General features: G+C 66.8%; 104 protein-coding genes, 5 tRNA genes and 2 pseudogenes (2 of these 111 cut by a window edge). 44 read left to right on the top strand and 67 right to left on the bottom strand.

What is annotated here, in order from left to right; all coding sequences use genetic code 11:
* The 30 genes and pseudogenes from rpsQ to B9Y82_RS02150 all read right to left on the bottom strand — a co-directional run.
* On the bottom strand, positions 1–254 hold the 5' portion of the coding sequence (rpsQ, locus tag B9Y82_RS02300; RefSeq protein WP_004154489.1) for a 30S ribosomal protein S17. The gene continues 16 nt to the left of window position 1, outside the view; the window shows 254 of its 270 coding nt (coding positions 1–254); the start codon lies at positions 252–254; its stop codon lies beyond the left edge, outside the window.
* 11 nt (positions 255–265) lie between these two features.
* Positions 266–451, bottom strand: coding sequence for a 50S ribosomal protein L29 (gene rpmC / locus B9Y82_RS02295; protein WP_004154487.1), 186 nt, complete (start codon positions 449–451; stop codon positions 266–268).
* Entirely contained in the window at positions 451–864 is a 414-nt protein-coding gene (rplP, locus tag B9Y82_RS02290; protein ID WP_004154486.1) for a 50S ribosomal protein L16, read from the bottom strand. Before rplP ends, rpmC begins: the two co-directional genes overlap by 1 nt.
* A gap of 5 nt (positions 865–869) precedes the next feature.
* Positions 870–1,604: a 30S ribosomal protein S3 gene (gene rpsC / locus B9Y82_RS02285; protein ID WP_004145350.1), complete on the bottom strand. Its 735-nt coding sequence runs from the start codon at positions 1,602–1,604 to the stop codon at positions 870–872.
* An 18-nt stretch (positions 1,605–1,622) separates the two neighbouring features.
* Complete coding sequence (gene rplV, locus B9Y82_RS02280) at positions 1,623–1,958, bottom strand: 50S ribosomal protein L22 (RefSeq protein WP_004145348.1); 336 nt, start codon at positions 1,956–1,958, stop codon at positions 1,623–1,625.
* Between the two features lie 12 nt (positions 1,959–1,970).
* The gene (gene rpsS, locus B9Y82_RS02275; RefSeq protein WP_005415413.1) at positions 1,971–2,240 is read right to left on the bottom strand and encodes a 30S ribosomal protein S19; all 270 of its coding nucleotides are present in this window, start codon (positions 2,238–2,240) and stop codon (positions 1,971–1,973) included.
* 6 nt (positions 2,241–2,246) lie between these two features.
* The gene (gene rplB / locus B9Y82_RS02270) at positions 2,247–3,074 is read right to left on the bottom strand and encodes a 50S ribosomal protein L2 (RefSeq protein ID WP_004145339.1); all 828 of its coding nucleotides are present in this window, start codon (positions 3,072–3,074) and stop codon (positions 2,247–2,249) included.
* A 10-nt stretch (positions 3,075–3,084) separates the two neighbouring features.
* Positions 3,085–3,384 carry a 50S ribosomal protein L23 gene (gene rplW, locus B9Y82_RS02265; RefSeq protein WP_004145338.1) on the bottom strand — a complete coding sequence of 100 codons (300 nt, stop codon included), beginning with the start codon at positions 3,382–3,384 and terminating at the stop codon, positions 3,085–3,087.
* Positions 3,381–3,986 carry a 50S ribosomal protein L4 gene (gene rplD, locus B9Y82_RS02260; RefSeq protein WP_004145337.1) on the bottom strand — a complete coding sequence of 202 codons (606 nt, stop codon included), beginning with the start codon at positions 3,984–3,986 and terminating at the stop codon, positions 3,381–3,383. Before rplD ends, rplW begins: the two co-directional genes overlap by 4 nt.
* Positions 3,987–3,998: 12 nt before the next feature.
* Positions 3,999–4,649: a 50S ribosomal protein L3 gene (rplC, locus tag B9Y82_RS02255; RefSeq protein WP_004145336.1), complete on the bottom strand. Its 651-nt coding sequence runs from the start codon at positions 4,647–4,649 to the stop codon at positions 3,999–4,001.
* A gap of 11 nt (positions 4,650–4,660) precedes the next feature.
* Positions 4,661–4,972 carry a 30S ribosomal protein S10 gene (gene rpsJ / locus B9Y82_RS02250; protein WP_005408208.1) on the bottom strand — a complete coding sequence of 104 codons (312 nt, stop codon included), beginning with the start codon at positions 4,970–4,972 and terminating at the stop codon, positions 4,661–4,663.
* 332 nt (positions 4,973–5,304) lie between these two features.
* A complete protein-coding gene (gene tuf, locus B9Y82_RS02245; protein ID WP_100471391.1) occupies positions 5,305–6,495 on the bottom strand; it encodes an elongation factor Tu in 1,191 nt (396 codons plus the stop codon).
* 52 nt (positions 6,496–6,547) lie between these two features.
* Positions 6,548–8,689, bottom strand: a complete 2,142-nt coding sequence (gene fusA / locus B9Y82_RS02240; RefSeq protein WP_100471390.1) for an elongation factor G — start codon at positions 8,687–8,689, stop codon at positions 6,548–6,550.
* A 141-nt stretch (positions 8,690–8,830) separates the two neighbouring features.
* Positions 8,831–9,304, bottom strand: coding sequence for a 30S ribosomal protein S7 (gene rpsG, locus B9Y82_RS02235; RefSeq protein ID WP_004145321.1), 474 nt, complete (start codon positions 9,302–9,304; stop codon positions 8,831–8,833).
* Between the two features lie 12 nt (positions 9,305–9,316).
* Positions 9,317–9,691, bottom strand: coding sequence for a 30S ribosomal protein S12 (gene rpsL, locus B9Y82_RS02230; RefSeq protein WP_004145320.1), 375 nt, complete (start codon positions 9,689–9,691; stop codon positions 9,317–9,319).
* 283 nt (positions 9,692–9,974) lie between these two features.
* On the bottom strand, positions 9,975–14,198 hold the full coding sequence (gene rpoC, locus B9Y82_RS02225) for a DNA-directed RNA polymerase subunit beta' (RefSeq protein ID WP_100471389.1): 4,224 nt from the start codon (positions 14,196–14,198) through the stop codon (positions 9,975–9,977).
* Positions 14,199–14,287: 89 nt separating this feature from the next.
* Entirely contained in the window at positions 14,288–18,442 is a 4,155-nt protein-coding gene (gene rpoB / locus B9Y82_RS02220; protein ID WP_049432754.1) for a DNA-directed RNA polymerase subunit beta, read from the bottom strand.
* Between the two features lie 329 nt (positions 18,443–18,771).
* Positions 18,772–19,140, bottom strand: a complete 369-nt coding sequence (gene rplL, locus B9Y82_RS02215; protein ID WP_014646047.1) for a 50S ribosomal protein L7/L12 — start codon at positions 19,138–19,140, stop codon at positions 18,772–18,774.
* Between the two features lie 63 nt (positions 19,141–19,203).
* Positions 19,204–19,740: a 50S ribosomal protein L10 gene (rplJ, locus tag B9Y82_RS02210; protein WP_010480377.1), complete on the bottom strand. Its 537-nt coding sequence runs from the start codon at positions 19,738–19,740 to the stop codon at positions 19,204–19,206.
* Positions 19,741–20,126: 386 nt separating this feature from the next.
* On the bottom strand, positions 20,127–20,825 hold the full coding sequence (gene rplA, locus B9Y82_RS02200) for a 50S ribosomal protein L1 (RefSeq protein WP_004154350.1): 699 nt from the start codon (positions 20,823–20,825) through the stop codon (positions 20,127–20,129).
* Between the two features lie 4 nt (positions 20,826–20,829).
* The gene (rplK, locus tag B9Y82_RS02195; protein ID WP_004145248.1) at positions 20,830–21,258 is read right to left on the bottom strand and encodes a 50S ribosomal protein L11; all 429 of its coding nucleotides are present in this window, start codon (positions 21,256–21,258) and stop codon (positions 20,830–20,832) included.
* A 258-nt stretch (positions 21,259–21,516) separates the two neighbouring features.
* A complete protein-coding gene (nusG, locus tag B9Y82_RS02190; RefSeq protein ID WP_004154362.1) occupies positions 21,517–22,077 on the bottom strand; it encodes a transcription termination/antitermination protein NusG in 561 nt (186 codons plus the stop codon).
* 10 nt (positions 22,078–22,087) lie between these two features.
* Positions 22,088–22,501 (bottom strand): preprotein translocase subunit SecE, encoded by a 414-nt coding sequence (gene secE, locus B9Y82_RS02185; RefSeq protein ID WP_004154361.1) that lies wholly within the window; start codon positions 22,499–22,501, stop codon positions 22,088–22,090.
* 49 nt (positions 22,502–22,550) lie between these two features.
* Positions 22,551–22,626, bottom strand: a tRNA-Trp gene (locus tag B9Y82_RS02180).
* A 102-nt stretch (positions 22,627–22,728) separates the two neighbouring features.
* Positions 22,729–23,919, bottom strand: a complete 1,191-nt coding sequence (gene tuf, locus B9Y82_RS02175; protein ID WP_100471388.1) for an elongation factor Tu — start codon at positions 23,917–23,919, stop codon at positions 22,729–22,731.
* Positions 23,920–23,960: 41 nt separating this feature from the next.
* Positions 23,961–24,036 (bottom strand) — tRNA-Thr (locus B9Y82_RS02170).
* A gap of 49 nt (positions 24,037–24,085) precedes the next feature.
* Positions 24,086–24,159, bottom strand: a tRNA-Gly gene (locus B9Y82_RS02165).
* Between the two features lie 24 nt (positions 24,160–24,183).
* Positions 24,184–24,269 (bottom strand) — tRNA-Tyr (locus B9Y82_RS02160).
* A gap of 137 nt (positions 24,270–24,406) precedes the next feature.
* Complete coding sequence (locus tag B9Y82_RS02155; protein ID WP_100471387.1) at positions 24,407–25,423, bottom strand: isoaspartyl peptidase/L-asparaginase family protein; 1,017 nt, start codon at positions 25,421–25,423, stop codon at positions 24,407–24,409.
* A 46-nt stretch (positions 25,424–25,469) separates the two neighbouring features.
* Positions 25,470–26,424 (bottom strand): annotated as a pseudogene (locus tag B9Y82_RS02150) (cyanophycinase).
* Positions 26,425–26,595: 171 nt separating this feature from the next.
* On the opposite strand from B9Y82_RS02150, the gene B9Y82_RS02145 reads away from it, so the two are divergent.
* The 6 genes from B9Y82_RS02145 (at position 26,596) to B9Y82_RS02120 (ending at position 40,990) form a co-directional block, all read left to right on the top strand.
* Positions 26,596–29,334 (top strand): TonB-dependent receptor plug domain-containing protein, encoded by a 2,739-nt coding sequence (locus B9Y82_RS02145; RefSeq protein ID WP_100471386.1) that lies wholly within the window; start codon positions 26,596–26,598, stop codon positions 29,332–29,334.
* 162 nt (positions 29,335–29,496) lie between these two features.
* Positions 29,497–32,268, top strand: a complete 2,772-nt coding sequence (locus B9Y82_RS02140) for a response regulator (RefSeq protein ID WP_100471385.1) — start codon at positions 29,497–29,499, stop codon at positions 32,266–32,268.
* Positions 32,265–33,485: an EAL domain-containing response regulator gene (locus B9Y82_RS02135; protein WP_100471384.1), complete on the top strand. Its 1,221-nt coding sequence runs from the start codon at positions 32,265–32,267 to the stop codon at positions 33,483–33,485. The genes B9Y82_RS02140 and B9Y82_RS02135 overlap by 4 nt, the downstream gene beginning before the upstream one ends.
* A 127-nt stretch (positions 33,486–33,612) precedes the next feature.
* Positions 33,613–36,840, top strand: a complete 3,228-nt coding sequence (locus B9Y82_RS02130; protein WP_100471383.1) for a hybrid sensor histidine kinase/response regulator — start codon at positions 33,613–33,615, stop codon at positions 36,838–36,840.
* Positions 36,837–37,478 carry a response regulator gene (locus B9Y82_RS02125; RefSeq protein ID WP_100471382.1) on the top strand — a complete coding sequence of 214 codons (642 nt, stop codon included), beginning with the start codon at positions 36,837–36,839 and terminating at the stop codon, positions 37,476–37,478. The genes B9Y82_RS02130 and B9Y82_RS02125 overlap by 4 nt, the downstream gene beginning before the upstream one ends.
* A 263-nt stretch (positions 37,479–37,741) precedes the next feature.
* A complete protein-coding gene (locus B9Y82_RS02120) occupies positions 37,742–40,990 on the top strand; it encodes an autotransporter outer membrane beta-barrel domain-containing protein (protein WP_100471381.1) in 3,249 nt (1,082 codons plus the stop codon).
* Positions 40,991–41,462: 472 nt separating this feature from the next.
* Here B9Y82_RS02120 and ychF read toward each other — a convergent pair whose 3' ends face one another.
* From ychF to B9Y82_RS02080, 8 genes are all read right to left on the bottom strand, one after another.
* Positions 41,463–42,554 (bottom strand): redox-regulated ATPase YchF, encoded by a 1,092-nt coding sequence (gene ychF / locus B9Y82_RS02115; protein WP_100471380.1) that lies wholly within the window; start codon positions 42,552–42,554, stop codon positions 41,463–41,465.
* A 105-nt stretch (positions 42,555–42,659) separates the two neighbouring features.
* Positions 42,660–43,238, bottom strand: a complete 579-nt coding sequence (gene pth / locus B9Y82_RS02110; RefSeq protein WP_004144977.1) for an aminoacyl-tRNA hydrolase — start codon at positions 43,236–43,238, stop codon at positions 42,660–42,662.
* Between the two features lie 48 nt (positions 43,239–43,286).
* Positions 43,287–43,904, bottom strand: a complete 618-nt coding sequence (locus tag B9Y82_RS02105) for a 50S ribosomal protein L25/general stress protein Ctc (protein WP_100471379.1) — start codon at positions 43,902–43,904, stop codon at positions 43,287–43,289.
* Positions 43,905–44,014: 110 nt separating this feature from the next.
* On the bottom strand, positions 44,015–44,974 hold the full coding sequence (locus B9Y82_RS02100) for a ribose-phosphate diphosphokinase (protein WP_005415400.1): 960 nt from the start codon (positions 44,972–44,974) through the stop codon (positions 44,015–44,017).
* Positions 44,975–45,115: 141 nt separating this feature from the next.
* Positions 45,116–45,192 (bottom strand) — tRNA-Gln (locus B9Y82_RS02095).
* 11 nt (positions 45,193–45,203) lie between these two features.
* Positions 45,204–46,073 carry a 4-(cytidine 5'-diphospho)-2-C-methyl-D-erythritol kinase gene (gene ispE / locus B9Y82_RS02090; protein ID WP_100471378.1) on the bottom strand — a complete coding sequence of 290 codons (870 nt, stop codon included), beginning with the start codon at positions 46,071–46,073 and terminating at the stop codon, positions 45,204–45,206.
* Positions 46,070–46,729: a lipoprotein insertase outer membrane protein LolB gene (lolB, locus tag B9Y82_RS02085; RefSeq protein WP_100471377.1), complete on the bottom strand. Its 660-nt coding sequence runs from the start codon at positions 46,727–46,729 to the stop codon at positions 46,070–46,072. The genes ispE and lolB overlap by 4 nt, the downstream gene beginning before the upstream one ends.
* Positions 46,726–48,411 carry a tetratricopeptide repeat protein gene (locus tag B9Y82_RS02080; RefSeq protein WP_202908112.1) on the bottom strand — a complete coding sequence of 562 codons (1,686 nt, stop codon included), beginning with the start codon at positions 48,409–48,411 and terminating at the stop codon, positions 46,726–46,728. The genes lolB and B9Y82_RS02080 overlap by 4 nt, the downstream gene beginning before the upstream one ends.
* A 63-nt stretch (positions 48,412–48,474) precedes the next feature.
* On the opposite strand from B9Y82_RS02080, the gene hemA reads away from it, so the two are divergent.
* The 4 genes from hemA to ppk2 are packed head-to-tail and all read left to right on the top strand — an operon-like array spanning position 48,475 to position 53,359.
* A complete protein-coding gene (hemA, locus tag B9Y82_RS02075) occupies positions 48,475–49,758 on the top strand; it encodes a glutamyl-tRNA reductase (protein ID WP_100471375.1) in 1,284 nt (427 codons plus the stop codon).
* Positions 49,736–50,818: a peptide chain release factor 1 gene (gene prfA / locus B9Y82_RS02070; RefSeq protein ID WP_014036080.1), complete on the top strand. Its 1,083-nt coding sequence runs from the start codon at positions 49,736–49,738 to the stop codon at positions 50,816–50,818. Before hemA ends, prfA begins: the two co-directional genes overlap by 23 nt.
* A 5-nt stretch (positions 50,819–50,823) precedes the next feature.
* Positions 50,824–52,530: a tetratricopeptide repeat protein gene (locus tag B9Y82_RS02065; RefSeq protein WP_100471374.1), complete on the top strand. Its 1,707-nt coding sequence runs from the start codon at positions 50,824–50,826 to the stop codon at positions 52,528–52,530.
* A gap of 46 nt (positions 52,531–52,576) precedes the next feature.
* Positions 52,577–53,359 carry a polyphosphate kinase 2 gene (gene ppk2 / locus B9Y82_RS02060; protein WP_100471373.1) on the top strand — a complete coding sequence of 261 codons (783 nt, stop codon included), beginning with the start codon at positions 52,577–52,579 and terminating at the stop codon, positions 53,357–53,359.
* A gap of 624 nt (positions 53,360–53,983) precedes the next feature.
* Here ppk2 and B9Y82_RS02045 read toward each other — a convergent pair.
* Both B9Y82_RS02045 and B9Y82_RS02040 read right to left on the bottom strand, forming a co-directional pair.
* Complete coding sequence (locus B9Y82_RS02045; protein WP_100471371.1) at positions 53,984–54,559, bottom strand: TlpA family protein disulfide reductase; 576 nt, start codon at positions 54,557–54,559, stop codon at positions 53,984–53,986.
* Positions 54,556–55,830, bottom strand: coding sequence for a YihY family inner membrane protein (locus B9Y82_RS02040; protein WP_100471370.1), 1,275 nt, complete (start codon positions 55,828–55,830; stop codon positions 54,556–54,558). Before B9Y82_RS02040 ends, B9Y82_RS02045 begins: the two co-directional genes overlap by 4 nt.
* Positions 55,831–55,907: 77 nt before the next feature.
* On the opposite strand from B9Y82_RS02040, the gene wrbA reads away from it, so the two are divergent.
* The 3 genes from wrbA (at position 55,908) to B9Y82_RS02025 (ending at position 57,398) form a co-directional block, all read left to right on the top strand.
* Positions 55,908–56,501: an NAD(P)H:quinone oxidoreductase gene (gene wrbA, locus B9Y82_RS02035; RefSeq protein WP_012510135.1), complete on the top strand. Its 594-nt coding sequence runs from the start codon at positions 55,908–55,910 to the stop codon at positions 56,499–56,501.
* A complete protein-coding gene (locus B9Y82_RS02030) occupies positions 56,498–56,833 on the top strand; it encodes a DUF2069 domain-containing protein (protein ID WP_100471369.1) in 336 nt (111 codons plus the stop codon). Before wrbA ends, B9Y82_RS02030 begins: the two co-directional genes overlap by 4 nt.
* 79 nt (positions 56,834–56,912) lie before the next feature.
* Entirely contained in the window at positions 56,913–57,398 is a 486-nt protein-coding gene (locus B9Y82_RS02025) for an asparaginase domain-containing protein (RefSeq protein ID WP_010481766.1), read from the top strand.
* 89 nt (positions 57,399–57,487) lie between these two features.
* Here B9Y82_RS02025 and B9Y82_RS02020 read toward each other — a convergent pair whose 3' ends face one another.
* The 3 genes from B9Y82_RS02020 to sufT form a co-directional block, all read right to left on the bottom strand.
* Positions 57,488–59,227 carry a S8 family peptidase gene (locus B9Y82_RS02020; protein ID WP_100471368.1) on the bottom strand — a complete coding sequence of 580 codons (1,740 nt, stop codon included), beginning with the start codon at positions 59,225–59,227 and terminating at the stop codon, positions 57,488–57,490.
* 468 nt (positions 59,228–59,695) lie between these two features.
* A complete protein-coding gene (locus B9Y82_RS02015; RefSeq protein WP_100471367.1) occupies positions 59,696–60,790 on the bottom strand; it encodes a branched-chain amino acid aminotransferase in 1,095 nt (364 codons plus the stop codon).
* A 59-nt stretch (positions 60,791–60,849) separates the two neighbouring features.
* Complete coding sequence (gene sufT / locus B9Y82_RS02010; protein WP_005415385.1) at positions 60,850–61,401, bottom strand: putative Fe-S cluster assembly protein SufT; 552 nt, start codon at positions 61,399–61,401, stop codon at positions 60,850–60,852.
* Positions 61,402–61,523: 122 nt separating this feature from the next.
* Here sufT and B9Y82_RS02005 point away from each other — a divergent pair, with 122 nt between their 5' ends.
* Entirely contained in the window at positions 61,524–61,943 is a 420-nt protein-coding gene (locus B9Y82_RS02005) for a hypothetical protein (protein WP_100471366.1), read from the top strand.
* 83 nt (positions 61,944–62,026) lie between these two features.
* Here the strand turns inward: B9Y82_RS02005 and B9Y82_RS02000 are convergent, their stop codons facing one another.
* Entirely contained in the window at positions 62,027–63,487 is a 1,461-nt protein-coding gene (locus tag B9Y82_RS02000; protein WP_100471365.1) for an NAD(P)(+) transhydrogenase (Re/Si-specific) subunit beta, read from the bottom strand.
* Positions 63,484–63,804 carry an NAD(P) transhydrogenase subunit alpha gene (locus tag B9Y82_RS01995; RefSeq protein WP_005408173.1) on the bottom strand — a complete coding sequence of 107 codons (321 nt, stop codon included), beginning with the start codon at positions 63,802–63,804 and terminating at the stop codon, positions 63,484–63,486. The genes B9Y82_RS02000 and B9Y82_RS01995 overlap by 4 nt, the downstream gene beginning before the upstream one ends.
* Positions 63,805–63,901: 97 nt before the next feature.
* Between B9Y82_RS01995 and B9Y82_RS01990 the strand changes: the two are divergent.
* From B9Y82_RS01990 to B9Y82_RS01985, 3 genes and pseudogenes are all read left to right on the top strand, one after another.
* Positions 63,902–64,459 (top strand): annotated as a pseudogene (locus tag B9Y82_RS01990) (RNA polymerase sigma factor); the annotation flags it as partial.
* Positions 64,436–64,720 carry a hypothetical protein gene (locus B9Y82_RS21040; RefSeq protein WP_428993179.1) on the top strand — a complete coding sequence of 95 codons (285 nt, stop codon included), beginning with the start codon at positions 64,436–64,438 and terminating at the stop codon, positions 64,718–64,720. The pseudogene B9Y82_RS01990 and the gene B9Y82_RS21040, both read left to right, overlap by 24 nt.
* 3 nt (positions 64,721–64,723) lie before the next feature.
* Complete coding sequence (locus tag B9Y82_RS01985; protein WP_100471363.1) at positions 64,724–65,185, top strand: DUF3106 domain-containing protein; 462 nt, start codon at positions 64,724–64,726, stop codon at positions 65,183–65,185.
* Positions 65,186–65,246: 61 nt separating this feature from the next.
* On the opposite strand, the gene B9Y82_RS01980 is transcribed toward B9Y82_RS01985, so the two are convergent.
* Positions 65,247–66,326, bottom strand: coding sequence for an NAD(P) transhydrogenase subunit alpha (locus tag B9Y82_RS01980; protein WP_100471362.1), 1,080 nt, complete (start codon positions 66,324–66,326; stop codon positions 65,247–65,249).
* Between the two features lie 52 nt (positions 66,327–66,378).
* A complete protein-coding gene (locus B9Y82_RS01975) occupies positions 66,379–68,700 on the bottom strand; it encodes a DUF1631 domain-containing protein (RefSeq protein ID WP_100471361.1) in 2,322 nt (773 codons plus the stop codon).
* Positions 68,701–69,031: 331 nt separating this feature from the next.
* On the opposite strand from B9Y82_RS01975, the gene B9Y82_RS01970 reads away from it, so the two are divergent.
* From B9Y82_RS01970 to B9Y82_RS01955, 4 genes are read left to right on the top strand one after another with little or no spacing between them, the layout of a single operon-like run.
* A complete protein-coding gene (locus B9Y82_RS01970; protein ID WP_100475158.1) occupies positions 69,032–69,613 on the top strand; it encodes a nitroreductase family protein in 582 nt (193 codons plus the stop codon).
* The gene (locus B9Y82_RS01965; protein WP_100471360.1) at positions 69,610–70,560 is read left to right on the top strand and encodes a 5'-3' exonuclease; all 951 of its coding nucleotides are present in this window, start codon (positions 69,610–69,612) and stop codon (positions 70,558–70,560) included. Before B9Y82_RS01970 ends, B9Y82_RS01965 begins: the two co-directional genes overlap by 4 nt.
* On the top strand, positions 70,557–71,111 hold the full coding sequence (locus B9Y82_RS01960; RefSeq protein ID WP_100471359.1) for an NUDIX hydrolase: 555 nt from the start codon (positions 70,557–70,559) through the stop codon (positions 71,109–71,111). The genes B9Y82_RS01965 and B9Y82_RS01960 overlap by 4 nt, the downstream gene beginning before the upstream one ends.
* Positions 71,104–71,901, top strand: coding sequence for an N-formylglutamate amidohydrolase (locus tag B9Y82_RS01955; protein ID WP_100475157.1), 798 nt, complete (start codon positions 71,104–71,106; stop codon positions 71,899–71,901). The genes B9Y82_RS01960 and B9Y82_RS01955 overlap by 8 nt, the downstream gene beginning before the upstream one ends.
* A gap of 31 nt (positions 71,902–71,932) precedes the next feature.
* Here the strand turns inward: B9Y82_RS01955 and B9Y82_RS01950 are convergent, their stop codons facing one another.
* Positions 71,933–72,604, bottom strand: coding sequence for a DUF7716 domain-containing protein (locus B9Y82_RS01950; RefSeq protein ID WP_100471358.1), 672 nt, complete (start codon positions 72,602–72,604; stop codon positions 71,933–71,935).
* Positions 72,601–74,013 (bottom strand): MFS transporter, encoded by a 1,413-nt coding sequence (locus tag B9Y82_RS01945; RefSeq protein WP_100471357.1) that lies wholly within the window; start codon positions 74,011–74,013, stop codon positions 72,601–72,603. The genes B9Y82_RS01950 and B9Y82_RS01945 overlap by 4 nt, the downstream gene beginning before the upstream one ends.
* 105 nt (positions 74,014–74,118) lie before the next feature.
* Here B9Y82_RS01945 and B9Y82_RS01940 point away from each other — a divergent pair, with 105 nt between their 5' ends.
* The gene (locus tag B9Y82_RS01940) at positions 74,119–75,003 is read left to right on the top strand and encodes a LysR family transcriptional regulator (protein WP_100471356.1); all 885 of its coding nucleotides are present in this window, start codon (positions 74,119–74,121) and stop codon (positions 75,001–75,003) included.
* A 63-nt stretch (positions 75,004–75,066) separates the two neighbouring features.
* Here B9Y82_RS01940 and pip read toward each other — a convergent pair whose 3' ends face one another.
* Positions 75,067–76,008, bottom strand: coding sequence for a prolyl aminopeptidase (gene pip, locus B9Y82_RS01935; protein ID WP_100471355.1), 942 nt, complete (start codon positions 76,006–76,008; stop codon positions 75,067–75,069).
* Positions 76,009–76,056: 48 nt separating this feature from the next.
* Complete coding sequence (gene prmC / locus B9Y82_RS01930) at positions 76,057–76,914, bottom strand: peptide chain release factor N(5)-glutamine methyltransferase (protein ID WP_100471354.1); 858 nt, start codon at positions 76,912–76,914, stop codon at positions 76,057–76,059.
* A 321-nt stretch (positions 76,915–77,235) separates the two neighbouring features.
* Here prmC and ahpC point away from each other — a divergent pair, with 321 nt between their 5' ends.
* The 5 genes from ahpC to B9Y82_RS01905 all read left to right on the top strand — a co-directional run bounded on the left by ahpC (position 77,236) and on the right by B9Y82_RS01905 (position 82,200).
* Positions 77,236–77,799, top strand: coding sequence for an alkyl hydroperoxide reductase subunit C (gene ahpC / locus B9Y82_RS01925; RefSeq protein WP_014036055.1), 564 nt, complete (start codon positions 77,236–77,238; stop codon positions 77,797–77,799).
* A gap of 225 nt (positions 77,800–78,024) precedes the next feature.
* On the top strand, positions 78,025–79,617 hold the full coding sequence (ahpF, locus tag B9Y82_RS01920; RefSeq protein ID WP_100471353.1) for an alkyl hydroperoxide reductase subunit F: 1,593 nt from the start codon (positions 78,025–78,027) through the stop codon (positions 79,615–79,617).
* An 85-nt stretch (positions 79,618–79,702) separates the two neighbouring features.
* Positions 79,703–80,665, top strand: coding sequence for a LysR substrate-binding domain-containing protein (locus B9Y82_RS01915; protein WP_100471352.1), 963 nt, complete (start codon positions 79,703–79,705; stop codon positions 80,663–80,665).
* A gap of 123 nt (positions 80,666–80,788) precedes the next feature.
* A complete protein-coding gene (rnk, locus tag B9Y82_RS01910) occupies positions 80,789–81,193 on the top strand; it encodes a nucleoside diphosphate kinase regulator (protein ID WP_065722817.1) in 405 nt (134 codons plus the stop codon).
* A 50-nt stretch (positions 81,194–81,243) separates the two neighbouring features.
* Positions 81,244–82,200 (top strand): transaldolase, encoded by a 957-nt coding sequence (locus B9Y82_RS01905; RefSeq protein WP_100471351.1) that lies wholly within the window; start codon positions 81,244–81,246, stop codon positions 82,198–82,200.
* Between the two features lie 676 nt (positions 82,201–82,876).
* On the opposite strand, the gene msrA is transcribed toward B9Y82_RS01905, so the two are convergent.
* Positions 82,877–83,542: a peptide-methionine (S)-S-oxide reductase MsrA gene (gene msrA, locus B9Y82_RS01900; RefSeq protein WP_202908141.1), complete on the bottom strand. Its 666-nt coding sequence runs from the start codon at positions 83,540–83,542 to the stop codon at positions 82,877–82,879.
* Between the two features lie 30 nt (positions 83,543–83,572).
* Positions 83,573–83,836 (bottom strand): DUF2007 domain-containing protein, encoded by a 264-nt coding sequence (locus B9Y82_RS01895; RefSeq protein WP_100471349.1) that lies wholly within the window; start codon positions 83,834–83,836, stop codon positions 83,573–83,575.
* 197 nt (positions 83,837–84,033) lie between these two features.
* On the opposite strand from B9Y82_RS01895, the gene B9Y82_RS01890 reads away from it, so the two are divergent.
* The 6 genes from B9Y82_RS01890 to B9Y82_RS01865 all read left to right on the top strand — a co-directional run bounded on the left by B9Y82_RS01890 (position 84,034) and on the right by B9Y82_RS01865 (position 89,404).
* The gene (locus B9Y82_RS01890) at positions 84,034–85,782 is read left to right on the top strand and encodes a glutamine--tRNA ligase/YqeY domain fusion protein (RefSeq protein ID WP_100471348.1); all 1,749 of its coding nucleotides are present in this window, start codon (positions 84,034–84,036) and stop codon (positions 85,780–85,782) included.
* Between the two features lie 43 nt (positions 85,783–85,825).
* Entirely contained in the window at positions 85,826–86,479 is a 654-nt protein-coding gene (locus tag B9Y82_RS01885) for a hypothetical protein (RefSeq protein ID WP_100471347.1), read from the top strand.
* Between the two features lie 48 nt (positions 86,480–86,527).
* Positions 86,528–87,250, top strand: a complete 723-nt coding sequence (locus B9Y82_RS01880; RefSeq protein ID WP_100471346.1) for a DUF6348 family protein — start codon at positions 86,528–86,530, stop codon at positions 87,248–87,250.
* 97 nt (positions 87,251–87,347) lie between these two features.
* Entirely contained in the window at positions 87,348–87,908 is a 561-nt protein-coding gene (locus B9Y82_RS01875; RefSeq protein WP_100471345.1) for a nucleoside deaminase, read from the top strand.
* Entirely contained in the window at positions 87,892–88,959 is a 1,068-nt protein-coding gene (gene rlmM / locus B9Y82_RS01870; RefSeq protein ID WP_100471344.1) for a 23S rRNA (cytidine(2498)-2'-O)-methyltransferase RlmM, read from the top strand. The genes B9Y82_RS01875 and rlmM overlap by 17 nt, the downstream gene beginning before the upstream one ends.
* A 49-nt stretch (positions 88,960–89,008) precedes the next feature.
* The gene (locus B9Y82_RS01865) at positions 89,009–89,404 is read left to right on the top strand and encodes a hypothetical protein (protein WP_100471343.1); all 396 of its coding nucleotides are present in this window, start codon (positions 89,009–89,011) and stop codon (positions 89,402–89,404) included.
* Between the two features lie 68 nt (positions 89,405–89,472).
* Here the strand turns inward: B9Y82_RS01865 and B9Y82_RS01860 are convergent, their stop codons facing one another.
* Positions 89,473–90,654 carry a UbiH/UbiF family hydroxylase gene (locus tag B9Y82_RS01860; protein WP_100471342.1) on the bottom strand — a complete coding sequence of 394 codons (1,182 nt, stop codon included), beginning with the start codon at positions 90,652–90,654 and terminating at the stop codon, positions 89,473–89,475.
* Complete coding sequence (ubiH, locus tag B9Y82_RS01855; RefSeq protein ID WP_100471341.1) at positions 90,651–91,859, bottom strand: 2-octaprenyl-6-methoxyphenyl hydroxylase; 1,209 nt, start codon at positions 91,857–91,859, stop codon at positions 90,651–90,653. The genes B9Y82_RS01860 and ubiH overlap by 4 nt, the downstream gene beginning before the upstream one ends.
* Before the next feature lie 109 nt (positions 91,860–91,968).
* Between ubiH and B9Y82_RS01850 the strand changes: the two genes are divergently transcribed.
* From B9Y82_RS01850 to B9Y82_RS01805, 10 genes are all read left to right on the top strand, one after another.
* Positions 91,969–92,553 (top strand): hypothetical protein, encoded by a 585-nt coding sequence (locus B9Y82_RS01850; RefSeq protein WP_087921583.1) that lies wholly within the window; start codon positions 91,969–91,971, stop codon positions 92,551–92,553.
* Positions 92,554–92,561: 8 nt separating this feature from the next.
* Positions 92,562–93,116 carry a cob(I)yrinic acid a,c-diamide adenosyltransferase gene (locus tag B9Y82_RS01845; protein WP_014036041.1) on the top strand — a complete coding sequence of 185 codons (555 nt, stop codon included), beginning with the start codon at positions 92,562–92,564 and terminating at the stop codon, positions 93,114–93,116.
* 9 nt (positions 93,117–93,125) lie between these two features.
* Positions 93,126–94,064: a histone deacetylase family protein gene (locus B9Y82_RS01840; RefSeq protein ID WP_100471340.1), complete on the top strand. Its 939-nt coding sequence runs from the start codon at positions 93,126–93,128 to the stop codon at positions 94,062–94,064.
* An 89-nt stretch (positions 94,065–94,153) separates the two neighbouring features.
* Entirely contained in the window at positions 94,154–96,655 is a 2,502-nt protein-coding gene (gene lptD / locus B9Y82_RS01835) for an LPS-assembly protein LptD (protein WP_202908111.1), read from the top strand.
* Positions 96,652–97,998 carry a peptidylprolyl isomerase gene (locus tag B9Y82_RS01830; protein WP_100471338.1) on the top strand — a complete coding sequence of 449 codons (1,347 nt, stop codon included), beginning with the start codon at positions 96,652–96,654 and terminating at the stop codon, positions 97,996–97,998. The genes lptD and B9Y82_RS01830 overlap by 4 nt, the downstream gene beginning before the upstream one ends.
* Positions 97,999–98,001: 3 nt before the next feature.
* On the top strand, positions 98,002–98,982 hold the full coding sequence (gene pdxA, locus B9Y82_RS01825) for a 4-hydroxythreonine-4-phosphate dehydrogenase PdxA (protein WP_100471337.1): 981 nt from the start codon (positions 98,002–98,004) through the stop codon (positions 98,980–98,982).
* The gene (rsmA, locus tag B9Y82_RS01820; RefSeq protein WP_100471336.1) at positions 98,979–99,782 is read left to right on the top strand and encodes a 16S rRNA (adenine(1518)-N(6)/adenine(1519)-N(6))-dimethyltransferase RsmA; all 804 of its coding nucleotides are present in this window, start codon (positions 98,979–98,981) and stop codon (positions 99,780–99,782) included. The genes pdxA and rsmA overlap by 4 nt, the downstream gene beginning before the upstream one ends.
* A 13-nt stretch (positions 99,783–99,795) precedes the next feature.
* Positions 99,796–100,179, top strand: a complete 384-nt coding sequence (gene apaG / locus B9Y82_RS01815; protein ID WP_100471335.1) for a Co2+/Mg2+ efflux protein ApaG — start codon at positions 99,796–99,798, stop codon at positions 100,177–100,179.
* Between the two features lie 15 nt (positions 100,180–100,194).
* Entirely contained in the window at positions 100,195–101,223 is a 1,029-nt protein-coding gene (locus B9Y82_RS01810; RefSeq protein ID WP_100471334.1) for a symmetrical bis(5'-nucleosyl)-tetraphosphatase, read from the top strand.
* Positions 101,220–101,867, top strand: coding sequence for a DUF1287 domain-containing protein (locus tag B9Y82_RS01805; RefSeq protein ID WP_100471333.1), 648 nt, complete (start codon positions 101,220–101,222; stop codon positions 101,865–101,867). Before B9Y82_RS01810 ends, B9Y82_RS01805 begins: the two co-directional genes overlap by 4 nt.
* Before the next feature lie 89 nt (positions 101,868–101,956).
* On the opposite strand, the gene B9Y82_RS01800 is transcribed toward B9Y82_RS01805, so the two are convergent.
* The 10 genes from B9Y82_RS01800 to B9Y82_RS01755 form a co-directional block, all read right to left on the bottom strand.
* Positions 101,957–102,448 carry a dihydrofolate reductase gene (locus B9Y82_RS01800; RefSeq protein WP_100471332.1) on the bottom strand — a complete coding sequence of 164 codons (492 nt, stop codon included), beginning with the start codon at positions 102,446–102,448 and terminating at the stop codon, positions 101,957–101,959.
* A 13-nt stretch (positions 102,449–102,461) separates the two neighbouring features.
* Entirely contained in the window at positions 102,462–103,025 is a 564-nt protein-coding gene (locus B9Y82_RS01795) for a hypothetical protein (protein WP_238381529.1), read from the bottom strand.
* Entirely contained in the window at positions 103,022–103,816 is a 795-nt protein-coding gene (locus B9Y82_RS01790; RefSeq protein ID WP_100471331.1) for a thymidylate synthase, read from the bottom strand. The genes B9Y82_RS01795 and B9Y82_RS01790 overlap by 4 nt, the downstream gene beginning before the upstream one ends.
* Complete coding sequence (gene lgt / locus B9Y82_RS01785) at positions 103,813–104,700, bottom strand: prolipoprotein diacylglyceryl transferase (protein ID WP_100471330.1); 888 nt, start codon at positions 104,698–104,700, stop codon at positions 103,813–103,815. The genes B9Y82_RS01790 and lgt overlap by 4 nt, the downstream gene beginning before the upstream one ends.
* 51 nt (positions 104,701–104,751) lie before the next feature.
* The gene (locus B9Y82_RS01780) at positions 104,752–105,246 is read right to left on the bottom strand and encodes a TPM domain-containing protein (RefSeq protein WP_100471329.1); all 495 of its coding nucleotides are present in this window, start codon (positions 105,244–105,246) and stop codon (positions 104,752–104,754) included.
* Positions 105,246–106,130, bottom strand: coding sequence for a TPM domain-containing protein (locus B9Y82_RS01775; RefSeq protein WP_100471328.1), 885 nt, complete (start codon positions 106,128–106,130; stop codon positions 105,246–105,248). The genes B9Y82_RS01780 and B9Y82_RS01775 overlap by 1 nt, the downstream gene beginning before the upstream one ends.
* A 3-nt stretch (positions 106,131–106,133) precedes the next feature.
* Positions 106,134–106,754, bottom strand: a complete 621-nt coding sequence (locus tag B9Y82_RS01770) for a LemA family protein (RefSeq protein WP_100471327.1) — start codon at positions 106,752–106,754, stop codon at positions 106,134–106,136.
* Positions 106,755–107,371: 617 nt separating this feature from the next.
* Positions 107,372–108,532 (bottom strand): MFS transporter, encoded by a 1,161-nt coding sequence (locus B9Y82_RS01765; RefSeq protein ID WP_100471326.1) that lies wholly within the window; start codon positions 108,530–108,532, stop codon positions 107,372–107,374.
* A 224-nt stretch (positions 108,533–108,756) separates the two neighbouring features.
* Positions 108,757–109,506 carry a TerC family protein gene (locus B9Y82_RS01760; RefSeq protein ID WP_049422852.1) on the bottom strand — a complete coding sequence of 250 codons (750 nt, stop codon included), beginning with the start codon at positions 109,504–109,506 and terminating at the stop codon, positions 108,757–108,759.
* Between the two features lie 32 nt (positions 109,507–109,538).
* Positions 109,539–109,934: a diacylglycerol kinase gene (locus B9Y82_RS01755; RefSeq protein ID WP_049435654.1), complete on the bottom strand. Its 396-nt coding sequence runs from the start codon at positions 109,932–109,934 to the stop codon at positions 109,539–109,541.
* Positions 109,935–110,147: 213 nt separating this feature from the next.
* Here B9Y82_RS01755 and B9Y82_RS01750 point away from each other — a divergent pair, with 213 nt between their 5' ends.
* The gene (locus B9Y82_RS01750) at positions 110,148–110,849 is read left to right on the top strand and encodes an SGNH/GDSL hydrolase family protein (protein WP_100471325.1); all 702 of its coding nucleotides are present in this window, start codon (positions 110,148–110,150) and stop codon (positions 110,847–110,849) included.
* Positions 110,850–110,960: 111 nt separating this feature from the next.
* On the opposite strand, the gene B9Y82_RS01745 is transcribed toward B9Y82_RS01750, so the two are convergent.
* Both B9Y82_RS01745 and B9Y82_RS01740 read right to left on the bottom strand, forming a co-directional pair.
* Positions 110,961–112,232 carry a sensor histidine kinase gene (locus tag B9Y82_RS01745; protein ID WP_100471324.1) on the bottom strand — a complete coding sequence of 424 codons (1,272 nt, stop codon included), beginning with the start codon at positions 112,230–112,232 and terminating at the stop codon, positions 110,961–110,963.
* A 155-nt stretch (positions 112,233–112,387) separates the two neighbouring features.
* Positions 112,388–112,559, bottom strand: partial view of a response regulator transcription factor gene (locus tag B9Y82_RS01740; RefSeq protein ID WP_002811889.1) — the 3' end only. It continues 542 nt past the right edge of the window; 172 of the gene's 714 nt are visible here — the last part of the coding sequence; its start codon lies off the right edge, out of view — the gene reads right to left on this strand; it ends in the stop codon at positions 112,388–112,390.

Genomic DNA, 112,559 nt, shown 5'->3' with positions numbered 1-112,559 from the left:
GTGATGACTTCCACCACGCGCCAGTTCTTGGTCTTGGACATCGGAGCAATCTCGGTCACGCGGACGACATCGCCTTCCTTGCAGGCGTTGTCGGCATCGTGGGCGTGCAGCTTGGTCGAGCGCTTGATGTACTTGCCGTACAGCGCGTGCTTGACCTGACGCTCAACCAGGACGGTAACCGTCTTGTCCATCTTGTTGCTGACGACACGGCCTTCGACCGTGCGCAGCGTCTTCTTTTCAGTATTGTCGCTCATAGCGGCCATCCTTACTTCGTGCTGCCGAGCAGGGTCTTGACGCGAGCAATCTCGCGACGGACCCGGCGAATGTCGTGGGTCTTCGGCAGCTGGCCGGTGACCTGCTGCATACGGACAGAGAACTGTTCCTTACGCAGGTCGATCAGGTGGGCCTTGAGTTCGTCAGCCGACTTTTCACGGAGAGTTTTGATATCCATCAGCGCACCGTACGGGTCACGAAAGTGGTGGTGACCGAGAGCTTGGCGGCGGCCAGGCGGAACGCCTCGCGAGCCACTTCCTCGGAAACACCCTCGATTTCATAGATCATGCGGCCGGGCTGGATCTGGGCCACCCAGTATTCCACGTTACCCTTACCAGAACCCATTCGGACTTCGATGGGCTTCTTGGTGATGGGCTTGTCGGGGAACACGCGGATCCACATCTTGCCGCCGCGCTTGACGTAGCGGCTGATCGAGCGGCGGGCCGCTTCGATCTGACGCGCGGTCAGCTGACCGTGTGCGGTTGCCTTCAGGCCGTATTCGCCGAAGCTGACAGCGTTGGCGCTCCAGCTCAGGCCATCGTTACGGCCCTTGTGTACCTTGCGGTACTTGGTTCGCTTGGGTTGCAACATTGTCGTTACCTCGCTTCACGGGCCGGGCGCTGACGGTCACCACGGTCGCCGCGATCATGACGATCGTTGCGCGACGGGGTGTCGTCCTGCTTTTCCTGGCCAACCTGGGAGAAATCGAAGACCTCGCCCTTGTAGATCCAGACCTTGATGCCGATGATGCCGTAGGTCGTCTTGGCTTCAGCAAAGCCATAGTCGATGTCGGCACGCAGGGTGTGCAGCGGCACGCGGCCTTCGCGGTACCACTCCGAACGGGCGATTTCTGCACCGTTGAGGCGGCCACCGACGTTGACCTTGATGCCCAGGGCACCCAGGCGCATCGCGTTGCCGACCGAGCGCTTCATTGCACGGCGGAACATGATGCGACGCTCCAGCTGCTGGGCGATCGACTCGGCAACGAGCTGCGCGTCCAGTTCCGGCTTGCGCACTTCGGTGACGTTGATGTGCGCCGGGACGCCCATCATCTCGCTCACTTCCTTGCGCAGCTTCTCGATGTCCTCACCGCGCTTGCCGATCACCACGCCCGGACGGGCGGTGTGGATCGTCACGCGAGCGGTCTTGGCCGGACGCTCGATCAGGATCTTGCTGATGCCGGCCTGGGCCAGCTTCTTGCGCAGCATTTCGCGCACTTTCAGGTCGGCTGCCAGGTAACCAGCGAACTCGGCCTTGTTGGCGTACCACTTGGAGTTCCAGTCCTTGGAAATGCCGAGGCGGATACCAATCGGATGAACTTTATGACCCATGGTCTTTTCCTTATCCGCTTACTTGGCGGCGCCCACAACCACAGTGATGTGGCTGGTGCGCTTGAGGATGCGGGTACCGCGGCCTTTCGCCCGCGCCATGAAACGCTTCAGGGTCGGACCTTCATCAACCATGATGGTCTGAACCTTCAGCTCGTCGACGTCGGCGCCCTGGTTGTTCTCGGCATTGGCAATAGCCGACTCCACCACCTTCTTGATCAGGTGGGCAGCCTTCTTGTCCGAGAACTTCAGCAGGTTGACCGCACGTTCGGCCGGCAGACCGCGCACCTGGTCAGCGACCAGACGAGCCTTCTGCGGGGAGATGCGCGCAGTGCGCAGGATGGCCTTCGCTTCCATTGTCATCTCTCCTTACTTGCCCGACTTCTTGTCACCACCGTGACCCTTGAAGGTCCGGGTGATGGCAAATTCGCCGAGCTTGTGGCCGACCATGTTCTCGTTGACGAGAACCGGGATGTGGTTCTTGCCGTTATGCACGGCAATGGTGATGCCTACCATGTCAGGCAGGATCATCGAACGGCGCGACCAGGTCTTGATCGGCTTCTTGCTGCCCGCAGCGGCCTCCACCTTCTTGACGAGGTGGTGATCGACGAACGGGCCCTTCTTGAGTGAACGTGCCATGGTCGATTAGCCCCTACGATCGCGGACGATGAACTGCTGAGTGCGCTTGTTATGGCGCGTCTTGTAACCCTTGGTCGGGACACCCCACGGGGTGACCGGATGCGGGTTACCCTGGCCGGCCTTGGCCTCACCACCACCGTGCGGGTGGTCAACCGGGTTCATGGCAGCACCACGAACGGTCGGGCGGACGCCGCGCCAGCGCTTGGCACCGGCCTTGCCCAGCTTTTCCAGGCTGTGCTCGTCGTTGCCGACTTCGCCGATGGTGGCGCAGCACTCGACCGGAACCTTGCGCATTTCACCCGAGCGCAGGCGCAGGGTGGCGTAGATGCCTTCGCGAGCCACCAGCTGCACGGCCGCACCGGCGGCGCGAGCGATCTGAGCGCCCTTGCCCGGCTTCAGTTCGATGCAGTGAATGGTGGTGCCGACCGGGATGTTGCGCAGCGGCAGGGTGTTGCCGGCCTTGATCGGGGCATCCGAACCAGCGATCACCTGATCACCAGCCTTCAGGCCCTTCGGGGCGATGATGTAGCGACGCTCACCGTCGACGTAGCACAGCAGAGCGATGTGCGCGGTGCGGTTCGGATCGTATTCGATACGTTCCACGCGCGCCGGGATGCCCAGCTTGTTGCGCTTGAAGTCGATGATGCGGTAGTGCTGCTTGGCACCACCACCGACGTGACGCACGGTGATGCGGCCATGGTGGTTACGACCACCCGAGCGGCTCTGCGACTCGACCAGGGCAGCGTGCGGAGCACCCTTGTGCAGGTCGGGAGTGACCACGCGCACGGCCGAACGGCGGCCGGGGGAAGTGGGCTTGAATTTCATCAATGGCATGGGATGTACCTCAGGCCTTGGCCGTTACATCGATCGACTGGCCATCGGCCAGGCGAACGTACGCCTTGCGCCAATCGCCGCGGCGGCCAGCACGGTTACGGAAGGACTTGTTCTTGCCCTTGACGTTGACCACGTTGACGGCTTCGACCTTGACGTCGAACAGCTGCTCAACCGCGGCCTTTACATCGGCCTTGGTGGCTTCGTTCGAAACTTCGAAGACATACTGGTTGGAGAGTTCCTGCAGGCGCGCGGTCTTTTCGGAGACACGCGGGGCACGCAGCACGCTGAAGATTTTTTCGTTGCTGTTCATGCCAGCCACTCCTCGACCTTCTTGACCGCGTCAGCGGTGATGACGACCGTGTCGGCACCCACCAGCGAGACCGGATCCAGACCCTGGACGTCACGCACCTGCACGTACGGCAGATTGCGGGCGGACAGGTACAGGTGCTCGGACGCTTCTTCGGTGACGATCAGCGGGCGCTTGCCCACTTCCAGGCCGGCCAGCTTGGCGATCAGACCCTTCGTGTTGGTCACTTCGACGTCGAAGGACTCCACGATGGTCAGACGGCCCTGACGGTTCAGCTCGGACAGGATCGCGCACATGGCGGCACGGTACTGCTTACGATTGACCTTCTGCTCGAAGCTGCGCGGCTTGGCCGCGAAGGTGACACCGCCGCCGACGAAGATCGGAGCCGTCAGTGCGCCATGACGCGCGCCGCCGCCCTTCTGCTTCTTCGACTTCTTGGTGGTACCAGCCACTTCGGAGCGAGTCTTCTGTGCCTTGGTGCCGGCGCGACCGGCGTTGCGGTAGGCAACGACGACCTGGTGGACCAGATCTTCGCTGAAATCGCGACCGAACACGGCGTCGGAGACCGAGACCTTGTTGTTGCTACCCGTGATAACGAGTTCCATCGTCATCTCTCCTTATGCCTTGCTCGCCGGACGGACGATCACATCGCCACCCGCCGCGCCCGGAACGGCGCCGCGAACGGCGATCAGACCGCGCTCGACGTCGACCTTGACCACTTCCAGGTTCTGGGTGCTCTGCTGCACCGCGCCCATGTGGCCCGACATCTTCTTGCCCGGGAAAACGCGACCCGGGGTCTGGCGCTGACCCAGCGAACCCGGCGCGCGATGCGACAGCGAGTTACCGTGGGTTGCATCGCCCATACGGAAGTTGTGGCGCTTGATGGTGCCCTGGAAGCCCTTACCCTTGGTGACACCCTGGACGTCGACGATCTGGCCGACTTCGAAGATGTCCGCCTTGACTTCGCCGCCAACGGCAAAATCGCCGAGCTGCGCGTCTTCAACGCGGAATTCCCACAGGCCACGACCCGCTTCCACCTTCGCCTTGGCAAAGTGGCCGGCTTCCGGCTTGTTGACCAGGGCAGCGCGACGCGCGCCGACGGTCACCTGCACGGCGCTGTAGCCGTCGGTTTCGACGGTCTTGATCTGCGCGATGCGGTTCGGGGTTGCTTCGATCAGGGTCACCGGGATGGAGCGGCCATCTTCGGTGAACACGCGGCTCATGCCGGCCTTGCGGCCCACGAAGCCCAACGAATACTTCTTCGTCATGGTCGTAGTCCTCAGGTCAGCTTGATCTGAACGTCGACGCCGGCAGCCAGTTCGAGCTTCATCAGCGCGTCCACGGTCTTGTCATTCGGGTCAACGATATCGAGCACGCGCTTGTGCGTGCGGGTCTCGTACTGGTCACGCGCGTCCTTGTCGACGTGCGGGGAAACGAGAACGGTGTAACGCTCGATCTTGGTCGGCAGCGGGATCGGGCCACGCACTTGCGCGCCGGTCCGCTTTGCCGTTTCAACGATCTCGCTGGCCGAACGGTCGATCAGACGATGATCGAACGCTTTCAGCCGGATCCGGATCTTTTGGTCCGCCATGGCGGTAGGTTCCTTCGTTAAAAGAGCGACAGACAAAGCCTCTGGGTTGCTTTGCCCCATGAAATTCCTGAATACGGACGGCCCACAGTCCTGCAGGCCGCCAAGGTCACTCCATAGACCTCAAAAACGTAGGCAGACCAGTTTCCCGGCCTGCCCAGACGTAGAAGCATAATGGCACGCAAGGCAGCTGTCAACAGTCGCCTGTTGACGCCGCCTGAATGGCATTGACCCTTCCTGGTCCGGGGAACACAAGGCACATCCTGTGCCTGCTTTCCCATTTGATACGCCCCGATGCCCTACCCAGGCAACATCGGGGCGCAGATACTACCAGATTACTCGATGATCTTCGAGACCACGCCGGCGCCGACGGTACGGCCGCCTTCGCGGATGGCGAAGCGCAGGCCTTCGTCCATTGCCACCGGATTGATCAGGGTGACGACCATCTTGACGTTGTCACCCGGCATCACCATTTCGACGCCTTCCGGCAGAGCAGCTGCGCCGGTGATGTCGGTGGTACGGAAGTAGAACTGCGGACGGTAGCCGTTGAAGAACGGGGTGTGGCGGCCGCCTTCATCCTTCGACAGGACGTAGACCTCACCTTCGAACTTGGTGTGCGGCTTGATCGTGCCCGGCTTGGCCAGAACCTGGCCGCGCTCGACGTCGTCACGCTTGGTGCCGCGCAGCAGCAGGCCAGCGTTGTCGCCTGCCTGACCCTGGTCCAGCAGCTTGCGGAACATTTCAACGCCGGTCACGGTGGTCTTCTGCACCGGACGGATGCCGACGATTTCGATTTCGTCACCGACCTTGATGATGCCGCGCTCGATACGACCGGTCACCACGGTGCCGCGGCCCGAGATCGAGAACACGTCTTCCACCGGCATCAGGAACGGCTTGTCGATCGCGCGCTCCGGCTCCGGAATCCAGCTGTCCAGGGCGTCGACCAGCTTCAGGATGGCCGGCACGCCGATGTCGCTCTGGTCGCCTTCCAGCGCCAGACGGGCCGAACCAGCGATGATCGGGGTGTCGTCGCCCGGGAAGTCGTACTTGCTCAGCAGTTCACGCACTTCCATCTCGACCAGCTCGAGCAGCTCGGCGTCGTCGACCATGTCGGCCTTGTTCAGGAACACGACGATGTACGGCACGCCGACCTGACGCGACAGCAGGATGTGCTCGCGGGTCTGCGGCATCGGGCCGTCAGCGGCCGAGCACACCAGGATCGCGCCGTCCATCTGGGCGGCACCGGTGATCATGTTCTTGACGTAGTCAGCATGGCCCGGGCAATCGACGTGGGCGTAGTGACGGACCGGGGATTCGTATTCGACGTGCGCGGTCGAGATCGTGATACCACGCGCCTTTTCTTCCGGCGCGGCGTCGATCGAGGAGTAGTCCTTGAACTCGCCACCGAAGCGCTCGGCACCGATCTTGGTCAGTGCGGCGGTCAGCGTGGTCTTGCCGTGATCGACGTGACCGATGGTGCCGACGTTGACGTGCGGCTTGGTGCGCTCGAACTTACCCTTTGCCATTGTTCTATACCTTGATTGTTCGTAAGTGGTTTCAAGAGAGGCTGAGCGAGGCTCAGCCCTTCTTCATGACGGCTTCGGCGATGTTGGTCGGAGCCGGCTCGTAGTGATCGAATTCCATGGTGAAGGTGGCGCGGCCCTGGGTCTGCGAACGCAGCGCAGTGGCGTAGCCGAACATTTCACCCAGCGGGATCATCGCGTTGATGATCGAAGCGGAGCCGTCACCGGTGGTGTCGGAACCCTGCAGCACGCCGCGACGACGGCTGACGTCGCCCATCACGTCACCCTGGTAATCCTCCGGGGTCACGATCTCGACCTTCATGATCGGCTCCAGCAGCACCGGCTTGGCCTTGGCGAAGCCCTGCTTGAAGGCCATCGACGAAGCCAGCTTGAACGCCATTTCCGAGGAGTCGACGTCGTGGTACGAACCGAACACCAGCTTCACCTTGACGTCCACGACCGGGAAGCCAGCCAGCGGACCGCTGGTGATGGTTTCGCGCAGGCCCTTTTCAACCGACGGAATGAATTCCTTCGGGATCACGCCGCCGGTGATGTCGTTGATGAACAGGAAGTCGTCCTTGATGGCCGGAGCCAGCTTCGGATCGGCACGGTCTTCAGCGGTGATCGGCGACAGCTCGATCACGACGTGACCGTACTGACCCTTACCACCGGACTGCTTGGCGTGCTTGTAGTCCGACTTGACGTCAGCCATCGTGATGGTTTCGCGGTAGGCCACCTGCGGCGCGCCGACGTTGGCTTCAACGTTGAACTCGCGCTTCAGGCGGTCGACGATGATGTCCAGGTGCAGCTCGCCCATGCCCGAGATGATGGTCTGGCCGGATTCTTCGTCGGTCTTCACACGGAACGACGGATCTTCCTGTGCCAGGCGACCCAGGGCCAGGCCCATCTTCTCCTGGTCCGACTTGGTCTTCGGCTCGACGGCCATCGAGATCACCGGCTCCGGGAAGGTCATGCGCTCCAGGATGATCGGGGCATCCACGGCGCACAGGGTGTCACCGGTGGTGGTGTCCTTCAGGCCCACGGCAGCGGCGATGTCACCGGCCAGAACTTCCTTGATTTCCTCGCGGTTGTTCGAGTGCATCTGCAGGATGCGGCCGATGCGCTCCTTCTTGCCCTTCACCGAGTTCAGCACGGTGTCGCCACCGTTCAGGGTGCCCGAGTAGACACGGAAGAAGGTCAGCGCACCGACGAACGGGTCGGTGATGATCTTGAAGGCCAGCGACGAGAACGGAGCCTTGTCGTCCGACTTGCGGGTCATTTCGACGGTGTCGTCGTCAACGTCCACACCCTTCACGTCCGGCACGTCGACCGGCGACGGCAGCAGCTGGATCACGCCGTCCAGCATGGCCTGCACGCCCTTGTTCTTGAAGGCCGAGCCGCAGTACATCGGCACGATCTCGGTGGCCAGGGTGCGGGTACGCAGCGCATTGATGATTTCAGCCTCGGCCAGCTCTTCGCCGCCCAGGTACTTTTCCATCAGCTCTTCGCTGGCTTCGGCAGCGGTCTCGACCATGAACTGGCGAGCTTCTTCAGCCGGCCCCTGCAGTTCGGCCGGGATTTCACCGTATTCGAACTTCATGCCCTGCGAAGCCTCATCCCAGTGGATGGCCTTCATCTTCAGCAGGTCGACAACGCCCTTGAAGTTGTCTTCAGCGCCGATCGGCAGCTGCATCGGCACGGCAACGGCGCCCAGCTTGGCCTTCAGCTGGCCGACGACCTTCTGGAAGTTGGCACCGGTGCGGTCCATCTTGTTGACGAACGCGATGCGCGGCACGTGGTACTTGTTGGCCTGGCGCCACACGGTTTCCGACTGCGGCTGCACGCCACCGACGGCGCACAGGACGAAGACGGCACCGTCGAGCACGCGCAGCGAGCGCTCCACTTCGATGGTGAAGTCGACGTGCCCGGGGGTGTCGATGATGTTGAAGCGGTGCTCCGGCAGGGACTTGTCCATGCCCTTCCAGAACGCGGTGGTGGCAGCGGACTGGATCGTGATGCCACGCTCCTGCTCCTGCTCCATCCAGTCCATGGTGGCGGCGCCGTCGTGCACTTCACCGATCTTGTGGCTCTTGCCGGTGTAGAACAGGATGCGCTCGGACGTGGTGGTCTTGCCGGCATCGATGTGAGCCATGATGCCGAAGTTGCGGTAACGCTCGATGGGAGTGGAACGGGCCACGGGAGCCTCTCAGATTTCTTGGATTTCGGATGGCCGAACGCCGCCTTTCGGCGGCCTTCGGATTGGCGCAGTCCTTCTGGGACCGCGAGGCAGCACGCACCGAAGTGGTGCTGCCCTGCCTGTTTTACAAGGCCGTCAAACTCACCAGCGGTAGTGGGCGAATGCCTTGTTGGCTTCGGCCATGCGGTGGGTTTCTTCGCGCTTCTTGATGGCGCCGCCACGATTTTCCGAGGCGTCGATCAGTTCAGCAGCCAGCTTCTTCGGCATGGTGTTCTCACCACGCTTGCGCGCGGAGTCGATCAGCCAGCGCATGGCCAGCGCCATCTTGCGCGACGAACGCACTTCGACCGGCACCTGGTAGGTGGCACCACCGACGCGGCGCGACTTGACTTCGACCGCCGGAGCGACGTTGTCCAGAGCCTTCTGCACCAGCTCAATGGCATTGGCGCTGCTGTTCTTCTCGGTGATCACGTCCATGGCGCCGTACACGATCTTTTCGGCGACGGACTTCTTGCCGCTCTGCATGACCATGTTGATGAAGCGGGCGATGGTTTCGCTTCCGTGCTTCGGATCGGGCAGGACGGAACGCTGCGGAGTATTACCCTTACGCGACATAGTGCTCTCTCCTTATGCCTTCGGACGCTTGGCGCCGTACTTGGAACGGGCCTGGCGACGCTTGGCAACGCCGGCGGCGTCGAGCGAGCCACGAACGGTGTGGTAACGCACACCCGGCAGGTCCTTGACGCGACCGCCGCGGATCAGGACCACGGAGTGCTCCTGCAGGTTGTGGCCTTCACCACCGATGTAGGAAATCACTTCTTCCTGGTTGGTCAGGCGGACCTTGGCAACCTTGCGCAGAGCCGAGTTCGGCTTCTTCGGAGTGGTGGTGTAGACACGGGTGCAGACGCCACGGCGCTGCGGGCACTTGTCGAGCGCCGGCGAGGCACTCTTGTAGGTGGTCGCTTGCCGCGGCTTGCGGACCAGCTGGTTGATCGTCGCCATCAGTAGGTTCTTCTGATTGGTGGCCGGAAAATCCGACCAGAGATGCGGAAATGTTAAAGCAGGCCGAAATTTTGGCCTGCTGAGACAGACGATTGTAGCAACCTGCCAGGAAAGCAGTCAAACGCCTCCTGTCAAGCCCGTCCCTGATCCCGGGACGTTACTGGGGGGCCTCCATGTACCCCGTTCAGATTGACAGGGTCGATCGCGGACGATCTCCCTGCCCTTTCCCACTCCCATCGATGGACCGACGGGGTGGTCCGGCCTTGCAGCCGGACCGGATACCTCATTCTTCGCCCGACGCCTGTTCAGCTTCGGCTTCAACCACCGGCGCCTCGACCGCAGCCGGGGTGCCGGCCAGGGTCTGCATTTCCGACTCGGTGAGACCGGAAGCGCCGCGACGGCGGTTGCTGTGGTAAGCCAGGCCGGTACCGGCCGGAATCAGGCGACCCACGATGACGTTTTCCTTCAGGCCACGCAGGTTGTCCGAGGTGCCGCGGACGGCCGCTTCGGTCAGCACGCGGGTGGTTTCCTGGAACGAAGCGGCCGAGATGAACGATTCGGTCGCCAGCGACGCCTTGGTGATACCCAGCAGGACCGGATCGAAGTGCGCCGGCAGCTCGTTGCGGGTCGACAGGCGCGCATTTTCCTCGATAACGCGCTGACGCTCCACCTGTTCGCCGTTCAGGAACTTGCTGCTGCCCTGATCGGTGATCTCGACCTTGCGCAGCATCTGGCGGGTGATCACCTCGATGTGCTTGTCGTTGATCTTCACGCCCTGCAGGCGGTACACGTCCTGGATTTCCTTCACCAGGTAGGCCGCCAGCGGTTCGACACCCAGCAGACGCAGGATGTCCTGCGGGCTCGGCTCGCCGTCCACGATGGTTTCACCCTTGGTGACATGCTCGCCTTCGAACACGATGACCTGGCGGTACTTCGGGATCAGCTCTTCGTGCTCCGAACCATCGGTGTCCTTGATGATCAGGCGCTGCTTGCCCTTGGTGTCCTTGCCGAAGCTGATGATGCCCGAACGCTCGGCCAGCACCGCCGGATCCTTCGGCTTGCGCGCTTCGAACAGGTCGGCCACGCGCGGCAGACCACCGGTGATGTCGCGGGTCTTCGACGCTTCCTGCGGGATCTTGGCGACGACGTCGCCCACGCCCACCGGGGCGCCGTCCTGCAGGTTGACGATCGAACGCGGCGGCAGCAGGTACTGCGCCGGCAGGTCGGTGCCCGGGATCGACAGGTCGTTGCCCTTGGCGTCGACGATGCGCACGATCGGGCGCAGGTCCTTGGCCTGGGTACCACGACGCTTCGGATCGGTGATTTCGCGCGAGGCCAGGCCGGTCAGCTCGTCGGTCTTCTCGATGACGGTGACGCCGTCGACGAAGTCGATGAAGCGGATGAAGCCGGCCACTTCCGACACGATCGGGTGGTTATGCGGATCCCAGTTGGCTACGGTCTGGCCAGCCTTGATCGCATCACCGTCCTTGGACGTGATGGTGGCACCGTACGGCAGCTTGTAACGCTCACGCTCACGGCCGTGGGCATCGAGCACCGAGATTTCGCCCGAGCGCGACACTGCCACCAGCGAGCCGTTGGCGTGCTCGACGGACTTGAGGTTGCTGAACTTGACCGAGCCGGTGGTCTTGACGGTGATGTTGTCGACCGCAGCAGCTCGCGACGCCGCACCACCGATGTGGAACGTACGCATGGTGAGCTGGGTACCCGGCTCACCGATGGACTGCGCGGCGATGACGCCGACCGCTTCACCGATGTTGACCAGGTGGCCACGGGCCAGATCGCGGCCGTAGCAGCGCGAGCAGACACCGAAGGCCGATTCGCAGGAGATGGTCGAGCGGACCTTGATGGTCTGCACGCCGGCATCTTCCAGCTTGGCAACCCAGGCTTCGTCCAGCAGGGTGTTGCGGGTGACGATCGGATCTTCGTCGTTGCCCGGCAGGAACACGTCCTCGGCAACCACGCGGCCCAGCACGCGGTCCTTCAGCGGCTCGACCACGTCGCCGCCTTCCACGATCGGGGTCATGATCAGGCCTTCGGTGGTACCGCAATCCACCTCGGTGATCACCACGTCCTGCGCCACGTCGACCAGACGACGGGTCAGGTAACCCGAGTTCGCGGTCTTCAGCGCGGTATCGGCCAGACCCTTACGGGCACCGTGGGTGGAGTTGAAGTACTCCTGCACGTTCAGGCCTTCGCGGAAGTTCGCCTTGATGGGCGTCTCGATGATCGAGCCGTCCGGGCGGGCCATCAGGCCACGCATGCCGGCCAGCTGACGGATCTGCGCCTGCGAACCACGCGCGCCGGAGTCGGCCATGATGTACAGCGAGTTCATCGACTTCTGGTCGATGGTCTCACCCTTGGCATTGACCACCTTCTCGGTACCGATGGTGTCCATCATCGCCTTGGCGATGCGCTCGTTGGTGCGCGACCAGATGTCGACCACCTTGTTGTAGCGCTCGCCGGCGGTGACCAGGCCCGACTGGTACTGCTCCTGGATTTCCAGCACTTCGGCCTCGGCCTCGGTGAGGATGCCCTTCTTCTCGTCCGGGATCAGCATGTCGTCGATGCCGATCGAGACGCCAGCGCGGGTCGCGTAGGCGAAGCCGGTGTACATCAGCTTGTCGGCGAACACGACCGTGTCCTTCAGACCCAGCTGGCGGTAGCTGGAGTTGATCAGGCGGCTGATGTTCTTCTTGGTCAGCTCGGTGTTGGCCAGCGCGAACGGCAGGCCTTCCGGCAGGATCTCAGCCAGCAGGGCGCGACCGATCGTGGTGTCCACGATCGAGGTCTTGTTCTGCTTGTTGCCGTCTTCGTCGGTCACGACCTCGGTAATGCGGACCTTGACGCGCGCGTGCAGTTCCACCACGCGGTTGTCGTAGGCACGCTTCACTTCGGCGATGTTGGCGAAGGCCATGCCCTCGCCCTTCTTGTTTTCCAGCGAGCGGGTCATGTAGTACAGACCCAGCACGACGTCCTGCGACGGCACGATGATCGGCTCGCCGTTGGCCGGCGACAGGATGTTGTTGGTCGACATCATCAGCGCACGCGCTTCCAGCTGGGCTTCCAGCGAGAGCGGCACGTGGACGGCCATCTGGTCACCGTCGAAGTCGGCGTTGAACGCGGTGCAGACCAGCGGATGCAGCTGGATGGCCTTGCCTTCGATCAGCACCGGCTCGAACGCCTGGATGCCCAGACGGTGCAGGGTCGGCGCACGGTTCAGCATCACCGGATGCTCGCGGATGACCTCTTCCAGGATGTCCCAGACTTCGGCTTCTTCGCGCTCGACCAGCTTCTTGGCGGCCTTGATGGTGGTGGCCAGGCCACGACGCTGCAGCTTGGCGAAGACGAACGGCTTGAACAGCTCCAGCGCCATCTTCTTCGGCAGGCCGCACTGGTGCAGGCGCAGGTACGGGCCGACCACGATGACCGAACGGCCCGAGTAGTCGACGCGCTTGCCGAGCAGGTTCTGGCGGAAGCGGCCCTGCTTGCCCTTGATCATGTCGGCCAGCGACTTCAGCGGGCGCTTGTTGGTGCCGGTGATGGCACGGCCGCGACGGCCGTTGTCCAGCAGTGCATCGACCGATTCCTGCAGCATGCGCTTTTCATTGCGCACGATGATGTCCGGCGCGCTCAGTTCGAGCAGGCGGCGCAGGCGGTTGTTGCGGTTGATGACGCGGCGGTACAGGTCGTTCAGGTCGGAGGTCGCGAAGCGGCCGCCATCCAGCGGGACCAGCGGACGCAGGTCCGGCGGCAGCACCGGCAGCACGGTCATGACCATCCATTCCGGACGGTTGCCCGATTCCAGGAAGGCCTCGATCAGCTTGATGCGCTTGGTGAGGCGCTTGAGCTTGGTTTCCGAACCAGTCGCGGCGATTTCCTCGCGCAGTCGGGTCATTTCCGACTGCAGGTCGATCGTGCGCAGCAGTTCATACACGGCCTCGGCGCCCATGGCGGCGTCGAAGTCGTCACCGTGCTCCTGGCGGGCCTGCAGGTACTGTTCTTCGGTCAGCAGCTGGCGGCGCTCCAGGGCGGTCAGGCCCGGCTCGGTCACCACGTAGGCTTCGAAGTACAGCACGCGCTCGATGTCGCGCAGGGTCATGTCCAGCATCAGGCCGATGCGCGACGGCAGCGACTTCAGGAACCAGATGTGCGCGACCGGCGAGGCCAGGTCGATGTGGCCCATGCGCTCGCGGCGCACCTTGGCCAGGGTCACTTCGGTGCCGCACTTTTCGCAGACCACGCCGCGGTGCTTCATGCGCTTGTACTTGCCGCACAGGCACTCGTAGTCCTTCACCGGACCGAAGATGGCGGCGCAGAACAGGCCGTCGCGTTCCGGCTTGAAGGTACGGTAGTTGATGGTTTCCGGCTTCTTCACTTCGCCGAAGGACCACGAACGGATCAGGTCCGGCGAAGCCAGCGCGATCTTGATCGCGTCGAAGTCCAGCGTCTGGCGCTGCTGGTTGAAGAGGTTGAGCAGGTCTTTCATGGTGTTCTCCAGAAGGAGGAATGCTGTGTCGATGGGCTTTCAGTTCACTGCCAGCGGCGCGGCGGCGGAGGCCGCCGCGCCGGCATGGATCAGTTGTCTTCCAGTTCCATGTTGATGGCCAGCGAGCGGATTTCCTTCACGAGCACGTTGAAGGATTCCGGCATGCCCGCGACCATCTCGTGTTCACCGTCGACGATGTTCTTGTACATCTGGTTGCGGCCCTGCACGTCATCGGACTTCACCGTCAGCATTTCCTGCAGGGTGTAGGCCGCGCCGTAGGCTTCCAGCGCCCAGACTTCCATTTCACCGAAGCGCTGGCCGCCGAACTGCGCCTTGCCGCCCAGCGGCTGCTGGGTGACGAGCGAGTACGGACCGGTCGAACGGGCGTGCATCTTGTCGTCGACCAGGTGGTTCAGCTTCAGGTAGTGCATGTAGCCAACGGTGGTGTGGCGATCGAAGGCTTCACCGGTGCGGCCATCGTACAGCTGGGTCTGGCCACTGCTCGGCAGGTCGGCCAGTTCCAGCATGCGCTTGATTTCCGCTTCGGTGGCTCCGTCGAACACCGGGGTGGCCATCGGCACGCCGTCGGTCAGGTTGCGGGCCAGGCGCAGCAGTTCCTCGTCGCTGAACTGCGACAGGTCGACACGGTTGGCCACGTTGGTGTCGTCGTGGTTGTAGATGTCGTCCAGGAACTTGCGCAGGTCGGCGACCGCCGCCTGGGCTTCCATCATCGCCTGGATCTTGCGACCCAGGCCCTTGGCGGCCCAGCCCAGGTGCACTTCCAGGATCTGGCCGATGTTCATGCGCGACGGCACGCCCAGCGGGTTCAGCACGATGTCCACGGTCTCGCCCGAGGCCATGTACGGCATGTCCTCGACCGGCACCACGTTGGAGACCACACCCTTGTTGCCGTGGCGGCCTGCCATCTTGTCGCCCGGCTGGATGCGGCGCTTCACGGCCAGGAACACCTTGACCATCTTCAGCACGCCCGGGGCGAGGTCGTCACCGGCGGTGATCTTGCCGCGCTTGTCGGCGAAGCGACGCTCGAATTCCTTCTCGTGCGCCTGGATCTGCTTCTGCGCACGCTCGATGGCTTCCGAGGCGTCCTCGTCCTTCATGCGCAGGGCGAACCAGTCAGCCTTCTTCAGGCCGTCCAGGAAGGCGTCGGTGATCACATCACCCTTCTTCAGGCCAGCACCACCGTTGACCACCTTGCCCACGATCTGCGAACGCAGACGCATGTAGATGGCGGCTTCCAGGATGCGGAACTGGTCGTCGAAGTCCTTCTTGACACGCTTGATTTCAGACTCTTCGATCTGGCGGGCGCGCTTGTCCTTCTCGATGCCGTCGCGGGTGAAGACCTGCACGTCGATGACGGTGCCGTCCATGCCCGGCGGAACGCGCAGCGAGCTGTCCTTAACGTCCGAAGCCTTCTCGCCGAAGATCGCGCGCAGCAGCTTCTCTTCCGGGGTCAGCTGGCTTTCGCCCTTCGGGGTGACCTTGCCGACCATGATGTCGCCGGCGCGGACTTCCGCACCGATGTACACCACGCCGCTTTCGTCGAGGCGGTTCAGCGCCTGCTCGGAGACGTTCGGGATGTCGGCGGAGATTTCCTCCGGCCCCAGCTTGGTGTCACGCGCGACGCAGGTCAGCTCTTCGATGTGGATCGTGGTGTAGCGATCCTCTTCCACCACGCGCTCGGAGAGCAGGATGGAGTCTTCGAAGTTGTAGCCGTTCCACGGCATGAACGCGATCAGCATGTTCTGGCCCAGGGCCAGTTCGCCGATGTCGGTGGACGGACCGTCGGCCAGCACGTCGCCGCGAGCGATGACGTCACCCACCTGGACCAGCGGACGCTGGTTGATGCAGGTGTTCTGGTTCGAACGGGTGTACTTGACCAGGTTGTAGATGTCCACGCCTGCGTCGGTGGCGCCAACGATCTCTTCCTCGTTGACCTTGACCACGATGCGGGCCGCGTCGATCTGCACGATCTCGCCACCACGACGGGCGTTCACGGTCACACCGGAGTCACGCGCCACGGCGCGTTCGATGCCGGTACCGACCAGCGGCTTCTGCGCACGCAGGGTCGGCACGGCCTGACGCTGCATGTTGGCGCCCATCAGTGCGCGGTTGGCGTCATCGTGCTCCAGGAACGGAACCAGCGCGGCCGCGATCGACACGGTCTGCATCGGCGAGACGTCCATGAAGTGGACTTCCGCCGGCGGCTTCAGCAGCGACTCGCCCTGGAAGCGGCACGGGACGAACTGCTCGGTCAGCACGCTGTCGGCATTGGTCAGGGCGTTGGCCTGCGCAATGACGTACTCGTTTTCTTCGATCGCCGACAGGAACTCGACTTCGTCATAGACCTTGCCGTCCACGACCTTGCGGTACGGGGTCTCGAGGAAACCGTACTGGTTGGTGCGGGCGTACACGGCCAGCGAGTTGATCAGGCCGATGTTCGGGCCTTCCGGGGTTTCGATGGTGCAGACGCGGCCGTAATGGGTCGGGTGCACGTCGCGCACTTCGAAGCCGGCGCGCTCACGGGTCAGACCACCCGGGCCCAGGGCCGAGACGCGACGCTTGTGCGTCACTTCCGACAGCGGGTTGTTCTGGTCCATGAACTGCGACAGCTGCGAGGAGCCGAAGAACTCCTTGATGGCAGCGGCGACCGGCTTGGCGTTGATCAGCTCCTGCGGGGTCAGGCCTTCCGACTCGGCCATCGACAGGCGCTCCTTGACCGCGCGCTCGACGCGGACCAGGCCGACGCGGAACACGTTCTCGGCCATTTCGCCGACCGAACGCACGCGACGGTTGCCCAGGTGGTCGATGTCATCGACCACGCCGCGACCGTTGCGGATCTCGGTCAGGACCTTGATCACGTCAAGGATGTCGGAGCTGTCGCCGTGGGCAGCGACCAGGCGCTTGGACTCTTCGTCGTTGCGCTCACCGAAGTACTTGCTGTCGTACAGCACGGCTTCGCCGGTGGTTTCCTTGCGGCCCACGCGACGGTTGAACTTCATGCGGCCGACCGCGGACAGGTCGTAGCGCTCGAAGGTGAAGAACAGGTTGTGGAACAGGTTCTGCGCGGCATCCTTGGTCGGCGGCTCGCCCGGACGCATCATGCGGTAGATTTCGACCAGGGCTTCCAGCTGGGTCTTGGTCGGATCGATGCGCAGGGTGTTGGACAGGTACGGGCCACGATCCAGGTCGTTCACCCACAGGGTGCCGACCGCATCGACGCCAGCCTTGCGGAAGTTCTGCAGCTGCTCGTCGCTGATCTCGTCGTTGGCCTGGGCCAGCAGTTCGCCGGTCGAGGCATCGACCACGTCGTGCGACAGGATGCGGCCGACGATGTAGTCGTCCGGCACGGCCAGGGCGGCGATGCCCGAGGCTTCCAGCTGCTTGATGTGGCGCGCGGTGATGCGCTTGCCGGCTTCCACGATGACCTTGTCGCCGTCGGCGAGGTCGAAGCCCAGGGTTTCGCCGCGCAGGCGCTCCGGCACCAGCTCCAGCTGGACGCCTTCATCCGGGTTGATGTGGAAGGTATTGATCTCGAAGAACTCGGCCAGCATCTCTTCGTTGCTGTAGCCGAGCGCGCGCAGCAGGATCGACACCGGCAGCTTGCGGCGGCGGTCGATACGGGTGAACAGCGCGTCCTTCGGGTCGAACTCGAAGTCCAGCCAGGAGCCGCGGTAGGGAATGATGCGGGCGCTGTACAGCAGCTTGCCCGAGCTGTGGGTCTTGCCACGGTCGTGGTCGAAGAACACGCCCGGCGAGCGGTGCAGCTGGGAGACGATGACGCGCTCGGTGCCGTTGACGATGAAGGTGCCGTTCTCGGTCATCAGCGGGATTTCGCCCAGATAGACCTCCTGCTCCTTCACGTACTTGATGGCCTTGGTCGACGACTCACGGTCGTAGATCACCAGGCGTACGGTCACGCGCAGCGGGGCGCCGTAGCTCATGCCACGCTGGCGGCACTCACGCTCGTCGAAGACCGGTTCGCCCAGCTTGTAGCCGACGTATTCCAGGGCAGCATTGCCGCTGTAGCTGGCGATCGGGAAGACCGACTTCAGCGCAGCGTGCAGGCCGTGGTCCGTGCGCTTGGCCGGATCGACGTTTTCCTGCAGGAATTCACGATAGGAATCCACCTGGATGGCGAGCAGGAACGGCACTTCGAGGATCGAGCGCTGCTTGCCGAAATCCTTGCGGATACGCTTTTTTTCGGTGAACGAATAGGACGTCATGAGGTCTTCCACCTTGTTGTGCGGATCGTGCGCCCACGATCCGAAGGGAACTTGAAATTGTCAGTTGGAAGTCGCTGGTATTGCCGGCACCAGCACGCCTTCTCCCGCTACTTCCAACTGCCAACTCGTCTGCTACCACGCCCCCGCTGCCGCGCTCTGCGCTGGCCTGCCGGGGTTTGACTGCAGCCCGTGTTGGGCTTTTTCCTGCTGTTTTTCACATCCACGCAGGGCGTGGATCTACACCACCGCAACAACGACCAAAGGCCGGGGGCTTACGCCCCCAGCCTTGGCTGCATCGCCGTGAATCGGTGACGATGCAAGGGAACTGCTTACTTGACTTCGACAGTCGCGCCAGCAGCTTCCAGGTCCTTCTTCATCTTCTCGGCGTCTTCCTTCGAAGCGCCTTCCTTCAGGACGCCACCGGCTTCGGCCAGGTCCTTCGCTTCCTTCAGGCCCAGGCCGGTGATGGCGCGGACGGCCTTGATGACCTCGACCTTCTTCTCGCCGGCGGTCTTCAGGGTGACGGTGAATTCGGTCTGCTCTTCAACAGCAGCGGCCGGGCCAGCGGCAGCGGCCACGGCAACCGGAGCAGCGGCGGAGACGCCGAACTTCTCTTCGATGGCCTTGACCAGCTCCATCACTTCCATCAGGGACTTCTCGGCGATGGCGTCGACGATCTGTTCGTTGGTAAGGGACATGATTAATACCTTTGGATGATTTTCTGGGTTGAGGTTCCGTCAGGAACCACGGTAAGTCGAAACTCAGGCGGTCTCGGCGGCCGGCTCGGCAGCGTCGGCGGCGACGTCGCCACCACCCTGCTTCTCGCCAACGGCCTTGATGGCGCGGGCAAACATCGTGACCGGCTCGGTCAGGACGCGGGCCAGCATGGCCAGGGCCTGGTCGCGGGTCGGCAGCGAGGCCAGCACTTCGACGTGGCTTGCCGGGAACACTTCGCCACCGATGGCGACGACCTTAGCCTTCAGCTTGTCGTTGCCCTTGGCGGCTTCCTTGATCAGGCGACCGGCAGCGCCGGGCTCCTCGAGCGAGAACGCGTACAGCAGCGGACCAACCATCTGGTCCTGTGCGACTGCGAACTCGGTGCCTTCAACGGCGCGCGAAGCCAGGGTGTTCTTGACAACCTTCAAGAAAACACCGGTTTCACGAGCCTGCTTGCGCATCGCGGTCATCTGGGCGACCGTGGTGCCAGCGTATTCGGCTGCGATCAAGGAGTGGGCCTTGGCGGCGACGTCTGCCAGCTCGGCGACTACTTCTTGCTTCTGGGACAGATTGAGAGCCATTGCACTCCTCCTATTGAACTCCGCTTACGGCTCCTGCCGTGTGCGGTCCTGTGCGGCATCCGTCCTGGACGCCGGGAACATCGGGATGATGTTCCGGGGGTGGGCCGTTCTAGACCTGGAGTGGGCCAACCTGGGAAACCCAGACGTGCGTGAACCAGAAAAACTCCAGAAGGGCACCATCTACGCAGGGTGATTCCGGGGAATCGATTAAGCGCTCATGACTGCTCCGGCGGCGACTCCTTGCCAGATCGAGCTTCCGTGCCCGTCGCCGGTATTGCCACGACCGCGCCTGCGGTCTTTGACGGCTACCGCGGGCGATGCACTGCCAGCGATGCCTTCAAATGTCACGGTCACGGCACCAAGGGTGCCGTGACCGCTTGAAACAATTACTTCAGGGTCAGCGACGACTGATCGACGGTGACGCCCGGACCCATCGTCGAGCTGACCGAAACCTTCTGCAGGTAGGTGCCCTTCGAGGTGGCCGGCTTGGCCTTGATCAGGTCCAGCAGCAGCGCGGTCAGGTTCGACTTCAGCGCGTCTTCGGCGAAGTCGGCCTTGCCGATGGTGCAGTGGATGATGCCGGCCTTGTCGGTGCGGTAACGGACCTGACCCGACTTGGCGTTCTTCACGGCTTCACCCGGGTTCGGGGAAACGGTGCCGACCTTCGGGTTCGGCATCAGGCCGCGCGGGCCCAGCACGGTGCCCAGCTTGCCGACGACGCGCATGGCGTCCGGGGTCGCGATGACGACGTCATAGTTCAGATCGCCGGCCTGCATCTTCTCGGCCAGATCGTCCATACCGACGGCTTCGGCGCCAGCGGCCAGGGCTTCGTCAGCCTTGGCACCGGCCGGAGCGAACACGGCGACGCGAACCGACTTGCCGGTACCGGCCGGCAGCACGGTGGAGCCACGGACCTGCTGGTCGGACTTCTTCGCATCGACGCCCAGGCGCACGGCAACGTCGATCGACTCGACGAACTTGGCCTTGGTGGCGCTCTTCAGGATGTTGATCGCGTCCTCGAAGGCGTACGCCTTGCCCGGAACGACGGCGGCCTTGATGGCCTTCTCACGCTTGGTCTGTGCCATCTTATTAACCCTCCACCACGAGGCCCATGGAACGGGCAGAGCCAGCGATGGTACGCACGGCGGCGTCCAGGTCGGCGGCAGTCAGATCCGGTTCCTTCGCCTTGGCGATCTCTTCCAGCTGCTTACGGGTGACCTTGCCGACCTTCTCGGTGTTCGGGCGCTTGGAGCCCGACGAGATGCCAGCGGCCTTCTTCAGCAGGGTGGTAGCCGGGGTGCTCTTGGTGATGAAGGTGAACGTACGGTCCGAATAGGCCGTGATGATCACCGGAACCGGCAGACCCGGCTCGAGCTTCTGCGTTGCAGCGTTGAACGCCTTGCAGAATTCCATGATGTTCAGACCACGCTGACCCAGCGCAGGACCGACCGGCGGCGAGGGGTTGGCCTGACCGGCCTTCACCTGCAGCTTGATGTAACCGACAACTTTCTTTGCCATGTGAGTGCTCTCCGGGTGCTAGCGCCTTTCGACAACAGGCTCCCCATCGGACCGGGAATCACGCGTCCCGGCATCGCGTTTTGAAATCATGCTGAAGGCCACCTTGCGGCGGCCTCGTCCTGCCGGCTTTCCCAGCGGGGAGCCGCGCACTATAACAGGTTTTTTCTTCACATGCCTGAAGCGGCAGATAAACGAACGAAACCGGGCCAGGCCCGGTTTCTGGTCCGAAGCCGAGCGTGGCTCGACGCTACAGACGGATCAGACGGCCTTTTCGACCTGGCCGAACTCGAGCTCGACCGGCGTGGCACGACCGAAGATCAGCACCGAGACGCGCAGACGGCTCTTCTCGTAGTTGACTTCTTCGACGACGCCATTGAAATCGTTGAACGGACCGTCGGTGACGCGGACCATCTGGCCCGGCTCGAACAGCACCTTCGGACGCGGCTTCTCGACACCTTCCTGAACGCGATTCAGGATGGCCTCGGCCTCGGAATCGGCGATCGGCAACGGACGATCGGCAGTGCCGCCGATGAAGCCCATCACGCGCGGGGTTTCCTTGACCAGGTGCCAGCTTTCGTTGTCGATGCGCGGAATACCGGCTTCTTCGTGGGTCTCGATCTGGACCAGCACATAACCCGGGAAGAACTTGCGCTCGGAGCGGCGCTTCTGGCCAGCGCGCATCTCGACCACTTCTTCGGTCGGGACCAGGACGTCGCCGAAGCGCTCTTCCATGCCGTCACGGACGATGCGATCGCGCAGAGCCTGCGCCACCGACTTCTCGAAGCCCGAATAGGCGTGAACGACGTACCAACGCTTCATGCAATTCTCCTTAGCGGCTCAGGAACCACTGAGTCAGTTTCTGGATCAGGAAGTCGAAGCCACCCAGCAGCAGGCTGAGGATGAGCACCACGACGATCACGACCCACGTCATGCGGATGGCCTCCTGGCGCGTCGGCCAGACCACCTTGCGCAGTTCGAAGCGCGACTCGGAGAGGAATTCGCGGGTGTCGCGCCCCTTGCCGGTCAGCATGAACACGCCGATACCGCCAACCAGACCGACCACGACCGCCAACGCACGCAGCTGACCTGCCCACGCACCCAGCTGGGCGGCGCGACCAGAGTCGGCGGAGAACCAGAACCAGACGAACAGACCGGCCAGCACCAGCAGCGATGCGGCGACATACTTGACGATATCCCCACCGTGGGCGGAGTTGTCCTTGGAGTGTTCGATCTTGCTATTCATCCGGCTGTGTCTGCTTTAGCGGCCCAGGCCGCTGGATAAGGTGGGCAGATGGCACGCCAGGAGGGACTCGAACCCCCAACCTGCGGTTTTGGAGACCGCTGCTCTGCCAATTGAGCTACTGGCGTACGTTGAAAACTTGCCTTCCCTTAGACGGCGAAGGCGGACCGAGGTTCCCGGCCCGCCATTCGCGTAACCGGCGGCGCTATGCAACCACCGGTACTGCAGGCTTACTCGATGATCTTCGAGACCACGCCGGCGCCGACGGTGCGGCCGCCTTCGCGGATGGCGAAGCGCAGGCCTTCGTCCATTGCCACCGGATTGATCAGGGTGACGACCATCTTGACGTTGTCACCCGGCATCACCATTTCGACGCCTTCCGGCAGAGCAGCTGCGCCGGTGATGTCGGTGGTACGGAAGTAGAACTGCGGACGGTAGCCGTTGAAGAACGGGGTGTGGCGGCCGCCTTCATCCTTAGACAGGACGTAGACCTCACCTTCGAACTTGGTGTGCGGCTTGATCGTGCCCGGCTTGGCCAGAACCTGGCCGCGCTCGACGTCGTCACGCTTGGTGCCGCGCAGCAGCAGGCCAGCGTTGTCGCCTGCCTGACCCTGGTCCAGCAGCTTGCGGAACATTTCAACGCCGGTCACGGTGGTCTTCTGCACCGGACGGATGCCGACGATTTCGATTTCGTCACCGACCTTGATGATGCCGCGCTCGATACGACCGGTCACCACGGTGCCGCGACCCGAGATCGAGAACACGTCTTCCACCGGCATCAGGAACGGCTTGTCGATCGCACGCTCCGGCTCCGGAATCCAGGTGTCCAGGGCCTCGACCAGCTTGATGATGGCCGGCACACCGATGTCGCTCTGGTCGCCTTCCAGCGCCAGGCGGGCCGAACCGGCGATGATCGGGGTGTCGTCGCCCGGGAACTCGTACTTGCTCAGCAGCTCGCGCACTTCCATCTCGACCAGCTCGAGCAGCTCGGCGTCGTCGACCATGTCGGCCTTGTTCAGGAACACGACGATGTACGGCACGCCGACCTGGCGCGACAGCAGGATGTGCTCGCGGGTCTGCGGCATCGGGCCGTCAGCGGCCGAGCACACCAGGATCGCGCCGTCCATCTGGGCGGCACCGGTGATCATGTTCTTGACGTAGTCAGCGTGGCCCGGGCAGTCAACGTGGGCGTAGTGACGGGTCGGGGATTCGTATTCGACGTGCGCGGTCGAGATCGTGATGCCACGCGCCTTTTCTTCCGGCGCGGCGTCGATCGCGGAGTAGTCCTTGAACTCGCCACCGAAGCGCTCGGCACCGATCTTGGTCAGTGCGGCGGTCAGCGTGGTCTTGCCGTGGTCGACGTGACCGATGGTGCCGACATTGACGTGCGGCTTGGTGCGCTCGAACTTACCCTTGGCCATGGCTGCTTATCTCGAATTCGTCTGAGAGGTGATGCTTGAGATGGTGCTCACGAAAGGAATCGAACCTTCGACCTCTTCCTTACCAAGGAAGTGCTCTACCGACTGAGCTACGTGAGCCGAGTTTTGCATTATGACATGAACTCGATACTATTCAAAGTTCATTCAATGGAGCGGGAGACGGGAATCGAACCCGCACCATCAGCTTGGAAGGCTGAGGTTCTACCATTGAACTACTCCCGCGCCGGGAATGTCACAACGTGAAACTGGTGGAGGGAGGTGGATTCGAACCACCGAAGGCGTAAGCCAGCAGATTTACAGTCTGCCCCCGTTGGCCGCTTGGGTATCCCTCCTTACCACCCCAACCCGTTGCCGCCGAAGCGTTGCGGTGTGTGGTGGTGAGCCGCTTATTCTGCTGATCAGGCGGGGGGCTGTCAACGCTTTTTTCCATCTTTTTCACACGTTGTCGCAAACCCATTGATACGCAAGGTTATTGCCCAGGGACCGGCAGGGTCTCGCTGGCGAAAATTGCGACATGAGGGACACCGTCGGCGCCGATCCAGCCCCGATACATGCCCTGGGTGTTGAACGGCGTGGCCATTTTCCCGTCTGCGCCGAGCACGATCGCACCACCATCGCCGCCCAACTGCGGAATCGTTTCGTTGATCACGCCCTTGCCAGCCTGCTCCGGGGTCTGCCCCTGGTAGCGCATGCGTGCGCAGATCTCGTGCGCGGCCGCAGTACGGATGTAGTACTCGCCCCAACCGGTGCCCGACACCGCACAGCGCGCATCGGCCCAGGTGCCTGCACCGATGATCGGCGAGTCACCCACTCGGCCATAGCGCTTGTTGGTCATGCCGCCAGTGGAGGTGCCGGCGGCCAGCTGCCCCTGCGCGTCCAGCGCGACCGCGCCCACCGTGCCGAAGTGCTTTGCGGTCTCCAGGTCGGCATGGGCCTGGCCGCTGGCCTCTTCCTTCAGTGCGCGCTGCAGCTGCTGCCAGCGCTTCTCTGTACGGAAGTAGGAGGGATCCACCAGGGCAATACCCTGCTCGGCCGCGAAGGCCTCGGCGCCCTGCCCGACCATCATCACGTGCCTGGATTTCTGCATCACGGTCTGTGCCAGCAGGATCGGGTTGCGCACCCGCTGCACGCCGGCCACCGCACCAGCAGCCTGGGTGGCGCCGTCCATCACTGCGGCATCCAGCTCGTTGTGGCCGTCATGGGTGAACACCGCGCCCTTGCCGGCGTTGAAGGTGGGATCGTCTTCCAGCACCGTAATCGCTGCGGTGACGGCAGCCAGCGCCGGACGACCCGCCGCCAGTTCGGCATGGCCCTTCAGCAGCGCGGCGCGCAACGCATCGCGCGCGGCCTTCTCTTCGGCCGGCGACAGGTCCTTGCGCTCGACGCCGGCACCGCCGTGGATGACCAGCAGCGGCGAGGCGGCCGGGGCGGCCTGGGCAAGCAACGGCAGGGACAGCAGCGCAGACAGCGCCAGGCGCAGTTTCATCGGGTACATCTCCAGCAGGACGAGGGAATGGATTGCGGGTGGAACATCATTGGCGGACGACTTCGATCTGGCCGTCGGCGACGTCGGCCACGGCGTGGTAATCGGCCTCGGCCTGGAAGTCGTCCAGCCGCATGCGGCTGCCACTGGCGACCACCGTTACCGGTACGGCATGGAAGCGCAGCGGTTCGCCCTCGACCAGACGATCGGCATCACGACCGGGGCTGACCACCCAGACCTTGCCTTCGCCGTCGGCGCTGTAGACCTGGGCCTGCCCATCGGGCTCCACGCACAGGGCGGTGTCCTCATCAACGCCAATGCCGACGATGTCCGGGTCACCACTGTCCTGCGCGGCGCGTGCCACGAACACGATCAGGCGACCGAGCCGGTCACGCTTGTCGAAATGGGTATCGGTGACCACGCGCCGCAGGTAGGGCATCTGCAGGAATCCACTGTCGATGGTGACAGCGCTGCCCATCGGGTCGGCCAGCGCACCGGCGGAGGTGATGCTGCCGCCATCCATCGCGCCATAGGCGTAGCCGCCGAGGCGCGCGGTTGAGCGCGGTACCCTTCCAGAAGCGGATGTAGCGGGCCTGGTCACCACCGGCGATGAAGATGGCATCGGCTGCGGCAACCACGCGCAGCACGGCCGGATCGTCGGCACCGCGACGGCTGTCGAAGACCAGGGTCTGTACCGCCGTGGTGCCGCCGATCTCGTGGTAGAGGCGGTCCTGCAGCTCATCGCCACCGGAGGCGCGCAGGATCAGCACACGGCCATTGCCGGCCTGCCTCAGCCACCACTGGAAGGCGTCCGGCACCCACTCGCCACCGCCCATCAGCATCATCGCCGGCGCGCGCGGGCCGGGGCGCGGGGCCTCAAGGTCGCCGACTTCGTAATAGGCAAAGCCGGGGCCCAGCAGATCCTGCGCGGGTGCGGCCAGTGGCCAGGCCAGCACAAGCAGCGCCAGCCAGGCAAAGGGGAGGGTCCGGTGGAGGCTTCGCATCCCTGATCTCCCTGAACGACATCGACTTGCAAGCGTTTTCACTCTTTGCCAGATAGGCACCCAGTAGTCAAGGACATAAAAAAGGCGTTAAATGCGCGCGCCCATTCCGGAAATCTGAATGGGGGACAGGGCCCCTCCTCTGCGGGCCGGCTTCATTTCCGAGAATTCCTCATGCGTAGACAGGCGATGGCGTGGTCGATCCAGCTGGCGTTGATGGGTGTGGCTGCTTCCGCGGCCGCCCAGGCTCCGTCTTCCTCTTCGATACAACAACTGGACGCGGTGCAGGTCACCGGCTCGCGCATTCCGCGCGCCCAGGTGGAAGGCCCCGCCCCGATCACGGTGATCAACGCCGAACAGATCCGCTCAAGCGGCTTCACCAGCGTGCCGGACGTGCTGCGTGCAATGACCCAGAACGGCGGTGAGACGCAGAGCCAGCAGTCTTCCAGCGGCGCCGACTTCTCGCCGGGCGCCCAGCAGGTGGACCTGCGCGGCCTGGGCCCGAACCACACGCTGGTGCTGGTCAATGGCCGCCGTATCGCCGACTTCCCGATGCCGTTCAAGGGCCGCAGCAACTTCACCGATGTCTCCAACATTCCGCTGGGGATGATCGAACGCATTGAAGTGCTGACCGGCAGCGCCTCGGCCATCTATGGTTCGGACGCGATCGCCGGCGTGGTCAACTTCATCCTGAAGAAGAAGGCCGACGGCACCACCATCGACATGCGCATGGGCACCACCACCGAAGGCGGTGGCGAGTCGTTCGACATGAGCATCGCCAGCGGTTTCAGCCGTGGCAACTTCAACGCGGTATACAGCGTCGAGCTGCAGTCGCAGACCCCGCTGTGGGCCTATGACCGTGACATCCAGGACTCGACCCAGGATGGCCCGACCGAGGGTTCGCGCATCGCTCGCCGTGCCTACCTGCGCACCGACTACAACGATGACTATCTGGACCCGGGCGCCGCCACCTGCGAAGCCCTGGCCGGGCAGAACCAGGGCAGCACCTACCGCGCCTATCGCCCGAAGTACGGCTACTACTGTGGCAGCGACAGCTCCATCGGCTACGGCACCATCCTCAGCAAGCGCCGCGGCGCCAACGGCTACGCGTCGCTGAGCTACGACTTCGACAATGGCCAGCAGTGGTTCGCCGACGTGCAGCTGGGCTACCACACGATGTCGCTGATGCGCGACGTCACCCAGTGGGGCCGCATGGACGCCAACGGCGATGAGTCGGGTTATTTCAACAACGAAGCCACCGGCGAGATCGAGTTCTGGCAGCGCCAGTTCTCGCCAGAGGAAATGGGCGGCCTGCGCAACGCCATGGTGCGCAGCACGCAGAAGACCTTCAGCGTGACCACCGGCTTCAAGGGCAACCTGGCCGGCAACTGGGATTACGAAGCAGCGCTGAGCCATTCGCAGTACCAGTCGCGGATCAGCTGGGCGCAGATCATCGCCGCCAAGGCCAATGACCTGTTCCTCGGTCCGCAGCTGGGCGTGGATGACGACGGTTTCCCGGTCTACAATGCCGACCCGTCACGCCTGTACCGGCCGCTGACCCGCGCCGAGTACGATTCGATCGCCGCGCGTACCACCTACACCCCGAAGTCGCGCACGGAGACTGCCGCCTTCACCCTGACCAACTCGGCCCTGTTCGCCCTGCCCGGTGGCGACGCCGGGTTTGCCGCGACCGTGGAAGTGGGCCAGCAGGCGTACTCGCTCAATCCCGATCCGCTGGCGACCGGGTACTACTACTACAGCTGGAAGGATTCGGACGGCAAGGGTTCGCGCAACCGCTGGGCGACCGCTGCCGAGCTGCGCATGCCGCTGCACGAGTCGGTCAACCTGAGCGTGGCCGGCCGCTACGACCAGTACCGTTATTCCGGCCACACCATCGGCAAGGCGACCTGGAGCGGCGGCCTGGAATGGCGCCCGATCGACACGCTGCTGGTGCGCGGTTCGTACGGCACCGCGTTCCGTGCGCCGGACCTGCACTACGTATTCGCCGGCCCGGGCAACGATGAGACCACCGCCGAAGACCTGTACAGCTGCCGCGCGGACGGCGCCACCGACTGCGCCGACTACGAACGCAACCTGGTCCGCAGCCGCATCGGCAACCGCCAGCTCGACCCGGAAACCAGCACCTCGTGGAGTGCCGGCTTCGTCTGGTCGCCGGCGATCGGCCTGGACCTGTCGGTGGACTGGTTCGACATCGACATGCGCAACCAGGTGCAGGACATGGACGTGCGCACGATCCTGGCCAACGAAGCGAACTGCCGCCTGGGCAGCGCCGACATCACCTCGCCGACCTGCGTGGATGCGCTCGCCCGCATCACCCGCAGCAACGACGGGCGCCTTTATGGCGTGCGCGTGGAGCCGATCAACGTCGCCCGCGAGTCCACCTCCGGCATCGACGTCGGCCTGCGCTACCGCCTGCAGACGGGCATCGGCGACTTCATCTTCAACGGCACCCACACCTGGGTGAAGAAGCATGATTTCCAGCGCTACCCGGGCGACCGCAGCGAAGACCAGTTCGCAGTGAACAGTGGCTTCGACATCCCGCGCACCAAGACCAGCCTGAGCGTGACCTGGGAGAAGAATGCGTGGTCGGCAACCGTGTACGGCTCGCGCCTGGGCAAGCTGCCAACCTCGGACAGCTACGACCAGGTGTTCGACTGGGACAGCGGTGACAGCCCGTACGTGAGGGCAACGTATCGCTACAACGCCTCGCTGCAGTACCGCTTCGACGACCACTCGCGCCTGTCGCTGTCGGTGGTCAACGTGCTCAACAAGATGCCGCCGAAGGACCGTACCTACACCGCGTACCCCTACTACGACGTGTCCTGGTTCGACAGCGTCGGCCGCACGATCAACCTGCAGTACACGCACAAGTTCGGTGGCAGCGCACTGTAAGTGCCAGGCCAGTGCCGATACAGGAGCCCCCGCTTCGGCGGGGGTTCTTTTTTTCTGCTGGCTGAACGGCGTCCAAGCAGGGACCGCTGCCTGGCCGGTCCGCAGTGGCTTTTAGGAAACAGCTGATTCCGCGCCATCCGCGCCGCTCCCTAGCATCGTTGCATGTTCCGCTTCCCCCGCCCTTCGCTGCAGCAGGCCGTGCCATCGACTACCGCGTCGGTGCTGCTGCGCTGCCTGACCGTGTGCGTCTTCATCTGCCTGGCCGCCGCGGCCGGGTTCTACCTGCTCACCGCATTCACCGAGGACATCTCGACCCATCGCCGCGAGATGAACGCGGCGGCCTACAGGGCCCAGATCTATTTCGACCAGCGCGAAGCCCTGCTGCGCTACCTGGGCGATTCGGTGGTGACGGGCAACCCGGATGCACCTGCGGCGGACAGCGAAGGCATGCGCCAGGTGCCGCTGGAGGGTGCTGGCGGCCAACCGGGCCAGCGGCTGCTGTTGTCAACGCGCGCCGAGCACACGCTGCAGGCGCTGCAGACGCACCTGCTTCTGGTCGACGCCCGGGGCGCGCATTGGCTGGCCGGAGGCGAGGTCGATGTCGACCTGGCGCGACTGCCCTCGCTGCGCGTGCTTCAGGCGCGCAGCGGCAGCGTGGAGGGAGCCGACCCGGTGTACTGGCTGCGCCCGGGTGACAGTGGCGTTGCATTGGCCCAGCCGGTACAGGCGGGCCCCCATCCGACGCAGTGGCTGGTGCTGCTGCTCGATGGCGCGGCGGCGGCGAGCATGATCGACGGCCAGGGCATCGGCGGCTATGCGCTGCTCGACCGTGGCGGGCAGCCTGCATTGTCCAGCCAGGCCCCGCGGCTGGATGGTGCGGGCTGGAAGACCCTGCGGGAGCGCCAGGACGACAGCTTCGGCACGTTGTGGAGCGGCGGGCTTCCGCGCGGCGTAGCGCTGGTGAAGGGGGTCGGCAATGATGGCTGGCGGCTGGTCTACCACCTGCCGCCGCAGCTGCTGCTGGGCGACCTGGCGGTGCCTCTGCTGATCTGCGTGCTGTTGCTGCTGCTGGCCGGCCTCGCGCTGCGCCTGCTGCGGCATCGCGTGGACCTCCAGTTGATCCAGCCGGCCCTGCAGCAACACCGCCGCCTGCTGGAGAACCTGGATTTCAGTTCGACGGTGATCGACATGGCGCCGGTCGGCATCTGCGTCCTGCGCCGCAGCGACCGCGCGCTGCTGCTCTCCAACCAGCTGCTGCGCGACTGGCTTGGCGAAGAAGGCGAACACAGCGACTGGCAGGCGCCATGGCGCGGGCATGCCGGCGAGCACGGGTGTGGACTGGAATTCACCACCCGCGATGGTCGCCAGCTGCAGGTGCTGCACGCGGCCTGCCGCTACCAGGGCGATGACGTGCTGCTGTGCGTGTTCCATGACATTTCCCGGCACCGCCAGGCACAGGCCGCGCTGTCGTCGGCACGCCAGGCCGCCGATGCGGCCAACCAGGCCAAGAGTGCGTTCCTGGCCACCATGAGCCATGAGATCCGCACCCCGCTGTACGGCGTGCTGGGCACGCTGGAACTGCTCGGGCACACTTCGCTGGACGCGCGGCAGTCGCAGTACCTGCGCACCATCGAAAGTTCCTCATCGGTCCTGCTGCAGTTGATCAGCGACGTGCTGGATGTTTCCAAGATCGAGTCAGGGCAGCTCAGCCTGGAGCCGGCGGCGTTCTCGCCGCGCGAGCTGACCGAGAGCGTGCTGCGCAGCTTTGCCGCGTCGGCCACCTGCAAGGGCCTGCAGATCCTGGTCTGTACCGACCCGCGCCTGCCGACGCGGGTGCTCGGTGATGCCGACCGCATCCGCCAGGTGCTGGGCAACCTGCTCAGCAACGCGATCAAGTTCACCGAACATGGGCGGGTGGTGCTGCGCGTGCGCCAGGTACAGCGCGAAGGTGAATCCAGCGTGCTGGCCTGGCAGGTCACCGACACCGGCGTGGGTATCGCCGCCGAAGAACAGGCGCGGTTGTTCGAACCGTTCCGCCAGGTCCGCGGCGCGGCCAGTGCACAGGGCACCGGGCTGGGCCTGTCCATCAGCGACCGCCTGGTGCGCCTGATGAGCGGCGAACTGCAGGTGGTGAGCGAGCCTGGCCTGGGCAGCAGCTTCAGCGTCCGTCTGCCCTTGCCGGTTCTGCCCACCGCAGAGGATGGCCCTGTGCTGCTACCGGAGCCGCCGATCCTGGTGCGCGGCCGCGACCGCGAGCTGGTCGACAGTGCCTGCGGCTGGCTGCGTCGCTGGGGCGCAAACGCGCAGCCCCTGCAGGGCGACCCAGCACTGCTGGACCATGACGGCGCGATCCTGATGGATGGTGAGGCCGGGATGCCGTTGGCCTGGACAGGCCCCCGCGTGGTGGCGTCGATCGACGGCGGTGACCAGCCCACTGTTGCCGCCGATGGCAGCCTGGTGGTGACCCTGCACGGGATGACCGCCATCGGCAATGCATTGGCCAACGTGCAGCAGCAACGTGCGGCGCTGCCGGAGACATCGCGCGCGGCACCGCCGGTGCCGCTGGGCCTGCGCGTGCTTGCCGTCGAAGACAATCCGATCAACCGGGTGATCCTGGCCGAGCAGCTGCGCACCCTCGGCTGCGATGTGGAGCTGGCACAGGACGGCGTGGAAGCCCTGCAGCGATGCCGCGAGCAGTCATTCGACCTGGTGGTGACCGATATCAACATGCCGCGCATGGACGGTCACGCGTTGGCCCGCCAGCTGCGCGATGACGGCAACCCGGTGCCAGTGATCGGTGCCACCGCCAATGCCACCGCCGAGGAGCGCGAGCGCTGCCTGGCCAGTGGCATGCAAGGCTACCTGAGCAAACCCATCGACATCGCCCGCCTGCGCAAGGCGCTCAACGCCCTGCGCCAAGGAGACCCCGCATGACCCAGCGTGTCCTGATCCTGGAAGACCAGCCCTTCCAGCGCGGCTTCCTGGCCAACCTGTTCGGCAGCCGCGCCGGCGTGCAGGTCGATGCCTGCGAGGACGTGGATGCGGCCATCGCGTTGTGTGCATGCCAGCCCTATGACCTGGTGGTCAGTGACCTGCTGATGCCCGGACAGGACGGCATCCAGTTCATCCAGGCGCTGGCCGCACAGCCGCGCCCGCCGCGCCTTGCGGTAGTCAGTGCCGCGCCGCGCCGGATGATGACCTCGGCACGGCTGATGGCCGAATCGCTGGGGCTGGATGTGATCGGGCTGCTGCCCAAGCCAGTGGCCGCCGCCGATGTGGACGCCCTGTTCGAGGCCCTGGCGCAGGCGCGTCCGGTTGCCGACGACGCCCCAGCGCGCGCGGCGGCGGCACCCGAACCGGATGCATCGCAGCTGCGCCAGGCCATGGCCGATGGCAGCCTGACGGCCTGGTTCCAACCGAAGAAGTCACTGCAGTCAGGACGGGTCGTGGCGGCCGAGGCACTGGTGCGCTGGCGCCACCCCCAGCTGGGTACGCTGGCCGCTGGCAGCTTCCTGCCGGCGATCTGCCGCTACGGGCTGGAGGGCGATCTGCTGCGGATGATGCTCAAGGCCAGCATCAGCGCGCAGGCGCGCTGGCGCAGGCAAGGTTTCCGGGTACCGGTGTCGATCAACCTGCCCCCTCACCTGCTGGAGCAGTCGGATCTGCCCGACGAGCTGCTGGCGCTGACCCTGGCCCACGGCGGTACACCCGGTGAGTTGTGCTTCGAACTGATGGAAAACAGCACCACGCGGCACGTCAGCGACTTCTATGCAGGCGCCTGCCGCCTGCGCATGAAGGGCTTCGGCCTGGCCCAGGATGATTTCGGGCAGGGCCTGAGCTCGGTCCACAACCTGGTCAATACCCCTTTCACCGAGGTCAAGATCGACCGCGCGCTGGTCAGCGGCTGCGCCCGCGACCCGGCCCTGCACCTGACCCTGTCAACGGTGATCGCACTGGCCAACCAGCTGGGCCTGACCATCGTGGCAGAGGGCGTGGAAAGCGATGCCGACCTGGCCGCGCTGCGCCAGTTGGGGTGCAGCCAGGTGCAGGGCTTCCTGATCTCACAGGCGCTGCCGTCGGATGAGTTCACCCGCCTGCTGGATGAAGAAGCGCCCCAGTGGGACGACGCGCCGCGGGCCGCCCTGCGCTGACACGGATTCCACGGCGGCTTCACGAAATCATCAAGTTGCATTGACGATCCTGTCTGTGCAGCGGCGGCGGAGTTCCATCCGTTGCTGCACAAGGTGCCGCTGACCGCCCCCTGCTCCGAGACCTGCCATGCCGGCCGAGGCCGCTCCTGTACGCCGACTCGCTCGCCGCTCGCTGCGCGTCCACGCCCTGCTGATTGGCGTGGTGGTGCTGGCGACCCTGCAGGCCGGACTGCTGTTGTCGGCCGGCTCGCAGCTGTTAAACGAAGAGCGCAGCAAGATCGAGTACCACTTCCGCCGCCTGGACGGCACGCTGCGCGAGCAGGAGCGCTTCCTTCGCCAGTGGCGTCTGCATGATGTCGGCACGCGTGGGCAGCCGGTGGCCGATGCCAGCGTGGAGCTGCAACGCGGCCCCTTGTTCGCCAACTTTGCGGTGATCGGGAGCGAGGGGGCCAGTCTTTCGCCACCGACCGAGCTGGGCGACCGCTTCCTGCGCTTCTACGGCACGTTCTGGTCGGCCTCGCGCTATCCACCACCCCAATGCCTGCTGGTCGATGGCCAGGGCACGCGCGGGCTGCTGGCACCTGTACAGATCGCCGGTACCGACGCGAACCAGAACAGCCCGCATCACCTGCGCCCGGCGATCGCCAGCATCCATCAGGTCATGGGGACGCAGCCGGCGCTGCAGCGCGGTGGCATCGTCTGGGTGGGCGTGCCTTGGCGCGACCGACAGACCTGGCTGCTGGCCATCGCCCACGCCCCGCAGGATGCGCGCCTGTGGGGTGAGGACGACGAGGACTCGCAGGCGGCGTTGGCCTGCCTGCTCGATCCCGGCCGTGTCGATGACTATCGGCAGGTGCTGGGTGTCCCGGTGTTCCAGCGGTTGTCGCTGTTCGATGCCAATGGCCAGCGCCTGCTGGGCGATGCGGCCGATGCCAGCGACGCCGGCACCTCCTGGCAGGCCGGCCTCGATGGCCTGCAGTTCCGCATGCGCAGCGAGCGCGGCTGGCTGGCGGTCTACCACGTCGGGTGGCGACAGGTGTTCCAGCACCCGCAAGGGCCCTTGCTGGGCGCGACCGTGGTCGCCCTGCTGCTGGCACTGGGTGGCACGCTGGTGCTGCGCGCGTACCGGCGTTCGGTCATCGAACCGCTGCGCAGCAACCACGCGCGCCTGCTGGAAAGCGAAGCCTTCAGTCGCACGATCCTGGACAACGCGCCGATCGGGCTGTGCCTGCTGCGCCGTTCCGATGGCAATGTGCTGCTGGACAACGCCCTTGCCCGCCGCTGGCTGGGCGAGGACCACCATGCCGGCGGCTGGCATGGCCCGTGGCGGCGGAGCGTACTGGCTGCCGGCGGCACCACGCTGGGCGATGGCCTGGCCTACGCCACGCCCGAAGGCCGCCACCTGCTGGTGACCGCGACACCGGCGCGCTATCGCGGCGAGCCGGCAGTGCTCTGCCTGTTCATTGATCTGAGCAGCCAGCATGAGGCCGAACAGGTGCTGCAGCAGGCGCGCCGCGCCGCCGACCAGGCCAACCGCGCAAAGAGCCAGTTCCTGGCCACCATGAGCCATGAGATCCGCACGCCGCTGTACGGCGTCCTTGGTACGCTTGAGCTGCTGGGGCTGACGCCACTGGATGCGCGGCAGCAGGACTACCTGGCAACGATCCAGCGTTCGTCCTCTACCCTGATGCAGCTGATCAGCGACATCCTGGATGTCAGCAAGGCCGAGGCCGGGCAACTGAGCCTGGAGCCCAGCCCATTCGATCCGGTGCGGTTGACCGAAGACGCGCTCGACTCGTACGCCGCTGCGGCCGCCAACAAGGCACTGCAGTTCTACGCCTGCATCGATGCCGACGTGCCGCCCATGGTGTGCGGTGATGCCGCGCGGACCCGCCAGGTGCTCAACAACCTGATCAGCAACGCACTGAAGTTCACCGACAGCGGGCGCGTGGTGGTCCGCCTTTCGGCACGCTGGCAGGAGCAACGCTGCTGGCTGCAATGGCAGGTGGCCGATACCGGTATCGGCATTGCCAGCGAACACCAGGCGCATCTGTTCGAGCCGTTCTTCCAGGCCAACCCGGGCACCGATGCGATGCGGGGCACCGGCCTGGGCCTGGCCATCTGCGCGCATCTTGTGGCGTTGATGGAAGGGCAGCTGCGCGTGGTCAGCGAGAGCGGCCTGGGCAGCAGTTTCAGTGTTGAACTGCCGCTGCCATCGGCACCACCGGATCCGCAGCAGTCACCCGCGCCGCAGCTGCCCGCCGGCCTGCAGATACAGGTGCGGGGCAGCGTGCGAGAACTGGTGCAATCGCTTTGCGAGCGCCTGCAGCAGCGCGGTGCACAGGCCAGCGTTTACCGTGAGGACGTCGCGGCAGGCTTGCCATCGGCGGGCGTGCTGCTCGACCTGGCCCTGGACGACTCCCTGCCCGGATGGGCGGATGGACCGCGCGTGGTCGCCTGCCGCGAAGGCGGCGTGCGGCCGCGGCAGGTCAACGGCGTCTGGCAGGTTGGCCTGCATCGGTTCGACGCGATCGTGGTCGCCCTGGCCGCAGCCAGTGGCCAGCCGCTGGCCGCCAGCGCAGAAGGGCGCCTGCCAGCGACGCGTCATTTCGGCCTGCAGGTGCTGGTCGCCGAGGACAACCCGATCAACCAGGCGATCCTGCGCGACCAGCTGGAGCAGCTCGGCTGCCGCGCCGTGGTCGCCAGCGATGGCAATGAAGCGCTGGGCTACTGGCAACAGGGCGCGTTCGCGCTGGTGCTGACCGACCTGAACATGCCCGGGCTGGATGGCTACGGCCTGGCCCGCGCCTTGCGGGCACGGGGTGTCAGCGTGCCGATCCACGGCGCCACCGCCAATGCCGACCCGGCCGAACGCCAACGCTGCCAGGAATCGGGCATGCAGGGCGTGCTGGTCAAGCCGATCACGCTGGAAGCCCTGCAGCGCCTGCTGACCCGGATCGCCGACGGCGATGCGCCAGACTCTGCGATGCAGGAGCGCCGTGCGTCCACCGCATCGCACGACACGGATCCCCCGCTGCAGGTTCCCGCGAAGATGCAGTCGCTGTTCGTACAGACCATGCAGACCGACCTGGACAGCCTGCGCCAGGCAATCGCCGCTGCCGATCCCGCCCGCGTGGCGCAGGTTCTGCACCGCATCCGCGGCGCGCTGGTGATCGTCGGTGCACCTGCGCTGGTGGACAGCGGCCTGCAGATCGAACAGTGCCTTGCCGGCGGCGATGACCTGGCCACCCAGGCGGCCGCTCTTGCCGGCTTCCAGCAACGCCTCGAACAGATGCTGCATCCGCTGCGCGACGCTGCGTCCCCTTCCCCTCCTGACGACCCGACCCTGCCATGACCACACGGATCCTCATCGCCGACGACCACCCGATCGTGCTTGCCGGCATCCGCGACGTACTGGCCGGGGAACTGGACCTGGACATCGTGGGCGAAGCGGCCGATCCGGGTACGCTGATCGAGCTGATGACCCGGACCCGGCCACAGGCGGTCATCACCGACTACAGCATGCCGGGGGGCGATCGCTTCGGGGACGGCATCAAGCTGATCTCGTTCCTGCGCCGCAGCTTCCCGGAGACACGCCTGCTGGTGCTGACGATGGTGTCCAATCCATCGTTGGTTGCGGCGATGTATGCCGCCGGCGCGGGCGGCGTGGTGCTCAAAAGCCATGGATTGGGCAGCCTGGTACAGGCCCTGCGCGTGGTGCTGGCCGACCGCGTCTACCGCCCCCCGGGACTGCTGCCGGTAGCCGCGAGCGAACCGGCCGATGCCGATGCGGTCCGTGCGCGCCTGTCGCCGCGCGAGCTGGAGGTGATCCGCCTGTTCACCAGCGGCATGAGCGTGGGCGACATCGCACGCCAGCTGCAGCGCAGCGCCAAGACGGTCAGCACGCAGAAGATCAGCGCGATGCGCAAACTCGGCGTGGACAGCGACCAGGCGCTGATCGAGTACTGCCTGCAGGCCTCACTGTTCGGCTGAGGCCCACTCCTGCCTGAACCCTGCCGGCCCTGTGATGGGGACTGCAGTGGCTTTAGGAAACGCCTGATTCCATAGGACAAGGACGATTTCTAGGCTGGACGCATCCCAGCATGGTGCATGTGGCAAGCAATTGCCGCTTCGCCCGGAGGGACGGAAGTCCGATGGCGCCTGCAGGCGCCGTGGCTGTGGCTTCCGCAGCGACGCGGCCCTGCCGCGTCAGTCCGCGCAGCCTTGCTGCGCCCTGCCACAGGAAGTCCATCAGCATGAACGCCTCCCCCTCACGGCCCCGCCGTGCGTACGGGCGCGCGCGCGCCCCGCGTGTGCCCCTCATTCCCAGCCTGCTGGCCACTGCCCTGTGGGCAGCCCTGCCGGCGCATGCCGCAGACCTCACCGGCCCGCTGCTGGTCGACGACGGTGACAGCCTGCAGTTGGGTGCCGACGATGTCCTCAACCACAGCGCGGGCAGCTTTGCACTCACGGTCACCGGTACCGGCAGCACTGCGCTGATCGACGGCAGCCACATCCACGTGACCGGCAATGGCAGCGGCGTGTCCGCCGCCAGCGGCGGCCAGGTGCAGCTGCGCGGCGCAACGCTGTCGATCGCACCGGCGACCGGCACAGGCTTCTATGCGCTGTATGCCAATGGTGCCGGCAGCGTGATCGATGCGCGCGACGTCGACATCGAGACCACCCGCAACGGCAGCGGCTATGGCAGCGTGCAGGCGTCCAACGGTGGCGTGATCCGCTACACCGGAGGCCGCATTGCGATGACCGGCGGCGTCGGCACCCTGGTCGGCGCCTCCGGCAACGGCAGTGAGGTTCACCTGGACACCCTGCAGATGAGCGCCGACAGTGGCGCACGCCTGCGCGCCGAAAGCGCCGGCCTGCTGACGATCCGCAACAGCCGGATCACCCTGGCTCCCGGCGGCATCCTCGCCGGCGTCGCCGTCGATGGCGTGGGCAGCCGCGCCGAGTTGTACGACACCTACCTGGATGGCGGCTGGTTCGATATCGGCAGCGGCGGCAGCGTGCTGCTGGAGAACGTGGAAGCGCACTCGGTGGGTGGCAGCATGCGCCTGCTCGGCAGCAGCATCAGCAAGACCTATTCCAGCGCGGTGATCAACGGCGGCAGCTTCTACACCGTTGGCGGCTATGGCGTGAACATCAACAACTGGGGCCAGCTGAGCGCCCGCGATGCGGCGTTCGATGTGCGCGAAGGCTTTTCCGGATTCTGGCTGGCCAGCGACGAGTCGCGCCTGCAGCTGACCAACAGCACCATTGATACCTGGACCGACACCCATGGCTACGGCGTGGAGATCGCCGGCGGCGTCGCCAGCGTGCAGGGTGGCCGGATCACCACGCACGGTGATGCGACCTACGGCGTGCGCGTGACCGGATCCACCGGCAGCACCGCCAGCCGCATCGAAGCCAACGGCAGCGTGATCGACGTGCGCGGCAACGGCGGCGGCGGCGTGTTCATCGGCGGCTCCACCGCCACCGCGCTGCTCGACAACGTTGCGATCCGCAGCGACGGCGAGAATGTGTTTGGCATCGTGCACATGAACACGGCGCGGCTGACCCAGGCCGACCGCCTGGACATCCGCATGACCGGCAGCAACAGCGGCGGCTATCGCTCCTACCTGACCGCGTTCGGCCCGTACTGGAACCGCGCCACCCTCAACGACAGCCACATCGAGACCGCCAGTGGCGCCGCGTTCTGGCTGCAGGGCAGCAACCACGCGTTGACCGTCAATGGCAGCGATGTGACTGCGGGCGACGGCAGCGGCCGGCTGCTGCGGGTCAGCGACACGGTATTCACCGACGGCAGCAGCGTGGCGACCAGCCGCATCGACTTCAGTGCCGACGCCAGCACGCTGCGCGGTGACGTGGTGGTCGACAGCGCCACGGCCGACGTACACATGCTGCTGGGCAACGGCACCACCTTCAGCGGTGCCCTGCGCAACGACTCCGGCTACCAGGTCGCACAGCTGGCGCTGGATGGCAGCAGCCAGTGGAACGTACGTGCCAGTTCCAGCGTCGGCACGCTCGAACACGCCGGCACCATCGCCTTCGATGCGCCGGCGGCAGACGGCTTCAAGACCGTCACCGTCAGCGGCGACTACGTGGGCAATGGTGGCCAGTGGAACTTCAACCGCGCGCTGGGCGACGACACTTCGCTGGGCGACCAGCTGGTGATCAACGGCAACAGCAGCGGCACGGCCAGCGTGAGCGTGCGCAATGCCGGCGGCACCGGTGCGCTGACCCAGGAAGGCATCCGCCTGATCACCGTGGCCGGCCAGTCGGATGCACAGTTCAGCCTGCAGGGGCGCGCGGTCGCCGGTGCCTACGACTACTTCCTGTTCAAGGGCGGTGTGTCGACCCCGGATGATGGCAACTGGTACCTGCGCTCGGAATACGTGCCGCCGGTCGATCCGCCGGAACCGCCGGATCCCCCGATCGACCCGCCGCAGCCGCCGGATCCCCCGATCGACCCGCCACAGCCGCCGGAACCGCCGGTCGACCCGCCGTTGCCGCCGGAGCCGCCGATCGATCCGCCGCGTCCGCAGGTGGAACGCCCGGAACCGGCGGCCTACCTGGCCAACCGCAGCGCCGCGCTGGGCATGTTCCGGCACAGCCTGCACGACCGCGCCGGTGATCCCGCCGCCCTGGCCGGCGCCAGCCGTGACGCCGTGGCCTGGATGCACCTTCGCAGCGCGCAGCCCGACAGCCATGACCGCAACCGCCAGGTCCAGGTCGATGGCCAGATCAGCAGCGTGCTGGTCGGCGCCGGACGCCGCTTCGAGGTGGGTGGCACGGGCGAACTGCAGGCCGGTGCGATGCTCGGCCATGGCCGCGCGCGCAATGACAGCCGCTCGCAGGTGACCGGCTACACCGCGCGTGGCGTGGTCACTGGCACCAGCGTGGGCGCCTATGCGACCTGGCTGCAGGATGCACGCATGGAAGGCGGTGCCTATGTGGATGGTTGGCTGCAGTACGGCCGCTTCCGCAACAGCGTGCAGGGCGAAGGCCTGCAGAAGGAGCGCTATGACGCCCGCAACTGGAGTGCATCGGCCGAGGCCGGCTATGTGCTGCCTCTGCGGCGCACCGCGCAGCGCGGCATCTACCTGGAACCGCAGCTGCAGGTGGTGCACAGCCGCTATGACAGCGACCGCGTGGTCGAGGCCAACGGCACGGTGGTCGAAGACCACGGTGGCGGCGAGACCAGCACCCGCCTCGGCCTGCGCCTGTACAGCCGTGGGTTGAGCGCGGCGCAAGGCCAGGTGCACCCGTACGTGGCGGTGAACTGGTGGTCCGGCGGCAATGGCGCGGGCCTGGCAATGGACGGCGAGCGGCTGCAGCGGCAGCTGCCGCGCGACATCTATGAAGCCAAGGCCGGCGTGCAGGTGGATCTGTCCGGCGGCTGGCGCGGCTGGGGTGAACTGAGCCGGCAGAGCGGCGGCATGGGCTTCCGCGATGTCGGCGCCCAGCTGGGCGTGTCGTACAACTGGTGATGCGGGACGTGCCCGGCAAGGGAGTGCCGGGCACTTTTTCCACATGCGGCGTGGAAAGCGATGGGGGTTTGGTGTGGACAAGTGCCTGCGAACCGCACGTAGCAAGCGTTTCAGGATGTGGCTGTTTTTTGTCCATGCCCCTTCGCGGTTTTCCACACCCCTCGTGGAGAGTGGTTGGGATTTGATGTGGACAAGTGGGTGGGAGTGTTGCCACGCAGGCGTTTCGAAGCATGGTGAAAAATTGTCCATGCTGCACGGGAAAGCCGTGTAAGGCCGAGCATGGGCTCGGTTCTACAGAGGCGGGCGCGGTTTTCCACATCCGCCGTGGAAAGCGATGGGAGTTTGCTGTGGACAAGTACCGGCGAACATCACACCGCAAGCGTTTCGCACTGTGGTGGTTTTTTGTCCATCACCGGAAACGCGAACGCCCCGCACAGGGCGGGGCGTCCGGGGTCGATCCAATGCCGCTGGATCAGACGTTGAAGCGGAAGTGCAGGATGTCGCCTTCCTGCACGCGGTATTCCTTGCCTTCCAGGCGCAGGCGACCGGCTTCCTTGGCGCCGGCTTCGCCCTTGTACTTGATGAAGTCGTCATACGCGATGGTTTCGGCGCGGATGAAGCCCTTCTCGAAATCGGTGTGGATGACCGCGGCGGCCTGCGGGGCGGTGGCGCCCTTGCGCACGGTCCACGCGCGGACCTCCTTCACGCCAGCGGTGAAGTAGGTCTGCAGGCCGAGCAGGCTGTAGGCCGCGTTGATCACGCGGTTCAGGCCCGGCTCGCTCAGGCCCAGGTCGGCCAGGAAGGTATCGCGGTCTTCGTCGTCAAGCTGCGACAGCTCTTCTTCGATCGCGGCCGACACCGGCACCACCTGTGCGCCTTCGGCGGCAGCATGCGCACGCACGGCTTCCAGGTGCGGGTTGTTCTCGAAACCGTCTTCGAGCACGTTGGCGATGTACATCACCGGCTTCAGGGTCAGCAGGAACAGGTCGCGCACCAGCGCCTTCTCTTCCTCGTCCAGGCCCACCGAGCGGCCGGCCTTGCCATCCGACAGTGCGGCCTGCAGCTTGGCCAGCACCGGCTTGCGCGCCGCTGCATCCTTGTCGCCACCCTTGGCCGCACGCTCGGCGCGGTTCAGCGCCTTCTCGACGCTGTCCAGGTCGGCCAGCGCCAGCTCGGTGTCGATGGTTTCGATGTCCGAAATCGGATCGACCTTGCCGGCCACGTGCACGATGTCACCGTGCTCGAAGCAGCGCACCACGTGGGTGATCGCATCGACTTCGCGGATGTGCGCCAGGAACTTGTTGCCCAGGCCCTCACCGCTGGCGGCGCCAGCCACCAGGCCAGCAATGTCGACGAACTCGACCGCGGTCGGGATGACCTTCTGCGGGTTGATGATCGCTGCCAGCTCGTTCAGGCGCGGATCCGGCACCGGCACGATGCCGACGTTCGGTTCGATGGTGCAGAACGGGAAGTTCGCCGCGGCGATACCCGCCTTGGTCAGCGCGTTGAACAGGGTCGACTTGCCGACGTTGGGCAGGCCGACGATGCCGCATTTGATACCCATGGGTGACAGCTCTCTGGGGTGAAAGTGATTGGGGAAGCAGCGACATGGGCGCTGCTTTTCCAATCATTCTCCGTACCGACCAACGGTCGGTACCTACCGGGCAAATTACTTCGGGGTATGAAGCCGCTTCATTGCTTCGCTGAAATCGCCCTGCACTGCCAGCGGCAGCACGTCGATGGCATCGTCGATGGCGCGCGAAATCAGTACTTCATCGTCCTTGGAAGGGCGCCCCAGCACCCAGCCCACCACGCGGTCCTTGTGGCCGGGGTGGCCGATGCCCACGCGCAGGCGGTGGAACTTGCCATGACCGAGCAGGCGGATGGTATCGCGCAGGCCGTTCTGGCCGCCGTGGCCACCGTCGAACTTCAACCGTGCAACGCCGGGCGCCAGGTCCAGTTCGTCGTGGGCCAGCAGGGTCTCTTCCGGCTCGATCTTCCAGAACCGCTGCGCGGCGGTGACCGACTTGCCGCTGAGGTTCATGAAGGTGGCGGGCTTGAGCAGCCACACCGTCTGCCCGGCGATCTCGACCTTGGCGGTCTCACCGAACAGCTTGCTGTCCACGTTCCATCGCGCACCGGCTTTTTCAGCCAGGGCCTCAACGAAATGAAACCCGGCATTGTGCCGGGTCCGGGCGTGTTCCGATCCGGGGTTGCCCAGACCGACGATCAGTCGCAATCCTGCCATGGTTCCTCCCAGCACGGCGCCTGCCCGGAGGCAGGCGCCGCTTGGGTATTACTCGGCAGCAGCCACTTCTTCGTCAGCCGCGTCGGCCTTGCCGGCCTTGGCGGTGACGATGGCGTCGTCGTGGTCCTTGCCCAGCGCCAGGGCCGGGATCTCCACGCCCTTCGGCAGCTTGATGTTGGACAGGTACACCACGTCACCAGCCTTCAGCTCGCCCAGGTCGACTTCGATCGACTCCGGCAGGTCCTTCGGCAGGCAGGTGATGGTCACTTCCTTCAGTTCGTGGGTGACCACGACGTCGGCAGCCTTGCCGGCCGGCGAGGTGTCTTCGTTGACGAAGTGCAGCGGGACCGAAGCGGTCAGGGCTTCGTTCTCGTTCACGCGCTGGAAGTCCAGGTGCATGATCAGCTGCTTGTACGGGTGGCGCTGCATGTCACGCAGCAGGACCTTCTGCACCTGGCCGTCCAGGTTCAGGTCCAGGATCGAGGCATAGAACCACTCGTTCTGCTGGGCCAGCCAGATCTCGTTGTGGTCCAGGCTGATGGCGACCGGCTCGGCGTTGCCGCCGTACACGATGGCCGGGATCACACCGGCGTGACGCAGGCGGCGGCTCGCACCCTTACGCTGCAGTTCACGCTTGGTGACCTTGATTTCATGGGTCTTCGACATTTTCAACTACTCAGGTTGTTGCCTCGCCTTGCGGCGTGGCGGTTGGAGGTGCTTCCGCGACCAGAAGCACCCGGGGTATGCCTCCGCCGTTGCCGGCAGGGGCGAAAAACTCAGTCGACGTACAGCGAACTGACCGACTCGCCGAAGGCGATGCGGCGCATCGTTTCGGCCAGCATTTCCGCCACGCTCAGCTGGCGGATCTTGCTGCACACCCGCGCCGCGTCTTTCAGCGGGATGGTGTCGGTCACCACCAGCTCGTCGAGCTGGGAATTGGTGATGTTGTCCACCGCCGGGCCCGACAGCACCGCGTGGGTGCAGTAGGCGGCGACCTTGAGCGCACCGCGCGCCTTGAGGGCAGCGGCAGCGGCGCACAGGGTGCCGGCGGTATCGACGATGTCATCGACCATCACGCAGGTCTTGCCTTCGACGTCACCGATGATGTTCATCACGGTGGAGACGTTGGCGCGCGGGCGGCGCTTGTCAATGATCGCCAGGTCGGCGTCATCCAGGCGCTTGGCCACCGCACGGGCGCGGACCACGCCGCCCACGTCCGGCGAGACGACGATCAGGTTCTCGGTGCCGTAGGCGCGCCAGATGTCGGCCAGCAGCAGCGGGGACGCATACACGTTGTCCACCGGAATGTCGAAGAAGCCCTGGATCTGGTCGGCGTGCAGGTCGACGGTCAGCACGCGATCAGCGCCAGCGGTGCTGAACATCTTCGCCGCCAGCTTGGCGGTGATCGGCACGCGCGAGGAACGCATGCGGCGGTCCTGGCGCGAGTAGCCGAAGTACGGCACCACGGCGGTCACGCTGGCCACCGATGCGCGCTTGAGCGCGTCGATCAGCACCAGCAGTTCCATCAGGTTTTCCGCGCTCGGCGCACAGGTCGGCTGGATCACGAACACGTCCTGCTTGCGGACGTTCTCTTCGATTTCCACCTGCACTTCACCATCGGAGAAGTGCGAGACCAGCGCCTTGCCCGGGCGAACCCCCAGTTCCTTGCAGATGTTCTGCGCCAGACGTTTGTTGGCGTTGCCGGAAAAGACCAGCAGGTTCGGGGACTCTTGCATCATGATTGTCTCGGGCGGGGACGAGTGGCGGGGATCCGGAGTCGGCAAGGACCCTGATGGACCCTTGCTGCTGACAACACCGCGGTTGTTTCCACGTCCCGCGCGGGCGATGCGCTGGGAAGGCGCGGACACAGCCGCTATTGGCAGGGGCGGTAGGATTCGAACCTACGAATGCCAGGATCAAAACCTGGTGCCTTGGGCCTCTTGGCGACGCCCCTGCATTGATGAATCAGTGTTGCTCGAGTGCATCCAGCAGTGGCGAACGCGCAACGCCCGCTGCCACCCTTGCCCGCAACTCCTTCGGCAATTTCGACCGTCCCTGCTCTGCAGCAGACTGCGACGCGAATTCGACGAAACAACCACTTCCCGAACCGGTCAGCCGCGCCGCGCCGATGTCGCTCAACGCAGCAAGCGCCGCCTCGACGGCAGGCTCACGGCGGCGCAGCACCGGTTCGAACGCGTTCCCGACCAGGGTCCCGGAAGCGAAGTCCTCTATTTTCGCCACTGGGCTGTCGCGCGTCAAATCCGGGTCTGCAAACAGGGCCGGCGTGGGAACATGAACACCCGGTTCAACCACCACATACCAGGCCGGTTCCAGCACGATCGGCTGCAGCTGCTCGCCCACCCCTTCGGCCCAGGCATTGCGGCCACGCACGAACACCGGCACGTCGGCGCCCAGGCGCAGGCCCAGCGCCGCCAGGGCATCCTCATCCAGGCCGGCCTGCCACAGCCGGTTCAGCACCACCAGCACGGTGGCCGCATCGGACGAACCGCCACCGAAGCCACCACCGGCGGGAACATGCTTTTCAACGATGATGTCCGCACCTTGCGTGACATTCGCCACTTCCTTCAGCAGGCGGGCCGCCCGTACCGCCAGATCGTCTGCCTCGGCTACGCCGGCCAGGCCCTCGCCCTGCCGGCGCACCTGACCGTCTTCACGCAGGCGCAGGCCGATGCGGTCCCCCCAGTCCAACAGGCGGAACACGGTCTGCAGCTCGTGATAGCCGTCGGCCCGGCGGCCGGTGATGTGCAGGAACAGGTTCAGCTTGGCCGGGGCCGGCCACCAGGACCAGCCCGCGTCGTCGACTGCCCCGCTCATGGACTACCCTGCCCCCACTGGTCCACCAGCAGGCGCACCTTGGCGTCGCCAGTGCTGGCCTCGATCCGGCGCGGCAGCGCCGGCCGGCCGGCTTCGGCGGGGTACCAGTCCAGGTACTGCACCTGCCAGCCCATCTGCTGCATGCGACGCGGCCGGCCTTCACCGTCGCGCTCGACCGTCTCGGGGCCGGCAGCATCGCCGGCCACCAGGCCACGGATCCACTCCGGCAGCTGGTTGACCGGGATGTCCCAGCCGGTCGCTTCCAGCAGCAGCTGCTGGGCGTCCTCGCCGTCACGCGGCCCGCCGGCCAGCCCTTCCAGGCGACCGGCCTCGGAATGGGTATCGCCGGTCAGCTTCCAGCTCTGCCGGGTCACCGGCGCGCTCAGTTCGACCACATAACGGCGCCCGTCCTGCTTCCAGTCGATGCGACCGCTGCCGCCGTCCTTGCCCTTGCTGACCGCCACCCGGCCCTGGAAGGCCCAGTCCGGCTGTGCGCGCAGGGCCGCTACGCGCGCCGCCTCGGCCTGCGCCGCTTCGGCCGAGACCGTCTCGACAACCGCCGGTGGCGCGGTCTTCTGCGTACCCACGCTGGTACAGGCGGTGACCGCCAGGGCCACGGCCGCCAACAGCAGCGGCCGGATCAGGGAAACACTCATGGATTGAATTTCTCGCGGGCGCGCAGCAGCGCGCGGTTTTCAGGGTCGAGCTTGGCCGCTTCGTCGAAGAAGTGGCGGGCCTCGTCATGCTTGCCCAGCACCCACAGCACTTCACCGACGTGGGCGGCGATCTCCGGGTCCTTGGCCAGGGTCCAGGCCCGGCGCAGCTGCACCAGTGCTTCGTCCTTGCGGCCCAGGCGATACAGCACCCAGCCATAGCTGTCGACGATGGCGGCGTTGTCCGGCTCGGCCACGCGGGCGCGGTCGATCAGCTCCAGCGCCTCCTGCAGGCGGCCGGTGCGATCGGCCAGGGTGTAGCCCAGCGCGTTCAGCGCCGGCACGTTCTCCGGGTCGGTCACCAGGATCTTGCGCAGGTCGGCCTCGGCGCGCGGGATGTCGTCGCGGCGCTCCCAGGTGAGCGCGCGGGCGTACAGCAGGCCGTTGTCGTCCGGGTAGGCGGCCAGGCCGCGGGCCAATGCATCCAGTTCGCCGGCACTGTCGTCGCCGCGCTGGCGCAGCTCGGCCTCCAGCAGGTAGGCGTCGCGGCGTACATCGTCATCGACCACTGCATCAGACTGGATCGCGTGCACTTCCTCCAGCGCCAGCGGCAGGCGCCCGGCCAGGGCCTGGGCATTGGCCGCGCGGAGGCGCGCTTCGCTCAGTTCATCGCCACCGGGCACGCTGTGGTACCACTGCACCGCCTCGGGGTAACGCTTCAGGTACTCGGCGATCTTGCCCAGCAGCAGGCGCTGCGCCGGGTCCGGCTTGGCGGCCTGCCGCGACAGTTCGTTGTAAAGGTTCGACAGCGCCGCCTTGTCGCCCTGCTTGGCCAGCAGCGAGGCGCGCATGCCCCAGGTCTGGACGTCCTGCGGGCCGAACGCCAGAACGCGCTCGGCCGCAGCGGGCTGTCCCAGGCTGTCGTAGGCGATGGCCACCGCATTGCGCAGTTCGGGGTCCTGCCGGGTCTTCGGCTCGACGTCGTGCAGCAGCGACAATGCCTTGTCGGTCTCGCCCGCCTGTTGCAACTGGCTGGCACGCAGCAGCGCCACCCGCGGTTCTTCCGGGAAGCGCTTGACCACTTCATCGATCATGCGCCGCGCCAGCTCGGGCTTGTCCATGCGCAGGGCCAGGCGGCCGAACTCCTGCCAAGCCTCGATCTTCGGTGGAATGGCATTGGCATCGACCAGCTCGCCGAGCACCTGCGCCGGCACCGCCGGGTCGCGCCCACCACCGATCAGCGCGGCCAGGGCGAACTTCCAGCCACGCTCATCGGGGTCGGCCAGCAGGGCCTGCAGTTCGGTCCGCGCGGCCTTCACATCGCCCTGGCGCATGGCCAGCGCACCGGCCGCGCTGCGCATGGTCAACGAGCGCGGGGCACGCTGTTGCCACAGCGCCAGGCCCTTGGCGGCGCTGGCATCATCGTTGGCAAGCATGGAAATACGGGTCGCGCGCTCGGCCAGGCCGGCGTCGCCGTCGGTCTGCTGCGCGGCCTGCAGGTACCAGCGCGCGGCCTCGGCCAGCTTGCCGGCCTGCAGGGCGAATTCACCGGCCATCACCGGTTCCAGCGCCAGTTCCTCAGTGGCCGCGGCCCGCACGGGGGCCTTGGCCGGCACCGCTGCCAGGGCCTGGACACAGGCCAGGGACAGCAGCAGAACACTGGGGATGCGAATCAATGCGGGCATCGTCGGCATCGGGGCCTTAAAATGTCGTCCAATGGCCAGCAGCTTATCGCAAGCAACTGAACAATGACCCTGTGGGTGCTCGGACTGAATCACCAGACCGCACCGGTGGAGCTGCGCGAGCGCGCGGCCTTCGCCGGTGAGGCGTTGCCGCGTGCGCTGGGCTCGCTGCGCGATACCCCGCAGATCGCCGAGGCGGTGCTGCTGTCCACCTGCAACCGCACCGAGCTGTACGCCGTGGCCGAGTCGGCACAGGCGCTGGACCAGTGGCTGCACAGCCAGGCCGGCGACCTGCAGGGCTATCTGTACCAGCACGCCGATGCCGAAGCCGTGCGCCACCTGTTCCGGGTCGCCACCGGGCTGGACTCGATGGTGCTGGGCGAACCGCAGATCCTCGGCCAGGTGAAGGATGCCTGGTCGACCGCACGCGACCATGGCCTGCTCGGCCAGCGCCTGGACCGCCTGTTCCAGCAGACCTTCTCGGTGGCCAAGCGCGCACGCACCGATACCCAGGTCGGTGCCAACCCGGTGTCGGTGGCCTCGGCTGCAGTGCGCCTGGCGCAGAACGCCTTCGCACGCCTGGACGATTCCACCGTGCTGCTGGTCGGTGCCGGCGAGACCATCGAACTGGCTGCACGCCACCTGAGTGAGGGCAAGGTGCGGCGACTGCTGATCGCCAACCGCACCCTCGCGCACGCGCAGGAGCTGGCCAGTCGTCATGGCGGCGTAGCCCTGCCACTGACCGAACTGGACCGCCACCTGGGCGAGGCCGACGTCGTGTTCTCGGCCACCGCCGCGCGCGAGCCGGTGATCCACCGCGAGATGGTGTCCAAGGCCCTGCGTGCGCGCCGGCACAAGCCGATGCTGCTGTTCGACCTCGCCGTGCCGCGCGACATCGAGGCCGAAGTCGGCACGCTCAACGACGCGTTCCTCTACACCGTGGACGACCTCGAACGCGCGGTGGAAGACAACCGCCGTGGCCGTCGCGAGGCTGCCGCCGAGGCCGAGGCGATCATCGACCTGCAGGTATCGCGCTTCGTCGAGACCCAGCAGGCCAGTGCCCACCAGGCGCCGCTGCGGCAGCTGCGCGCGTTCGGCGAGGCCACCCGCGCCGAGTTGCTGGAACGCGCGCGCCAGCAGCTGGCCAATGGCAAGCCGGCCGACGAAGTGCTGGAACTGCTGGCCCATGGCCTGACCAATCGACTGCTGCATCCGCCGACCGCCGCACTGCGCGCCGCCGCGCTGAGTGGCGATGCTGACCTGACCCGCGCCGCCGAGCGCCTGTTCCCGGCCACGCCGGGTTACCGCCACCCACCCGTGAGACCCGATGACGCCGACCCTGCGCCGTAAGCTGGAAGCGCTGGCCGAGCGCCGCGAAGAACTGGAACGCCTGCTCGCCGAACCCGATGTGGTCGCCGACAACACCCGTTTCCGCGACCTTTCGCGCGAATTCGCCCAACTTGAACCGGTCGCCACTGCACTGGCCGATGAGGCCCGTGCCAAGGCCGACCTGGCCGCCGCCGAAGGCATGCGCGCCGACCCCGACCTGCGCGAACTGGCCGACGAGGAAATCGCCGCTGCGCAGGCGCGCCTGCAGGAACTGGAGCAGGAGCTGGCGCTGCTGCTGGTGCCGCGTGACCCGCGCGACGAAGGCAACCTGTTCCTGGAAGTGCGCGCCGGCACCGGCGGCGACGAAGCCGCGATCTTCGCCGGCGACCTGTTCCGCATGTACGCCCGCTATGCCGAGCGCCAGGGCTGGAAGGTCGAGATCGAATCGGACAATCCCGGCGAGCATGGCGGCTACAAGGAAGTGGTGGCGCGCGTGGTCGGCCGGGGGGCGTTCTCGCGCCTGAAGTTCGAATCGGGCACGCACCGCGTGCAGCGCGTGCCAGCCACCGAATCGCAGGGTCGCATCCACACCTCGGCGGCCACGGTGGCGATCATTCCCGAAGCCGACGAAGTGGATGACATCGTGATCAACCCGGCCGACCTGAAGGTGGATACGTTCCGCTCGTCCGGTGCCGGCGGCCAGCACGTCAACAAGACCGAGTCGGCGATCCGCATCACCCACGTGCCTACCGGCGTAGTGGTGGAGTGCCAGACCGAGCGCAGCCAGCACGCCAACCGCGACAAGGCGATGAAGCGCCTGAAAGCGCAGCTGCTCGATGCAGAGCGCCAGCGACAGGACGCCGCGCAGGCCGAATCGCGGCGCCTGCAGGTCGGCAGCGGCGACCGCAGCCAGCGCATCCGCACCTACAACTTCCCGCAGGGCCGGATCACCGACCACCGCGTGGAAGGCCTGACCCTGTACGACCTGCCCAACATCCTGGCCGGCGACCTCGACCCGCTGCTGCAGCGGCTCAGCCACGAACACCAGGTCGACGCCCTGGCCCAGCTGTCGGCGGGCTGAGCACGATGTCGGCCTGGCAGCAGCGGCAGCACCTGCAGCAGGCGATTGCACGCCAGCCCGGCGATTTCGTCGCCTGGGTGATGCTGGCCGACCTGGAACTGGAAGCCGGCGACATCGCCGCCGGCGAGCAGGCGGCACGACGTGCGCTGCAGCTGCGCCCGAACCATCCCGAAGCGCTGGCACGCCTGGGTCGCGTGGCCTGGATGGCCGGCGCGCATGCCGACGCGGCCAGGCTGCTCGGCCAGGCCTCGGCGCTGGCCCCGCAGCACCCGGGTATCGCGCTGTGGCTGGGCCATGCGCTGGAAGATGCCGATGACGCCGAAGGCGCGGCGGCCGCCTATCGCCGCGCGCATGCACTGATGCCGGACGAACCCTACATCGCCGCCCAGCGCCTGGCCTGGCAGCGTCGCCTGTGCGACTGGCAGGACGTGGACGCGCTGGCCACGCAGGTACGCACCGCGCTCGCGTCCGGCCAGGGCGCGGTGGAGCCGTTCGCCTTCCTCAGCGAAGACGCCAGCGCTGCCGAGCAGCTGGCCTGCGCGCGTGCGCGCGCCGCGCTGATCGCCGCCTCGGTACGGCCCCTGCCGGCAGCGAAGGTACGCGCACGCGGCCCGCTGCGCGTCGGCTTCCTCTCCAATGGCTTCGGTGCCCATCCCACCGGGCTGCTGACCGTGGCCCTGCTCGAACACCTGCGTCATGACCCGGCGCTGCAGCTGCACCTGTTCGCGTTGAACCGCGCCGATGGCAGCCGCATCCGCGAACGGCTGCAGGCCGCGACCCGGCTGCATGATGTATCTGCACTGCGGCATGCCGACATCGCGGCCCGCATCCGTGCACAGGGTATCGACCTGCTGTTCGACCTGCGCGGCTGGGGCGGCGGCGGCACGCCCGAGGTGCTGGCGATGCGCCCGGCCCCGCTGCAGCTGAACTGGCTGGCCTACCCCGGCACATCAGGCGCACGCTGGCTGGATGCCGTGGTTGCCGATGGATTCGTGCTGCCGGCATCGCTGGAACCTCACTTCAGCGAACGCGTCCTGCGCCTGCCACGTGCCTTCCAGCCCTCGGACAACACCCGCGTACTGGAACCGGCACCGTCCCGCGCCGAATGCGGGCTGCCCGAACACGGCGTGGTGTTCTGCTGCTTCAACAACAGCTACAAGCTCAATCCGCGCAGCATGGGCCGTGCCTTCGCAGTACTGCAGGCGGTGCCCGGCAGCGTGCTGTGGCTGCTGTCCGGCCCCGGCCAGGCCGACGCCCGCCTGCGCAGCGCCGCGCAGGCCACCGGCCTGGACCCAGCCCGCCTGGTATTCATGGCCAAGCTGCCGCATCCGCAGTACCTGGCACGGTATCAGCACGCCGACCTGTTCCTCGACACCCACCCCTACAACGCGCACACCACCGCCTCCGATGCGCTGTGGGCCGGCTGCCCGGTACTGACCTGCCCCGGCGACACCTTCGCCGCGCGCGTGGCCGGCAGCCTCAACCACCATCTGGGGCTGGCACGGATGAATGTCGCCGACGACGCGGCGTTCATCGCCGCCGCCAGCGCGCTGGGCAATGACCCTGCGGCACTGGCCGCGCTGCGTGCCGAGCTGGCACAGGCGCGCGACCGCAGTGGACTGTTCGACATGGCCGGCTTTGCCCGCGACCTGTCGGCGCTGCTGCAGCAGCTGGCAGGCGAACAGGGCTGGCAGGGCATCGACACCCCCTGAGCGATCCCTGCGTTACGCTCGGGCTTCCTCCCCGCGTGGTGTGACGATGGCCAAGCTCAAGCGCAAGGACTACGACGAACTGATGCTGCCGCTTCAGCTGGAACTGACTGCGATGGCGCGCTGGGTGCAGCACAGTGGGCAACGCCTGCTGGTGCTGTTCGAAGGACGGGATACGGCCGGCAAGGGCGGCGCGATCCAGGCCATCAGCCAGCATCTCAACCCGCGCCAATGCAGGGTGGTCGCGCTGCCCAAGCCGACCGACCGCGAAGCCACGCAGTGGTACTTCCAGCGTTATGCCTCGCATCTTCCCGCCGCCGGCGAGATCGTGCTGATGGACCGCAGCTGGTACAACCGCGCCGGCGTCGAGCGGGTGATGGGCTACTGCAGCGAGACCGAGTACCAGCAGTTCCTGCGCCAGGCACCCGTGTTCGAACAGCTGCTGGTGGATGACGGCGTCCTGCTGTTCAAGTACTGGCTGTGCGTGGACCAGGAGCAGCAGGAGAAGCGCTTCGCCGAGCGTCATCTCGATCCATTGAAGGGCTGGAAGCTGTCCCCGGTCGACCTGAAATCGCGCAGCAAATACAGCGCCTACACTGAAGCCCGCGAGGCGATGTTGCGCGCGACGCATCGCGAGGCGGCGCCGTGGACGCTGGTGGATTTCAACGATCAGCGGCTGGGCCGACTGACCCTGGTGCGCAACCTGCTGGACCGGCTACCGGACACGCGGGTGGATGCGCCGTTGCCGGAGCTGCCGAAGCTGAAGGGCAAGCTGCATCGCGAGCACTACGATGTGCTGAAGCCGATCGAGGACTTCCCGGTCGAAGCTTAGGGTGGGTCGGCAGGGTTGCACCCTGCACCTGCCGAAGCCAGAGCCAGAGCAACAGCAACGGCAACGGCAACGGCAACGGCAACAGCGGGTATTCCGTGGGATGGTGGGGCGGTGCCGGAGTGCGGGGACGCCGCAAGTACGTCCCTGTAGGCTTGGCAGCCGCTTGCTCGTGTGCGCAGTCCTGCGCACACGGCAAGACCGGGGTTGGGCGTCCTGCCCAACCCGCCCGAGGCATGCCTCGGGCCCATGCGGCTGACACCCCGCACTCCGACACCGCCCCACCCCTGACAGATTTCTGCGGCTGTTGGAGGGTGTCGACCTTGGTCGACACAGTAGATCCACGCCATGCGTGGATGCTTTTCGATTCCAGTTCGAAATATTCGATTCCGATGGAGATTCATCCACGCATGGCGTGGATCTACTGCAGATCGCGGAGATCTGTCGAAGGCGGGGTGGGTCCGGTTGCGGGGGTGTCCGCGGCATGGATGCCGCGGCCAAGCCCCCAGGGACGGGTTTACGGCGTCCCCCGCAACCGGACCCACCCCGCCATCCCACAGAATGCACGCTTTTGACGTTGACGTTGATCCGGCAGGTGCAGGGCCGCAGGCCCTGCCGACCAACCTACTACTTGGCAGCCGCGATCTGCTTTTCGATGTCGGCGGCAGTCACCGGGCCAAGGAAGGTGTGGGCCAGCTTGCCCTGCGGATCCAGCAGGTGCGTCAACGGCAGGCCTCGCGGCGTGGCGAAGTCCGCCGGTGGATCGAACGGGTCCACGATCACGATCGGATAGGTCACCGGATGCTTGGTCAGGAACGACTGCATCTCCGGCACTTCGATGTCCTCGTAGGCCAGGCCGACCACCTCGATGTTGCTGCGCATCGCATGCAGCGCCGACAGCTCGGGCATCTCCTTGCGGCACGGGGCGCACCAGGTCGCCCAGAAGTTCACCACCACCCACTTGCCACGATGCGCGGCCAGGTCGTAGTCGCTGCCATCCACCGCCTTCATCTTCAACGTCGGGAATTCGGCGGTGGTGCGCTCGGCCGGGGTTTCATCGACCGGTGCCGGAGCGGTCGGCGTCGGCGCCTGTGCCGGCGGCTGGCTGCTGGCCGGGGCCGGCTCCTGGGCCGGCTTGCAGGCCGCCAGGGCCAGCAGCAGGGTCAACGGGAGCAGCAGCGGCAACGGCGTCTTGCGGGTCATGGCATGTCTCCAGAGTCGGTATAGATGTCACTGACCTTGCGCTTCAGGCGTTCACGCAGGGGCAGTCGCAGATCGTCCAGCGCCGCCAATGCGGCACGGCCCAAACTGTCGTCGCGGTACGGCAGGTGCTGCTCGGCCACCGGGATGCGCAGCTGGGTGCATTCGTACAGATCGGCCAGGCTGACCTGGTCCAGGTCGCGCGCGAGCAGCCACTCGCCGCGCTCGTCACGACGCAGCAGGCCGATCTCCTGCAGGTTGCAGGCCAGGTCCTGCAGCAGCGAGTCGGTCAGCAATGGTTCCAAGCGCAGGATTTCATCGTCGGCCATGCCCTTGCCCTTGGCACGGGCATGGTGGAAGCGACCGAGCAGGCGCAGCAGGCCGTAGAACTCGTACCCCTGCGGCAGGCGCAGTTCAACCGGCTGGTAGCGGAAGGCGGCCATCGATGAGGCCAGCGACGCGCCCAGCAGCACCGCCACCCAGCACAGGTAGATCCACAGCAGCAGGATCGGCACGAAGGCCACCGTGCCATACAGCTTCTGGTAGGACTGGAAGCTGCCCAGGTAGGCACCGATGCCCCACTTCACCAGTTCCAGGATGACCGCCGCCAGGATCGCGCCAGGCACGGCGTGCCGCCATTTCACCGTGTGATGCGGTACCACCCGGTACATCAGCGTGATGCAGACGAACTCGATCAGGATCGGTGCCAGCCGCAGCGCCAGCTCGGCCAACCAACGGCCCTCCTGGGTACCGAACAACGGCATCGCGAACACCCGCGCCGATACCGCAAGCGATGCGGCGGCGAGCATCGCGCCCAGGGTCAATACGGTCCAGTAGACCAGGAAGCGGGTCAGCTTGGGCCGGGTCGAGCCGACCCGCCAGATCTGGTTGAAGGTCTCTTCCACGCTGTTGAGCGTGATCAGCAATGAGGCCACCAGTGCAATGAAGCCAGCGGCCGTCAGCTGGCCGGCACTGGCCGAGAACTGCCGCAGGTAGCCCTCGGCCGCGCGCGCCGCGGAGGGCACGAAGTTGGAGAACACGTAGTCGCTGAGCTGATCGCTCCAGCGGTCGAAGACGGGGAAGGCCGACAGCACACCGAATACCACGATCGCCAGCGGCACCAGCGCGAACACCGTGGTGTACGCCAGCGCTGCCGCCGCCTGGAACAGGCGGTCGTCGAGGAAGCGATGCCACAGGAAGCGGCCGAAACTGATGGCTCGTGCGCGATCCCGCGCGCGCTCCATCCACAGGTTGAGCGTATCCAAAGGTTCCATCGGCGAAAGGGTACCCGATGCGGAATGCTGGCAGGATAGCCATACTGGTGGCCACACGACGAGGAGAAGCGGGCACGATGGGCGAGATTCTGGTGCTGTACTACAGCCGGGGGGGTTCGGTGGCACGGCTGGCGCGCCAGATCGCGCGGGGCATCGGCGAAGTGCCGGGCATGACCGCGCGCCTGCGCACGGTGCCGCCCGTGGCCGCCGTTACCCAGACCGCGCAGCCGCCGGTACCCGACGATGGCGCCCCGTATGTGAGCGTGCAGGACCTGGTCGAATGCCAGGGCCTGCTGCTCGGCAGCCCCACCCGCTTCGGCAACATGGCCGCGCCGGTCAAGCACTTCCTGGACGGGCTGGGCGCCGAATGGGTCAATGGCACCCTGTCCGGCAAGCCGGCCGGCGTGTTCACTTCCACCGCCTCGATGCACGGCGGCCAGGAATCGACCCTGCTGTCGATGCAGGTGCCGCTGCTGCACCACGGCTGCGTGATCGTCGGCATCCCGTTCACCGAGCCGGCGCTGAGCCACACCACCAGTGGCGGCACGCCGTATGGCGCCAGCCACGTGGCCGGCGCCGCCGACGACCCGCAGCCGACCGACGACGAAGCCGTGCTGGCGCGCGCGCTGGGCCGGCGGGTGGCCGACATCGCGCAGCGGTTGGCCCGATGAACCGCCCGCCGCGCACGGTCCTGCTGCTGGCCCTGATGGGGCTGGCCGCACTGTTCGCAGGCTGGTTCATCAATGACAGGCACTGGCTGGCGACCCAGCTGGTGTTCACCGCACCACCGCTGGCCCTGGCCATCGCCGTGCGCGTGGGCTGGCGCAAGGCCGGCTTCTGGGCCTCGGTGCTGGCACTGGGCTGGTTCAGCCACGGCGTGATGAGCGCCTGGAGCCACCCGGAAACGCGCTGGCTGGCGCTGATCGAGATCGCGCTGGCGCTGCTGGTGATCTTCAGCGCCAGCCTGCCCGGCCTGCGTGCCCGCTTCGGCAGGCGACGCTGACGCTGCGGCCGCCGGGCCGTATCATCTGCATTCCTGGCCCCGCGCCGCTGTACCTGTCCTGGTTTCGCGCATGCACATGATGGAAGAGCTCCTGGTCGTCACCACCGGTGGCACGATCGACAAGATCTATTTCGACGACAAGTCGGACTACCAGATCGGCGATCCGCAGATCGGCATGATCCTGCGCGAGCTGGGCGTGACGTTCCGCTTCAACGTGATTCCGATCCTGCGCAAGGATTCGCTGCACATCAACGATGAGGACCGCGAACTGATCCGCGCCACCATCGCCGCGCAGCCGACCCGGCACGTGCTGGTGACCCACGGCACCGATTCGATGGTGCAGACCGGCAAGGTGCTGGCGACGATCCCGGACAAGACCATCGTGATGACCGGCGCGCTGAGCCCGGCACGTTTCCGCGGCTCGGATGCCGAGTTCAACATCGGCTGTGCGATCGGTGCGGTGCAGTCGCTGCCGAGCGGCGTGTACATCGCGATGAACGGGCGGATTTTCGACCCGCAGCATGTGCGCAAGAACGTGGCGGCGAACCGCTTCGAGTCGGTCTGAGGGACAGCGTGCCGACCAGGGTCGGCACCCACCCAGAAAAAAAACGCCCCGGCCGAAGCCAGGGCGTGCCCTTGGAGAGGGACTTGGGCTCAGTACTGGGCGTTGAGGGTCAGGCCCGAGAAGGTGCTGTAGGCCTTCACCCGCACATACCAGGTGCCGGCGGCGGGGCTGTTGATGGTGCAGGTTTCGCTGTTGCCGCTCAGGTACGGACGGCAGGTGTAGCTGGTATCGGTCGGGGCACTGCCCTGGCGCACGTACAGGTCGGCATCACCGCTGCCGCCACTGATCGCCACGCGCAGCTGGGTGCTGCCGGCCGGAACGTTCACGGTGTAACTCAGCGAAGCGCCGCTGGCAGCGCCCAGGCCGGTCACCGGCACGTTGTTCTGCAGCACGTTGCCGCCCGGGTTCGTACCACCGCCATTGATCGCTGCAGCCACGGCCGCATTGGCGTCGACGATGCCGGCGCCGCAGCCACCCGAGCAGGCGCCCGGCAGCGGCCGTGCGGTGCTCTTGATGATGCTTTCGACCTGCGCCGGACTCAGCGGGCTCGGCGCCACCGATTGCATCAGTGCAACCACGCCGGCCACATGCGGTGCCGCCATCGAGGTGCCATTGTAGGACGCATAGGTGGCGCTACCCGGCGTGGTGGTGCCGGTGTTGAGGGTGGACAGGATGCTCTGGCCCGGACCGGAAATGTCGATGCCGGAACCATAGTTGGAGAAGCTGGCACGCGCACCGGCCGAGGTCGTGGCTGCCACCGCGATCACGTTCGGGCAGTTGGCCGGCACCGACGAGGACACGTTGGTGTTGCTGTTGCCGGCGGCGACCACCACGGTGGTACCACGGCCGACCGCGCCGTTGATCGCGTTCTGGTAGGTGGTCGAGCAGGAGCCGCCGCCGCCCAGCGACATGTTGATGACTTCGGCCGGGTTGGCATTGGCCGGCACGCCACTGACGGTGCCGCCGGAGGCCCACACGATCGCGTCGGCGATGTCGGAGGTGTAACCGCCACACTTGCCCAGCACACGCACCGGGACGACCTTGGCGTTGAACGCCGTGCCTGCCACGCCGGTGCTGTTGTTGGTCACTGCCGCCACCGTGCCGGCGACGTGGGTACCGTGCCAGCTGGAGTTGGAGGCCGGAATGCCCGAGCCGCACTCGTTGGCGCCGTACCAGTCGCCCTCGTCATTCGGGTTGTTGTCGCGACCGCCGCCATCGCGCGCCATCGCGGCGTCGCTGATGAAGTCATAGCCGGGCAGGATGTTGGCGTTGAGATCGGGATGGTTGGTGATGCCGGTATCGATCACGGCCACCACCACGCCGGTGCCGGTTGCCTTGTCCCAGGCCGGCCGTACGTTGATCGACGCGTTGGAGGTACCGAAGCCCCACTGCTCACTGAAGCGGGTGTCGTTCGGGGTCAGCGTCGCGCGCATGATCTGGTCGACTTCAACGTATTCCACGTTCGGGTCGGCAGCGAGCTTGCGCATCAGCAGCTCGGATTCGGCCTGGTCCAGCGGGCGGTCGGTCCTGACCACGGTCGGGCCGATGGCCAGCTTGCGGACCTCCTGCAGGCCCAGCGCGCGGCCCTGGCTGCTGGCCAGGCCGGCGGCGGCACTCTTCAGCGAAGAGGCCAATGCGGTGGTGTTGGCCACCGGCGCACTGCCGTCACGGTACTTCACGATGAAGCGCTGGTGCGTCGGCGCGGACTGCAGGCCGCTGAGCTGGACGTCACCGGCCAGCGCAGGCGTGGCCAGCAGCAGCGATGACAGAACGGACGCACCAAGGACCACCCACACTCGACGCACACGCGGTTGCGTTACCTGGGACATCGTATTTCCCTTTCTAGTGGTGTGAATGCCGGAATCGGCAGAAGCACCGGCCCGAACCATGGGCTGGCTTGCGTTGGCGAGGTTCGAAGTCCGGCGAGTCAGCGGATCCCCCTATCGATCCGCCGTGCAGATGACGCTAATGACCAAAACCGGACACCACAAGATTTTCAGCGTCTTTTCAGCAAGATGAAATGTTCGTTCTGAGACTTCTCGGGTCGAGGGTTTGTGAAGGTGAAGGAACTTTCTCGCGGCCTGCACGCACCTGACTGGGTCATCACGTGTCCTGCAATGACTTTGCCGACATCGGCGTCCGCTGATCCGGGGTCGGAGCCGGGGTCAGATCCCTTTTCCCAGGGAAAAGGGATCTGACCCCAGCCACCTGACCAAAACGCAGAAAGCCCGTCACGGGGACGGGCTTTCCAGAAGAGCAGTCGAGCATGGCTCGACGCTACAGTTCGGCGCGGGCGATCAGCCCAGCTTGACCAGCCAGTTGTGGCGGTCCGGCAGGCGGCCGTACTGGATGTCGGTCAGTTCCTTGCGCAGCGACATGGTTACTTCGCCGGCCGGTGCGTTGATGTCGCCCACCGAGAAGCCCTCGCCCTTCAGCTGGCCGATCGGGGTGACCACTGCCGCGGTGCCACAGGCAAACACTTCGGTGATGGCACCGGAGGCGACGCCGTCCTTCCACTCGTCGATGCTCACCTTGCGCTCTTCGACCTTCATCCCGCGGTCGCGCGCCAGCTGCAGGATGCTCTCGCGGGTGATGCCCTCGAGGATGCTGCCGGACAGTTCCGGGGTCACCAGCGTGCCGTCCTTGTAGACCAGGAACACGTTCATGCCACCCAGTTCTTCCAGGTACTTGCCTTCGACCGGGTCGAGGAACAGCACCTGCGAGCAGCCCTGTGCCTGTGCCTTCTGCTGCGGCAGCAGCGAGGCCGCGTAGTTGCCACCACACTTGGCGGCACCCGTGCCGCCCTTGGCTGCACGTGCGTATTCGGTGGACAGCCAGATCGACACCGGCGCAACGCCCTTGGCGAAGTACGGGCCGGCCGGGCTGGCGATGACGTAGTAGCCGGCCTTGTGCGCGCCGCGCACGCCGAGGAAGGCTTCGTCGCCGATCATGAACGGACGGAAGTACAGGCTCGACTCATCGGCCGACGGCACCCAGTCGCTGTCAACGGCGATCAGCTGCTTCAGCGATTCAACGAAGATCTCCACCGGCAGTTCCGGCAGCGCCAGGCGCTGCGCCGAACGCTGCAGGCGACGGCCGTTGGCATCCGGGCGGAAGGTCCAGATCGAACCGTCGGCATGGCGGTAGGCCTTGATGCCTTCGAAGATTTCCTGGCCGTAGTGCAGCACGGCTGCGGCCGGGTCCAGCTGCAGCGGGCCGTAAGCGCGCACATTGGCGTTGTGCCAGCCAGTGTCCTTGTCCCAGCGCACTTCCACCATGTGGTCGGTGAAGTGCAGGCCGAAGCCCGGCTTCTCCAGGATCTTGGCGCGCTCTTCAGCGCTGCGCGGGTGGTCCGAACGGGTGACGGCGAAGCTGGGAATGGACTGGGACACCGGAGGATTCCTGTTCTGGTTGCGGGTAGTGCCGGGCCCGCGTCACTGCGGGCCCTGGGTCAAAGCATGCCGGTCTCGAGCCGTGCCGCCTCGGACATCATGTGCTGGTTCCACGGCGGGTCGAACACCAGGTCGACGTCGGCCTCGGCCACCGTCGGGATCATTTCGAGCTTGCTGCGCACGTCGTCGACCAGGATCTCGCCCATGCCGCAGCCCGGAGCGGTCAGGGTCATCTTCACGTCGATTTCGCGCTTGCCTTCGTCGAGGTGCTTGATCTCCACTTCATAGACCAGGCCCAGTTCAACGATGTTCACCGGGATTTCCGGGTCGAAACAGGTGCGCAGTTGCTGCCACACCAGCTGTTCCACCTGTTCATCAGTGGCATCGGCCGGCAGTTCCAGCGGTGCCGGCGCCTCCTTGCCGATGGCGTCGCCGTCCTTGCCGGCGATGCGGAACAGGTTGCCCTCGACGAACACCGAATAACTGCCGCCCAGCGCCTGGGTGATGTACCCATAGCTGCCGGCAGGCAGGGTCACGGTGTCGCCCTGCGGGACCATCACGGCCTCGCAATCGCGTTCGAAGTGGACAGGTTCGCTGCTACGGGAATACATGGGGACCGATATGGGGCCGTGGCCGGGGCCACGCAAGACGGCATTCTAGCCCAGCCGCCCCGGCACCGCCGGTGCACTGCGGCAAACCACAGTATCCTGTGGTTGATCTTCAGGGAGCTTCAATGTCCTCCAATGCCGCGCGTGCCAGGACCGTCACCTGGCTCTGGCCCCTCATGCTGTTGCTGGGCCTGCTTGTTGCTCCCCTCGCCTGGATGGTCCTGGCGCTGATGACCGGCCGACAGGTCGGCTGGATGGCGGTACTGTCCGCCCTGGAACTGGTGTTCATGCTGCGCCTGGGCACCCTGGGCCCGGGCCGCTTGCGTGTCGCCCTGGTCGTGCTGGGCACCCTGCTGGTGGCCGCCGTGGCCAACTGGGCCATCGCCAGCGCCTGGATGGGCGGCTCGATCGGCCTGGACCTGTGGGACGCTACGATGCGGATGGGTCCGCACCTGGCCTGGACCCTGATCACCCTGGCCAATGGCGCGATGGAATGGCTGTGGCTGGCGGTGGGCGTGGGCGTGGGCGCCTGGCTGGCGCGCTGAGCGCGTAGATCCACGCCACGCGTGGATCGGAACGGTTCCGGGGTCAGAGCCCTTTCCCATGGAAAGGGATCCGACCCCGTCCCTCAATGCCCGCCGTCGAGCGCCTTCAGCTCGCTCACCAGCGATGCGGCCGCTTCGGCGCCGTCGCCGTACAGCATGCGGGTATTGTCAGCGTAGAACAGCGCATTCTCGATACCAGCGAAGCCGGTGCCCTTGCCGCGCTTGATCACCACCACGTTGCGCGCGTTGACCACATCCAGCACCGGCATGCCGTAGATCGGGCTGGCCGGGTCGGTGCGTGCCACCGGATTGACCACGTCGTTGGCACCGATCACCAGCACCACGTCGGTGGTGGCGAATTCCGGGTTGATGTCATCCATGTCGGCGATCAGGTCGTAGGGCACACCGGCCTCGGCCAGCAGTACGTTCATGTGCCCGGGCATGCGTCCGGCCACCGGGTGGATGGCGAACTTCACCTTCACCCCGCGCTGGCCGAGCCGCTGCGCCAGCTCCCAGATCTTGTGCTGGGCCTGCGCCACGGCCATGCCGTAGCCGGGCACGACCACCACGCGTTCGGCGTAGGCCATCATCGCGGCCACGTCCGACGCTTCAATCGGCTTCTGCGAACCGGTGATCGCCTGCGCCTCGCCGCCGGCACCACCGCCGAAATTGGAGAACAGCACGTTGCGGATCGGGCGGTTCATCGCCTTGGCCATCAGCCGGGTCAGCAGGATGCCGGCCGCGCCGACCATCATGCCGGCGATGATCAGCGCCTCGTTGCCCAGCACGTAGCCCTCGAACGACACCGCCAGGCCGGTGAACGCGTTGTACAGCGAGATCACCACCGGCATGTCGGCGCCACCGATCGGCAACGTCATCAGCACGCCCAGTGCCAGCGCCAGCACGAAGAAGGCCACGATCGCCCAGGTATCGAGCGTGCTGGCCGCGATGATCGCCAGCACCACCACCGCCAGTGCCACCAGCAGGTTCATCACCTGCTGGCCGGGCCAGGTCACACGCTTGTCCAGGCGGCCATCCAGCTTGGCCCAGGCGATCACCGAGCCGGACAGCGACACCGCACCGATTGCCGCGCCCACCACGGCCAGCAGCAGCACGGTGCCCGACGGCTGGCGTGCGGCCAGGTCGGCCAGCGCCTGTGCACTCCAGTGGCTGGTATCGCGGTTGGCCAGGAAGGCATAACGCAGCAGTTCCACCGCACCGATCGCCGCTGCCGAGCCACCGCCCATGCCGTTGTACAGCGCCACCATCTGCGGCATGTCCGTGATGGCGACCTTGCCGGCCGACCACCAGGCCAGGCCCGCGCCCAGCAGCAGTGCCACCAGGATCAGCGGCACGTTGTGCAGTTCGGGCAGGAAGAAGGTCGCCGCGGTGGCCAGCAGCATGCCCAGCCCGGCCCAGCGGATGCCGCTGCGCGCGGTCAGTGGCGAGGCCATGCGCTGCAGGCCGAGCAGGAACAGCGTGGCGGCAACGAGGTAGCTGGCCTTGACCAGCCAATCGAGCAGTTCGACGGTGCTGATGTTCAAGCCTGCGGCTCCTTCGGTTCGTCCTTGCCGCCCTTGGGCGCGCTCGGCTTGAACATTTCCAGCATGCGCGCGGTGACCACGTAGCCACCGGCGGCGTTGCCGGCGCCGAGCACCACGGCAAGGAAGCCCAGCGCCTTTTCCAGCGGCGTCTGCGCGTGCCCCAGCACCACCATCGCGCCGATCAGCACGATGCCGTGGATGAAGTTGGAGCCCGACATCAGCGGGGTGTGCAGGATCACCGGCACCCGCGAAATGATCACATGGCCGGCGATGGCCGCCAGCATGAAGATGTACAGCGCCACGAACCCGTCACTCACTGGCAACGCTCCCGCTCCGTCTTCGTCGCCCCATCATAACCACGGGCTGAACCCGTGCGCACCCGGCGTCAACCGCGACGACGCTCACGCGTTGTCGATGGTGACCCCGAGCGAGGAACCGTACCCTGTGCTGGTGAGCAGCCCCGTCCCCCCGAGCGCCGAAACCGATGCCCTGCCGGCATCGCTGGAGGCGTTCCTGGCCAGCGTCGGCCCGCGTGCGTTCCGCTTCGCCGAGGCCGGCCTGCGCCAGCGCGAAGACGCCATGGATGCAGTGCAGGACGCGCTGCTGCGCATGCTGGACTACGCCGACAAGCCGGCGGCCGAATGGGCGCCGCTGTTCTGGAGCATCCTGCGCCGCCGGGTGATCGACGTGCAGCGCCGGCGCCGCTTCCGCCTGCCGTTCTGGCGCGACAACCAGGACGCCGAGGGCAGCGCGATCGACTGGGCCGACCCCGGCCCTGACCCGGCGCAGGCGCATGAGCAACGCCAGCAGTACCAGCAGCTGGTGGACGCATTGCGCACCCTGCCCGCCCGCCAGCGCGAGGCCTTCACCCTGCGCGTGCTGCAGGACCTGGACGGCGCCACCACTGCCCGCGCCATGGGCTGCAGCGAAGGCGCGGTAAAAACCCATCTGGCACGCGCCCGGCAGGCGCTGTCGCCGGCCACGCTGGCACGGCTGCGCCAGGCACGCCACGGCGCCACGGCCGCCCATCGCGGACGCTGGCGCTGGTGGCTGGCCAGCGCCTGTTCACTGGTCGTGGCACTGGGCATCGGCCTGCAGTTCACCGGCCATGGCACGCTTGCCGGTCCGGCGCCGGCCCCCGTGCTTGCTTCAGTGGAAGACAACGGCGCGCTCTACGACGAGAATCCCGATCTGTACCTGTGGCTGGGCGATACCGACCTGGCGATGGAGTAAATCATGTCCCGACTGCCTACCCTGCCACTGCTGTTGACCCTGGCGCTGCTGCCGGCCTTCCCGGCGCTGGCGCAGAACACCACGCCCGCCCCTGCCGCACGCCCCGCACCGGCCGCGCCGTTGCCTGCGTGGGAGCAACTGAGCCAATCCCAGCGCGAATCCCTGCTGGCGCCGCTGCGCGACCGCTGGAACAGCGCCGATGCCGGCCAGCGCCAGCGGATGCTGTCACACGGCCAACGCTGGCAATCGATGAGCCCGGAGGAGCGCGACAAGGCCCGCCGCGGCCTGCGCCGCTTCGAGCACATGAGCCCCGAACAGCGCGCGCAGGCGCGTGCACTGTTCGGTCAGATGCGGGATCTGTCCCCCGCGCAGCGCGATGCATTGCGCGAGCGCTGGTCGCAGATGACGCCGGAACAGCGCCGGGACTGGGTACGCGACAACCCGCCGCCGGCAAAGCCGCGGTAAGCCTTCGGGGTAGGGGGTCAGATCCCTTTGCCAGAGGCAAAGGGATCTGACCCCATGTCACTCACGCCCGCCAGCGCGTCTTCGTCAGCAGTTCGTCTTCCCAGTCGAAACCGAGCTGCCCCTCGCGCACGAACAGCGCAACGAAGTTGAGCAGGTTGCGCGCATACATCTCACTGGCCTGGGTCGCACCGCGACTGGCCAGGCCCAGCGGGCCATCGATGGTCACGCCCTGGTGTTCGATGCACTGCCCGGGCTGGGTCAGTGCGCAGTTGCCGCCACTTTCGGCCGCCAGGTCGACGATCACGCTGCCGGTGGCCATGCCCTCCACCATTGCGGCGGTCACGATGGTCGGCGCCGGGCGGCCCGGCACTGCGGCCGTGCAGATCACCACGTCCATGCTGCGCAGGTGGTCGGCCAGCCGACGCTGCTGCTCGGCGCGCTCCTCATCGGTCAGCGCCCGCGCATAACCGCCCTCGCCCGCCGCGCTGACCCCGAGGTCGAGGAAGCGCGCGCCCAGCGACTGGATCTGCTCGCGGGTTTCCGGGCGCACGTCAAAGCCTTCCACCTGGGCACCGAGGCGACGTGCGGTGGCGATGGCCTGCAGGCCCGCCACGCCGGCACCGATCACCAGCACCTTGGCCGGCCGCACGGTGCCGGCAGCGGTGGTCAGCATCGGGAAGAAGCGCGGCGCACGTTCGGCGGCGATCAGCGCGGCCTTGTAGCCGGCCATGCCGGCCTGCGAACTGAGTACATCCATCGCCTGCGCTCGGGTGGTGCGCGGCAGCTGCTGCAGCGGGAACAGCTGCAGGCGATCATCGACCGCCAGCGCGGCCAGCGCCGGATCGTTGGCCGGGGCCAGCAAGCCGACCACGCTGGCACCGGACCGAAGCTGCTCCAGCGCCGCTGCAGGGGGCGCCTGCACGCACAGCAGGATATCGATCTCGGCCCAGCGGCCCGCGTCGAAGACACGTGCGCCGGCATCGTCATAGGCGGCATCGGTGAAGCCGGCGGCCAGGCCGGCGCCGGCCTCGTACCAGACCGTAATGCCGAGGGCACCGAGCTTGCGCGCGGTTTCCGGCGTCAACGCCACGCGCCGTTCACCCGGCGCGGTCTCCTTGATCCCCAGCAACGCCACGGCCATGCAGGTCCCCGCTGATCGGTGAGTTTTCCCGATCCTAGCAGGCGGCCAGCGCTCAGTGCAGGGTGGCGCTGCCCGGGTCGAGGCGGTCGATCACGCCCTGCATGGCGCTGTCGAAGGCGCCATCGTCAACGTGGGCACGCAGGCGGCCCAGCCGCACCATCACCGCCAGCTCTTCCGGCGAGGCCACGCAGAAGCGCACGCCGCGACGGTTGACGAACAGCAGGCGCGAGGAAATCGGGCTGACCCAGGACAGCTTGCCCGCCTGGACCTTGCCGTCCTTGTCGACGAAGTCCAGCCAGTTGCCGATTTCCATGCGGCGGAAGCGGTCGGCATCGGCGTTGTCGAAGTCATCAGCGTCAATCTGGCCACCCAGTTCCACCGCCGGCGACTCGGCCACCGGCGGTGCCGGCAGCGCGACCTGCGGCAGCTCGGGCAGCGCACGCTGCAGTTCCGGCCGCGACTCGGCGATGCCCTGCAGCGTGTCATGCAAGGCGTCGATCGCACCGGTGGCCGCATCGCCGTGCACGCCGACGCTGGCAAATACCTTGGCCAGCACCGGCTGCCAGGCCTGCAGCCACGGCTTGCCGACGATCTGGCGGCGGGCCTCGGCCACTTCCTCCAGAAGGCCATCGCCAAGGCTCAATGCCTCGGCCACCGATGCGCCTTCTTCGCCCTCGCGCAGCAGCGCCAGGGTCAGGTGGTGCTGCCACGGCTGGCGCAGGAACTCGGCTATGGCCGGCGGCAGGGTGGCGTCGCCGATGCGGCGGTCCAGTTCCGCACTGGCCCGGCTGCGGGCCATTTCCAGCTTTTCCTGCCCGCGCTGCGTTTCCGCGGCCCGGCGCTCGGCGATTTCCACGCGGCGGCGGTGCTGCACCAGGAACTCGCGGAATTCTTCTTCCAGGGTCAGGAAGATCGCCAGGTTCTCGTTGAACTCTGCCACCAGGCGCTCGATGATCTCCTCGACCTTGGCCATCAGCATGCGCTCGGCCTGGCTCTCGCCGGTGTTGCCCTCGCAGGCCTCGGCCAGCGAGTTGAGCAACTTGCGCGCCGGATGGGTCTTCTGCACGAACATGCGGCGGTCGAGCATGGCCACCTTGACGAAAGGCACCACCAGGCGGCCGATCAGTTCGCGCGAGCGGCCTTCCAGTTCACGTTCATCCAGCATCACGTCGAACAGCATGCCGACCAGGTCGATCGCATCCTCGTCCTGCGGGTCCAGGCGGGTCTGGCCAGGGTCCACGCCCAGCTGGGTGGCGCTGGACAGCACTTCGCTTTTCAGCCGTTGTGCCAGCGATTCACCGTCCTCGCCGATGGCTGCACGCAGCGTCGCACTGGGCGTGGCCTGCAGCAGCGACAGCACCGACATCATTTCGCGCTGGCTGAGCGGACGCTGCTGGCCGATCGCCACCTGTGCAGCCGACGTCGCGTCCTCACGCACGTGACGGGTCTGCTGCAGCAGTTCATGCAGCGCTTCCAGCAGCATGCCCTGCTGGCCTGCGTAGGCCTCGCCAGCACCACCTTCTTCGCCGCCCAGGTGTTGCTGCATGTGGCCGCGGCGCTCGGACCAGCGCGCGGCAAAACGCTGCGCCCAGGCCGGTGCGGCCTGTTCGTCATCGCTGAATCCGGCATCGAAGCCGGTGCCCTGGCGTTGCTCGACCAGATCGTCAAGCACCCCGGCCATGCGCGGATCGGGCGCCGCCGACAGTGGGCGCTGCGGCGCGCCCATCTGCGACATCACCCCGGCCGCGGCCAGCTGCTCGTCCAGTTTCTCGTAGATGCGGCCGACCGGTGCGCGCAGGTCGCGCTCGCACAGCTTGATCAGTACCAGATGCACTTCCGGCGCCAGTTCGCAGCCGGCAAAGGCCTCGTGAATGGCCACGCCCAGGTGTTCGGGGCTGATCGGATTGTGGTCGGCGTCCAGCTCCGCGCCGCCGATCAACCGCCCCAGGCGGCGGTCCAGCCGCGCCAGCACCGGCTTGAAGTCGCGCAGCAGCACGGTGGCGAAATTGCGCACTGCCAACCGCGATTCCAGTACGTGCTCGGCCAGCAGGCTCAGGCCATCCTCGGCCGGCCCGGACAGGGTCGCCTCGGCCGACAGCGGCTCACCGGCCGCCAATGCGGCCCAGGCCTGCTGCAGGTGGCCGGCGAAGGCGGCAGCGATATCTTCACGGCGGCGGCGCAGTTCGCGCATCGCGTCCAGAAACAGCAACTGCGACGAGCCGGCATTGCCGGCGCGGTCGAACAGGGCATCGTCGAAACGCGCCAGCGCGGCCCCGAACGCCTGGCACAGCGCGGGCAGGACCATGTCCCGGGCAAGCTGGAGCTGGGCCGGGTCACGGCCCGGCGATCCCATCGGTGTGGGCACGCTCATCATTCGGGAAGGCTCCCCACCTTCTCTGGCACGACAGACAGCATGGACATCGCGACGACCGGCACACCCCATGTACCGGAACGTCGATGGTAGGCCGGCCAGCCCGTCACGGACAGTGAAACAGTCCTCACTTCAAACCTCATGACCGGCGGCCCGGCAAGACGGATATCGTAAGCCGTGCAAGGCCCACGAGGCGAGGGGAAGCGGCTGCCCGTTTCCCGCCAGTGGCATGATGTTCATCACAGTTTGGTATTCAGGGGCCGGACGCGACACAAACGGCGTCATTGACCACCCCGACTATAATCAACCACCCGTGATGACCGGTTCAGACTCCATGCCCGACCCCGCTGCCCTGCTCGCCCTGGATGCCCGCCGCTCGGTGCCCTCGCGGCAACTGGGCGAGCCCGGACCGGACCTGGCCACCCTGCAGCGGATGCTGGCCTCGGCGGTGCGCGTGCCCGACCACGGCAAGCGCGTGCCGTTCCGCTTCCTGAAAATCGCCGGCGATGCACGTCACACTCTGGGCGACTTCCTGGCCGAACGCAGCCGCCAGCGCGACCCGCATGCCGGCGAGGCCGTATTCGAGAAGGACCGCCAGCGTTTCAGCCACGCCCCGCTGGTGATCGTGGTGGTCGCCAGCCCGCGCCCGGACCCGAAGGTGCCCGAACAGGAACAGCTGATGACCGCCGGCTGCGTCTGCTTCGCCCTGCTGCAGGCCGCGCAGGCGCTGGGCTTCGGCGCGCAGTGGCTGACTGCCTGGATGGCCTTCGATCCGGTCGTGCAGGCCCATCTGGGCCTGGTCGACGGCGAACGCATTGCCGGCTTCATCCACATCGGTACGCCCAAGGCCGACGTGCCCGAGCGCGAGCGCCCCGACCCCGCAGCCCTGCTGCGGGACTGGACGCCGCCGGCATGACCCTGCCGGCTCCGCCGCCGTCGCTGTACCTGGTCGACGCCAGCATCTACGTGTTCCGCGCCTGGCACTCGCTGCCGGACCAGTTCCAGGACGCCCAGGGCTGGCCGACCAATGCAGTGCACGGCTTCGCCCGCTTCCTGCTGGACCTGCTGGAGCGCGAGCGACCGCGGCATATCGCCATCGCCTTCGACGAAGCGCTGGACAGCGGCTTCCGCCACCGGCTGTATCCGGCCTACAAGGCCAACCGCGATCCGGCGCCGGAGGCGCTCAAGCGCCAGTTCGTGCACTGCAAGGCCCTGTGCGCGGCGTTGGGCCTTGCCGTGCTGGCCCACCACGAATACGAGGCCGACGACCTGATCGGCAGCGCCCTGCACGTGCACCGCGGCAGCCATCGCGGGGTGATCATCTCCGCCGACAAGGACCTGTCGCAGTTGCTGCTCGACCACGACGAGCAGTGGGACTACGCCCGCAACCAGCGCTGGGACGTGGCCGGCGTCAAGGCACGGCACGGCGTGCACGCGCACCAGATTGCCGACTACCTGGCGCTGTGCGGCGATGCGGTGGACAACATTCCTGGTGTCAGTGGTGTCGGCAGCAAGTCCGCCGCCGTGCTGCTGGCCCACTTCGGCAGCATGGATGCACTGTACGAACGCCTGGACGAAGTGCCGTTCCTGCGCCTGCGCGGCGCCGCACAGATGGCGGTGCGCCTGCGCGAACAGCGCGAGCACGCGCAGCTCTGGCGCCAGCTGACCACCATCGCGCTGGATGCGCCGCTGGAAGGCAGCCAGCCTGGGCTGCTGCGCCAGTCGGCCGATCCGGAGCTGCTCGGTGGCCTGTGCCAGACCCTGCGCTTCGGCCCGATGACCCGCCGCCGGCTGTTCGATGCCGCTGGCGTGGCCGACCCCGTTCCCACTCCCTCTTTTTCCCATTCCGGCGAACCCGCATGAACCAGCGCAACACCGAAGCCCCGCGCGTCGTCTATGAAGGCAAGTACCAGCGCATGCTGGTGCGCGGCACCTGGGAATACAGCGAACGTACCCATGCCGGTGGCCTGGCCGCGATCATCATCGCCGTCACCCCGGAGGACAAGGTGCTGTTCGTCGAGCAGTTCCGCGTACCGCTGCAGGCCCCCACCATCGAGATGCCGGCCGGCCTGGTCGGTGACATCGATGCAGGCGAATCGATCGAAGTCTCGGCCGTGCGCGAGCTGGAAGAAGAAACCGGCTGGACCGCCGATCACGCCGAGGTGCTGATGATCGGCCCGACGTCTTCCGGCGCCAGCAGCGAGAAGATCGCCTTCGTGCGTGCCACCGGACTGCGCCGGGTCGGCGAAGGCGGCGGCGATGACAGCGAAGACATCACCGTGCACGAGATTCCGCGCGACGAGGCTGCGGCCTGGCTGGTGCAGAAGATGGGTGAAGGCTACGAGCTGGATGCCAAGCTGTGGGCCGGCCTGTGGATGATCGAGCACCACCTTGACGGGCGCCCGCGTGGCTGACGCCGACCTCCACGCCTTGCCGGCGTTGCTGGGCGCCGACGACCCGCCGATCTACACGATCCACCACGCACAGGGCGCCTCGCCGTACCTGCTGCTGGCCGATCACGCCGGGCAGCAGGTGCCGCATGCGCTGGACAGGCTGGGCCTTGCGCAGCCTGAGCTGGATCGCCACATCGGATGGGACATCGGCATTGCCGGCACCACCCGCGCATTGGCCGAACGGCTGGATGCCTGGGCGATCGAACAGACCTACTCGCGGCTGCTGATCGACTGCAACCGCCCGCTGGCCTCACCTACGCTGATTCCGGAAGTGAGCGACCACACCATGGTGCCGGGCAATGCCAGGCTGTCGGTGGCGCAGCGGCAGCAGCGCATCGATGCGATCCACGCGCCCTACCACGCACGCATCGACGCCGAACTTGATGCACGCCGCGATGCCGGCCGCCCCACGTTGCTGGTGATGATGCACAGCTTCACCCCGGCCATGAACGGCATGCAGCGGCCGTGGCACGCCGGCGTGCTGTACCACCAGGACACGCGCTTTGCGCACGCACTGCTGCAGGCACTGCGCGACGAAGGCGACCTGGTGGTGGGTGACAACGAACCGTATTCGGTCAGCAGTACCAGCGACTATGCGGTGCCGGTGCATGGCGAAGGGCGCGGCCTGGTGCATGTGGAACTGGAAATCCGCCAGGACCTGATCACCGATGCCACCGGGCAACAGGCATGGGCGGAACGGCTGGCGCGGATCTTCAACGCATTGCAGCCGGGGTTGCTGGCCTTGGCATGATCCCATCCACGCATGGCGTGGATGGTGTTGTTCAACGCAGTGCAGGCGCGTCCATCCACGGGAACGGCTTGAAGCCGCGCACCTGCAGCGTTGCGCCAACAGCGGCGAAGTCATCCTTGATCGCCTGCGCACGCTTGCGGTCCAGTGCCTGGCCCAGCAGCAGCGGCAACGCACGACAGCGCGGCAGCGCCTCGCCCACCCGAATCTCCAGCAGGTGCGCCACGCGCCGGGCCACTGCCTTGACCTGTGCCTCCGGGCACGCGACCAGCACCAGATCGAACGACGCGAAGATGCCCGCACCAATGCCGGCCTCGCGCGCCGCCGCCTGTTCCCCGGCGTCCGCTTCGCCCAGCGCCTCGTCGATGCCTTCAACCTGCCGGAACGCGTCGAACTCGGCGTAGTACGCCAGCGCCCGTGCATGGTCGGCCAGCGTGGACAGCGGCCGCTGCCGCTTCTGCACGTCGAGCACGTCGGCGAAGGTCGCCGGTTCAAGAAAGGTGGACAGGCCCAGCGCGCGCGCCTCGGCGGGAACATCACCGTCGTCGTCGAATGCCTCGCCTTCATCGGCCGGCAGCCAGAAACGCGCCTGCAGCAGATCGCCCCCGGTGGCATGCACCCAACCGAAGGAGGCGTACACCGCATCGTCATCATTGCAGGCCGCAAAGGCGCACAGGGTCTGTTGCAGGTCCAGCAGTTCGATCATGCGTCGTTGCCCAGGCAAGCGGTCACTGCCGAGTCTACCGGTGCCGGGCGCAGGCCCAGCGCGATCACCACGCCGAACAGCGCGAACAACGCCGCGCCATACTCGGCGCGCACCAGCCCGGCCAGTGCACTCGACGAGCCGGCGGCACCCGCATCGGCATTGGCCACCATCACCAGCACCGCCAGGCCCAACGCGCCGCCGATCTGCTGTGCAGTGGCCGCCATGCCCGAGGCCACGCCCTGCTGGGCAGCGGGAACCCCCTGCCCGGCCACGATCCACATCGAGGTCCAGGTCATGCCCTGGCCGATGCTCAGTACCACCACGCCGGGCAGCAGCGGCCAGAAGTTCGCGCCGTGCGGCAGCGTCGCGGCCACCCAGGCGATACCGATGGCACCGGCCAGCTGCCCGACCACCAGCACCTTTCGCGCGCTCCAGCGCTGCAGCGTCCATTCGGCCAGCTGGATGCCCACCGTGCAGACCGCGGTGGCGGGCAGGAAGGCCAGGCCGGCCTGCAGCGGGCTCCAGCCATAGCCATCCTGGAAGTACAACGCCATGAAGTAGTACTGCACGCCGTAGCTGCTCATGAAGGCGAAGGTCAGGCCCAGCGCGGCACGCAGGCCCGGCAGGCGCAGCAGCGCGAACTGCATCAGCGGATCGCGGCTGCGCTGCTCGATCTGCACGAACGCCACCAGCAACAGCACCGACAGCAGCAGGCAGCCGAGCGTGGCCGGCGCCGTCCAACCCCATTCCGGGCCCTGCACCAGCGTGGTCACCAGCAGGCTGCCGCCGAGGGTGACGGTGATGCAGCCGGCCAGGTCGAACGAACGGCCATGCGCACGCGGGCCGTCGGCCGGTAGCCATGCACCGGCTGCGACCGCACACGCCGTGGCCAGCGGCACGATCACCGCCAGCACCGCCGGCCAGCCGAACGCCTGGGTCAGCACACCACCGAGCAGGGTGCCCAGCGCCAGGCCAACCGCGCTGGCCATGCTCCAGATCGCCAGGGCGCGGTTGCGCACCGGGCCTTCCGCGTACAGCGTGTTGATCAGTGCCAGCGTGGCCGGGAACAGCAGCGCCGCGCCGATGCCCTGTGCCGCGCGCGCGATGATCAGCAAGGTGGCATCCGGCGCCAGCGCGCCGAGCAGCGAGGCCAGCGCGAACAGCAGCATGCCCAGCCGGTAGAAGCGGCGGCGGCCGATCAGGTCGGCGGCGCGCCCGCCCAGCAGCAGGCTGCCGCCGAAGGCCACGGTGTAGGCACTGACCACCCATTGCAGCTGCTGCGCGTTGATCTGCAGCGCGCGCCCCATGTCATGCAGGGCGACGAAGATGATGGTGGCGTCCAGGGCGATGATCAGCTGGGCGGTGGCCAGCAGGGTCAGCGCCCAGCGCGGGTATTTGAGGGGATGCATTGGCGGTCCGGCGCAGTGGGGGAGCGCAGTCTCATTGATGCAGACCAATCAATAAACCCCATGCCCACGATATCTGTCATGATTTTCCGCATGAATGGAGCCTCGATGGACCTCAATGCGGTGCGCATGCTGGTGCAGGTGGCCGAAGCCCGCAGTTTCACCGTGGCTGCCGGCCAGCTGGGCCTGAGCCAGTCCGGCCTGTCGCGCGCGATCGGGCGGCTGGAAGTGTCGCTGGGGGTCAAGCTGCTGCAGCGGAACACCCGCAACGTGGCGCTGACGCCGGATGGCCGTCAGTTCGTGGAACAGGTGGCACCGCTGCTGGCCGGCCTCGACGATGCCGAGCGGCAATTGGCGGACCGCCCGTGCACGCCCTCGGGCACATTGAAGATCAGCGCGCCATCGATGTTCGGGCGCAAGGTGCTGGTGCCGCTGCTGGCGCCGTTGCTGCAACAGCACCCGCAGCTGCAGGTGGAAGCGGTGCTCAGCGACCGCCTGGTCGATCTGGTCGAGGAAGGTTTCGATGCCGCGCTGCGCACCGGCGTCATCGCCGACCAGCGCATCGTCGCACGCCCGCTGCGTCCGCTGCGCTGGGTGACGGTGGCCAGCCCCGCCTATCTGGCCCGCTGTGGCGCGCCCAACGATGTCACCGCGCTGCAGGACCATGCCTGCCTGGCGGTGCGCAACCTGCGCAGTGGCCGGCTGGTGGATTGGCAGTTCGTGCAGGAGGGCCAACTGCGTGAGTTCACCCCACCGACGCGGATGGTGTTCGACAGCGGCGATCCGCTGGTGGAAGCGGCGTTCGCCGGCATCGGCATCGTGCAGGTGATGGATTTCGCGGTGGCCGACGCGCTGGCGGACGGCCGCCTGCAACGCGTGCTGCAGCGGTTTGAAGGCCGCAGCCGCGCGCTGTCGCTGATCTACCCGCCCTCGCGCCAGCATTCGCCGAAGCTGCAGGTGCTGGCCGACGCGTTGCTGGCAGGGCAGTGGTAGCGCCGGGCGTGGCCCGGCGCCACCGCTGAGGCGTTGCCGGCCAATGGCCGGCACTACCATCGATCAGGCGAAGCTATCGGTGGCGCGCACCAACGCGTCCACGTTCTCGGCTTCAAACGCCGAATGGCCCGAGGCCGGGGTGATCTCCAGCTTCGCCTTCGGCCACACCTTGGTCAGGTCCCAGGCGTTGGCCAGCGGGCAGACCACGTCGTAGCGGCCGTGCACGATCACGCCCGGGATGTCGGCGATGCGGTGCGCGTCGCGCAGCAGCTGGTCTTCCACTTCGAAGAAGCCGCCGTTGACGAAGTAGTGGTTCTCGATGCGGGCAAAGGCCAGGGCGAAGTGCGGGTCTTCGTGGCTGTTGATGAAGTCGTCATCGACGTGCAGGAAGCTGGTCGCGCCTTCCCACACCGCCCACGCCTTGGCCGCTTCCAGGCGGGTGGCTTCGTCGTCGCTGGTCAGGCGGCGGTGGAAGGCCGAGATCAGGTCATGACGTTCCACCGCCGGAATCGGCTTCAGATAGTGCTCCCACGCATCCGGGAACAGGCGGTTGGCACCCTCCTGGTAGAACCATTCCAGCTCCCAGCGGCGCAGCATGAAGATGCCGCGCAGGACCAGTTCGGTCACGCGCTGCGGGTGGGTTTCGGCATAGGCCAGGGCCAGGGTCGAACCCCAGCTGCCGCCGAACACCTGCCAGCGATCCACCTTCAGATGCTCACGCAGCTTCTCGATGTCGGCGACGAGGTCCCAGGTGGTGTTGTCCACCAGGTCGGCGTGCGGGGTGGAACGGCCGGCACCGCGCTGGTCGAACAGGATGATGCGGTACTTCGACGGGTCGTGGAACTGGCGCATCTTGTCGCTGCAGCCGCCGCCCGGGCCACCGTGCAACATCACCACCGGCTTGCCGTCCGGGTTGCCGCACTGTTCGAAGTACAGCGTGTGGCGATCGTCGACCTTCAGGGTGCCTACGTCGTAGGGGGTGATGGCGGGGTACAGCGTACGCATGCTTGCAGCTCCAGGGTGATGCCCTGCCGGGGCAGGAGAACCTCCATTCTAGGCCGGACGCCGGCCCAGGGTGATCCGGTCGCGCTGCTCCAGGTCCTGCACGGTCTGCACCTCCGCAAAACCCGCGGCCTCGAACAGCGCGCGGATCGCCGCACCCTGGTCCCAACCGTGCTCGATCAGCAGCCAGCCGCCGGGCAGCAGATGGGCCTGGCCACCGTCGACGATGCGGCGGATGTCATCCAGCCCATCCACGCCGGAGGCCAGCGCGGTGGCCGGTTCGAAGCGCAGGTCGCCCTGTACCAGGTGCGGGTCATCACTGGCGATGTACGGCGGATTGCTGGCGATCAGGTCGAACCGCGCGCCCTGCAGCGGCGCATACCAGTCGTGCCCGCCCTCGGCGAAGCGGACGTTGCCCAGTTCATGGCGGGCGGCATTGCGCGCGGCCACGGCCAGCGCACCGGAGCTGGCATCGGTGGCCAGCACCTGCGCTTGCGGCCGTTCGCTGGCCAGGGCCAGCGCGATCGCGCCACTGCCGGTGCCCAGGTCGGCCAGCTGCAGTGCGCGGCCCTGTGGCAGGCGATCCAGCGCGAGCTCCACCAGCAGTTCGGTTTCCGGGCGCGGGATCAGCGTGGCCGGGTCGACCTCCAGGTCCAGCGTCCAGAAACCGCGGCGGCCGGTCAGGTAGGCCACCGGCTCGCCAGCCACGCGGCGGGCCAACAGGGCTTCGAAGGCGACCTGGTCGGCGGTGGCGAGCGGATCGGTGGCATGCGCGAACAGCCAGCTGCGAGGGCGGTCCAGCACGTGCAGCAGCAGCAGTTCGGCCTCGTGGCGGGCGTCGACGCCACCGAGGCGGGCACTGGCCTCGGCCACGACTTGGCGCAGGGAGGATTCGGGTTGCAGAGACATTCCGCAATTGTAGAGCCGAGCCCACGCTCGGCTGCTTCTGGAGCACCGGAGCGTGGCTCGACTCTACAAAAGCCGGAAACCGTTCAGGTTCCGCCTGAGGGGATAAGGAGGGGCTATCGGCCCCATTCAACCGTCCCAGAAGATTTTCCTTGTCACACAGGCAGTTGCAGGACGGGGGCGACAAGGTTCAGTGCCTGCTCATCGGCTTTTGATAGCCTACGTCTATCAAATAGATGCAATCAATGGATTGTTCTTATCGCGAGCGAATCGGTAACCTAGCTCCTGTCGATTCACCCACTCCCCTTCACCAGAGGAAAAATGATGTCCCTCATCAACACCCAGATCCAGCCGTTCGAAGCCAACGCTTACCACAATGGCGAGTTCATCAAGGTTTCCGACAACAGCCTGAAGGGCCAGTGGTCCGTCCTGATCTTCATGCCGGCCGCCTTCACCTTCAATTGCCCGACCGAGATCGAAGACGCCGCTGACCACTACGCCGAGTTCAAGAAGGCCGGCGCCGAGGTCTACATCGTCACCACCGACACCCACTTCTCGCACAAGGTGTGGCACGAAACCTCGCCGGCCGTCGGCAAGGCCCAGTTCCCGCTGGTCGGCGACCCGACCCACCAGCTGACCCGCGCCTTTGGCGTGCACATTGAAGAAGAAGGCCTGGCCCTGCGCGGCACCTTCATCATCAACCCGGAAGGCGTGATCAAGACCCTGGAGATCCACTCCAACGAGATCGCCCGTGACGTCGCCGAGACCCTGCGCAAGCTCAAGGCTGCCCAGTTCACCGCCGCCAACCCGAACCAGGTCTGCCCGGCCAAGTGGAAGGAAGGCGAGAAGACCCTGACCCCGTCGCTGGACCTGGTCGGCAAGATCTAAAGCAGTACCGGCCTGCCGTGGCCCCACGCCACGGCGCGCCTTTCATCCCCGTGCCGGTCCCCCCGCCGGCGTGGGGGTGAACCCAAGACAGCCAACGCTCGCCCGCCTTGGCCAGCCAGCCCCTTCCACGGTCGCTGTCTTGGGTTCACCCCTACCCCCTGCTGGTCCGCTACCTTCTACAGCGGTGCCACGCCCCCTGTTTGCCTGAAGCCAGGAGAAGACCCGATGTTGGACGCCAACCTGCAGTCGCAGCTGAAGACCTATCTGGAGCGCGTGACCCGCCCGATCCAGATCACCGCGCACGCCGACGACGGCGCCAAGTCGCAGGAAATGCTGGAACTGCTGCAGACCCTGGAAAGCCTGTCGGACAAGATCTCGCTGCAGGTCCTGCGCGACGGCCAGGGCCGCGTGCCGTCCTTCGACCTGGGCACGCCGGGCCAGGACATCCACCTCACCTTCGCCGGCCTGCCGATGGGCCACGAGTTCACCTCGCTGGTGCTCGCGCTGCTGCAGGTCGGCGGCCACCCGTCCAAGGCCACCGCCGAGCTGATCGAGCAGGTGCAGAACCTGGAAGGCGAATACAAGTTCGAAACCTACTTCTCGCTGTCCTGCCAGAACTGCCCGGACGTAGTGCAGGCCCTGAACCTGGCCGCGGTGCTCAACCCGCGCATCCAGCATGTGGCCATCGACGGCGCCCTGTTCCAGGACGAAGTCGAGAAGCGCGAGATCATGTCGGTGCCGACCGTGTACCTCAACGGTGAAGTGTTCGACCAGGGCCGCATGACCCTCGAGCAGATCGTAGCCAAGCTGGACACCAATGCCAGCAAGCGCGACGCCGAGAAGATCGCCGCCAAGGACGCCTTCGACGTGCTGGTGGTGGGCGGTGGCCCGGCCGGCGCGGCGGCAGCGATCTACGCCGCACGCAAGGGCATCCGCACCGGCATCGCCGCCGAGCGCTTCGGTGGCCAGGTGCTCGACACCATGGCGATCGAGAACTTCATTTCGGTAAAGGAGACCGAAGGCCCGAAGCTGGCCACGGCGCTGGAACAGCACGTGCGCGAGTACGAGGTGGACATCATGAACCTGCAGCGCGCCAGCGCGCTGGTGCCGGCCGGTGAAGATGGCCTGGTGCAGGTGCAGCTGGAGAACGGCGCGGTGCTGAAGTCGCGCTCGGTGATCCTGTCCACCGGCGCGCGCTGGCGGCAGATGAACGTGCCGGGCGAAGACCAGTACCGCAACAAGGGCGTGGCCTACTGCCCGCATTGCGATGGTCCGCTGTTCAAGGGCAAGCGCGTGGCGGTGATCGGTGGCGGCAACTCCGGCGTGGAAGCGGCCATCGACCTCGCCGGCATCGTGTCGCATGTAACCCTGCTGGAGTTCGATTCCAGCCTGCGCGCCGATGAAGTGCTGCAGAAGAAGCTGCGCAGCCTGGCCAACGTCACCGTGCTGACCAGCGCACAGACCACCGAGGTGCTGGGCGACGGCAGCCGCGTCACCGGCCTGGTCTACAAGGACCGCGTCGGTGGCGACGCCCACCGCGTCGAGCTTGAAGGCATCTTCGTGCAGATCGGACTGCTGCCCAACACCGAGTGGCTGAAGGATGTGGTGGCGCTGTCGCCGCGTGGCGAAGTCGTCATCGACGATCGCGGCCAGACCAATCTGCCGGGCGTGTTCGCCGCTGGCGATTGCACGACGGTACCCTACAAGCAGATCATCATCGCCATGGGCGCCGGTTCGACCGCCGCACTGAGCGCGTTCGACCACCTGATCCGCTCGTCGGTGAGCAACAGCAGCGGTGCCGTTGCTGAAGCGGCCTGATCCACCGTTCCCAGATCACCGGGAGCATTGTCTGCCTGTCGGGTAACCATGCCGTCAGCCGGTCCGTTACCCCTGGGGTGTAAGGATGAACCTACGTGATCTGAAGTACCTGGTAGCCCTGGCCGACCACAAGCATTTCGGTCGGGCTGCCGCCTCCTGCTTCGTCAGCCAGCCCACGCTGTCGACGCAGATCCGCAAGCTGGAAGAAGAGCTGGGCCTGCCGCTGGTGGAACGCGCACCGCGCAAGGTGATGCTGACCCCGGCCGGCCAGGAAGCGGCGGCACGGGCACGGGTGATCGTGTCCGAAGTGGAACAGCTGAAGGAAGCGGCGCGACGCAGCCGCGATCCGGAGGCCGGTACGGTGCGCCTGGGGATCTTCCCGACCCTGGGCCCGTACCTGCTGCCACATGTGATCCCGCGCATCCGCGAGCGTTTCCCGGAGCTGGAACTGCTGCTGGTCGAGGAAAAGAGCGACGTGCTGCTGGACCGCCTGCGCGAAGGCAAGCTCGACGCTGCGCTGCTGGCGCTGCCGGTGATCGATGACCAGCTGCATGCCGAATTCCTGTTCGAAGAGCCGTTCCTGCTGGCCGTGTCCGGGCGCCACCCGCTGGCCCGTCGCGAACACCTGGACGTACAGGAACTGGCCACGCAGAAGCTGCTGCTGCTGGAAGACGGGCATTGCCTGCGCGACCAGGCACTGGAAGTCTGCCGCCTGTTCGGCGCCAACGAGAAGTCCGAGTTCCGCGCCACCAGCCTGGAAACGCTGCGGCAGATGGTCGCTGCCGACGTCGGCATCACCCTGCTGCCGAGCCTGTCGGTGCAGCCGCCGGTCCCGCGCTCGAACAACATCCGCCTGCTCGATTTCACCGGCGAAGGCCGTCCCAGCCGCCGCATCGCCATGGTCTGGCGCCGCAGCTCGGCCATGAACGATTTCCTGATGGAGTTGGCCGATCAGTTCAAGCGCCTGCCGCAGGCGCTGTTTACCCTGGAAGCGCTCAATGCCGCCAGCGATGCGGCGCCGCTGCCCGGCCCCGCGCTGAACGGCTGAGCCCCCGCAGCACCGGCCCGGAATCGGCAGGAGTCGATTCCGGCCGCATTTGTCCCCACAATACAGACAGGCGGCGCCAGCAGGTGCCGCCTTTTGCATGGCTTTCAACCAAGGAGCTTCACCATGAACACCGCCAGCGGCCTGCCGCCGTCGATCACCGTTTCTACCTTCGACATGGACCGCCTGGACGCCATGCTCGAATCCCCTGCGCTGAGCCAGACGCCTGCCGCGCTCGCGCTTGCTGAAGAACTCAACCGTGCCACCGTGCTGGCACCGGACCAGATTCCCGAAGGCATCGTCATGATGCATTCGCGCGTGGAGTGCGAAGATGAAGTGTCGGGCGAGAAGCATGTCCTGACCCTGGTCTTCCCCCGCGAAGCCAACGTCGATGAAGGCAAGGTTTCCGTGCTGGCCCCGGTCGGCAGTGCCCTGCTCGGCCTGTCGATCGGCCAGAGCATCGACTGGAATGCGCCCGGCGGCCGCAAGTTGCGCCTGCGCGTGACCGCGGTCCACAACGACCGCCCCTGATTACCGCTGCGCACCGCGCGCGATTCGATCCCCCTGCACCAGGAGCCGTAATGAGTACCCCGTCCAAACTGTCCCAGCTGCGCGAACTGTCCGTGGTGGTTGCCGATACCGGTGACTACGATGCCATCAAGCGCCTGCAGCCGGTGGACTGCACCACCAACCCGACCCTGGTGAAGAAGGCGCTGGACCTGCCGGTCTACGCCGAGCTGATCGAACGCGAACTGGCCTGGGGCCGCCAGCAGACGGGCGACCGCGAAGCCGTGGTGAACGCCGTGGCCGACCGCCTGACCATCGGCGTCGGCGCGCTGCTGAGCACGCTGGTGCCGGGCCGCGTGTCCACCGAAGTGGATGCCGACCAGGCCCACGACACCGCCGCCACCGTGGCCAAGGCCCGCCAGTTCATCCAGATGTACGCCGATGCCGGCGTACCGCGCGAGAAGATCCTGATCAAGATCGCCGCGACCTGGGAAGGCGTGGAAGCCGCGCGCATCCTGCAGGCCGAAGGCATCGACTGCAACCTGACCCTGATCTTCAACCCGACCCAGGCGCTGGCCTGCAGCGAAGCCGGCGCATTCCTGATCTCGCCGTTCGTCGGCCGCATCCTGGACTGGTACGTGGCCAACGGCCAGGCCCCGGCCAGCATCGACGAAGACCCGGGCGTGAAGTTCGTGCGTGGCGTATATGCCGAATTCAAGCGGCGTGGCTCGCCGACGGTGGTGATGGGCGCCTCGTTCCGTTCGACCGCGCAGATCGAAGCACTGGCCGGCTGCGACCGCCTGACGATTTCGCCGGACCTGCTGGAGAAGCTGGACGCCGACCACGGTGAGTTGCCGCGCAAGCTGGTGGCCGGTGCGGCCGATGGCGTGGCGGTGGCCCCGATCGATGCGGCGAAGTTCGCAGCCGACCTCGCGGCCGATCCGATGGCGACCGAGAAGCTGGCGACCGGTATCGATGCGTTTGCCAAGGATCTGCAGGCGCTGCGCGAGCGCATTCGTTCGGAACTGTGAGGATTTCGGCCAACGGCTGAGCCCCTCGTGGCGGGCGGTTTTGTAGAGTCGAGCTTGCTCGACTGACTGCTGAAGCAACAGCCGCGCTGGGTCGGGCGGGTTGGGTTCGCGGGGGACGCCGTGAACCTGTCCATGGGGGCTTGGCCGCGGCATCCATGCCGCGGATACCCCCGCGAACCCAACCCGCCCGCCCTCTGACAGTTTCCTGTGGCCGCCCGCCACGGAAGAAAGAAAGAAGAGCAACAGCGGGTCGCGCGCTTCGCTTGCTCGCAGCCGAGCATGGCTACGCCGGTCGTCCTGACCGGCACCCTCCGGGCCGTCGCAAGCGACGTTGGCAGCGGCTCCTGCCGCTGCCTTCCGCTCTACAGAAAGCACTGCAGGATCAAACAAAAAGGACGCGGTGAACGCCGCGTCCTTTTTCTTTTCCACCAGTTCGTCAATAACCCGTGCTCTTGCCCACCGTCACCGGGAAACTGTCGGAGGTGGGGCGGTGTGGGTGGGCAGGACCGTTGGCGCCATGGATGGCGCCATCGAGCCCCCAGGGACGGGTTTACGGCGTGTCCTGCCCACCCACGCCGCCCCGCCCAACCCGCAGCACCCCAGAGCCGCTTTGGCTTTGGCTTTGGCTTTGGCAGTTGCTTTCAGCTTCTGCCCGCCGCAGGCGGACCACCGCGCGTCAGCGCGGCGCCTCCACATCCAACCCGATCGGGCAGCTCACGCCGGTGCCGCCTATGCCGCAGTAGCCGTTCGGGTTCTTCGCCAGATACTGCTGGTGATAGTCCTCGGCGTAGTAGTACGCCGGCGCCGGATACACGATCTCGGTGGTGATCGGGCCATAGCCAGCGGCGTCCAGCTGGGACTGGTAGGCCTCGCGGCTGGCCAGCGCGGCCTTGTACTGGGCCTCGTCGGTAGCGTGGATCGCCGAGCGGTACTGGGTGCCGGTGTCGTTGCCCTGGCGCATGCCCTGGGTCGGGTCGTGGCTTTCCCAGAACAGCTGCAGCAGCCGTTCCAGGCTCACCACCGCCGGATCGAACACGACCTGCACCACTTCGGTGTGGCCGGTCAGGCCCGAGCAGACCTCTTCATAGGTCGGGTTCGGGGTGATGCCACCGGCATAGCCGACCGAGGTGCTGTACACGCCCGGTTCGGTCCAGAACTTACGCTCGGCGCCCCAGAAACAGCCCAGCGCAAAGCGGATCTGCTGCAGGCCGGCGAAACGGTCCTTCAGCGGATGGCTGTTCACGAAGTGCTGGTTGCTGTGCAGCGGTAGCGGTTGGTCACGCCCCGGCAGCGCCTCTTCCGGGCGCGGCAGGCGCTGCTTGAAGGCGCCGATACCGAGGATGCCCTGGCCAATTCCCAACATGATGCGCTCCTACGCCGGAAGACCGGCTATGTCGTCTGCATCCGAAATGGGGGCATCCGGTGCATGCCCCAAGTCCAGTGCCGCCACGACGTCCTCGGCCTGCGGGCGTGCGGCATCCGGGATTCCCACCCGCAGTACACCAAACAGCGGCAGCTCGCCCATGCCACCCAGCAACGACTCGCCGAACACGAACGCCGGGATGCCGGCATCCTCCAGCGCGTGCTTGACCAGATGGGCGTCGAACAGGTTGTCGGCCTTGTACACGATGTGCATGCGGCGGCTCCGTGGGACAGGATTCCAGCATACGCCCGGGGGCTGAATGGTGGTGGTGACGGCGCATGACCGTTCCGCCGGCCAGCGGCCTGCACGCGGTAATGCCGGTCGCTGGCCGGCATTCCCATACCCCACCGGGCAGCCCCGCCCCGTACGCGCTAGACTGTTGGTCTTTCTGCCTTTCTCTTCGCCGACTCATGTCCGAGCACACCCCCGCCAGCCCCGAGACCCCCGCCGACAGCCACGAAAAGCGCGATTTCATCCGCCAGATCGTGCGCGAGGACCTGGCCAGCGGAAAGCACCAGGCGATCAAGACCCGCTTCCCGCCGGAGCCGAACGGCTACCTGCACATCGGCCACGCCAAGTCGATCTGCCTGAACTTCGGCATCGCCGGCGAGTTCAGCGGCGTCTGCAACCTGCGCTTCGACGACACCAACCCGGCCAAGGAAGACCCGGAATACGTGGCCGCGATCCAGGATGACGTGCGCTGGCTGGGCTTCGAGTGGAACGAGCTGCGCCACGCCTCGGACTATTTCCAGACCTACTACCTGGCCGCCGAGAAGCTGATCGAACAGGGCAAGGCCTATGTCTGCGACCTGTCGGCCGAAGAAGTGCGCGCCTACCGCGGCACCCTGACCGAGCCGGGCCGCCCGTCGCCGTGGCGCGACCGCAGCGTCGAGGAGAACCTCGACCTGTTCCGCCGCATGCGCGCCGGTGAGTTCCCGGATGGCGCGCGCACCCTGCGCGCGAAGATCGACATGGCCAGCGGCAACATCAACCTGCGCGATCCGGCCCTGTACCGCATCAAGCACGTCGAGCACCAGAACACCGGCAATGCGTGGCCGATCTATCCGATGTACGACTTCGCCCATGCGCTGGGCGATTCGATCGAGGGCATCACCCACTCGCTGTGCACGCTGGAGTTCGAAGACCACCGCCCGCTGTACGACTGGTGCGTGGACAACGTCGATTTCGCCCACGACGACGCGCTGACCCAGCCGCTGGTCGACGCCGGCCTGCCGCGCGAAGCGGCCAAGCCGCGCCAGATCGAATTCTCGCGCCTGAACATCAACTACACGGTGATGAGCAAGCGCAAGCTGATGGCGCTGGTCACCGAACAGCTGGTGGACGGCTGGGAAGACCCGCGCATGCCGACCCTGCAGGGCCTGCGCCGCCGTGGCTACACCCCGGCCGCGATGCGCCTGTTCGCCGAGCGCGTGGGCATCAGCAAGCAGAATTCGCTGATCGACTTCAGCGTGCTGGAAGGCGCGCTGCGCGAAGACCTGGACAGCGCCGCACCGCGCCGCATGGCCGTGGTCGACCCGGTCAAGCTGGTGCTGACCAACCTGCCGGAAGGCCATGAAGAACAGCTGACCTTCAGCAATCACCCGAAGGACGAGCGCTTCGGCAGCCGCGAAGTGCCGTTCGCACGCGAAGTGTGGATCGACCGCGAGGACTTCGCCGAAGTGCCGCCGAAGGGCTGGAAGCGCCTGGTGCCGGGTGGCGAAGTACGCCTGCGCGGCGCCGGCATCATCCGCTGCGATGAAGTGATCAAGGATGCCGACGGCACCATCACTGAGCTGCGCGGCTGGCTGGATCCGGAATCGCGTCCGGGCATGGAAGGCGCCAACCGCAAGGTCAAGGGCACCATCCACTGGGTCAGCGCCGTGCACGGCGTGCCGGCCGAGATCCGCCTGTACGACCGCCTGTTCTCGGTGCCGAACCCGGACGACGAATCGGAAGGCAAGACCTACCGCGATTACCTCAACCCGGAATCGCGCCGCACCGTCACCGGCTATGTCGAGCCAGCCGCAGCCAGCGCCGCCCCGGAACAGTCGTTCCAGTTCGAACGCACCGGCTACTTCGTTGCCGATCGCCGCGACCACACGGAGGCCAAGCCGGTGTTCAACCGCAGCGTGACCCTGCGCGACACCTGGTCGGCCTGAGGACCTGCGCGGGCGCCAGGACGGCGCCCGCACGACCGCGACGATGATCACCGCCCTTTCCGCCCTGCTCTGGTTCCTGACGCAGCACCCGCTGCTGACGTTCTTTTCGGCGATGGTGCTGGCCGGGCTGGTCTCGTGGTGGCGGCGCTTTCCGGGCTACGCCATCGTGGTGTTCCCGCTGGCGATGCTCAACATCTTCCTCGGCCACTTCGTCAACGCCGCCTTCCTGAACGTGGTGGGCGAGCGCGGTGAAGCGGTGATCGTGAAGTCCGAGCGCACCAGTTCGACGATGAACGAGCAGTACATCTGGCGCTACGAAGCGGTGCTGCGCACCGCCGAGGGCCGCGATGTGGAGGTGGTGTTCCACACCAACACCGCCTCGTTGTGGCCGCTGGAGAACGCGATCCGCATTCCCGCGCCCGACCAGCCGTTCGTGGTGAAGTACACGCCGGGCTTCCCGCGCAACTTCGTCATCCTCACCAACGAATCCCCGCACGGCATCGCCCAGGCCCGTGCCAGCGCGCGCGAGCGCGTGGAGGTGGCGGCACGCAAGCTGCATTTCAGCCCGGGCAACGCGGATTTCCGCGCGGACTATCGCCGCGAGCTGGAAACCTGGCTGCGCGATCATGGCAGCGACCCGCAGCAGCAATCCGACGCGCAGCGATATCGCGCCGAACTCGACGCGCTCGAGCGCTAGTTCCAGGCCCTGCCTGGATGTTCCGCCCCATCCATCCACAGGCCTGACATGACCACGACCTCCACCGCCCTTCTCCCGCTGCTGCAGCAGGTCCTGCAGGACGCCGGCATCGCCAGCCACGCCGACGGTGGCGCGCTGCTGCTGGACAGCGGCCTGCGCCTGACCCCGCATGCGATGGCCGCGCATGCGCGCGGCAACGGCGGCTGGCAGACCTCCACCGTCATCGAGGCCCAGCATCCGGTGTTGTTCGCCGATGGCCTGTTCGAGTACCAGCACGCCAACGGTGCCGACGAACAGGCCTCGCTGCTGTCCGGCTTCCAGACCTGGATGCGGGTGGACCTGGCGACCCTGCAGACCGCGATCGGCGCCGAGGACGCGCAGGGCCTGCCGATGATGGGCCTGGCCTACCCGGCCGGCGATGACGGCGAGGAACACCAGCGCACCGTGGTGCTGGGGCCGTTGGCGCACTACCGCGCGCAGGAGGTGGATGCCTCCACCTGCAGCGAAGACGACCATGGCTCCTGTCCCTGCTGCCTGTTCACCCGCAGCATGGATGCCTTCGACGAGCTGCTGAAGGCCCGCTCGTTCCTGGCGATCCGCCTGTTCGCCTCGCGCGATGCCGAAGGCCTGTGCGAAGCCGATTGCCGGGTCAATGGCCACGACTTCGCCGCCGCCCTGCCCCTGCTGCGCGCCTATGCCGCCAGCTGGCCGCAGGCCGGGCTGGAATTCCGCAAGCAGTACGTGGTGATCCGCACCGGCTCGCCAGGCTGACCCATCGCCACACCCGATACAGGCCGGTGCAGCTACACTGCGCGCCGGTTTCCCCAAGCAACCGCACCTTCTTCCATTCCCTACGAGGCACCCCGCGATGCTGTACGCGCAAGTCCACCTGACCCTTCCCGCCTGGATCCACGACCAGATCGACCTGGATCGTCGATATCCGGGCGACGAGGCCAAGGTCGCACTGGCGATCGAGCTGTCGCGGTTGAATGTCGAGCACGCCAGTGGCGGCCCGTTCGGCGCGGTGGTGTTCGGGCCGGATGACAAGGTCATCGCCGCCGGCGTGAACCGGGTGATGCCGCACGCAACCTCGCTGGCGCACGCCGAGAACATGGCCTACATGCTGGCCCAGCAGCGCCTGCAGACCCCGCGCCTGAACGCGGTACTGTCGCCGGTCACCCTGGCCACCAGTTCGCAGCCGTGCTGCCAGTGCTACGGCGCGACCGTGTGGGCCGGCATCGACCGCCTGCTGATCGGTGCCAACGCGGCCGACGTCGAGGAACTGACGCCGTTCGACGAAGGCCCGCTGCCGGCCGACTGGGTCGGCGAGCTCAACAAGCGCGGCATCGAAGTGGTGCAGGGCCTGAACCGCGATGCCGCACGCAGCGTGCTGCGTGCCTATGGGGAAAGCGATGGCGCCCGTTACTGAAACCGGCATCGGCCTGCTGTGCCTGTGCCGGCAGGGCTTCGAGCCCGAGCTGGCCGGCGAGCTGCAGTTCCGCGCCGGTGAAGCCGGTTTCGCCGGCTACGCGCGTACCCAGCGCAACGACGGCTATGTGCTTTTCATGTGCGACGAAGCCGCAGCCCTGGCGCCACGGCTGCGCTGGCGCGAGCTGATCTTCGCGCGACAGAAGCTGGTGGTACTGGCCGAGCTGCCGCAGCTGGACCCGGCCGACCGCATCACCCCGATGCTGGAGGTGCTGGCCGATGCGCCGCGCTTCGGTGACCTGTGGGTGGAACACCCCGATTCTGACGCCGGCAAGCCGCTGTCCGGGCTGGCGCGTGCCTTCGGCAATGCGCTGCGCCCGGCGCTGCGCAAGGCCGGCAAGCTCAGCGACAAGCCGAACAACCGCCTGCCGCGCCTGCACGTGGTGTTCGTCGACGGCACCCACGCCTTCGTCTGCGTGGCCGATCCGGCCGACAGCGCGCCGTGGGCACTGGGCATCCCGCGCCTGAAGCTGCTGCCTGAAGCGCCTTCGCGTTCGGCACTGAAGCTGGACGAAGCATTGCTGACCCTGCTGACCCCGGAAGAACGCGAAGCATTGGCCAAGCCCGGCATGCGCGCGGCCGACCTCGGCGCCGCACCCGGCGGCTGGACCTGGGTGCTGACCCGCCAGCACATGCACGTACTGAGCATCGACAACGGCCCGCTGCGCCAGCACGTGCTGGACACCGGCCTGGTCGAGCACCTGCGCGCCGATGGCTTCCACTGGCACCCGGAACAGCCGCTGGACTGGATGGTCTGCGACATGGTCGAGCAGCCGCGCCGCGTGGCCGAGCGGATGGCCACCTGGTTCCGCGAGGGCTGGTGCAGGCATGCGATCTTCAACCTGAAGCTGCCGATGAAGAAGCGCTGGGACGAGACCCGGCTGTGCCTGGACCTGTTCAAGGACCAGGCCGGCAAGCCGCTGGTGGTCCGCGCCAAGCAGCTCTATCACGATCGTGAAGAGATCACCGTGCTGGCGTCGCCGCTGCGCTGAGGCCGTCGTGCCCGCCGGGCGTGGCCCGGCGCTACCGAGGAATGGGACCATGCGATACCGCTCGATTCCGATACTGATCGCCCTGCTGGCAACTGCAACGGCCCTTGCACAGCAGCTGCCGTCCATGCCGGCGCAGGTCCAGCCGCTGGGCCCGACCGGCGGCGCCATCCGCCAGCAGCCACTGGGCGCCGGCCAGGTCACCGGCAGCGTCGAGATTGCACAGCCGGCTGGCGAGGCACAGGTGACCGTGCGTTCGCTGGAACCGAGCAGCGTGGTCGGCCAGTACCGCATCCACTTCGCCGCGCTGGACGTGAATGGTGATGGTTTCATCAGCCGCGAAGAAGCGCAGGCCAACCCGGCGCTGGCCGATGAATTCAATTCATTGGACCGCAGGCATCGCGGCAAGCTGGATCGCTCCGACCTGGCCGGTTGGCTGGTCGACTGAAAAAGGGGACGGAGGGGATTAAGTCGTATGTGCACATACGACTTAATCCCCTCCGTCCCCTTTTTGCGTCAGACGCCGGCGGCGCGCTTCCAGAATGCCTGCACCAGCGGCGGCCATTTGCCGACGCAGCCCAGCGCGCGTCCGCGGGCCAGGGTCAGATGCATTTCGTCGTTGGAGAACAGGCGGTTGATCGCATCGAAGCTGTAAGCGGCGATGTGGTTGTCGCTGCGCCGTTCGCGTGCCCAGCGCTGCAGCCGCTGCGGCGACAGCCGCGGCTGGCCACGGCGTTCGGCCGATGGCGCCAGCCACTGCTGCAGGGCGGCGACATCGCGCAGGCCCAGGTTCACGCCCTGCCCGGCCAGCGGATGCACCACGTGCGCCGCATCACCCAGCGCCAGCACGCGGCCGGCCACGTAGTGGCGGGCCAGTTGGCGACGCAGCGGGAATGCCGCACGCGGTGATGCCAGCCGCAGTTCACCCAGGCGTGCAGCGAAGGCGCGGGTCAGTTCACGGTTGAAGGTGTCCTCATCCAGCGCCAGCACACGTGCCGCGTCATCCTCGGGCAGGGTCCAGACGATCGAGCTGCGACGCTCGGCCACCGGCAGCAACGCCAGTGGCCCGCTCGGCAGGAAGCGCTGCCAGGCCGTGGCCTGGTTGGGAAGATCGCTGTCCACATAGGCCACCACGCCACGCTGGTGGTAGTCATGGCGCTCGACCTCGAGTCCGGCCAGCTGGCGCAGGGTCGATTCGGCGCCGTCGGCGGCCACTGCCAGCGCCGCTTCCAGGCGGCGCCCGTCATCCAGGCGCAGGCGCACACCGTCCGCGTCCTGCTCCAGCGCATCCACCCGCGCCGGGCAATGCAGCTGTATGCCTGCGGCCGGCAGTGCCGACCACAGGCGATCCTGCAGCAGGCCGTTCTCGACGATGTAGCCCAGTTCGCGCCGACCGAAGCGGTCGGCGTCGAACAACAGATCCTCGCCACCGGCGGCATCCCACACCTGCATGCGCCGGTAGGGCCATGCGCGGGCCTGCGCGATGGCCGGCCACACACCCAGACGGTTCAACAGTTGCACGTTGTCGGCGGCGAAGGCGAACACCCGCAGGTCTGGCTGCGCGGCCCGCCATGGCGCGGGCTCGCGGCCCTCCACCAGTGCAACCGACAGACCGGCATCGGCCAGCGCCAGCGCACAGGCGGCACCAACCACGCCACCGCCGACGATGGCCACGTCCAGGCGCGCGCGCCGGCTCATGCGGCTTCTCCACGGCACAGCCGCGGCACTTCGCCACGGAAGCCCATCGCACCGCCGACCAGCATCGACTGCACCGAGGCGCGTTGTGCGGCCACCAGGCCGAGGCTGCGCAGCGGCCGCATCAGCGGCGCCGGATTGCTGGTCAGGCGTGCCAGGCCACCGGAGAACGCCACCGTCTGCCGGCGGTCTTCCTCGCGGCGCGCGACATAGGCCTGCAGCAGCGCATCACTGCCGGCATCCTCATGCGCATCCTCCAGCAGCTCGGCCAGGGTCAGCGCATCGCGCAGGCCCAGGTTGAAGCCCTGCGCACCCAGCGGATGAATGGTCTGCGCGGCATTGCCGAGCAGCACCGTGCGTTCACCGGCCAATGCGCGCGCCAGCACCTGGATGAGCGGGTAAGCACTGCGCGGGCCGGATTCGAGCAGGCGGCCGGCACGCCAGCCGATCGCATCCTGCAGGCGCTGAAGCCAGGCCGCATCGTCCAGTGCCATCACCGCATCGGCCTGATCGCTCGCTACGCCGTGCACGGTGCCGAAGTGACGATCGCCACGCGGCAGCAGGGCCGTCGGGCCGGTATCGGTGAAGCGCTCCCAGGCCGTGCCGTCCGGCGCGCGCTGGCTGCGCACGCGGGCCACGAACAGGGTCTGCTGGAAATCATGCCGGTCGACCTCGATGCCCAACGCCCCGCGCACGCCGCTGGTCGTGCCATCGGCGCCCACCACCAGCCGTGCCAGTAGCATGCGCTCGCCGGCCTCGTCGGCCACTCGCACCTGGCGGTAGCCGTCGACCACCTCGCCCAGGCCCAGGAACCGCATCGGCCGGTAGCGCCGCAGCTGCGGCAGCTCCTGCAGCCGTGCTTCCAGCGCCTGGCCGAAGTCACGCGCCACCACCACCTGACCGAACCACGGCCGGTCGTAGTCGGAAGCCTCCAGCTGCACGCGGCCGAAATCGCCGGCGCGGCTGACGTGGATGCGACGGATCGGGCCCGGCGCCATCGCCAGCTTCTGCATGACCCCCAGCGCGGTCAGCGCGTTGACGGTGGCCGCGGCGAAACTGAGGTTGCGCTGGTCGAACACCGCCGGCAGCTCGCCGGCCGGGCTGGCCTCGAGCAGGCCCACATCGCGGCCCAGCCGGTCCAGGGCAATGGCCAGGCTGGCACCGACCAGGCCGCCACCGACGATCAGCACGTCATGTCGTTCACTCATGGTGTTCATGATACGCGCTCGCCCCGCCCGAACACCCAACGCTCCCCGACCTGCGCCAACCGGCGCGGCGGGCTAGAATGAAACCTGAATCCGCTCCGGGCCCGCTGCCATGTCCGCCACCGCCAACCGTGCCTTCGTCCTGTCCGTACTCGTGCTGTTGCTGGCGGCGACCCGGGTCAACCACTTCGCGGCGATCCCCGATGCTTCCTGGGCGGTGTTCTTCATCGGTGGCTTCTATCTGGCCGGCTGGACCCGCTGGGCGTTCCCGCTGCTGATGGTGTTCGCGGTGCTGGTGGACTGGATCGTGATCCGCAGCAGCGGCCTGGATTTCTGGCAGCACTACTGCGTATCGCCGGGCTACTGGCTGCTGTTGCCGGCCTATTTCTCGCTGTGGGCCGGCGGCATGCTGCTGGGCCGCAACTACCAGGGGGCACGCTGGCCGGTGCTGGCCAAGGGCGCGTTGCTGCTGGTGGCCTCGGTGGCGGTCTGCCACCTGCTGGCGCAGGGCGGCTTCTACTGGACCAGCCGCAACGTGGCCGAACCGACGCTGGCCGGCTGGGCACAGAACTACGCACAGTGGTTCGGGCCGTACCTGCGCACCACCGCGATCTACGTGGCGCTCGGCGCCGCCCTGCAGCTGGCCGTGGAGCAGGTAGTGAAGCTCCAGCAGGCCCGCCGCGACATCCGCCACTGAGCCGCGCCATGGGCCATCGCCTCTCGCGCATCTATACCCGCACCGGCGACGACGGCAGTACCGGCCTTGGCGACGGCCAGCGCGTGGCCAAGGATGACGCCCGCGTGGCGTCCTACGGCACCGTCGATGAAGCCAATGCCGCGCTCGGCCTGCTGCTGGCCACGGCGCTGCCCGAGGATGTCCGCGCGCTGGTGGTGCATCTGCAGCACCAGCTGTTCGACCTGGGCGCCGAACTGTGCATCCCCGGCCACGCCGCGATCCACGCCGCCGATGTCTCGGCGTTGGAACAGCAGCTGGACCACTACAACGCCAGCCTGCCGATGTTGAAGGAATTCATCCTGCCGGCCGGTGGCGAGGCCGCCGCGCGCTGCCACCTGGCGCGCACGATCGTCCGCCGCGCCGAGCGCGAGACGGTCACCCTGGCCCGCCACGAAGCCGTGCGCAGCGAGGCGCTGCAGTACCTCAACCGGCTGTCGGACCTGTTGTTCGTGCTGGCCCGCGTGCTGGCCCGTGCCGATGGCCACGGCGAAGCGCTGTGGCAGCCGCAGCAGCGCCAGCGCTGAGTCGGCACGATGCTGGTCTTTACCCATCCGTCCTGCCTGCTGCACGACCCCGGCCCCGGCCATCCGGAGTGCCCGCAACGCCTGCGGCATGTCCTGGATGCCCTGCACGCCGCATTCCCCGGCCAGCTGGACTGGCGCGAGGCGCCGCCGGCCAAGTTCGGTGAACTGACCCGGGTCCACGACAGCGCCCTGCTCGACTTCGTGCTGCAGCCGCAGACCGTGCCGCTGCGCCAGCTGGACATGGACACCTGGACCTCACCCGGCTCGGCCAGTGCCGCCGTGCACGCCGCCGGCGCCGGCGTGGCCGCTGTAGATGCAGTAATGCTGGGCGAAGATCCGCTGGCGTTCTGCGCGGTGCGGCCACCGGGCCACCACGCCACCAGCAGCACCGCGATGGGCTTCTGCCTGCTCAACAACATCGCCATCGCCGCCGCCTACGCCCGTGACCGCCATGGCCTGGAGCGCATCGCGGTGGTCGACTTCGATGTCCACCATGGCAACGGCACCCAGGACATCTTCCAGCACGACGCCCGGGTCTCCTACTACAGCACCCACCAGGCCGGGCTGTTCCCCAACTCGGGCCTGCGCCGCGACCGCGGTGCCGGCAACCTGATGAACATCCTGCTGCCGCCGGGCAGTGGCGGTTTCCGCTTCCGCAATGTGTGGGCCGACGAGATGCTGCCGGCCATCGACGACTTCCGCCCGCAGCTGCTGCTGATCTCGGCCGGCTTCGATGCCCACCTGCGCGACCCGCAGGCCGATCTGATGCTGGAAACCGACGATTTCGCCTGGATCACCCGTGAACTGCATGCACTGGCGCGGCGCCATGCGGCCGGCCGGGTGGTCTCGATGCTGGAAGGCGGCTATGACCTGCAGGCCCTTGCCGAGTGCAGCGTGGCCCATGTCCGGGCGCTGCTGCCGCCCCCTCCAGGCAGCGTCTCCGGATGAACCCGAACCGGCAGGATCCGCCGCCCTTCATTGCCCCTATGCAAGGGATGGGGCAAGCTACCGTCCGTTTTCGCCCGAATCCGAACCGCGTGCGCCGAGCCCTCCGCCTGCTTCCCCTGCCTCTGAGCATCGCCATCTGCCTGCCGGCAATGGCCGATGAAAAGCCGCTCAACTGGGGCCTGTGCCCGGCGACCGACGTGATTCCCGCGTTCACCGATGCCCCTACCCCGGTCCCGGGGCAGGACAAGGCCGCCGCCAGCGCCGCGCGCGATCAGCAGCCCACCGACATCGAGGGCGACCAGCTGCTGGGCACCACCACCGTGCCGCAGTACGAAGGCAACGTGGCCCTGCGCCGCGGCGACCAGTTCGTCGGTACCGACAAGCTCAGCTTCGATACCGAAAGCGGCAACTACATCGCCGACGGCAATGTCCGCTACCAGGACTCCTCGATCCGCATGGTCGCCAAGCGCGCCGAGGGCAACCAGGAAAGCGACACCCACAAGATCACCGACATCAAGTACCAGCTGGTGTCGCGTCGCGGCAACGGCGACGCCGAGTCGGTCGACCTGCAGGGCGCGGTCGGCCAGATGCACCGCTCCACCTACACCACCTGCGACCCGTCGCAGCCGGTGTGGAAGCTGTCGGCGCCGCAGATCGAAGTGGACAACGACGAGGGCTTCGGCACCGCCCGCAACGCCGTGCTGCGCATCGGCAAGGTGCCGGTCCTGTGGGCGCCGTACTTCAAGTTCCCGATCGATGACCGCCGCAAGACCGGCCTGCTGTTCCCGCAGCTGGGCATGTCCGGGCGCAACGGTTTCGATTATGCCCAGCCGATCTACTTCAACCTGGCGCCGAACTACGACGATACGTTGACCCCGCGCTACATGAGCCGGCGCGGCCTGATGCTCGACAACGAGTTCCGCTACCTCTACAACGGCGGCCGCGGCGAACTGCTGACCGCGTTCATGCCCAACGACAAGCTGCGCGACCGCGACCGCGGCCGGGTGATGTTCAGCGGTTACCACAACGTGGACAGCCACTGGCAGGCCCGCGCCAACCTGGCCTGGGTCAGCGACGAGCGCTATGTCGAAGACTTCGCCAACCGCTTGGTGGGGGTCACCGCGTCGAACCTGCAGAGCACCATCGGTCTGTACGGCACCGGCAGGAACTGGACGGCCGGCATCATGGCCGACCGCTGGCAGCTGACCGACTACACCCTCAACGAGAGTGCGCTGGCCTACAACCGCCAGCCGCGCCTGTACCTCAACTGGGACAAGCCGGTCCTGCCGTGGCTGGAAACCGGCGTCTACGCCGAAGCCGTGCGCTTCACCCACGACGACATCAACTTCAAGTACGGCGCAGATGCGGGCCCCGACCTGCAGTACACCCGCAATGGCAGCCGCCAGACCAACGGCATCGGTGTCAGCGGCGGCTCGCGCCTGGACGTGAAGCCCTACGTGTCGTTCCCGATCAGCGGCGCGGCCTGGTATGTCACGCCGACGCTGGCCTACCGCTATACCGGTTACCAGCTGGATCGTGGCCTGGTTGATGGCGTGAACGGCATCCGCGGCCAGATCCTGCGCTCGCAGGGCATCGACCCGAACACGGCCACGCCGGAGCAGCTGCGCGGCAACACCTCGCCCAGCCGCAGCCTGCCGATCGGCAGCATCGACGCCGGCCTGTTCTTCGATCGCGAAACCAGGATCGGCGGCAAGTCGTTCCTGCAGACCCTGGAGCCGCGGCTGTTCTACCTGCGCACGCCCTACCGCAACCAGGATGAACTGCCGATCTTCGATACCCGTGACTTCACCTTCAGCTGGGGCCAGCTGTTCCGCGACTCGCGCTATACCGGCGCCGATCGCCAGAACGACGCCAACCAGCTGACCATGGCGCTGAGTACCCGCTTCATCGACCAGACCACCGGCAAGGAACGCTTCTCGGCCTCCATCGGCCAGATCCAGTACTTCGACGAGTCGCGGGTCACCGTCACTCCGGGCAGCGCGCCGGTGGAAAAGGGCAAGTCGGCATGGATCGCCGACGGCAACTACATGATCAACGACCGCTGGACCCTGGGCGCCACCTACCAGTGGGATCCGAAGTACAAGCGCGAGGATCTGGCCAGCGTCCGAGCCCGCTATCTGATGCCCAACGATGGCGTGATCAACCTCAGCTACCGCTACCGCATCAACTCGGGCGCCCCGGCCACCGCCAACAAGCATGACCGGACCCTGCTGGAGCAGGCCGACCTGTCGTTCCTGTACCCGCTGAATGCGCGCTGGAGCCTGGTCGGCCGCTACTACTACTCGCTGCAGGACAAGGAACCGCTGGAAATCATCGCCGGCGTCCAGTGGGACAGCTGCTGCCTGGCCGTGCGTGTGGTCGGGCGCCGCTACGTCCGCAACCGCGAAGGCGAGATGAACAACGCCATCCAGCTGGAGTTCGTGCTCAAGGGCCTGAGCTCCCTGGGGCAGGACACGGACCGTACCCTGCGCCGTGCTATCCTCGGCTACAACCGCGACGACCTCTATCTCGTGCCGCCGAGCAACACCGGGGCGACCCGGGATGACTACGATCCGAACCTGATCCCATGACCAAGCGCTTCCCCGTTCTTCTCGCCTCACTGCTGGCGGTGTCCAGCGTGTCCGCCCCCCTGCAGGTGCTTGCCCAGGAGGCGCAGCCGCTTGACCGCATCGCCGCCGTCGTCGATGAGGACGTGATCCTGCAGAGCGAGCTCCAGCGTGCGATCGCCAACATCAAGGCGCAGTACGCGGGCCGTGAAAACCAGCTGCCGCCGGAAGACGTGCTCAGCCGCCAGGTGCTCGAGCGCCTGGTGCTGGTCAAGCTGCAGGTCGCCCGCGCCCAGGGCAGCGGCATCCGTGTCAGCGACCAGGAGCTGAACCAGGCGATGAACGCCATCGCCCAGCAGAATGGTTCGAACCTGGACGCCCTGCGCCAGCGCCTGGCCCATGACGGCATCGACTTCAACGATTTCCGCGCTTCGGTGCGTGATGAGATCACCGTGCAGCGCCTGCGCCAGAGCTTCGCGCAAAGCCGCATCAGCGTCAGCGAGGGTGAAGTCGACGCCGCGCTGAAGCAGCAGGCCACGGTGGGCAACCAGTACCACCTGGCGCACATCCTGATCGCCCTGCCCGACGGCGCCAACGCCGACCAGATCGCCACCGGCCAGAAGAAGGCCGATGGCGTGAAGGCCCTGCTGGACAAGGGCGAGCTGGACTTCAACGCGGCGGCCGTGCGCTATTCGGACAGCCCGAACGCCCTGGAAGGCGGCGACCTGGGCTGGCGCAGCCTGGATGAGATTCCCACCGCGTTCGCCCAGTTGATGGAGAAGATGAAGCCCGGCGAAGTGGTCGGCCCGATCCGCGGCCCGAGTGGCTTCCAGCTGCTGAAGCTGGTGGAAGTGCGCGACGCCAGCTCCGCCGCTGCCGGTGAGCACACGGTCACCGAGTTCCACGGCCGCCACATCCTGGTGCGCGTGGACGACCACCAGACCGACGCCGACGCCAAGGCCAAGATCGACACCCTGCGCGCCCGCATTGCCGGTGGTGCCGAGTTCCAGACCGTTGCCAAGGAGTCCTCCGAGGACAACAACAGCAAGGGCCAGGGCGGTGATCTGGGCTGGTTCCCGGCCGACGCGTTCGGTCCGGCCTTCGGCCAGCAGGTGCAAGGACTCCAGGACGGTGGCGTCAGCCAGCCGTTCCGCACCGACGCCGGTTGGCACATCGTGCAGCGCGTGGCGACCCGCCAGACCGACGTGACCACCGACAACCAGCGTGCCCAGGTCCGCGAGACCATCGGCCGCCGCAAGCTGGAAGACGAGTACAACCGCTTCCTGCAGGAGCTGCGTGGCGAGGCCTACGTCAGCTTCCGCAGCGGCGACCGCGCGGAAAACACCGCCACGCCGCCGCAGTCCTGACCGATGCGCCCCGAGCTCGCGCTGGTACCGGGCGAGCCCGCCGGGATCGGCCCGGAACTGTGTGTCCGCCTCGTCCAGCAGCCGCGTGAAGATTGCCGGCTGCTGGCCTTCGCCGACCCGGATACCCTGCGCGCGGCTGCGGCCGCGCTGAAGCTGCCCCTGCAACTGCTGCCCGAGGACGCCGAAGCCCGCGTCCCCGGCGACCTGCGCCTGCGCGCGATCCGCAATGCTGTGCCCAGCCGCTTCGGCCAGGCCGATCCGGCCAATGCCGGCGCGGTCATCGGCGCCCTGCTCGGTGCCGGCCAGGCCTGCCTGTCCGGCGAACTGCATGGTGTGGTGACCGGCCCCGTGCACAAGGCGGTCATCAACGAAGGCGGCATCGCCTACAGCGGCACCACTGAACTGCTGGCCGACCAGGCCGGAGTGAAGGTGGTGATGATGCTGGCCAACCACATCGTGCGGGTGGCCCTGGCCACCACCCACCTGCCGCTGCGCGAGGTGGCCGATGCGATCACCGCGCCCGGCCTGGAGCACACGCTGCGCACCGTGCATGCCGCGCTGCGCCGCGAGTTCGGGCTGCCTGCACCGCGCATCGCCGTGCTCGGCCTGAACCCGCACGCCGGCGAAGATGGCCACCTGGGCCGCGAGGAACTGGACCTGGTCATCCCGCTGCTGCAGCGCCTGCGCGCGGAGGGCATGGACCTGATCGGGCCGCTGCCTGCCGACACCGCCTTCCTTCCGGCCAAGCTGGCCGGCTTCGACACCGTGCTGGCGATGTACCACGACCAGGGCCTGCCGGTGCTGAAGTACTCGGGCTTCGAACAGGCGGTCAACCTGACCCTGGGCCTGCCCTACCCACGCGTGGCCGTGGACCATGGCACCGCGCTGGACCTGGCCGGCCGCGGCATCGCCGATCCCTCCAGCCTGCAGGCAGCAACGTCGTTGTGTGCGCAGCTTGCGCGGCAACGTACACTGGGCGCATGAATTCCCCGCATTCTCCCTCCGGCCCGGTGTTTACCGCCCCGGCCAAGAAGCAGCTTGGCCAGCATTTCCTGGCCGACCGCCACTACATCGACAAGATCGTGATGGCGGTCAACCCGAAAGCTGGCGACCGCCTGGTCGAGATCGGCCCCGGCCAGGGCGCGATCACCCTGCCGCTGCTGCGCGTGCACCCGAAGCTGACAGTGATCGAGTTCGACCGCGACCTGATCGCACCGCTGACCGCCGCCGCGGCGCCGCTGGGCGAGCTGGCCATCGTTCATCGCGACGTGCTGCGGGTGGACTTCACGGAACTGGCCGACGGCCAGCCGATCCGCCTGGTCGGCAACCTGCCCTACAACATCTCCTCGCCGATCCTGTTCCATGCGCTGGAGCATGCCGCGGTCATCCGCGACATGCACTTCATGCTGCAGAAGGAAGTGGTCGACCGCATGGCGGCCGGCCCCGGCAGCAAGGTGTACGGCCGCCTCAGCGTGATGCTGCAGGCCTACTGCCAGGTGACCTCGCTGTTCGTGGTGCCGCCGGGCGCGTTCCGGCCGCCGCCGAAGGTCGATTCGGCCGTGGTGCGGCTGGTGCCGCGTGACCCGGCCACGATCAGCATCAACGACCACAAGCGCTTCGCCGAGGTGGTCAAGGCCGCCTTCGGGCAGCGCCGCAAGACCCTGCGCAATGCCCTGAACAACGTGGTGTCCGCCGAGCAGTTCATCGCCGCCGGCGTGCGTCCCGATGCCCGCGCCGAACAGCTGGACGTGGCCGAATTCATCGCTTTGGCCAATGCCTCCTGATTACACTGCCGGTATGGAAGACGCTGACGTTTATGCCATCTCCGTCGAAGTCGCGCCGCGCTTCCTCGACGATCAATCCGCGCCGGAAGACGGTCGCTTTGCGTTCGCCTACACGATCCGCATCCACAACCAGGGGCGGGTCGCGGCACGCCTGGTCGCACGCCACTGGCGCATCACCGATGCCAATGGCCGTGTCGAGCATGTCGATGGCGACGGGGTGATCGGCGAGCAGCCGCGGCTCCGCCCCGGTGAAGACTTCCGTTACACGTCCGGTGTCATGCTGGGGACCGATCACGGGACCATGCAGGGGCACTACGACATGGTCGCCGACGATGGCACCGAATTTGCCGCGCAGGTCGCACCGTTCGTGCTGGCCATCCCGCGTACCCTGCACTGACACGGAGGCCGAACGATGAGTGTGTGGGCGATCGGCGACCTGCAGGGCTGCTATGACGTCACCCAGCGACTGCTGGAGAAGATCCGCTTCGACCCGGCGCAGGACACCCTGTGGTTCTGTGGCGACCTGGTCAACCGTGGCGGCCAGTCGCTGGAAACGCTGCGGCTGGTGCATTCGCTGCGCGAGCACAGCGTGGTGGTGCTGGGCAACCATGATCTTTCGCTGCTGGCCGTCGGTGCACGCACCGAAGAGGAACAGCGCAAGGTCAACCCGGACCTGCTGCGCATCGTGCAGGCCGAGGACCGCGACGAACTGCTGGACTGGCTGCGCTTGCAGAAGCTGGTGCACGTCGATCGCGAGCTTGGCTGGATGATGGTGCACGCCGGCCTGGCGCCGAAGTGGACGACGCAGATGGCCGAGAAGCATGCCGCCGAGGTCGAGGTGCAGCTGCATGGTGCCGGCTACCGCAAGCTGTTCCGCAACATGTACGGCGACAAGCCGAGCTGGGCCCCGAACCTGTCCGGCTACGACCGCTCGCGCGCGATCATCAACGTGCTCACCCGCATGCGCTACTGCACCCCGCGGGGACGCATCGGCATCGAGGACAAGGGCACGCCGGGCACGCAGGAACAGGGGCTGTATCCCTGGTTCGAAGTGCCGGGCCGGGTCGAGCGCGACCTCAAGGTCGTCTGTGGCCACTGGTCGGCGCTGGGCCTGACCATCACCCAGGGCGTGCACGCCATCGACACCGGTGCGGTGTGGGGCGGCAAGCTGACCGCCATCCAGCTCGATACCGATGAGCTGCGCGTGGTGCAGGTGCCGGGCCGCGATGTCCCCGCGCCGGTGCCCAACGCCCGCCCGCCAGCGCGACCGGCGCACGAGCGCCCCACCGCTGCGGCGCAGGGCAAGGAACAGGGTGGTGGCAACGCCGCCGCTGCGAACCCGGGCAACCGTGGCCCGCGCCGTCGTCGCCGTCGTGGCGGCGGTGGCGGTGGGAGCGGCACGGGTGGCGGCACCAACAACAGCCCCCCGCCGCAGGCATGACGCGGCGCGGCTGGGCACCATGGACGGTGCTGCTGCTGGCGCTGGCCCTGGCCAGCGGCTGCCAGCCCGGCTCGCCGCCTGCTCCCACGGCTGCGGATGGTGCTGCACCTGGGCCGACGCAGCCGCAGGCGCCTTCGCCGCCACTGGTGGCCGCAGCGCGCGCGCAGATCGGCGTCACCACCCGTTACGATCCCGCCTACCAGGTGCTGGCCTATCCCGGCGGCGACGTCCCGCTCGATCGCGGCGTGTGCACCGACGTGGTGGTGCGCGCCCTGCGCAGCCAGGGCCTGGACCTGCAGGCACGCGTGCATGAGGACATGCGCGGAAACTTCAGTGCCTATCCGGCGATCTGGGGCCTGTCACGGCCGGACCGCAACATCGATCATCGTCGCGTGCCGAACCTGATGCGCTGGTTCGAACGGCAGGGCTGGCAGCAACCGATCACCGCGCTCGCCACCGACTATGCGGCCGGCGACATCGTTGCCTGGAAGCTCAACGGCAATGGCCTGCTGCACGTGGGCATCGTCTCCGACCGGCGGCTGGCCAATGGCACGCCGCTGGTACTGCACAACATCGCGCGTGGCACCCGCGAAGAGAACCTGCTGTTCCAGCACGCGATCATCGGGCACTACCGGATGCCGTAGGCAATCCTGTCGCGCCGAGCCCTGCTCGGCTCCGGGATGTGCCCGCGGAAAGCAGCCGACGATGGCCCGGCGCTACAGTTGCATTGCGATCAGCGGCGCACGTAGTGCACGAAGCGGAATGCGTAGGCGTGGCGTTCATCGGCCGCATGCGGCTCGTTGCTCACTTCCTGCCAGTCCTGCACATCCACGTCGGGGAAATGCGTGTCGGCAGGCACTTCGGCATCCACCCAGGTCAAGTACAGGTCGCTGGCCTGGCCGAGCAGCTGGCGGAAGATCTCGCCGCCGCCGATGATGCACAGCTCGCTGGCGCCCTCGCCTTCGGCAATCGCCTTCGCCTCGTCCAGCGACGCCACCGCGCGCATGCCCTCGAACGGTACCTGGCCGCTGCGGGTCAGCACCAGGTTGGTCCGCCCCGGCAGCACGCGGCCGATCGACTCGGCGGTCTTGCGCCCCATCAGGATCGGCTTGCCCAGGGTGAGCGCCTTGAAGTATTTGAAGTCATCCGGCAGGTGCCAGGGCATGGCATTGCCCTGGCCGATGCCACGGTTGCGATCCAACGCCACGATCATCGACAGTTTCATCGGTCCGACCACCTCAGCTGGCATCGATCTGCAGGCGTTCGCAGGCCGCGTTCGCGGCACTGGCGGCCTGCAATGCTGCAGCCAGCGCCGGGCTGGAGGTGGACTGCTCATCCAGGCCGCTGATGATCTTCTGCTTCTGCGCCTCCTCGATCTCCTTCAGGCCCGGTCCCGACAGGATCTCCGCCGACAACGCCGCGTTGTCGGTGCCGGCACGACGTGCCAGGAACGCCTTCAGCTGGTCGCTGGTGTAGACGGTGGCCAGGCGCTGTTCAAGCTCACGCTGATAAGCCGGATCCTCGACGCCCGCCTTCAGGTGCTCGGTCATCGCCGTGTACATGCCGGTTACCGCCTCACGCATCTGCGCCCGGCACCCTTCCGGCACATCCTGGGGCAGCATCGTGCTGCCGTTGAATGCCCGGGCGAACGCCTGCACTTCCTCGCGCATGTGCTTGTGCACGATCTGCTCATTGACCTGCCGGGCCAGCGGCAGCGCGTCGGCCGGTGTGGCCTGCACCATGGCCAGCGGCAGCAGGCCGCACAGCGCCAGCAGGCCCCTGGAAATCAGGCGGGTACTCATACCGCCACCGGCGCCTTGATCGCCGGATGCGGGTCATAACCATCGATGCGGATATCGTCGAACTGGAACCCGAACAGGTCGGTCACCTCCGGATTCAACCACAGCTTCGGCAGCGCGCGCGGCTCACGCGACAGCTGCTCGCGCGCCTGCTCGAAGTGGTTCGAGTACAGGTGCGCGTCACCCAGGGTATGCACGAAGTCGCCCACGCCCAGGCCGGTGGCCTGCGCCACCATGTGGGTCAGCAGCGCGTAGCTGGCGATGTTGAACGGCACACCGAGGAAGATGTCACCGCTGCGCTGGTACAGCTGGCAGCTGAGCTTGCCGTCAACCACGTAGAACTGGAACAGGTTGTGGCACGGCATCAGCGCCATCTGCGAAAGCTCGCCCACGTTCCAGGCGCTGACCACCAGCCGGCGCGAATCGGGGTTGCGCTTGATCTCGTCCACCAGCCACTGCATCTGGTCGATCTCGCGGCCATCGGCGGTGGCCCAGCTGCGCCACTGCTTGCCGTATACAGGGCCGAGGTCGCCGTTCTCGTCGGCCCACTCATCCCAGATCCGCACCTGGTTGTCCTTCAGGTAGCCGATGTTGGTGTCGCCCTTCAGGAACCACAGCAGCTCGTGGATGATCGAGCGCAGGTGCAGCTTCTTGGTGGTGACCAGCGGGAAGCCTTTGTTGAGGTCGAAGCGCATCTGCCAGCCGAACACGCTGCGGGTACCGGTACCGGTGCGGTCGCTCTTCTCGGCGCCGTGTTCAAGCACATGCGAGAGCAGATCCAGGTAGGCCTTCATGCCTTGCCCTCGACAGCCACCGGCAACTGCGGCTGCAGCACCGGTGCGCGGCGCGACATCACCAGCAGCACCAGGCCAAAGGCAATCAGCGGCAGGCTGAGGATCTGGCCACGGGTCAGCCAGTCGAAGGCCACGTAAACGCCGTTGTCGGGCATGCGCACGAACTCGACGGCGAAGCGGAACAGGCCGTACATCAGCGCAAACAGGCCACCGACCAGATAGCGATGACGCGGCTTGGCCGACACCGTCCACAGCACCACGAACATCACCAGGCCTTCCAGGAACGCTTCATACAGCTGCGAGGGATGGCGGGCGAACTGATTCAGCGCGCCGGCCGCAAACTGCGCCTGCAGGGTCGCGTGGTCCAGCTGGTTCAGCGGGGCCGGCAGGCCGGACGGGAACACTACGCCCCAGGTACCGTCGGTGTACTTGCCCCACAGCTCGGCACCGATGAAGTTGCCGATACGGCCGAAGCCCAGGCCCAGCGGCACCAGCGGCGCCATGAAATCCATGGTGTCGAAGAAGTGCAGCGTGTGCTTGCGCGACCACCACCAGCAGGCACCGAGTACGCCGAGCAGGCCACCGTGGAAGCTCATGCCGCCATCCCACACCTTGAACAGCAGCAGCGGGTTGTGCAGGAAATCGCCCAGCGCGTAGAACAGCATGTAGCCGATGCGCCCGCCCAGCACCACGCCCAGCATCGCGTAGAACAGCAGGTCGGAGAACCCGTTGGCATCGACGCCCGGCAGGCGACCCTGGGCGATGCGCCTGCGGCCCAGCAGCCAGGCCGCAGTGAAGCCGAGCAGGTACATGATGCCGTACCAATGCACCTTGATCGGCCCCAGCGAAAGGGCGATGGGGTCGATGTCGTGGAAATAGATCATGGAAGGTGCCTTGCGGTTGAACGCCTATTCTCGGGCCAGTGCCGCCCCGGCTCAACCAAGGAGCTGGGGCGTGTTGGGCAGGCCATCATCGTCTGACCGCATCGAGGCCGGAAAGTGCCCCTCGATCAGGGTGGAGACCTCGTCGATCGCATCCTGAAGCGCCTCGACCACATTGGCACCGCGCAGGCCCTCGCGCAGGTGGGTACAGACCCGCTGCCACTGCGCCGGGCTGACCCGGCCCTGCAGGCCACGGTCGGCGACGATCTCGATCGCGTGATCGGCCAGCAGCAGGTAGATCAGTACACCGTTGTTGTGCGTGGTATCCCAGGTGCGCAGGCGCGCAAAGGCATGCTCGGCGGCCTGGCGCGGGGTCACCTTGTGCCACAGCGCACCCAGCGGCAGGTCTGCTTCCACCGCGAACATCACCTGCCCGCCATGGCGCTGCTCACCGGCCGCGATGGCCTCGGTGATCGCCTGCAGCGTGGCGGGTGGGAAGGCGCGCCGTACCGACGGCGAAAACACGTGACGCCACAGACGTTGGATCATCACCAGCCTCCCGAAGCACCGCCGCCGCCCGAACGACCACCGCCGCCGCCCCAGCCGCCACCACCGCCGAATCCACCGCCGCCGCCGAAACCGCCCCCGCCCCAGCTGCCACCGCCCCAGCCGCCGCCACCGGCGAAACGGCCGGGATGGCCAGAGAGCATCGCCACGATCAGGCCGACCACACCGGCCAGGCCACTGGCCAGCAGGGTGGAGGTGAACAGGAATGCTGCCAGCGCTGCACCGGCGCCGCCGAGCAGGCCACGCAGCGGTCGCGGCACGCGCGAGAACACGCCGCGCAGGATGCTGCCGGCGAACACACCGATGAACAGCGCCAGGAACCAGGTATCGCCGCCACCGCCAGGTTCCCGCCCGCGATGGCCGCTGACCGGTGCCGGCAGCGTTTCGCCGTCGATCAGCTTGACCAGCACCGCCGTGGCGTCGGTGATGCCGCCGGCGTAGTCGCCGCTGCGGAAGCGCGGCACCAGGTATTCCTGGATGACCCGGTTGGCGATGGCATCGGGAATGGCGCCTTCCAGGCCGTAGCCCGGCTCGATGCGCACGCGCCGGTCGTCCTTGGCCACCACCAGCAGCACGCCGTCATCCACGCCCTTGCGGCCGATCTGCCACTGGTCGAAGACCCGCGTGGTGTACTGCGCGATGTCTTCCGGCTGGGTGGTCGGCACCACCAGCACCTGCAGCTGGCTGCCCTTGCGCTGCTGCAGCGCCAGCGCCTGCTGCACCAGCGCCTGCTTCTGCGTGGCATCGAGCGTGCCGGTGGTATCGACCACCGGCGAATCCAGCGCCGGAATCGGCGCCAGCTGCTGCGCCTGCGACGCCAGCGGCAGCCACAGCAGCAGGGCCAGCAGCGCAGTGGCCAGGCGCATCGGTCAGTGGCCCGGCTGCGGTGCCGGCTGCTGCTGCGGCGCGTTGCCGAAATCGACCGCCGGCGCGTTGGAGATCTGCGCTTCGTTGTCCACGGTGAAGTTCGGCTTGGTCTTGTAGCCGAAGAGCTTGGCGGTGATCACCTGCGGGAACGAGCGGATGTAGGTGTTGTAGTCCTGCACCTGCTGGATGTAGCGGCCACGCGCAACCGTAATGCGGTTTTCAGTGCCCTCCAGCTGCGCCTGCAGGTCGCGGAAGTTCTGGTCCGACTTCAGCACCGGGTAGTTCTCGGTGACCACCAGCAGTCGCGACAGCGCACTGCCGAGTTCACCCTGCGCCTGCTGGAACTGCTTGAGCGAGGCTTCGTCATCGGCGTTGACATTGATCTGGCCAACCCGCGAGCGGGCGTTGGTGACTTCAGTCAGCACGCGCTCTTCCTGGCTGGCGAAGCCCTTCACGGTCTGCACCAGATTGGGCACCAGGTCGGCGCGGCGCTTGTACTGGTTGAGCACTTCGGACCAGCTGGCCTTGACCGCTTCATCCTTCTGCTGGATGGCGTTGTAACCGCAGCCGGACAGCAGGGAGGCCAACAGCATCAGGGGCAGAACGCGGGTGAACAGGCGCATGGCGGAGGTTCCGGGTGGGCTTGGCACCGAGCATGCCATGGTTCGGGTGAAAGACCGGCCATCGGGCGCCGCCCCCTCCGCGGTGGCCATGCTCATGGATCGCCTGAGTAGTCCGGGCGGGTGGGCATGGCGGGGGACGCCGTGAATCCGTCCCTGGAGGCTTAGCCGCGCCTTGCTCGTGTGCGCTGTCCTGCGCACACGGCAAGACCGGGGTTGGGCGTCCTGCCCAACCCGCCCGAGGCATGCCTCGGGCCCATGGCGCTCACGCCCCCAGCCAACGCACCCGCCCGGCCTCATACGGTTTCCTGCGCACCGCGGGAAGATCAAAAGAAAAATCAAAAGCAACAGCCGGTTCTTCAGGCATTCGTGTCGACCAAGGTCGACACCTACCAGAGCGGAACGCCGTTGCGACAGATCGCGGGAAATTGTCGAAGGCGGGGTGGGTCCGGTGGCGGGGGTGTCCGCGGCATGGATGCCGCGGCCAAGCCCCCATGGACGGGTTTACGGCGTCCCCCGCCACCGGCCCCCCCCCCGCCAACCCACGGAATGCACGCTGTTGCTGTTGCAGTGGCCTCGGCGGGTGCAGGGCTGCAAGCCCTGCCGGCACCCCACATCACTCAGCAGGCCTCGGCCACCACAGCGCGCGTCCGCCCCAGCCACGCCAGCAGCAGGCCCGACGCCGCCAGCAGGCCACCGGCCACCGGAATCGCGGCGTAGCCCAGCCCCGAGCTGATCACCGCGCCCCCCAGCGCCGCACCCACGGCATTGCCCAGGTTGAACGCACCCACGTTGATCGACGATGCCAGGCCCGGCGCCTCGCTGGCTGCCTGCATCACCCGGATCTGCAGCGGCGGTACGAGGGCGAAGGTCGCCGCGCCGAACAGCAGCACACCGAGGGCGGCGGTGGCGTGGCTCATGAAGGCCAGCGGCAGCACGAACATCAGCAGTGCCAGGACGGCCAGCAGGATGCGGGTGGCGCCATCCAGCGACCAGTCGGCCATGCGCCCGCCGATGCCGTTGCCGACGGTGAAGCCGATACCGATCAGCGCCAGCGACAGCGCGATGAAGCCGTTGGAGGCGCCGGTCAGTTCGGTCAGCACCGGCGCAACGTAGGTGTAAAGAGTGAACATGGCACCGGCACCGAGCACGGTGGTGGCCATCGCCAGCAGCACCGGCGGCTGCAGGATCGCCTTCAGTTCGCGGCGCACGTCCGGGCGCGGCCCCGGTGCGGACGCCGGCAGCGCGAAGCCCAGCGCGGTGATCGCGACCAGGCCCAGCATCGCCGTACCGGCGAAGGACAGGCGCCAGCCCAGCTGCTGGCCGACCCAGGTCGCCAGCGGCACGCCGCCGATGTTGGCGATGGTCAGGCCCATGAACATGGTGGCCACGGCGGCGGCCTGCTTTTCCTTCGGTACCAGGCTGGCGGCGACCACCGCACCGATGCCGAAGAAGGCACCGTGGTTGAGGCTGGTGACCAGGCGCGACAGCAGCAGCAGCCCGTAGTTCGGGGCCACTGCAGACAACAGGTTGCCGACCACAAAGATCGACATCAGCAGCATCAGCGCGGTGCGCTTGCCGAAACGGCCCATCAGCAGGGTCATCACCGGCGCGCCCAGCATCACGCCGACGGCGTAGGCCGTGATCAGCATGCCGGCGGTCGGAATGCCGACTCCCACGCCGTCGGCGATGACCGGCAGCAGGCCCATCGGGGCAAACTCGGTGGTTCCGATGGCGAAAGCGCCGACGGCAAGCGCCAGCAAGGCGGCTCTGGAATTCATGGGGGTTTCCTGGGGGCGGGGAAGCGGGAGTGCGTAGCCTGCGCGCTTTGCTGTGGCGGATTAAGCCTCGCCCCGGGAAAACACTGTTGATCCAGATTCACAAGTGGATGCCTGAACCCCACGGAAAGTGCAAAAACCGCAACGCCGTTGTAGCGCCTCGCCCCACAACGCAGAACCCCCGGCCAGGCCGGGGGTTCTGGGTGACACACGTGCCAGTGGCGCGCTTACCAGTCGCCGGCGCCCGGCACGTGGTGCTCGCGCGCGCGGCGGCGCATCAGCAGGTTCAGCCACTCCACCAGCACCGAGAAGCCCATCGCGGCATAGATGTAGGGCTTGGGCACGTGCACGTCCAGGCCGTCCAGGATCAGCACCGCACCGATCAGCAGGATGAAGGCCAGGGCCAGCATCTTCACGGTCGGGTTGGCGTCGATGAAGCGGCCCAGCGGGTTGGCGGCCAGCAGCATCACCATCACCGACAGCAGGATGGCGGCAACCATTACCGGGATGTGATCGGCGATGCCGACGGCGGTGATCACCGAGTCCAGCGAGAACACGATGTCGATGATGGCGATCTGCAGGATGACCATGCCGAATACACCCGAGGCCTTGCTGGTGGCTGGGTTCTCGTCTTCGCCACCGGTGATCAGTTCCTTGATCTCCATGTAGCCCTTGATGATCAGGAACAGGCCACCGACGATCAGCACCAGGTCGCGGATGGAGATGCCCATGCCGGCCACGGTGAACAGGTTGGCGGACATGTGCGCCAGATAGGCCAGCGACACCAGCAGGGCGATACGGGTGATGCAGGCCACGGCGATGCCGAGCTTGCGCGCGAACGGGCGACGCTCTTCCGGCAGCTTGCTGACCGCGATGGAAATGAACACCAGGTTGTCGATGCCGAGCACGATTTCCAGTGCGCTCAGGGTGAACAGGGTCACCCAGGCATTGGGGTCGGCGAGGAACTCAAAGGACATGGAAACTCTTCAGGGCAGTGGGGGAATGGGGATCAGCCGTAATTGCCGGCCATTGCATGCGGGACCACGACCAGCGCCCAGCACAGAAGCACGTTCATCATCAGCACGAAGACCGCCGCCGAGCCCATGTCCTTGGCGCGGCCGGCCAGCTCATGGATCTCGCTGCCGTAACGTTCGATCACCGCTTCGATGGCCGAGTTGGCCAGTTCCATCGCCAGCACCAGCAGCATCGAGCCGATCAGCAGCGCGCGCTCGACCGGGGTCTGGCCCAGCCAGATCGCGACCGGGGTCAGCAGGATCAGCAGGTAGACCTCCAGCCGGAACGAGGACTCATGCAGCCAGGCCGCACGCAGGCCCTGCCAGGACCAGCGGGCGGCCTGGAAGATGCGGCGCGGGCCGCGGGGCAGATGGCCGAACTGATCAGCCACGGGTGGAACATCCAGCAACAGGGGCGCGGCGCAGCGACCGCTCAGACGCACGGCAGGGAATCATGGGTGCACAGGGATAGGCAGATGGCCGCCATTTTGCCACAAGGCCGTCAGCGCATCCCGGCACCGGCCCGGTGAATGGACTGCCAGGGGCAAGCCCGGGCCCGCCCCAGCTTCTATGATGGCTCTCTCCCTTCCCTGCTGGAGCGTCTGATGTCCCGTCGCCGTACCTGCCTGCTGATGCTGGGCCTGCTGACCGCCGCCCCCCTGGCCCAGGCGCTGAGCCCGGCCAAGCCGCCGCGCGTCCCCGAACAGGTCTCCAACGTGGCCTGGGCCGCCGACATGGCCCGCTTCGCCAGCGCCGACCTGTCCAACCCGCCGCCGCACGGTGGCATCGAATTCATCGGCAGCTCCTCCATCCGCATGTGGGAGAGCCTGGCAACCGACTTCCCCGGCCAGCCGGTGTTCAACCGCGGCTTCGGCGGCTCGGAAGTGCGCGACAGCACCTGGTATGCCGACCGCATCGTGGTGCCCTACGCGCCGTGCAAGGTGTTCTTCTACGCTGGCGACAACGACCTCAACAGCGGCCGCAGCGCCGTGCAGGTGCGCGACGACGTGGTCGCCTTCGTGCAGCGCGTGCATCGCGACCTGCCGAAGACGAAGGTGGAGTACCTGTCGATCAAGCCAAGCCCGTCGCGCGCGCACCTGCTGCCGGCGATCAACGAAGCCAACACGCTGATCAAGGCCGCGCTGGCCAGGCTGCCCAATACCGGCTTCACCGACATCTACACGCCGATGCTCGGCGCCGATGGACAGCCGGACGCGACGCTGTTCCGCGAGGACATGCTGCACATGACCCCGGCCGGGTATGCGATCTGGACCAGGGCGCTGGCGCCGAAGGTCAACTGCAACTGAGCAACCCCATCCACGCATGGCGTGGATCTACTGCGGATGGCGGGGAACTGTCGAAGACGGGGATGTTGATGTTGCCTCGGCGGATGCCGGGCGCAGCCCGGCAAAAGCCCTCTATCGGAAGATCACCGTTGCTTCGGTGCCCTGGCCAGGCTCACTGGCCAGGCTGACCTTCCAGCCGAAGCGGTCGCACAGCCGGCGCACGATCGACAGGCCCAGGCCGGTGCCCTGCGGGCGGCTTGGCTCGGCGCGGTAGAAGGGTTCAAACGCGCGCGACAACGCCTCGGCGGACATGCCGATGCCGGTATCGCGCACCACCACCCGGTCAGTGAGCACGTGCACGTCGATACGCCCTTCGTCGGTGTAGCTGCACGCGTTGCGCACCAGGTTGCTGACCACCACCTGCAGCACCCGCGGCGGTGCATGCAGCTGCACCGGGGCTTCGCTGTGCAGGTGCACCGATACCGGCCGGTTGCCCAGCAGCTCGTTGGCATTGTCCACCTCATAGCGGACGATGTCGTTGACATCGAACAGCTCGATCTGCGGTTCGACGTCGGCTTCGCGGGCCAGGATCAGGAACGCGTCGATCACTGCTTCCATGTCACGGCCGGCGCGCTGGATGCGCTGCAGGCTGCGGCGCAGGCGCGGCTGCAGGGCTTCATCGCCCAGGGCCATGTCGCTGGCCACTCGGATGACGGTCAACGGCGTGCGCAGCTCGTGGCTGGCATCACGGGTGAAATTTCGTTCGCGCGCCACATGCGCGCTGACCCGGTTGGCCAGCGAATGCAGCGCCGCCGCCAGCTGCCGGGTCTCGCCCTGCATGTCCGCAGGCAGCTTGTTCGGCTCCAGGTCGGCCGCCTCCGGGTGGCCCGGGTCCCAGCGCGAGACGCGCCGCGCCAGCCAGTTCACCGGTGACACCAGCCGCTTGGAGGCACGGTAGGTGACCCAGCTGGCGCCATACACCGCCAACAAGGTCAGCAGCACCGGCACGATGCCGAACCAGAAGGCCAGCATTTCCGCGCGCGACCGCAGGAATACCAGGTACAGGCGGCCCGCCGGGCGTACATCGACCAGCACCAGCTGGTCGTCCTTGGGCAGCTCGTGGAAACCGGGCTCCAGGTTGCGCAGGTTGCCAGGCAAGGACAGTGCCGACTGCCCGCTTTCCAGCAGATAGCCACGGATGTTCTGGGTGTTGGGTGGCGGCTGCACCGGCGAGGCCTCGTACAGCGTCCAGTAGTACGCCGCTTCCTCGCGCAGGGCCGCGCCGACCAGGCTGTGCTTGATCACCAGCGAGACCAGCCAGGCACCGAGCAGGATGCCCAGGCTGGCCAGAACTGCCTGCAGGATGAAGGCGATACGGATCTTGCGCGGCAGGCCGTGCGGCATTGCGGGGTCCCGGTCAGAGCGCTGCGATTATAGGCAGCGCACCGCGCCGTAGTCGTGCACGGGTGATGACCGGCGGCAGCGCCGGCCGGTCATCCCCGGCTCCGTGCATGGTCATTGCCCGGCCGGGCCTGCAACTGCACCGGCGTGGGCCCTGATCAGGCCATCGGCTGGGCGATATCGGCAATGCGGTAGCCGGCGCTCTGCACGGTGTGCAGCAGCGGACGGTCGAACGGCTTGTCGATGATCTTGCGCAGGTTGTACAGATGGCTGCGCAGGGTGTCCGAATCCGGCAGGCCATTGCCCCAGATCTCGCGTTCGATCTCCTGG

The organism is Stenotrophomonas maltophilia (assembly GCF_002799155.1).
Classification (GTDB): domain Bacteria; phylum Pseudomonadota; class Gammaproteobacteria; order Xanthomonadales; family Xanthomonadaceae; genus Stenotrophomonas; species Stenotrophomonas maltophilia_R.
The sequence above is the reverse complement of the archived record's forward strand: the minus strand, read 5'-3'. Positions and strand labels throughout refer to the sequence as shown.

What these genes read in the sequence shown, in the direction of transcription:
- rplD (WP_004145337.1), bottom strand. Translation starts at nt 3,986, where the DNA reads ATGGAACTCGTTATCACGGGTAGCAACAACAAGGTCTCGGTCTCCGAC.
- rplW (WP_004145338.1), bottom strand. Translation starts at nt 3,384, where the DNA reads ATGAACAGCAACGAAAAAATCTTCAGCGTGCTGCGTGCCCCGCGTGTC.
- B9Y82_RS01970 (WP_100475158.1), top strand. Translation starts at nt 69,032, where the DNA reads ATGCCCGACCCCGCTGCCCTGCTCGCCCTGGATGCCCGCCGCTCGGTG.
- ubiH (WP_100471341.1), bottom strand. Translation starts at nt 91,859, where the DNA reads ATGAGTGAACGACATGACGTGCTGATCGTCGGTGGCGGCCTGGTCGGT.
- B9Y82_RS01875 (WP_100471345.1), top strand. Translation starts at nt 87,348, where the DNA reads ATGCTGTACGCGCAAGTCCACCTGACCCTTCCCGCCTGGATCCACGAC.
- sufT (WP_005415385.1), bottom strand. Translation starts at nt 61,401, where the DNA reads ATGTATTCCCGTAGCAGCGAACCTGTCCACTTCGAACGCGATTGCGAG.
- B9Y82_RS01845 (WP_014036041.1), top strand. Translation starts at nt 92,562, where the DNA reads ATGGGCCATCGCCTCTCGCGCATCTATACCCGCACCGGCGACGACGGC.
- rplV (WP_004145348.1), bottom strand. Translation starts at nt 1,958, where the DNA reads ATGGAAGCGAAGGCCATCCTGCGCACTGCGCGCATCTCCCCGCAGAAG.
- B9Y82_RS01950 (WP_100471358.1), bottom strand. Translation starts at nt 72,604, where the DNA reads ATGATCGAACTGCTGGACCTGCAACAGACCCTGTGCGCCTTTGCGGCC.
- B9Y82_RS01795 (WP_238381529.1), bottom strand. Translation starts at nt 103,025, where the DNA reads ATGAGTACCCGCCTGATTTCCAGGGGCCTGCTGGCGCTGTGCGGCCTG.
- rpsG (WP_004145321.1), bottom strand. Translation starts at nt 9,304, where the DNA reads ATGTCGCGTAAGGGTAATACTCCGCAGCGTTCCGTCCTGCCCGATCCG.
- ppk2 (WP_100471373.1), top strand. Translation starts at nt 52,577, where the DNA reads ATGGCCAAGCTCAAGCGCAAGGACTACGACGAACTGATGCTGCCGCTT.
- B9Y82_RS01775 (WP_100471328.1), bottom strand. Translation starts at nt 106,130, where the DNA reads ATGCGCCTGGCCACTGCGCTGCTGGCCCTGCTGCTGTGGCTGCCGCTG.
- B9Y82_RS02140 (WP_100471385.1), top strand. Translation starts at nt 29,497, where the DNA reads ATGTTCCGCTTCCCCCGCCCTTCGCTGCAGCAGGCCGTGCCATCGACT.
- ahpF (WP_100471353.1), top strand. Translation starts at nt 78,025, where the DNA reads ATGTTGGACGCCAACCTGCAGTCGCAGCTGAAGACCTATCTGGAGCGC.
- B9Y82_RS01745 (WP_100471324.1), bottom strand. Translation starts at nt 112,232, where the DNA reads ATGCCGCACGGCCTGCCGCGCAAGATCCGTATCGCCTTCATCCTGCAG.
- pth (WP_004144977.1), bottom strand. Translation starts at nt 43,238, where the DNA reads ATGGCAGGATTGCGACTGATCGTCGGTCTGGGCAACCCCGGATCGGAA.
- B9Y82_RS01880 (WP_100471346.1), top strand. Translation starts at nt 86,528, where the DNA reads ATGACCACGACCTCCACCGCCCTTCTCCCGCTGCTGCAGCAGGTCCTG.
- tuf (WP_100471388.1), bottom strand. Translation starts at nt 23,919, where the DNA reads ATGGCCAAGGGTAAGTTCGAGCGCACCAAGCCGCACGTCAATGTCGGC.
- B9Y82_RS01860 (WP_100471342.1), bottom strand. Translation starts at nt 90,654, where the DNA reads ATGAGCCGGCGCGCGCGCCTGGACGTGGCCATCGTCGGCGGTGGCGTG.
- B9Y82_RS01895 (WP_100471349.1), bottom strand. Translation starts at nt 83,836, where the DNA reads ATGCACATCGTGTACAAGGCCGACAACCTGTTCGACGCCCATCTGGTC.
- B9Y82_RS01890 (WP_100471348.1), top strand. Translation starts at nt 84,034, where the DNA reads ATGTCCGAGCACACCCCCGCCAGCCCCGAGACCCCCGCCGACAGCCAC.
- B9Y82_RS02100 (WP_005415400.1), bottom strand. Translation starts at nt 44,974, where the DNA reads ATGCAAGAGTCCCCGAACCTGCTGGTCTTTTCCGGCAACGCCAACAAA.
- rpsL (WP_004145320.1), bottom strand. Translation starts at nt 9,691, where the DNA reads ATGGCGACGATCAACCAGCTGGTCCGCAAGCCGCGGCAAGCGACCACC.
- B9Y82_RS01885 (WP_100471347.1), top strand. Translation starts at nt 85,826, where the DNA reads ATGATCACCGCCCTTTCCGCCCTGCTCTGGTTCCTGACGCAGCACCCG.
- prmC (WP_100471354.1), bottom strand. Translation starts at nt 76,914, where the DNA reads ATGTCTCTGCAACCCGAATCCTCCCTGCGCCAAGTCGTGGCCGAGGCC.
- pip (WP_100471355.1), bottom strand. Translation starts at nt 76,008, where the DNA reads ATGCGTACGCTGTACCCCGCCATCACCCCCTACGACGTAGGCACCCTG.
- rpoB (WP_049432754.1), bottom strand. Translation starts at nt 18,442, where the DNA reads ATGACGTCCTATTCGTTCACCGAAAAAAAGCGTATCCGCAAGGATTTC.
- hemA (WP_100471375.1), top strand. Translation starts at nt 48,475, where the DNA reads ATGACCCTGTGGGTGCTCGGACTGAATCACCAGACCGCACCGGTGGAG.
- B9Y82_RS01810 (WP_100471334.1), top strand. Translation starts at nt 100,195, where the DNA reads ATGAGTGTGTGGGCGATCGGCGACCTGCAGGGCTGCTATGACGTCACC.
- B9Y82_RS02155 (WP_100471387.1), bottom strand. Translation starts at nt 25,423, where the DNA reads ATGAAACTGCGCCTGGCGCTGTCTGCGCTGCTGTCCCTGCCGTTGCTT.
- tuf (WP_100471391.1), bottom strand. Translation starts at nt 6,495, where the DNA reads ATGGCAAAGGGTAAGTTCGAGCGCACCAAGCCGCACGTCAACGTCGGC.
- apaG (WP_100471335.1), top strand. Translation starts at nt 99,796, where the DNA reads ATGGAAGACGCTGACGTTTATGCCATCTCCGTCGAAGTCGCGCCGCGC.
- B9Y82_RS02080 (WP_202908112.1), bottom strand. Translation starts at nt 48,411, where the DNA reads ATGCCCGCATTGATTCGCATCCCCAGTGTTCTGCTGCTGTCCCTGGCC.
- ychF (WP_100471380.1), bottom strand. Translation starts at nt 42,554, where the DNA reads ATGGGTATCAAATGCGGCATCGTCGGCCTGCCCAACGTCGGCAAGTCG.
- B9Y82_RS01865 (WP_100471343.1), top strand. Translation starts at nt 89,009, where the DNA reads ATGCGATACCGCTCGATTCCGATACTGATCGCCCTGCTGGCAACTGCA.
- B9Y82_RS02105 (WP_100471379.1), bottom strand. Translation starts at nt 43,904, where the DNA reads ATGTCGAAGACCCATGAAATCAAGGTCACCAAGCGTGAACTGCAGCGT.
- B9Y82_RS01830 (WP_100471338.1), top strand. Translation starts at nt 96,652, where the DNA reads ATGACCAAGCGCTTCCCCGTTCTTCTCGCCTCACTGCTGGCGGTGTCC.
- B9Y82_RS02005 (WP_100471366.1), top strand. Translation starts at nt 61,524, where the DNA reads ATGTCCTCCAATGCCGCGCGTGCCAGGACCGTCACCTGGCTCTGGCCC.
- rpsC (WP_004145350.1), bottom strand. Translation starts at nt 1,604, where the DNA reads ATGGGTCATAAAGTTCATCCGATTGGTATCCGCCTCGGCATTTCCAAG.
- rplL (WP_014646047.1), bottom strand. Translation starts at nt 19,140, where the DNA reads ATGTCCCTTACCAACGAACAGATCGTCGACGCCATCGCCGAGAAGTCC.
- B9Y82_RS02025 (WP_010481766.1), top strand. Translation starts at nt 56,913, where the DNA reads ATGGAAGAGCTCCTGGTCGTCACCACCGGTGGCACGATCGACAAGATC.
- B9Y82_RS01975 (WP_100471361.1), bottom strand. Translation starts at nt 68,700, where the DNA reads ATGATGAGCGTGCCCACACCGATGGGATCGCCGGGCCGTGACCCGGCC.
- rplC (WP_004145336.1), bottom strand. Translation starts at nt 4,649, where the DNA reads ATGACGAAGAAGTATTCGTTGGGCTTCGTGGGCCGCAAGGCCGGCATG.
- B9Y82_RS02045 (WP_100471371.1), bottom strand. Translation starts at nt 54,559, where the DNA reads ATGACCCGCAAGACGCCGTTGCCGCTGCTGCTCCCGTTGACCCTGCTG.
- B9Y82_RS01960 (WP_100471359.1), top strand. Translation starts at nt 70,557, where the DNA reads ATGAACCAGCGCAACACCGAAGCCCCGCGCGTCGTCTATGAAGGCAAG.
- B9Y82_RS02145 (WP_100471386.1), top strand. Translation starts at nt 26,596, where the DNA reads ATGCGTAGACAGGCGATGGCGTGGTCGATCCAGCTGGCGTTGATGGGT.
- rplB (WP_004145339.1), bottom strand. Translation starts at nt 3,074, where the DNA reads ATGCCATTGATGAAATTCAAGCCCACTTCCCCCGGCCGCCGTTCGGCC.
- rplK (WP_004145248.1), bottom strand. Translation starts at nt 21,258, where the DNA reads ATGGCAAAGAAAGTTGTCGGTTACATCAAGCTGCAGGTGAAGGCCGGT.
- prfA (WP_014036080.1), top strand. Translation starts at nt 49,736, where the DNA reads ATGACGCCGACCCTGCGCCGTAAGCTGGAAGCGCTGGCCGAGCGCCGC.
- pdxA (WP_100471337.1), top strand. Translation starts at nt 98,002, where the DNA reads ATGCGCCCCGAGCTCGCGCTGGTACCGGGCGAGCCCGCCGGGATCGGC.
- B9Y82_RS01965 (WP_100471360.1), top strand. Translation starts at nt 69,610, where the DNA reads ATGACCCTGCCGGCTCCGCCGCCGTCGCTGTACCTGGTCGACGCCAGC.
- B9Y82_RS02020 (WP_100471368.1), bottom strand. Translation starts at nt 59,227, where the DNA reads ATGTCCCAGGTAACGCAACCGCGTGTGCGTCGAGTGTGGGTGGTCCTT.
- rpsS (WP_005415413.1), bottom strand. Translation starts at nt 2,240, where the DNA reads ATGGCACGTTCACTCAAGAAGGGCCCGTTCGTCGATCACCACCTCGTC.
- rpmC (WP_004154487.1), bottom strand. Translation starts at nt 451, where the DNA reads ATGGATATCAAAACTCTCCGTGAAAAGTCGGCTGACGAACTCAAGGCC.
- B9Y82_RS02120 (WP_100471381.1), top strand. Translation starts at nt 37,742, where the DNA reads ATGAACGCCTCCCCCTCACGGCCCCGCCGTGCGTACGGGCGCGCGCGC.
- B9Y82_RS01905 (WP_100471351.1), top strand. Translation starts at nt 81,244, where the DNA reads ATGAGTACCCCGTCCAAACTGTCCCAGCTGCGCGAACTGTCCGTGGTG.
- rplA (WP_004154350.1), bottom strand. Translation starts at nt 20,825, where the DNA reads ATGGCACAGACCAAGCGTGAGAAGGCCATCAAGGCCGCCGTCGTTCCG.
- B9Y82_RS02135 (WP_100471384.1), top strand. Translation starts at nt 32,265, where the DNA reads ATGACCCAGCGTGTCCTGATCCTGGAAGACCAGCCCTTCCAGCGCGGC.
- ispE (WP_100471378.1), bottom strand. Translation starts at nt 46,073, where the DNA reads ATGAGCGGGGCAGTCGACGACGCGGGCTGGTCCTGGTGGCCGGCCCCG.
- B9Y82_RS01940 (WP_100471356.1), top strand. Translation starts at nt 74,119, where the DNA reads ATGGACCTCAATGCGGTGCGCATGCTGGTGCAGGTGGCCGAAGCCCGC.
- B9Y82_RS01780 (WP_100471329.1), bottom strand. Translation starts at nt 105,246, where the DNA reads ATGATCCAACGTCTGTGGCGTCACGTGTTTTCGCCGTCGGTACGGCGC.
- rnk (WP_065722817.1), top strand. Translation starts at nt 80,789, where the DNA reads ATGAACACCGCCAGCGGCCTGCCGCCGTCGATCACCGTTTCTACCTTC.
- B9Y82_RS01765 (WP_100471326.1), bottom strand. Translation starts at nt 108,532, where the DNA reads ATGAATTCCAGAGCCGCCTTGCTGGCGCTTGCCGTCGGCGCTTTCGCC.
- lolB (WP_100471377.1), bottom strand. Translation starts at nt 46,729, where the DNA reads ATGAGTGTTTCCCTGATCCGGCCGCTGCTGTTGGCGGCCGTGGCCCTG.
- rplJ (WP_010480377.1), bottom strand. Translation starts at nt 19,740, where the DNA reads ATGGCTCTCAATCTGTCCCAGAAGCAAGAAGTAGTCGCCGAGCTGGCA.
- B9Y82_RS02130 (WP_100471383.1), top strand. Translation starts at nt 33,613, where the DNA reads ATGCCGGCCGAGGCCGCTCCTGTACGCCGACTCGCTCGCCGCTCGCTG.
- rsmA (WP_100471336.1), top strand. Translation starts at nt 98,979, where the DNA reads ATGAATTCCCCGCATTCTCCCTCCGGCCCGGTGTTTACCGCCCCGGCC.
- B9Y82_RS01915 (WP_100471352.1), top strand. Translation starts at nt 79,703, where the DNA reads ATGAACCTACGTGATCTGAAGTACCTGGTAGCCCTGGCCGACCACAAG.
- B9Y82_RS01790 (WP_100471331.1), bottom strand. Translation starts at nt 103,816, where the DNA reads ATGAAGGCCTACCTGGATCTGCTCTCGCATGTGCTTGAACACGGCGCC.
- ahpC (WP_014036055.1), top strand. Translation starts at nt 77,236, where the DNA reads ATGTCCCTCATCAACACCCAGATCCAGCCGTTCGAAGCCAACGCTTAC.
- B9Y82_RS01945 (WP_100471357.1), bottom strand. Translation starts at nt 74,013, where the DNA reads ATGCATCCCCTCAAATACCCGCGCTGGGCGCTGACCCTGCTGGCCACC.
- wrbA (WP_012510135.1), top strand. Translation starts at nt 55,908, where the DNA reads ATGGGCGAGATTCTGGTGCTGTACTACAGCCGGGGGGGTTCGGTGGCA.
- rlmM (WP_100471344.1), top strand. Translation starts at nt 87,892, where the DNA reads ATGGCGCCCGTTACTGAAACCGGCATCGGCCTGCTGTGCCTGTGCCGG.
- B9Y82_RS01985 (WP_100471363.1), top strand. Translation starts at nt 64,724, where the DNA reads ATGTCCCGACTGCCTACCCTGCCACTGCTGTTGACCCTGGCGCTGCTG.
- secE (WP_004154361.1), bottom strand. Translation starts at nt 22,501, where the DNA reads ATGAATAGCAAGATCGAACACTCCAAGGACAACTCCGCCCACGGTGGG.
- B9Y82_RS01980 (WP_100471362.1), bottom strand. Translation starts at nt 66,326, where the DNA reads ATGGCCGTGGCGTTGCTGGGGATCAAGGAGACCGCGCCGGGTGAACGG.
- B9Y82_RS01750 (WP_100471325.1), top strand. Translation starts at nt 110,148, where the DNA reads ATGTCCCGTCGCCGTACCTGCCTGCTGATGCTGGGCCTGCTGACCGCC.
- rplP (WP_004154486.1), bottom strand. Translation starts at nt 864, where the DNA reads ATGTTGCAACCCAAGCGAACCAAGTACCGCAAGGTACACAAGGGCCGT.
- B9Y82_RS01760 (WP_049422852.1), bottom strand. Translation starts at nt 109,506, where the DNA reads ATGTCCTTTGAGTTCCTCGCCGACCCCAATGCCTGGGTGACCCTGTTC.
- rpoC (WP_100471389.1), bottom strand. Translation starts at nt 14,198, where the DNA reads ATGAAAGACCTGCTCAACCTCTTCAACCAGCAGCGCCAGACGCTGGAC.
- B9Y82_RS02065 (WP_100471374.1), top strand. Translation starts at nt 50,824, where the DNA reads ATGTCGGCCTGGCAGCAGCGGCAGCACCTGCAGCAGGCGATTGCACGC.
- rpsJ (WP_005408208.1), bottom strand. Translation starts at nt 4,972, where the DNA reads ATGGCGGACCAAAAGATCCGGATCCGGCTGAAAGCGTTCGATCATCGT.
- B9Y82_RS01840 (WP_100471340.1), top strand. Translation starts at nt 93,126, where the DNA reads ATGCTGGTCTTTACCCATCCGTCCTGCCTGCTGCACGACCCCGGCCCC.
- B9Y82_RS01850 (WP_087921583.1), top strand. Translation starts at nt 91,969, where the DNA reads ATGTCCGCCACCGCCAACCGTGCCTTCGTCCTGTCCGTACTCGTGCTG.
- B9Y82_RS01800 (WP_100471332.1), bottom strand. Translation starts at nt 102,448, where the DNA reads ATGAAACTGTCGATGATCGTGGCGTTGGATCGCAACCGTGGCATCGGC.
- B9Y82_RS02030 (WP_100471369.1), top strand. Translation starts at nt 56,498, where the DNA reads ATGAACCGCCCGCCGCGCACGGTCCTGCTGCTGGCCCTGATGGGGCTG.
- B9Y82_RS01770 (WP_100471327.1), bottom strand. Translation starts at nt 106,754, where the DNA reads ATGCGCCTGTTCACCCGCGTTCTGCCCCTGATGCTGTTGGCCTCCCTG.
- B9Y82_RS01805 (WP_100471333.1), top strand. Translation starts at nt 101,220, where the DNA reads ATGACGCGGCGCGGCTGGGCACCATGGACGGTGCTGCTGCTGGCGCTG.
- nusG (WP_004154362.1), bottom strand. Translation starts at nt 22,077, where the DNA reads ATGAAGCGTTGGTACGTCGTTCACGCCTATTCGGGCTTCGAGAAGTCG.
- B9Y82_RS02040 (WP_100471370.1), bottom strand. Translation starts at nt 55,830, where the DNA reads ATGGAACCTTTGGATACGCTCAACCTGTGGATGGAGCGCGCGCGGGAT.
- lgt (WP_100471330.1), bottom strand. Translation starts at nt 104,700, where the DNA reads ATGATCTATTTCCACGACATCGACCCCATCGCCCTTTCGCTGGGGCCG.
- B9Y82_RS02125 (WP_100471382.1), top strand. Translation starts at nt 36,837, where the DNA reads ATGACCACACGGATCCTCATCGCCGACGACCACCCGATCGTGCTTGCC.